97 protein-coding genes, 1 tRNA gene and 3 pseudogenes (2 of these 101 running past the window's edge) are annotated in these 115,343 nt (G+C 39.4%); 53 read left to right on the forward strand and 48 right to left on the reverse strand.

Going from position 1 to position 115,343, the window contains the following annotated elements; genetic code table 11:
• Positions 1 to 526, forward strand: partial view of a DeoR/GlpR family transcriptional regulator gene (locus BTA34_RS15925; RefSeq protein ID WP_006534541.1) — the 3' portion only. The gene continues 233 nt to the left of window position 1, outside the view; the window shows 526 of its 759 coding nt (coding positions 234-759); the start codon falls outside the window, past its left edge; it ends in the stop codon at positions 524 to 526.
• Positions 527 to 835: 309 nt separating this feature from the next.
• Positions 836 to 2,329, forward strand: coding sequence for a glycerol-3-phosphate dehydrogenase (gene glpD / locus BTA34_RS15930; RefSeq protein ID WP_151436389.1), 1,494 nt, complete (start codon positions 836 to 838; stop codon positions 2,327 to 2,329).
• Between the two features lie 122 nt (positions 2,330 to 2,451).
• Here the strand turns inward: glpD and BTA34_RS15935 are convergent, their stop codons facing one another.
• Complete coding sequence (locus BTA34_RS15935; RefSeq protein ID WP_151436390.1) at positions 2,452 to 2,805, reverse strand: DUF488 domain-containing protein; 354 nt, start codon at positions 2,803 to 2,805, stop codon at positions 2,452 to 2,454.
• 277 nt (positions 2,806 to 3,082) lie between these two features.
• On the opposite strand from BTA34_RS15935, the gene metF reads away from it, so the two are divergent.
• On the forward strand, positions 3,083 to 3,982 hold the full coding sequence (gene metF, locus BTA34_RS15940) for a methylenetetrahydrofolate reductase (RefSeq protein WP_151436391.1): 900 nt from the start codon (positions 3,083 to 3,085) through the stop codon (positions 3,980 to 3,982).
• Positions 3,983 to 4,032: 50 nt separating this feature from the next.
• On the opposite strand, the gene BTA34_RS15945 is transcribed toward metF, so the two are convergent.
• The 9 genes from BTA34_RS15945 to BTA34_RS15985 form a co-directional block, all read right to left on the reverse strand.
• Positions 4,033 to 4,623 carry a DUF4291 domain-containing protein gene (locus BTA34_RS15945; protein WP_151436392.1) on the reverse strand — a complete coding sequence of 197 codons (591 nt, stop codon included), beginning with the start codon at positions 4,621 to 4,623 and terminating at the stop codon, positions 4,033 to 4,035.
• 254 nt (positions 4,624 to 4,877) lie between these two features.
• Positions 4,878 to 5,882, reverse strand: coding sequence for a LacI family DNA-binding transcriptional regulator (locus BTA34_RS15950; protein WP_151436393.1), 1,005 nt, complete (start codon positions 5,880 to 5,882; stop codon positions 4,878 to 4,880).
• A 54-nt stretch (positions 5,883 to 5,936) separates the two neighbouring features.
• Positions 5,937 to 7,457: a tripartite tricarboxylate transporter permease gene (locus BTA34_RS15955; protein WP_151436394.1), complete on the reverse strand. Its 1,521-nt coding sequence runs from the start codon at positions 7,455 to 7,457 to the stop codon at positions 5,937 to 5,939.
• A gap of 20 nt (positions 7,458 to 7,477) precedes the next feature.
• A complete protein-coding gene (locus BTA34_RS15960) occupies positions 7,478 to 7,939 on the reverse strand; it encodes a tripartite tricarboxylate transporter TctB family protein (RefSeq protein ID WP_151436395.1) in 462 nt (153 codons plus the stop codon).
• Between the two features lie 55 nt (positions 7,940 to 7,994).
• Positions 7,995 to 8,969: a tripartite tricarboxylate transporter substrate binding protein gene (locus BTA34_RS15965; protein ID WP_265576115.1), complete on the reverse strand. Its 975-nt coding sequence runs from the start codon at positions 8,967 to 8,969 to the stop codon at positions 7,995 to 7,997.
• 20 nt (positions 8,970 to 8,989) lie between these two features.
• Positions 8,990 to 10,042 carry a sialidase family protein gene (locus BTA34_RS15970; RefSeq protein WP_151436397.1) on the reverse strand — a complete coding sequence of 351 codons (1,053 nt, stop codon included), beginning with the start codon at positions 10,040 to 10,042 and terminating at the stop codon, positions 8,990 to 8,992.
• Between the two features lie 22 nt (positions 10,043 to 10,064).
• Positions 10,065 to 10,994 (reverse strand): dihydrodipicolinate synthase family protein, encoded by a 930-nt coding sequence (locus tag BTA34_RS15975; protein ID WP_151436398.1) that lies wholly within the window; start codon positions 10,992 to 10,994, stop codon positions 10,065 to 10,067.
• A gap of 10 nt (positions 10,995 to 11,004) precedes the next feature.
• Entirely contained in the window at positions 11,005 to 12,651 is a 1,647-nt protein-coding gene (locus tag BTA34_RS15980) for a signal transduction protein (protein ID WP_151436399.1), read from the reverse strand.
• A gap of 50 nt (positions 12,652 to 12,701) precedes the next feature.
• The gene (locus BTA34_RS15985; protein WP_151436400.1) at positions 12,702 to 14,288 is read right to left on the reverse strand and encodes an FGGY-family carbohydrate kinase; all 1,587 of its coding nucleotides are present in this window, start codon (positions 14,286 to 14,288) and stop codon (positions 12,702 to 12,704) included.
• Positions 14,289 to 14,728: 440 nt separating this feature from the next.
• On the opposite strand from BTA34_RS15985, the gene BTA34_RS15990 reads away from it, so the two are divergent.
• On the forward strand, positions 14,729 to 15,157 hold the full coding sequence (locus tag BTA34_RS15990) for a hypothetical protein (protein ID WP_151436401.1): 429 nt from the start codon (positions 14,729 to 14,731) through the stop codon (positions 15,155 to 15,157).
• 58 nt (positions 15,158 to 15,215) lie between these two features.
• Here BTA34_RS15990 and BTA34_RS15995 read toward each other — a convergent pair whose 3' ends face one another.
• The 6 genes from BTA34_RS15995 to BTA34_RS16020 all read right to left on the reverse strand — a co-directional run bounded on the left by BTA34_RS15995 (position 15,216) and on the right by BTA34_RS16020 (position 21,027).
• Positions 15,216 to 15,968 (reverse strand): ABC transporter ATP-binding protein, encoded by a 753-nt coding sequence (locus tag BTA34_RS15995; RefSeq protein WP_151436402.1) that lies wholly within the window; start codon positions 15,966 to 15,968, stop codon positions 15,216 to 15,218.
• Positions 15,969 to 15,992: 24 nt separating this feature from the next.
• Positions 15,993 to 16,808 (reverse strand): ABC transporter ATP-binding protein, encoded by an 816-nt coding sequence (locus BTA34_RS16000; protein WP_151436403.1) that lies wholly within the window; start codon positions 16,806 to 16,808, stop codon positions 15,993 to 15,995.
• On the reverse strand, positions 16,786 to 17,655 hold the full coding sequence (gene opp1C, locus BTA34_RS16005; protein WP_151436789.1) for a nickel/cobalt ABC transporter permease: 870 nt from the start codon (positions 17,653 to 17,655) through the stop codon (positions 16,786 to 16,788). Before opp1C ends, BTA34_RS16000 begins: the two co-directional genes overlap by 23 nt.
• 2 nt (positions 17,656 to 17,657) lie before the next feature.
• On the reverse strand, positions 17,658 to 18,584 hold the full coding sequence (gene opp1B, locus BTA34_RS16010; protein ID WP_151436404.1) for a nickel/cobalt ABC transporter permease: 927 nt from the start codon (positions 18,582 to 18,584) through the stop codon (positions 17,658 to 17,660).
• Positions 18,585 to 18,655: 71 nt separating this feature from the next.
• Positions 18,656 to 20,230: a nickel ABC transporter substrate-binding protein gene (gene nikA / locus BTA34_RS16015; protein ID WP_151436405.1), complete on the reverse strand. Its 1,575-nt coding sequence runs from the start codon at positions 20,228 to 20,230 to the stop codon at positions 18,656 to 18,658.
• 11 nt (positions 20,231 to 20,241) lie between these two features.
• On the reverse strand, positions 20,242 to 21,027 hold the full coding sequence (locus BTA34_RS16020) for a class I SAM-dependent methyltransferase (protein WP_151436406.1): 786 nt from the start codon (positions 21,025 to 21,027) through the stop codon (positions 20,242 to 20,244).
• A 411-nt stretch (positions 21,028 to 21,438) separates the two neighbouring features.
• Between BTA34_RS16020 and BTA34_RS16025 the strand changes: the two genes are divergently transcribed.
• The 12 genes from BTA34_RS16025 to BTA34_RS16080 all read left to right on the forward strand — a co-directional run bounded on the left by BTA34_RS16025 (position 21,439) and on the right by BTA34_RS16080 (position 39,230).
• On the forward strand, positions 21,439 to 22,962 hold the full coding sequence (locus tag BTA34_RS16025; RefSeq protein WP_151436407.1) for a vWA domain-containing protein: 1,524 nt from the start codon (positions 21,439 to 21,441) through the stop codon (positions 22,960 to 22,962).
• Positions 22,963 to 23,544: 582 nt separating this feature from the next.
• Positions 23,545 to 25,020, forward strand: a complete 1,476-nt coding sequence (locus BTA34_RS16030; RefSeq protein WP_151436408.1) for an SrfA family protein — start codon at positions 23,545 to 23,547, stop codon at positions 25,018 to 25,020.
• A 3-nt stretch (positions 25,021 to 25,023) separates the two neighbouring features.
• Positions 25,024 to 28,008, forward strand: a complete 2,985-nt coding sequence (locus BTA34_RS16035; protein WP_151436409.1) for a virulence factor SrfB — start codon at positions 25,024 to 25,026, stop codon at positions 28,006 to 28,008.
• Positions 28,009 to 28,010: 2 nt separating this feature from the next.
• Positions 28,011 to 30,719, forward strand: coding sequence for a putative virulence factor (locus BTA34_RS16040; RefSeq protein ID WP_265576116.1), 2,709 nt, complete (start codon positions 28,011 to 28,013; stop codon positions 30,717 to 30,719).
• A 3-nt stretch (positions 30,720 to 30,722) separates the two neighbouring features.
• The gene (locus BTA34_RS16045) at positions 30,723 to 31,739 is read left to right on the forward strand and encodes a hypothetical protein (RefSeq protein ID WP_151436411.1); all 1,017 of its coding nucleotides are present in this window, start codon (positions 30,723 to 30,725) and stop codon (positions 31,737 to 31,739) included.
• A 9-nt stretch (positions 31,740 to 31,748) separates the two neighbouring features.
• A complete protein-coding gene (locus BTA34_RS16050) occupies positions 31,749 to 33,752 on the forward strand; it encodes a vWA domain-containing protein (protein ID WP_151436412.1) in 2,004 nt (667 codons plus the stop codon).
• Positions 33,752 to 34,444: an ABC transporter ATP-binding protein gene (locus tag BTA34_RS16055; RefSeq protein ID WP_151436413.1), complete on the forward strand. Its 693-nt coding sequence runs from the start codon at positions 33,752 to 33,754 to the stop codon at positions 34,442 to 34,444. Before BTA34_RS16050 ends, BTA34_RS16055 begins: the two co-directional genes overlap by 1 nt.
• Positions 34,425 to 35,660 carry an ABC transporter permease gene (locus tag BTA34_RS16060; protein ID WP_265576117.1) on the forward strand — a complete coding sequence of 412 codons (1,236 nt, stop codon included), beginning with the start codon at positions 34,425 to 34,427 and terminating at the stop codon, positions 35,658 to 35,660. The genes BTA34_RS16055 and BTA34_RS16060 overlap by 20 nt, the downstream gene beginning before the upstream one ends.
• Positions 35,650 to 37,206 (forward strand): formylglycine-generating enzyme family protein, encoded by a 1,557-nt coding sequence (locus BTA34_RS16065; protein ID WP_265576118.1) that lies wholly within the window; start codon positions 35,650 to 35,652, stop codon positions 37,204 to 37,206. Before BTA34_RS16060 ends, BTA34_RS16065 begins: the two co-directional genes overlap by 11 nt.
• 26 nt (positions 37,207 to 37,232) lie before the next feature.
• Positions 37,233 to 37,916, forward strand: a complete 684-nt coding sequence (locus tag BTA34_RS16070; RefSeq protein WP_151436415.1) for a hypothetical protein — start codon at positions 37,233 to 37,235, stop codon at positions 37,914 to 37,916.
• A gap of 17 nt (positions 37,917 to 37,933) precedes the next feature.
• Positions 37,934 to 38,422 (forward strand): hypothetical protein, encoded by a 489-nt coding sequence (locus tag BTA34_RS16075; protein WP_265576119.1) that lies wholly within the window; start codon positions 37,934 to 37,936, stop codon positions 38,420 to 38,422.
• 256 nt (positions 38,423 to 38,678) lie between these two features.
• The gene (locus tag BTA34_RS16080) at positions 38,679 to 39,230 is read left to right on the forward strand and encodes an Ail/Lom family outer membrane beta-barrel protein (RefSeq protein WP_151436416.1); all 552 of its coding nucleotides are present in this window, start codon (positions 38,679 to 38,681) and stop codon (positions 39,228 to 39,230) included.
• A 134-nt stretch (positions 39,231 to 39,364) separates the two neighbouring features.
• Here BTA34_RS16080 and chbG read toward each other — a convergent pair whose 3' ends face one another.
• The 6 genes from chbG to BTA34_RS16110 form a co-directional block, all read right to left on the reverse strand.
• Positions 39,365 to 40,129: a chitin disaccharide deacetylase gene (gene chbG, locus BTA34_RS16085; RefSeq protein WP_151436417.1), complete on the reverse strand. Its 765-nt coding sequence runs from the start codon at positions 40,127 to 40,129 to the stop codon at positions 39,365 to 39,367.
• Between the two features lie 36 nt (positions 40,130 to 40,165).
• Positions 40,166 to 41,521, reverse strand: coding sequence for a 6-phospho-beta-glucosidase (locus BTA34_RS16090; protein ID WP_151436418.1), 1,356 nt, complete (start codon positions 41,519 to 41,521; stop codon positions 40,166 to 40,168).
• A 160-nt stretch (positions 41,522 to 41,681) separates the two neighbouring features.
• A complete protein-coding gene (chbR, locus tag BTA34_RS16095; protein WP_151436419.1) occupies positions 41,682 to 42,539 on the reverse strand; it encodes a transcriptional regulator ChbR in 858 nt (285 codons plus the stop codon).
• A gap of 1 nt (position 42,540) precedes the next feature.
• Positions 42,541 to 42,888 carry a PTS N,N'-diacetylchitobiose transporter subunit IIA gene (gene chbA / locus BTA34_RS16100; RefSeq protein ID WP_088494268.1) on the reverse strand — a complete coding sequence of 116 codons (348 nt, stop codon included), beginning with the start codon at positions 42,886 to 42,888 and terminating at the stop codon, positions 42,541 to 42,543.
• Positions 42,889 to 42,949: 61 nt separating this feature from the next.
• The gene (gene chbC / locus BTA34_RS16105) at positions 42,950 to 44,308 is read right to left on the reverse strand and encodes a PTS N,N'-diacetylchitobiose transporter subunit IIC (protein ID WP_151436420.1); all 1,359 of its coding nucleotides are present in this window, start codon (positions 44,306 to 44,308) and stop codon (positions 42,950 to 42,952) included.
• Between the two features lie 94 nt (positions 44,309 to 44,402).
• Positions 44,403 to 44,729, reverse strand: coding sequence for a PTS sugar transporter subunit IIB (locus BTA34_RS16110; RefSeq protein ID WP_069369489.1), 327 nt, complete (start codon positions 44,727 to 44,729; stop codon positions 44,403 to 44,405).
• A gap of 453 nt (positions 44,730 to 45,182) precedes the next feature.
• Here BTA34_RS16110 and BTA34_RS16115 point away from each other — a divergent pair, with 453 nt between their 5' ends.
• From BTA34_RS16115 to BTA34_RS16130, 4 genes are read left to right on the forward strand one after another with little or no spacing between them, the layout of a single operon-like run.
• The gene (locus tag BTA34_RS16115; protein WP_151436421.1) at positions 45,183 to 46,142 is read left to right on the forward strand and encodes a siderophore ABC transporter substrate-binding protein; all 960 of its coding nucleotides are present in this window, start codon (positions 45,183 to 45,185) and stop codon (positions 46,140 to 46,142) included.
• Between the two features lie 9 nt (positions 46,143 to 46,151).
• Positions 46,152 to 47,114, forward strand: a complete 963-nt coding sequence (locus BTA34_RS16120) for an ABC transporter permease (protein ID WP_151436422.1) — start codon at positions 46,152 to 46,154, stop codon at positions 47,112 to 47,114.
• The gene (locus tag BTA34_RS16125) at positions 47,101 to 48,108 is read left to right on the forward strand and encodes an iron chelate uptake ABC transporter family permease subunit (protein WP_151436423.1); all 1,008 of its coding nucleotides are present in this window, start codon (positions 47,101 to 47,103) and stop codon (positions 48,106 to 48,108) included. Before BTA34_RS16120 ends, BTA34_RS16125 begins: the two co-directional genes overlap by 14 nt.
• A 1-nt stretch (position 48,109) precedes the next feature.
• A complete protein-coding gene (locus BTA34_RS16130) occupies positions 48,110 to 48,865 on the forward strand; it encodes an ABC transporter ATP-binding protein (protein WP_151436424.1) in 756 nt (251 codons plus the stop codon).
• 81 nt (positions 48,866 to 48,946) lie between these two features.
• Here the strand turns inward: BTA34_RS16130 and BTA34_RS16135 are convergent, their stop codons facing one another.
• Positions 48,947 to 49,501: a TetR/AcrR family transcriptional regulator gene (locus tag BTA34_RS16135; protein ID WP_151436425.1), complete on the reverse strand. Its 555-nt coding sequence runs from the start codon at positions 49,499 to 49,501 to the stop codon at positions 48,947 to 48,949.
• Between the two features lie 86 nt (positions 49,502 to 49,587).
• Between BTA34_RS16135 and BTA34_RS16140 the strand changes: the two genes are divergently transcribed.
• Positions 49,588 to 51,087, forward strand: a complete 1,500-nt coding sequence (locus BTA34_RS16140) for an MFS transporter (RefSeq protein WP_151436426.1) — start codon at positions 49,588 to 49,590, stop codon at positions 51,085 to 51,087.
• A gap of 57 nt (positions 51,088 to 51,144) precedes the next feature.
• Here BTA34_RS16140 and BTA34_RS16145 read toward each other — a convergent pair whose 3' ends face one another.
• Positions 51,145 to 51,930, reverse strand: a complete 786-nt coding sequence (locus BTA34_RS16145) for an AraC family transcriptional regulator (RefSeq protein ID WP_151436427.1) — start codon at positions 51,928 to 51,930, stop codon at positions 51,145 to 51,147.
• Between the two features lie 446 nt (positions 51,931 to 52,376).
• Here BTA34_RS16145 and BTA34_RS16150 point away from each other — a divergent pair, with 446 nt between their 5' ends.
• The 4 genes from BTA34_RS16150 (at position 52,377) to BTA34_RS16165 (ending at position 56,980) form a co-directional block, all read left to right on the forward strand.
• A complete protein-coding gene (locus BTA34_RS16150; RefSeq protein WP_151436428.1) occupies positions 52,377 to 54,797 on the forward strand; it encodes a DMSO/selenate family reductase complex A subunit in 2,421 nt (806 codons plus the stop codon).
• Complete coding sequence (locus tag BTA34_RS16155; RefSeq protein ID WP_075673997.1) at positions 54,794 to 55,435, forward strand: DMSO/selenate family reductase complex B subunit; 642 nt, start codon at positions 54,794 to 54,796, stop codon at positions 55,433 to 55,435. The genes BTA34_RS16150 and BTA34_RS16155 overlap by 4 nt, the downstream gene beginning before the upstream one ends.
• On the forward strand, positions 55,432 to 56,331 hold the full coding sequence (locus BTA34_RS16160) for a dimethyl sulfoxide reductase anchor subunit family protein (RefSeq protein ID WP_151436429.1): 900 nt from the start codon (positions 55,432 to 55,434) through the stop codon (positions 56,329 to 56,331). Before BTA34_RS16155 ends, BTA34_RS16160 begins: the two co-directional genes overlap by 4 nt.
• A gap of 79 nt (positions 56,332 to 56,410) precedes the next feature.
• Positions 56,411 to 56,980 carry a molecular chaperone TorD family protein gene (locus tag BTA34_RS16165; RefSeq protein ID WP_151436430.1) on the forward strand — a complete coding sequence of 190 codons (570 nt, stop codon included), beginning with the start codon at positions 56,411 to 56,413 and terminating at the stop codon, positions 56,978 to 56,980.
• Positions 56,981 to 57,078: 98 nt separating this feature from the next.
• Here BTA34_RS16165 and norR read toward each other — a convergent pair whose 3' ends face one another.
• Complete coding sequence (gene norR / locus BTA34_RS16170) at positions 57,079 to 58,596, reverse strand: nitric oxide reductase transcriptional regulator NorR (RefSeq protein WP_151436431.1); 1,518 nt, start codon at positions 58,594 to 58,596, stop codon at positions 57,079 to 57,081.
• A gap of 189 nt (positions 58,597 to 58,785) precedes the next feature.
• Between norR and norV the strand changes: the two genes are divergently transcribed.
• Genes norV through ytfE form a run of 3 tightly spaced genes read left to right on the forward strand, consistent with a single transcriptional unit; the run spans position 58,786 to position 62,073 of the window.
• Positions 58,786 to 60,234 (forward strand): anaerobic nitric oxide reductase flavorubredoxin, encoded by a 1,449-nt coding sequence (gene norV, locus BTA34_RS16175; protein WP_151436432.1) that lies wholly within the window; start codon positions 58,786 to 58,788, stop codon positions 60,232 to 60,234.
• Positions 60,231 to 61,385 carry an NADH:flavorubredoxin reductase NorW gene (gene norW / locus BTA34_RS16180; protein WP_151436433.1) on the forward strand — a complete coding sequence of 385 codons (1,155 nt, stop codon included), beginning with the start codon at positions 60,231 to 60,233 and terminating at the stop codon, positions 61,383 to 61,385. Before norV ends, norW begins: the two co-directional genes overlap by 4 nt.
• Positions 61,386 to 61,410: 25 nt before the next feature.
• Positions 61,411 to 62,073: an iron-sulfur cluster repair protein YtfE gene (gene ytfE, locus BTA34_RS16185; RefSeq protein WP_151436434.1), complete on the forward strand. Its 663-nt coding sequence runs from the start codon at positions 61,411 to 61,413 to the stop codon at positions 62,071 to 62,073.
• A 58-nt stretch (positions 62,074 to 62,131) separates the two neighbouring features.
• Here the strand turns inward: ytfE and BTA34_RS16190 are convergent, their stop codons facing one another.
• Complete coding sequence (locus BTA34_RS16190) at positions 62,132 to 64,339, reverse strand: extracellular solute-binding protein (protein ID WP_151436435.1); 2,208 nt, start codon at positions 64,337 to 64,339, stop codon at positions 62,132 to 62,134.
• 345 nt (positions 64,340 to 64,684) lie between these two features.
• On the opposite strand from BTA34_RS16190, the gene BTA34_RS16195 reads away from it, so the two are divergent.
• The 3 genes from BTA34_RS16195 to BTA34_RS16205 are packed head-to-tail and all read left to right on the forward strand — an operon-like array spanning position 64,685 to position 67,520.
• Entirely contained in the window at positions 64,685 to 65,506 is an 822-nt protein-coding gene (locus BTA34_RS16195) for an MBL fold metallo-hydrolase (RefSeq protein WP_151436436.1), read from the forward strand.
• A gap of 13 nt (positions 65,507 to 65,519) precedes the next feature.
• Complete coding sequence (locus tag BTA34_RS16200; RefSeq protein ID WP_151436437.1) at positions 65,520 to 66,767, forward strand: MFS transporter; 1,248 nt, start codon at positions 65,520 to 65,522, stop codon at positions 66,765 to 66,767.
• A 39-nt stretch (positions 66,768 to 66,806) separates the two neighbouring features.
• Entirely contained in the window at positions 66,807 to 67,520 is a 714-nt protein-coding gene (locus BTA34_RS16205) for an MgtC/SapB family protein (RefSeq protein WP_151436438.1), read from the forward strand.
• 78 nt (positions 67,521 to 67,598) lie between these two features.
• Here BTA34_RS16205 and BTA34_RS16210 read toward each other — a convergent pair whose 3' ends face one another.
• Positions 67,599 to 69,581, reverse strand: a complete 1,983-nt coding sequence (locus BTA34_RS16210) for an acyltransferase family protein (RefSeq protein WP_151436439.1) — start codon at positions 69,579 to 69,581, stop codon at positions 67,599 to 67,601.
• A 101-nt stretch (positions 69,582 to 69,682) separates the two neighbouring features.
• Positions 69,683 to 70,399 (reverse strand): hypothetical protein, encoded by a 717-nt coding sequence (locus BTA34_RS16215; RefSeq protein WP_151436440.1) that lies wholly within the window; start codon positions 70,397 to 70,399, stop codon positions 69,683 to 69,685.
• A 428-nt stretch (positions 70,400 to 70,827) separates the two neighbouring features.
• Between BTA34_RS16215 and fdnG the strand changes: the two genes are divergently transcribed.
• The 3 genes from fdnG to fdoI are packed head-to-tail and all read left to right on the forward strand — an operon-like array spanning position 70,828 to position 75,468.
• Positions 70,828 to 73,872, forward strand: a complete 3,045-nt coding sequence (fdnG, locus tag BTA34_RS16220; protein ID WP_151436441.1) for a formate dehydrogenase-N subunit alpha — start codon at positions 70,828 to 70,830, stop codon at positions 73,870 to 73,872.
• A 10-nt stretch (positions 73,873 to 73,882) separates the two neighbouring features.
• Complete coding sequence (gene fdxH / locus BTA34_RS16225) at positions 73,883 to 74,812, forward strand: formate dehydrogenase subunit beta (RefSeq protein WP_099076097.1); 930 nt, start codon at positions 73,883 to 73,885, stop codon at positions 74,810 to 74,812.
• Positions 74,809 to 75,468 carry a formate dehydrogenase cytochrome b556 subunit gene (gene fdoI / locus BTA34_RS16230; protein ID WP_151436442.1) on the forward strand — a complete coding sequence of 220 codons (660 nt, stop codon included), beginning with the start codon at positions 74,809 to 74,811 and terminating at the stop codon, positions 75,466 to 75,468. Before fdxH ends, fdoI begins: the two co-directional genes overlap by 4 nt.
• 86 nt (positions 75,469 to 75,554) lie before the next feature.
• Here the strand turns inward: fdoI and fdhF are convergent, their stop codons facing one another.
• On the reverse strand, positions 75,555 to 77,723 hold the full coding sequence (gene fdhF / locus BTA34_RS16235) for a formate dehydrogenase subunit alpha (RefSeq protein WP_151436443.1): 2,169 nt from the start codon (positions 77,721 to 77,723) through the stop codon (positions 75,555 to 75,557).
• A gap of 616 nt (positions 77,724 to 78,339) precedes the next feature.
• On the opposite strand from fdhF, the gene BTA34_RS16240 reads away from it, so the two are divergent.
• On the forward strand, positions 78,340 to 79,656 hold the full coding sequence (locus BTA34_RS16240; protein WP_151436444.1) for a sodium-dependent transporter: 1,317 nt from the start codon (positions 78,340 to 78,342) through the stop codon (positions 79,654 to 79,656).
• 87 nt (positions 79,657 to 79,743) lie between these two features.
• Here BTA34_RS16240 and BTA34_RS16245 read toward each other — a convergent pair whose 3' ends face one another.
• The 4 genes from BTA34_RS16245 to BTA34_RS16260 all read right to left on the reverse strand — a co-directional run bounded on the left by BTA34_RS16245 (position 79,744) and on the right by BTA34_RS16260 (position 84,217).
• Positions 79,744 to 81,114 (reverse strand): class-II fumarase/aspartase family protein, encoded by a 1,371-nt coding sequence (locus BTA34_RS16245; RefSeq protein ID WP_151436445.1) that lies wholly within the window; start codon positions 81,112 to 81,114, stop codon positions 79,744 to 79,746.
• An 11-nt stretch (positions 81,115 to 81,125) separates the two neighbouring features.
• Positions 81,126 to 82,682 (reverse strand): PTS transporter subunit EIIC, encoded by a 1,557-nt coding sequence (locus BTA34_RS16250; protein WP_109374183.1) that lies wholly within the window; start codon positions 82,680 to 82,682, stop codon positions 81,126 to 81,128.
• Between the two features lie 334 nt (positions 82,683 to 83,016).
• Positions 83,017 to 83,757 carry a MurR/RpiR family transcriptional regulator gene (locus BTA34_RS16255; protein ID WP_151436446.1) on the reverse strand — a complete coding sequence of 247 codons (741 nt, stop codon included), beginning with the start codon at positions 83,755 to 83,757 and terminating at the stop codon, positions 83,017 to 83,019.
• Between the two features lie 214 nt (positions 83,758 to 83,971).
• Positions 83,972 to 84,217, reverse strand: coding sequence for a DUF2543 family protein (locus BTA34_RS16260; protein WP_151436447.1), 246 nt, complete (start codon positions 84,215 to 84,217; stop codon positions 83,972 to 83,974).
• Between the two features lie 125 nt (positions 84,218 to 84,342).
• Here BTA34_RS16260 and BTA34_RS16265 point away from each other — a divergent pair, with 125 nt between their 5' ends.
• Positions 84,343 to 85,059 carry an RluA family pseudouridine synthase gene (locus tag BTA34_RS16265; protein ID WP_151436448.1) on the forward strand — a complete coding sequence of 239 codons (717 nt, stop codon included), beginning with the start codon at positions 84,343 to 84,345 and terminating at the stop codon, positions 85,057 to 85,059.
• A 10-nt stretch (positions 85,060 to 85,069) separates the two neighbouring features.
• Here the strand turns inward: BTA34_RS16265 and BTA34_RS16270 are convergent, their stop codons facing one another.
• Both BTA34_RS16270 and BTA34_RS16275 read right to left on the reverse strand, forming a co-directional pair.
• On the reverse strand, positions 85,070 to 85,552 hold the full coding sequence (locus BTA34_RS16270) for a cold-shock protein (protein ID WP_151436449.1): 483 nt from the start codon (positions 85,550 to 85,552) through the stop codon (positions 85,070 to 85,072).
• Between the two features lie 102 nt (positions 85,553 to 85,654).
• Positions 85,655 to 86,188 carry a DUF2058 domain-containing protein gene (locus BTA34_RS16275; RefSeq protein ID WP_151436450.1) on the reverse strand — a complete coding sequence of 178 codons (534 nt, stop codon included), beginning with the start codon at positions 86,186 to 86,188 and terminating at the stop codon, positions 85,655 to 85,657.
• Between the two features lie 185 nt (positions 86,189 to 86,373).
• Here BTA34_RS16275 and yajD point away from each other — a divergent pair, with 185 nt between their 5' ends.
• Both yajD and BTA34_RS16285 read left to right on the forward strand, forming a co-directional pair.
• Complete coding sequence (yajD, locus tag BTA34_RS16280) at positions 86,374 to 86,721, forward strand: HNH nuclease YajD (RefSeq protein ID WP_006534437.1); 348 nt, start codon at positions 86,374 to 86,376, stop codon at positions 86,719 to 86,721.
• Positions 86,722 to 86,832: 111 nt separating this feature from the next.
• Positions 86,833 to 87,195, forward strand: a complete 363-nt coding sequence (locus BTA34_RS16285) for a YibL family ribosome-associated protein (RefSeq protein WP_151436451.1) — start codon at positions 86,833 to 86,835, stop codon at positions 87,193 to 87,195.
• A gap of 126 nt (positions 87,196 to 87,321) precedes the next feature.
• Here the strand turns inward: BTA34_RS16285 and BTA34_RS16290 are convergent.
• Positions 87,322 to 87,558 (reverse strand): annotated as a pseudogene (locus tag BTA34_RS16290) (hydroxyacid dehydrogenase); the annotation flags it as partial.
• A 689-nt stretch (positions 87,559 to 88,247) separates the two neighbouring features.
• Between BTA34_RS16290 and BTA34_RS18555 the strand changes: the two are divergent.
• The 7 genes and pseudogenes from BTA34_RS18555 to BTA34_RS16325 all read left to right on the forward strand — a co-directional run bounded on the left by BTA34_RS18555 (position 88,248) and on the right by BTA34_RS16325 (position 92,474).
• Positions 88,248 to 88,514, forward strand: coding sequence for a YagK/YfjJ domain-containing protein (locus BTA34_RS18555; RefSeq protein WP_416202684.1), 267 nt, complete (start codon positions 88,248 to 88,250; stop codon positions 88,512 to 88,514).
• A 57-nt stretch (positions 88,515 to 88,571) separates the two neighbouring features.
• The gene (locus BTA34_RS18560; RefSeq protein ID WP_416202685.1) at positions 88,572 to 88,655 is read left to right on the forward strand and encodes a YagK/YfjJ domain-containing protein; all 84 of its coding nucleotides are present in this window, start codon (positions 88,572 to 88,574) and stop codon (positions 88,653 to 88,655) included.
• Between the two features lie 139 nt (positions 88,656 to 88,794).
• A pseudogene (locus BTA34_RS16305) lies at positions 88,795 to 88,902 on the forward strand (helix-turn-helix transcriptional regulator).
• Positions 88,903 to 89,655: 753 nt separating this feature from the next.
• A complete protein-coding gene (locus BTA34_RS16310) occupies positions 89,656 to 89,988 on the forward strand; it encodes a hypothetical protein (RefSeq protein ID WP_151436453.1) in 333 nt (110 codons plus the stop codon).
• Positions 89,985 to 91,223, forward strand: coding sequence for a PfkB family carbohydrate kinase (locus tag BTA34_RS16315; RefSeq protein WP_151436454.1), 1,239 nt, complete (start codon positions 89,985 to 89,987; stop codon positions 91,221 to 91,223). Before BTA34_RS16310 ends, BTA34_RS16315 begins: the two co-directional genes overlap by 4 nt.
• Entirely contained in the window at positions 91,220 to 91,825 is a 606-nt protein-coding gene (locus tag BTA34_RS16320; protein WP_151436455.1) for a 7-cyano-7-deazaguanine synthase, read from the forward strand. The genes BTA34_RS16315 and BTA34_RS16320 overlap by 4 nt, the downstream gene beginning before the upstream one ends.
• A complete protein-coding gene (locus BTA34_RS16325; RefSeq protein ID WP_151436456.1) occupies positions 91,803 to 92,474 on the forward strand; it encodes a dehydrogenase in 672 nt (223 codons plus the stop codon). The genes BTA34_RS16320 and BTA34_RS16325 overlap by 23 nt, the downstream gene beginning before the upstream one ends.
• Here the strand turns inward: BTA34_RS16325 and BTA34_RS16330 are convergent.
• Positions 92,418 to 93,188, reverse strand: coding sequence for an 8-oxoguanine DNA glycosylase (locus tag BTA34_RS16330; RefSeq protein WP_265576120.1), 771 nt, complete (start codon positions 93,186 to 93,188; stop codon positions 92,418 to 92,420). The two genes, BTA34_RS16325 and BTA34_RS16330, sit on opposite strands and share 57 nt — an antisense overlap.
• An 85-nt stretch (positions 93,189 to 93,273) precedes the next feature.
• The gene (locus BTA34_RS16335; protein ID WP_151436457.1) at positions 93,274 to 93,936 is read right to left on the reverse strand and encodes a DNA adenine methylase; all 663 of its coding nucleotides are present in this window, start codon (positions 93,934 to 93,936) and stop codon (positions 93,274 to 93,276) included.
• Positions 93,937 to 94,238: 302 nt separating this feature from the next.
• Between BTA34_RS16335 and BTA34_RS16340 the strand changes: the two genes are divergently transcribed.
• Positions 94,239 to 95,537, forward strand: coding sequence for a deoxyguanosinetriphosphate triphosphohydrolase family protein (locus BTA34_RS16340; RefSeq protein WP_265576347.1), 1,299 nt, complete (start codon positions 94,239 to 94,241; stop codon positions 95,535 to 95,537).
• On the forward strand, positions 95,494 to 96,282 hold the full coding sequence (locus BTA34_RS16345; RefSeq protein ID WP_151436458.1) for a hypothetical protein: 789 nt from the start codon (positions 95,494 to 95,496) through the stop codon (positions 96,280 to 96,282). The genes BTA34_RS16340 and BTA34_RS16345 overlap by 44 nt, the downstream gene beginning before the upstream one ends.
• Before the next feature lie 115 nt (positions 96,283 to 96,397).
• Here BTA34_RS16345 and BTA34_RS16350 read toward each other — a convergent pair.
• Both BTA34_RS16350 and BTA34_RS16355 read right to left on the reverse strand, forming a co-directional pair.
• A pseudogene (locus BTA34_RS16350) lies at positions 96,398 to 96,550 on the reverse strand (integrase); the annotation flags it as partial.
• 263 nt (positions 96,551 to 96,813) lie between these two features.
• Positions 96,814 to 96,908: transfer RNA gene (locus BTA34_RS16355), tRNA-Sec, on the reverse strand.
• Between the two features lie 240 nt (positions 96,909 to 97,148).
• Here BTA34_RS16355 and prlC point away from each other — a divergent pair.
• Both prlC and rsmJ read left to right on the forward strand, forming a co-directional pair.
• Positions 97,149 to 99,191, forward strand: a complete 2,043-nt coding sequence (gene prlC / locus BTA34_RS16360; RefSeq protein ID WP_151436459.1) for an oligopeptidase A — start codon at positions 97,149 to 97,151, stop codon at positions 99,189 to 99,191.
• 3 nt (positions 99,192 to 99,194) lie between these two features.
• Positions 99,195 to 99,941, forward strand: coding sequence for a 16S rRNA (guanine(1516)-N(2))-methyltransferase RsmJ (gene rsmJ, locus BTA34_RS16365; protein WP_151436460.1), 747 nt, complete (start codon positions 99,195 to 99,197; stop codon positions 99,939 to 99,941).
• A gap of 71 nt (positions 99,942 to 100,012) precedes the next feature.
• Here the strand turns inward: rsmJ and gdhA are convergent, their stop codons facing one another.
• Together gdhA and uspA are read right to left on the reverse strand one after the other, a co-directional pair.
• Positions 100,013 to 101,353: an NADP-specific glutamate dehydrogenase gene (gdhA, locus tag BTA34_RS16370; protein ID WP_075672585.1), complete on the reverse strand. Its 1,341-nt coding sequence runs from the start codon at positions 101,351 to 101,353 to the stop codon at positions 100,013 to 100,015.
• Between the two features lie 255 nt (positions 101,354 to 101,608).
• A complete protein-coding gene (gene uspA, locus BTA34_RS16375) occupies positions 101,609 to 102,040 on the reverse strand; it encodes a universal stress protein UspA (RefSeq protein ID WP_069369439.1) in 432 nt (143 codons plus the stop codon).
• A 406-nt stretch (positions 102,041 to 102,446) separates the two neighbouring features.
• Here uspA and uspB point away from each other — a divergent pair, with 406 nt between their 5' ends.
• A complete protein-coding gene (uspB, locus tag BTA34_RS16380; RefSeq protein WP_006534411.1) occupies positions 102,447 to 102,779 on the forward strand; it encodes a universal stress protein UspB in 333 nt (110 codons plus the stop codon).
• Positions 102,780 to 102,846: 67 nt separating this feature from the next.
• Here uspB and pitA read toward each other — a convergent pair whose 3' ends face one another.
• Positions 102,847 to 104,346: an inorganic phosphate transporter PitA gene (pitA, locus tag BTA34_RS16385; RefSeq protein WP_151436461.1), complete on the reverse strand. Its 1,500-nt coding sequence runs from the start codon at positions 104,344 to 104,346 to the stop codon at positions 102,847 to 102,849.
• Between the two features lie 307 nt (positions 104,347 to 104,653).
• Here pitA and BTA34_RS16390 point away from each other — a divergent pair, with 307 nt between their 5' ends.
• Both BTA34_RS16390 and BTA34_RS16400 read left to right on the forward strand, forming a co-directional pair.
• Positions 104,654 to 105,871: an NAD(P)/FAD-dependent oxidoreductase gene (locus BTA34_RS16390; RefSeq protein WP_151436462.1), complete on the forward strand. Its 1,218-nt coding sequence runs from the start codon at positions 104,654 to 104,656 to the stop codon at positions 105,869 to 105,871.
• A 601-nt stretch (positions 105,872 to 106,472) separates the two neighbouring features.
• Positions 106,473 to 107,174, forward strand: a complete 702-nt coding sequence (locus BTA34_RS16400) for a pirin family protein (RefSeq protein ID WP_151436463.1) — start codon at positions 106,473 to 106,475, stop codon at positions 107,172 to 107,174.
• 178 nt (positions 107,175 to 107,352) lie between these two features.
• Here the strand turns inward: BTA34_RS16400 and pckA are convergent, their stop codons facing one another.
• From pckA to umoB, 4 genes are all read right to left on the reverse strand, one after another.
• Positions 107,353 to 108,972 carry a phosphoenolpyruvate carboxykinase (ATP) gene (pckA, locus tag BTA34_RS16405; RefSeq protein ID WP_151436464.1) on the reverse strand — a complete coding sequence of 540 codons (1,620 nt, stop codon included), beginning with the start codon at positions 108,970 to 108,972 and terminating at the stop codon, positions 107,353 to 107,355.
• Positions 108,973 to 109,176: 204 nt separating this feature from the next.
• A complete protein-coding gene (gene hslO / locus BTA34_RS16410) occupies positions 109,177 to 110,061 on the reverse strand; it encodes an Hsp33 family molecular chaperone HslO (RefSeq protein WP_151436465.1) in 885 nt (294 codons plus the stop codon).
• A gap of 26 nt (positions 110,062 to 110,087) precedes the next feature.
• A complete protein-coding gene (gene hslR, locus BTA34_RS16415; protein WP_151436466.1) occupies positions 110,088 to 110,501 on the reverse strand; it encodes a ribosome-associated heat shock protein Hsp15 in 414 nt (137 codons plus the stop codon).
• 71 nt (positions 110,502 to 110,572) lie between these two features.
• Positions 110,573 to 112,681 (reverse strand): flagellar biogenesis regulator UmoB, encoded by a 2,109-nt coding sequence (umoB, locus tag BTA34_RS16420; RefSeq protein WP_151436467.1) that lies wholly within the window; start codon positions 112,679 to 112,681, stop codon positions 110,573 to 110,575.
• A gap of 353 nt (positions 112,682 to 113,034) precedes the next feature.
• On the opposite strand from umoB, the gene nudE reads away from it, so the two are divergent.
• On the forward strand, positions 113,035 to 113,586 hold the full coding sequence (gene nudE / locus BTA34_RS16425; RefSeq protein ID WP_151436468.1) for an ADP compounds hydrolase NudE: 552 nt from the start codon (positions 113,035 to 113,037) through the stop codon (positions 113,584 to 113,586).
• Between the two features lie 46 nt (positions 113,587 to 113,632).
• Here the strand turns inward: nudE and mrcA are convergent, their stop codons facing one another.
• Positions 113,633 to 115,343, reverse strand: the 3' portion of a protein-coding gene (gene mrcA, locus BTA34_RS16430; RefSeq protein WP_151436469.1) for a peptidoglycan glycosyltransferase/peptidoglycan DD-transpeptidase MrcA. The gene runs 824 nt beyond the window's last position; 1,711 of the gene's 2,535 nt are visible here — the last part of the coding sequence; its start codon lies off the right edge, out of view; it ends in the stop codon at positions 113,633 to 113,635.

The raw sequence follows: 115,343 nt of genomic DNA on the forward strand, positions 1-115,343 counted from the left end.
ATCACGTATCGCACAACGAGTCGCAAGCTTAATTCCTGATGGTGCAACACTGTTTATTGATATCGGCACAACACCTGAAGCTGTCGCACATGCATTAATTAACCACAAAAACCTACGTATCGTGACCAACAACCTCAATGTGGCAACGTTACTGATGGGCAAAGAAGACTTTCGCTTAATTCTGGCGGGTGGTGAAGTGCGTACACGAGATGGCGGCATTGTCGGTGAAGCCACACTGGATTTTATCTCTCAATTCCGTCTTGATTACGGTATTTTAGGGATAAGCGGTATTGATATGGATGGTTCTCTACTTGAGTTTGATTACCATGAAGTTCGCACTAAACGCGCAATTATCGAAAATTCACGCTGTGTAATGTTGGTGACTGACCATTCTAAGTTTGGTCGTAATGCGATGGTGAATTTAGGTAATATGAATCTGATCGATTACTTATTTACCGATCAAGAACCGCCAGCAGGGATCCAAAAAATTGTTGAGCAGCACAACGTTCAACTCGAATTATGTTAATTAAATAAAATCCTCAAAAAGTACCTTATCAGGTACTTTTTTTTCGCCTTTTTTCTACTAAATGCTGACTAACTCATTCTATTTACTCTCTTTTTAATCCATTCCTGCTCTTTTTTTATTAATACATTAACAATGTTGCTTATTTTTAATAAGCCCACAAAACATGTGGATATGATAATAAATTGTTACCCATATCACGCGGTTATGTTTTTTATCAGTTATATAGTTGGCATTTTCATCAAACTTCATTACAATTATGAGCGAAAACGAACATTAAAGAATTGTTTCGCGCATTCGTAGGAGGATGTTATGAAAACTCAAGACTTGATTGTCATCGGCGGCGGAATAAACGGCGCTGGAATTGCGGCGGATGCAGCTGGCCGAGGCCTTTCAGTACTTATGCTGGAAGCTCAAGACTTAGCAAGTGCGACATCTTCCGCAAGCTCTAAACTTATTCATGGTGGTTTACGTTATCTAGAACACTACGAGTTTCGCTTAGTCAGCGAAGCTCTGGCAGAGCGTGAAGTGTTATTACGCTTAGCACCACATATTGCATTTCCAATGCGTTTCCGCCTGCCACACCAACCACATTTACGCCCAGCGTGGATGATCCGTATTGGTCTATTCCTTTATGATCATTTAGGAAAACGTGTCAGCCTACCAAGCAGTAAAGGCATTAAATTTGGTGCAAACTCTGTTTTAAAACCAGAATTAACACGCGGTTTTGAATATTCAGACTGTTGGGTTGATGATGCACGTTTAGTGGTACTCAACGCACAAGAAATCGTTCGTCGTGGCGGTGAAGTACGCACACGAACTAAAGTTACTCGTGCTTGGCGTGAAAATAATTTATGGATGGTAGAAGCACAGGATTTACGTACTGGTGAAACATCGCTCTATCAATCAAAAGCACTTGTCAATGCGGCTGGCCCTTGGGTTAAAACACTGTTTGATGAAGGCTTAAAACTGAAATCACCTTATGGTATCCGTTTAATTAAAGGTAGCCATATTGTTATTCCTCGCGCTCATAACGAACCACAAGCTTATATTTTACAAAACGAAGATAACCGTATTGTCTTCGTTATTCCTTGGATGGATGAGTTCTCCATCATCGGTACGACGGATGTTGAATATAAAGGCGATCCTAAAGATGTCGCGATTGATGACAACGAAGTTCAGTATTTACTGAAAGTCTATAACGATCACTTTAAAAAGCAATTAACCAAAGAAGATGTGGTTTGGAATTACTCTGGTGTGCGTCCATTATGTGACGACGAATCAGATTCACCACAAGCAATTACCCGTGATTACACCTTAGATGTTCACGATGATAATGGTCAAACACCTCTGTTATCCGTATTTGGTGGTAAATTAACGACTTATCGTAAATTAGGCGAACACGCTGTTGATAAGCTCACTGCTTACTTCCCTAACATGGGTAAAGCATGGACTAAAAATGGTCAATTACCAGGCGGTAATTTAGAAGGTTGTGATCGTGATGGTTATTCACGTTTAATTCGCCAACGTCACCCTTGGTTACCAGAAGCGCTGGCATTACGTTTTGCACGTACTTATGGTAGCAACACGGAATTACTGCTTGAAGGCATTACTGATTTAGCGGGCATGGGCGAAAACTTCGGTCATAACCTGTATGAAGCAGAATTACGTTATTTAGTGAAACAAGAATGGGTTATCGAAGTTGATGATGCTATTTGGCGTCGTACTAAACTCGGCATGTGGCTAAATGACGAACAAAAACAACGTATTGCCCAATGGTTAGCGGCTAATACTCAAAATTCATAAGAGTAGTCATACTATTCTCTGGCTCTGTTCGATGTTTTTATTAGCAATTTTTGTGGCGCCTAATACCGCGCCACTTTTTTTTGCTTTTTTATATCAAAACCATAAAACATTTTAATTAACAGCTAGTTAAGCTGTTTTTCTAGAAAAGCCTTTAATACGGTAGCATTGTTTTGTTGCTCATCTTTTCCTGAATAAAGTAATACCAAAGGTTTCTCTTTTGCTATCGCAACAAGCGATTGCCAATGTTCTGGTGCAGACATTAATTCTTGAAGGTAACGTTGAGTAAACTCAGCAAAATCACCACCTCCCCCATGAAACCATTTTCGTAATTCAGTCGAAGGCGCAACGTCTTTATTCCACTCATCATAATGAAATTCTGTCTTTTTTACGCCTCTCGGCCACAATCTATCGACTAATACGCGATAACCTTCATGCACTCCGTCTTTATCACCATAAACACGTTTACAAGTGATCATTTCGCCTCCCATCAATTAGTGAGTTCATTTTATTGTAGAAGAAAAATCACCCAACTTATCAGGTAATGCGCTCACTATTCTCATTATTGCGTCTTACAACATGAATTTTTCTCTTATTGTGACTGAATTATCCTCATCAAAAATGGGTGAATAGTTGTTGACTAAATAACCTAATTAATAGAATCTACATCTAGACGTCTAAATGGTTAGATGGACAAATAAGTAGTGATACTTAATAAAAATAACAACACAGTGACACGATTGATGAGGTACAGGTATGAGCTTTTATCACGCAAGCCAACATGAAGCGCTAAACCAAAATCTTGCTGAACTTGATGGTCAGATCGACGTTTCCTTTGAATTTTTTCCACCTCAAACTGAGGAGATGGAAAACACTCTTTGGCAATCTCTTGCGCGTTTAAATACCTTAAAACCGAGCTTTGTCTCTGTCACTTATGGTGCAAATTCAGGTGAGCGTGATAGAACACACTCCATTATTAAAGGCATTAAAGAGCGCACAGGGCTAGAAGCGGCTCCTCATTTAACCTGTATTGATGCTAGCCGTGAAGAGTTACAGCATATCGCACAAGATTATTGGCAAAGTGGTATTCGCCATATTGTGGCATTACGAGGCGATTTACCCAATAACACCCAAAAACCCGATATGTATGCCACCGATTTAGTGCATTTACTCAAAGACGTGGGTGATTTTGATATCTCTGTTGCGGCTTATCCTGAGGTGCATCCCGAAGCAAAAAGTGCGCAAGCAGATTTAATTAACTTAAAAAGAAAAGTTGATGCCGGAGCAAATCGCGCGATCACCCAATTTTTCTTTGATGTCGAAAGTTATTTACGTTTTCGTGACCGCTGCGTTTCAACCGGTATTGATGTTGAAATTGTGCCAGGAATTTTACCTGTCACTAATTTTAAGCAGCTAAAACGCTTTGCTGGTTTAACCAATGTGAAAATTCCGGGTTGGATGCATAAAATGTTTGATGGATTAGATAACGATCCTGAAACCCGTAGTCTAGTCGGTGCTTCTATTGCCATTGATATGGTGAAGATTTTAAGCCGTGAAGGGGTAAAAGATTTTCACTTTTATACACTTAATCGTTCAGAGTTAACCTATGCTATTTGCCATACGTTAGGTGTTCGCCCTGAGCTGGTGCAAGCTTGATCCTATCTTACGATTACCCCGCCAATTAAGCGGGGTGACATTTTGATGAGTTACTCACCAAAGTGATAAGGTTTTTCTACTGGTAATAGGCTGTATGCGGTGTCGAGATCACCATTAGCAATACAAGCATCTATTTTATGTACCTTATCGGTAATATCCGTAATATTCACAATCCACTCTTTGCAATATTTCTCAACGGCTTGATTACGCAAGCCAATTTGAATAGTGCGATAGTTGAGTCGATTAAGATAAATATCACGTTCAGGATCCCACTGAATGCGGATATTACTGGTTTCCGTCGCTTCTTTCCACGCGTCTGCACTGGTGTAACGGTCTGGGTCAAAATGACTCACAACACCTTGTGTCAGCATTTCTTGAAAACCTTCATGTGTAATATCAACCGCAAGAATAGACGCTTGATTAGCATCTTTGCGTCCCCAGCCAGAACGGTACATCATCCAAAGAAAGGAAGGTTTTACCCACGTCATGCGGGTCATACTAAAAGGGGGCGAAACAAAAGTTCCGTTTGCGACTGCGCTCTGAGCAATAGTATTAGAATAGGCTTGGTAAACACGAACAAAATCATCCGTATAATATGCCCTTACTTCGCACTCAGGACATCGGTCAACATCATCGTTCATCTTTCTTTAATATCCTTTTATATTAATAAAATGGAACTATCCGCTTAAATTATGAGCCTCTACCTACTGATAATCAAGAGCCGTTCTTTTTGTTAAGACACTGACTAGCGTAGCGCGCTCTCGCGAAACTGAAAAAAAGAATAACAATAAAATAAACAGACTCATGTCGCGATTGTGGTTTATTTATACCGCAATGAGGCGAATAGAAAGCCTAATCTACTCACAAAGTGAGGCGAATAAGCGATTTAATTGACTCACTGGGTAGAAATTAGGCGCTCGATAAGCTGTGTTTTTATTAATGCAGGGGATTTTACTGTAGTGCCAGCTATCTTTGCTGTCATGATTTCAAAGGCTTTTTCTACTAATAATGCTTCATCCTGCTTCATTGACCACACATTATTCGGTAAAAAACTCAGCATTACATGATCATCGAATGTGCCAATATGAAGATGAGCAGGAATACTTCCTTCACGTTGACGGATAACACTCAATAAACCTTCAAGGATAGGCAATGATGAAGCAATAAAATGAGAGGGAATTTGCTGATGTTGCTCCAGATACTGTTTCATCATCTGCTCACCATCTTTGGTCGTATTATGTTCAGCATAAGAGACCGTGACACGGTTATCATCACCATAATGCCCTTTGATGGCTTGCACATAACCGCGTAAACGAGCGGCAATCGTTGGTAATAATGCATCACCCGCAAAAAAGTGGATTGGCACATCTTGCTTTATCATCGCTCTTGTTAGCTGAGCGCCACTGTCACAGTTATCTGAAGCGACACAAATAGCGTCACTGACAGAGAAATCTCTATCTAAAAAAACCAATGGTTTTTGGCGATGCTTAACATGGTGTAGCTGATTTTTTCGACTTGATGAAACAATAAAAATGCCATCAACATTGCGCTCGTCCATTGATTTAACTAGCTTATTTTCATTTTTGATATCACCATAGGTACAGCTAATCGTTAGCTGGCAACCAATTTGGTGACAATGCATCTCTAATTTTTCAGCCAAAGCGGCAAAGAATGGGTTAGAAAGGCGAGGGATAACCAATCCGTAGGTATCTGTTTTATTAAGCTTTAGGCTTCTAGCTGCATGATTGACGGTATAACCAAACACCTCAACATAGTCTGCTATCTTCTTTTGTGTTTTTGCGCTGATCCGGTATTGATCACCTTTGCCATTTAATACCAATCTGACTGTGGTAATAGACAAATTCAGGTCATTTGCAATCTGTTCAACTGTTTTTGCCATTAATATTCCATCATTGATATTGCCCTCATCTTAATGATGAGGGCCAGTTAACCTTTACTGAGCAGGCTTAGCTCGGTATTTCTTCCACATTGATTTTAACGAAGGTCCAATAATGGGTAGGATCAACGTCAGTATTGCAATGCCTAAGAATGTCGCGGTAATTGGGCGTGTATACAGAACCGATAAATCACCTTGAGACATTGTTAATGCTCGACGTAAGTTAGATTCCGCCATTGGCCCTAAAATGATACCAATGACTATTGGTGACATGGAGAAATCTAGCTTAATCAATATATAAGCAAGAAGCCCCGTTCCCATCATGATAAACACATCGCGAATATCGTGGTTAACAGAATAAGCCCCAATGCTACACAATACAAAGATGATAGGCACTAATACGCGACGCGGAACATCCATCACTCGGACAAAAAGTTTCATACATAAGAAACCTAAAATGCCCATTAAAATATTCGCAACCATTAAGCCAATAAAAATGCTGTTGACTTCAACGGGGTTATCCGTAAAGAGCTGAGGTCCTAATGCCAACCCTTGCACCATAAACGCACCCATAATAATGGCAGTCGCACCATCACCCGGAATACCTAAGGTCATTAATGGCACCATACACCCACCCGTTACTGCGTTAGCACCCGCTTCTGGTGCAGAAACGCCTTCTGGTGAACCATGGCCGAACTCTTCAGGGTGTTTTGACCAACGCTTCGCTTCATTATAAGAAATAAATGAAGAGATATCGCCACCTACACCGGGAATGACGCCCACACCAGTACCAATCGCTGATGAACGTAAGTACGTCGGTAATACGCGTTTAAAATCTAACCATGTTGGTAATACACGGTGAATACGCGCACTCACTTTTCCTTCTGGGTTCTTTTGACGGCGTTCACGGTAATCTTCTTCAAAGCTAATTAAACCTTGAGAGAAAGCAAACAAACCAACGAGGATCGGAATAAAGGAGATCCCGCCCATTAAGTACACAGTATCAAAAGTAAATCGCATACCCGATGTCATCGGATCAAGACCAACTGTTGCGATAGCTAACCCAATTGCACCGCCCATTAATCCTTTGATAATCGATTGCGATGATACACTGGTAATAATACTTATGCCAAATACAGCGAGTGCAAAATACTCAGCGGCAGAGAAACCTATTGCAACTTTAGCCAACTGAGGTGCAATTACAATCAGAGCAATCGTACTAAATATCCCCCCGAACATAGAACCCATGGTGGATAAACCCAGTGCTCGCCCTGCTTCGCCTCTTTTCGCCATTGGATAACCATCCAACACCGTTGCAGCAGAAGCGGGAGTACCCGGCGTACTAATCAGTATCGCAGTAATGGAGCCACCATAAACGGCACCACAATACATTCCTAATAACAATAATATCCCTGTCATTCCTTGAAAGGAGTATGTTAATGGGAGTAGCAATGCAATTCCCATATTGACTGTTAAACCAGGTAATGCACCGATAACAATACCTGCGAATACCCCTAACAGTAGTACTGTGAATGTTTCCAAACTGAAAACAATCATAAATGCATCTAATATTTCCATATCAAAGCTCCTTTCCTGCGTTACTCAAGAAAAACAGGGATTGGTAGAGGTGAATTGAACAGGAGTTCAAAGAAAAGATACGACATCACCACAATCGCAATAGGAACCACGATAAGTGAGATCTTTTTGCGTTCATTCATCAACCACATAATGATTGGGATAAGGAGCAATGATGAAATAATGAATCCTAAGAAATATAAGCCTACTGCGTAGAATATTAATAAAAATCCTAAACCATAAGCCCGTTTAACAGCCGTCGAACTTAAATCAACAGAGCGGTGGACGTGTTTTGCTTTATCTATAATTACACTGATCCACTGAAAAATCCCCAGTAAAATAAACAAGATAGCTAAACCATAGGGCCAAAAACGCTCCCCAGGTACACCATACTCGTCAAATATGCTCATATCACGGGAGAGGTAGATAATAAGTAGCCCAAAAACTACTGAAATCGCACCGATGATGGTATTACTTTTTGTCATGTCGGGATCTCCCTGACCAACCCTATCCGCCTAAACGGACAGGGTGGTATCACTATTATTTCTTCAGTGTCGCCGCGATGAGCTCAGCGTACATTTCGTGGTCTTCTTTCATCATTTGGTAAGCATCATCACCTGTGATAAACACAGGCATAATACCTTGTTTTTTCAACGCTTCTTGGTAAGCCGGTTTTTGAACTACTTCAGAGAATGCACCGACTAACTCATTTTTCACGTTATCAGGTACACCCGCTGTTGTTGCTAATACAGCCCAAGCACGCATTTTCACATTGGTATCTAACTTCAGTGCTTCTTTGAATGTTGGTACTTCTGGAATAAGAGGGAAACGACGTTCGTCCATCACACCTAGAACACGTAATAAGCCACCATCAACGTGTGATTTTACTGCGCCGGGTGTAGTTAATACGCCATCAATATGATCACCTAATAAAGCTGCGATTGAGGGACCTGTACCTTCGTTATAAGGAATATGGTTAAATTTAGTTCCTGTAGTACGTTCAATATTCACACCTGCAAGATGGAAAATAGCGCCCATACCGGAGTTACCAATTTTCAATTTTCCTGGATTCGCTTTTGCACCATCCACAAAATCTTGTAGTGTTTTATAAGGTGAATTAGCATTGACGACTAATACAACAGGATCTGCAATCGTCGTGGCAATCGGAGTAAAGTCTTTATAAGTCACTGGCGATTTCCCTTGGTGAGGGAACATTGCCAATTCAACCGTTGTCATGACTAATTTTGTGCCATCTGGACGCGCATTAGCGACTTCAATCAGACCGGTTAAACCATTACCGGTTGGTTTATTGATTGGAACAAAAATACGACCCGCCGGCATGATATCTTTAGCAAATTCGGCAATAGTACGTGCAGAAGTATCAGTACCTCCGCCCGGATTTTTCGGGATAATTACGTCAATATTTTTTGTAGGATACGTTAACTGTTGGGCGACTGCATTCCCCATGCCCAGTGTCATCGTAATCGCCAACGCTGCGAGTAGACTCTTTTTCATAAAACCCTTTCTCCACATTTTTATTGAGTAGCCATTAATTGCTGATAAACAATGTTTTTTCGATTCCAAGTAAAGGTAACGTGTAGGGTATTGTTTTCAGCAATAATCGCCGGATATGAAAATTCGCCTTCCCCATCGAGTAAATCGAATGGTTCAGACCAAGTACTGCCATTATCGGATGAAAGACTGACAGAGATGGGATAACGACGGCTCCAGTTACCTGAATTCGGGTTATACACCAATGCCAGTTGACCATCTGCGAAGGAGACGACATCAATGCCGCTATTATTATTTGGTAATATTGTTGCATAAGCTGGACACCAACTGCGCCCATAATCCGTTGAATCGCTACGATAAATTGTACCGCGCGTACTCCGCATCATGGCATGCACATGCCCAGGCCGGGATTCCCATAGTGTTGGCTGTATCACGCCATCCCATTGAAAAACGCGTTGTAGATCAGTCTCCCATAAGGCATCGTCCTTTAAACCCTGCCAGATTTCATGTTCCGCCTGTTCACCTTTATGGTGTTCAATTGGAATATCCACTCGCAACCAGTGTTGACCGTTGTCACTCGATATATCGACAAACGCATCCCAGAATTGGTCATCCTCAACCGATCCTGGTGCCAACCACTCGCCATTCGACATCACTAACACTTTATTTTTCACAGGACCTCTAGGTGCTACATCACCAGAAACCAATTCACTCGGTAAACTCCAGCTATTTCCGCCATCCTTCGAGATAACGTATTGGGTCGTCCAACTATGTACGTCGGGACCCGTTTTATAAAACAGCCAGATATTACCTGTTGATGGGTCAACATGTAAAACTGGATTCCAGTGCGCAACACCCGGATTTTTAACAACAGGTTGAGCGTGTTGCCAATGATCAACCTCTTTCATCACTAGCCAGATAGCGGTATTACCGCTACCTTCTTTATCACCAGCGAAAAAAGCGGTTAACAAACGCTCAGAATTAGGCACACGCACAATCGTTGAAGCATGGCAGTGATTAAAAAGTGAATGCGCATTATCAAGCACAAACTGAGTTTCCTTCATCACGAAAGGCATATTCCTACTCCTGTGTCCTAAATTAATCTAACGAAAGCCACTTTTTCATATTCTCACCCAGTGCAGTCATGCTATTGACGGCAGAAGGGAAAAATGAGTTTTCAAACTGACTGCTGTTGCGGGAACGGCAGACCAGTGTGCTGAAATTACCAATCAGACGCTGATGATATTTAGCGCATGCTGGATAATCCAGTGTTTCGGTCATCGCTGCTGTTGATAAATAATCTGCTAACACCGCAGCCTGCTCTGGTTTATCTTTCCAATTCTCATAAAGCCAAACATAAAGCTCTGGATGGAAGTTTGCCATAACACCACTATATGCCTGACACCCTGCTTGGAATGACGCTAATAGCGTTTGGCTGTTCGCATTAGCTAAGTGCAAACGAGTTCCTTTTGATAATGCCAAACGACGTTCTATCATCGGAAGAGAACAGCACGTATCTTTGATAAAGGTAAAGCGATTACTTTGTGCGCACCACTCTACAATCTCTTCAGATAACAAGCGTTTGTAAGGATAAGGGCATTCATAGATACCCAAATCAATCTCTTTTGGTACCACATTGGTTAAGACTTGTAGTGTTTCCAGCGCTTTATCATCCGACTCCCCGACTAGAGCCAAGCGATTACTGATCATAATGACGCCATCGACGCCTGTACCCGCCATTGCCTGCAATTGTTCTTGTTGCTGACTTAATGCGGTTGCAGTATGACCAGAAGCAACTACAGGTACTCTTCCATCTGCTTTTTCAACGATAAAACGGGTAAGTGCTTGCGTTTCTTCATCACTTAAATAAAACATTTCGCTTGATTGACAGGCGGCAAATAGCCCATGTACACCAGAATCGATATACCAATCTACAAGACGCTCTAATGACGCCCAATCAATCTCCCCTTTGGCATCAAAAGGGGTTAGCATAACAGGCCAAATACCGACGTATTTTTGCTGACTCATCATCAATTCCTTACAGTAAGTTAATGGCATCACCTGCCACTTTCACTTGGATACCTTGAGTCAATGCTTGGGCAACGAATGCTTTTAGCACAAACGCCAATTTATCTTCATCGACATAAGCCACAGTAATGTGGTTACTTTGATGTCCCGCCATAAGGTCATCACGAGTTACGCCATCTAACGTACAGTTTAATAATGGCCATTCGTAGTTAGTTGCTCTACGGCGACGTTCAAATTCTGCTTCAGGTAATTCTACCGCCACACCCGTACCGATATGCATAATCACATCAGTGCCTTCATAGTGTGCACGACCCCATAACAAGCGCCCTGCCTTGCCTTGGCCTGCGATAGTTGAACCTCCTTTAGGGAAGAACATCGGAGGCTGGCGATAACCTGTTGCACCTTTTAGCCCACCTTTGAGGTGTTCAAAAGGAACAGAGCCTGAAATTTCCATATCCCAGTAGAATGTTCCTTCATACTCACTACCCCAACGAATATCATGCAGTGTGGTTTCAGCAGGTAATCCTAATGATGTTAATAAACGCCATAACATCGTTTGAGGAATCGCCGTACCCATATCCACTTCGTTGATACAAGGAATTGGCGTGTTAGGGCAGATTATCTCGCCGTTTTCATCTGGCAGAGGGAAGCGCGCGGTTGAACCAATCGCCCCTTCAGCAAAATCAGACGCAGGGCAACAATCTTTTAAGCCCTGCTGATATTGCACACCCACCGCAGTTAAACCAAAACGTTTTACGAAACGCGCCATTGCAATCATCATGGCGCACTGCTCCATCACTTGTTCACGAGTGAGTTCAGTTTTGTCATCTTGACCAAACATAAACGTCATCCCGTTATCTTCGTACCACTGTAAACATGCCTCTCTTAATTCTGTCGGTACTTTCGCCATTTCGACCAGTAACGCAGATTGAGAAAGGGATTCAATTGGCATACCAATATTGATCATGGCCTGTTGTGGGAAGACCCCGTTAATCATTCCCATACAGAATGTATCGAACAAACCTATTATTTCTTTATTTTTAATTATGTATTCGCCGACTTTACGACCCACTTCGCCGGCTTCTGTCGCCATTACCCTGTGTGTTGGCGCAATATCTGTAAGATAGTTAAGCTTATGATTTACATAACCATATTTTAACCAAGTAGCTAAACCATCTACAAAGAATTCATCATCAAACGCTTCTGACCATAAACGTGAATAATTTTTACCTAAACTGGTCATCGTACCCGCTAAACACAACATGCCCACCAGACCCGGCCATGTACCATCAAAGTTAGCCAGCAGTAAAATAGGGCCACGATGGTGTGCTAAAGAAGAGGCAATATGGTGTGAATATTGCCATGCGGTTAATAACACAATCACTGGCGCATCAGGATCGATTGCGGCAAACATATCGCAACCTTCGCGCTGACTGCTGATAAAACCATGACCGCGAGCTTCATTAATCTCATGAGCGCGCTTCATTTTGTAACCTAGAGCTTCTAATGCTACAGCCAGTTTATCCTCAAATTTTTTCTGTACAGGCCAGCATGTTACGTTTGCAGGCTCTCGTAAGTCTGCGTTGGTAACCATCAGGATCTCTTTTTGACCTGCGGTGATGGTTGTCGGTAATTTTGGTAGATTTAAGTTCAACATAAGATATCCCTGGTAAGGTAAACTCGGTTCATAATCGGAAAAATTAGTAGTCAGCAATCTGACATCATTTCGTTATAACGTTGCTGATCTTGATACATCTGCAAATAAACTTGATATTTAGCCTGATGGAAGGCAAACGTGCTGCTATCTGGCGTGATAATGCCACCTTCTCGCACCATTGCGCTGGCAGCGCTAGAGAAATCATCAAAGGCTTTACATGCTACGGCACCTAATAATGCGGCCCCTAAATTCACCGCATCTTCTTCTTGCGCTAAATGGATTTCACGACCTGTCGCATTGGCATATTCGCGTAGCCACAATGGATTTTTCGTTGCACCACCACACATCACAATACGATTGATTTGATGTCCCGCATCTTCAAGTGTGTCGATAATATGGCGTGTGCCATAAGCAATAGATTGCAGTGTCGCAAGGTAATAACGCGCTAAGGCAACACGGCCACTTTCCAGCGTTAATCCGCTTACCATGCCTTTGGCTGCGGGATTGGCGCGCGGAGAGCGATTACCATGGTGATCAGCTAACACATGAAACTGTGCAGTTGGATATTGTTCTGTTTCTTCCAATTCAGCGACAGCTTCATTTAATAAGGCGTAGTAATTCACCCCTTTTTCATTCGCTTCTTGTTCTAATTCAGCCCATGATTCATGACGACGAATAGACCACTCGACTAACGCACCCGCAGCACTTTGACCGCCTTCATTTAGCCATAATTCGGGTAACATCGCGCCAAAGTAAGGTCCCCAAACACCCGGCACCATAATGGGATATTGACTTACGATCATATGGCAGTTAGACGTACCACTGATAATTGCCAAACTGCCTTCAGGTTGTGATGCCGTTAATGCCAAGCCACCCGCATGTGCGTCAATAATGCCAGAAGCAACAATGACACCCGTGTGCAAGCCAAACGCGTTGGCAACCGACTCATCTAAGCAACCGGCTTGTTCACCTAACGCAAGGATGGTTTGTGGTACTTTTTCTAATAATTCATCCAAACCGACATCGGCTAATAAGCTCTCACTAAATTGTCCCTGATGTGCTAAATAGTTCCATTTACAGGTTAATGTACAGGTACTTGCTACATCTCCTGATGTTGCTTTCCAAACTAAAAAATCAGCTAAATCAAAGAATCGCCATACGTTTTGATAACGCTCTGGATAATGATTTTTTAGCCATAGAATTTTTGGCAACTCCATTTCAATACTCACTTCACCACCGACATATCGCAGTGAAGGATCATTGGTCAGATTGATGGTGACCGTTTCTTGTACAGCACGGTGATCCATCCACATGATGATATCTTGCTCCGCTTTACCGCTTGGTGAAACAGAAAGCCCTTTACCGTCTTTACCCACTGCAACTAAAGAACAAGTGGCATCAAAACCAATAGATTTCACATGGATAGGATCAATAGCAGATAACGCCACCGACTCTTTTACAGTAGTGCAAACTTGCTGCCAAATATCGGTAGATGATTGCTCAACGAAATCCGTTTTTGGGCGGAATTGAGCAATAGGGCGGACAGAAAAGCCCAAACGCTTTCCATTGCTATCAAATACCGCTGCACGGACACTGGCTGAGCCAACATCAACGCCAATAAAATATTGTTGTTCCATGCGAACCCTCATCATTTGCTAACGCTATGCTAATTTTTGCTACTTCGAGTTAGCAAGTTAATTCGAGCATGACGAAAAAACAATCACAATAAGATTGGTTTGTGATGCAGATCTACATAGATAACTTAATGTTATGATTTTATTGATAATTTATTTATTTGGCTTTATGCGTTATTGATATGATGTACTGAATCGATTATGTTCGTTATAAAACTAACGAACATTTAATTAATAAAATAAGTAAAAGCACTTATAAAAATAGGATTATTTCGATAATAAATACCCTTTGATAAAAAGATATCTCACTAATAATGAGAGATATTATTTAAAAAATAATGAAATAAAGAAAAACAATAATATTCCTATTGCTATAACGCTCTATTACTTTATTTTTAATAAGTTAATTTAAACTTATATATTCTTTTTTGGAGCATTTAATTATGTTGAAAAATATTACTATTAGTCTTTCCCTACTTCTTATTTCCTCTTGTGCCTTCTCAGCAACATTAGCTGAAAAAGAATTACAACAAAAATTTGAAGATAATATTCAATCTCGTGTTGTCGATTTAAATAAAAGCTGTGATGCCAATATAAAAGTGGCTTTTGATTGGTCGGCATTTACTGCTGATGATTTAAAAACAACAGGTGTTGATAGTTATTGTAGCGAAGGATTAAAAGGCGTAATTAATACTTGTGAAAGCTCGAAAATAGCACAAGAAACGGTAAAAGAAAAAATACAGAATATTACCTGCTCTAAAGCAACACCTCGTCGTGTTGAACTCAAAGATGGCACGCTAAACTTTGGTATTGATTTCAATGCTGCAAACGATGCAAAAGCAGTTCAAGAACATTTAATGAATAATCTTTAATTTTTGCCAATAAAAAGCAGCAATATTTTATTGCTGCTTTTTTATTACCGCTTATTGATTAAATAACGGATTGAATTAATTTTTTTGAATAATCCTGCGTGACTTTACCTAGGTTATTTATCTCACACAATTCAATATTTTTACCTTGTAAAAAGAACATCACTTTATCGCAGAAATAAGCCACCGTTTGAATATCATGACTAATAAAAAGATAAGAGAGTGTAAATTCTTCTTTTAACTGTTTTAATAAATCTAATATTTGAACTTGAGTGGGAATATCTAAAGAGCTAAGCGCTTCGTCTAATACAATAAGCTTTGGATAAGAGGCTAATGCGCGACATAAACATACTCTTTGAGCCTGCCCTCCAGAAAGCTCAAATATATAACGTGTATAACAGCTTCTAGGTAATTCTACTTTATCTAAAAAAGCAAAAATAAGTGTTTTCAATGCTTGAGTGCTAATACTTGGATTAACGATTTTAATCGGCTCCGCAATAATTTCTCCTACCGTTAATGTCGGATTAACCGAGGTCATATAATCTTGAAAAACAATACTGATTATACCTTGGAGATGAAGCCGTTTGGTAACAGGCTTCTTATTTAAAAAAATAGCCCCGCTATCAGGTAACTCTAATCCACAAATTAAACGCGCTAAGGTACTTTTACCACTGCCACTTTCACCCACTAAACCAAAAGCTTCACTCGAATGAATATTAAAAGAGAGTGAGTCGATAACCTTCACTTTTTCACCAAATAGTGTGTTATTTTTTTGAGTATAATACTTACTGATATTCTCAACGTTTAATAACATAAACCCTCTTTTATTATGCTGATATTAACCCATTTTTTGATTAATCAATTGCTCGAAACGTAATGAAAGCTGTTGGCGTGCCTTAATTAAATAACGCGTATATTCTTGTGTTGGATGCGATAAAACGGTTGTTTTCTCGCCACATTCAACCATTTTTCCTTTTTGCATCACTAATATATCGTCAGCAATTTTATTGACTATCCCTAAGTCATGAGAAATAAAAATCAGTGTTGAATGATGAGTTGTGACGATATGCTGTAGCAGTTTTAAAATATCTTGGCGAAGAGGTGCATCAAGTGCCGTTGTCGGTTCATCTGCAATTAATAATTTCGGTGATAAGGCAAGTGCAATCGCAATCATCACACGTTGTAATTGCCCACCACTTAATTGGTGAGGAAATTTTTGCATAACAGATTGAAATTGATCAGGAAACACATGAGATAATGCCAGCTCAGTTTCTTCTATGGCGCGCTTTTTAGAATAGGAAAAATGGTAGATTAACGTTTGGCAAAATTGCTTTCCTATTCTCATCAGAGGATCAAAAGCACTCATGCCATTTTGCACAATCACACCTAAAGATGTCCCCAATAAAGCTCTACGTTGAGAAAGCGTCTCATGACTGATTTTCTTCCCATTCAAAAAAATCTCCCCTGACATGGCTAATTGTTCAGGTAACAATCCCATAATGGCTTTACTAATCAAACTTTTGCCACTGCCGCTTTCGCCTACAATCGCTAATGTACGCCCTTGCTTTATCGAGAAAGAGATATCATCAACCAGTTTTTTTCCGCTTTCTTGATGAATAATAGAAACACGCTCAAGCGTCAGTAAGTTGTTCATGCTTTTCTCCTACTGACTGACGATTATCTGGATCAAACACATCACGTAAGAAATCACCCCAAAAATTAAATGCAGTAACAACAATCGTGATAGCAATCCCTGCGGGTAACATTTGTTCTGGATGTAATACCATGACATTTTTTGCTTCACTAAGCATATTTCCCCATTCTGGCGTTGGTGGTTGTACACCTAACCCTAAAAAAGAGAGTGCCGAGATCATTAAAATAACACTACCAATATCCGTTGATGCTAAAACAATAGTTTCAGCAAAGGTGACGGGTAATAAATGACGCCGTAAAATATGACGAGAAGGAGCGCCAATGACCTGCGCGTATGCAATGTAATTACGATGGGAATATTGGCGAACAACCCCTCTGATCATTCTGGCGTACCATGCCCATTTCACTAAAATAACGGCAATTAAGATATTACCAATACCCGGTCCCATTATTCCCACTAGCGCTAAGATCATAATTTCTGCGGGAAATGACAAAACCACATCACATAAACGCATAATTAATGTATCTGTCTTGCCATGGAAAAATCCGGCTAACATTCCCATTAACCAACCAACCATTAATGTCACACTCATGGCTAATAAAGCATAAAATACCGTTGTTCTTATACCAAACAATAACCTTGAAAAGATACAGCGCCCTAAATTATCCGTACCTAACGGGTAATCAAAGCTTATGGGTTTAAATTTCAAACGTATCGAAGTTAATGTGGGATCATGCGGTGCCAACCAAGGGGCGAATATTCCGGCAATAACCACAATTATCATCACCAATAAACACAGTTGGGCGCTTTTATCTTTTCCGAGTCGTTGCCAAAAAAGCCGCCACATCATTATCTCCTTAACCGTGGATCAGCCATCATTTGAATGACGTCCATCAGAAAATTAAAAAAGAGAAATAACAGTGACATCAATAAAATATAAGCTTGTATCATCGGATAATCACGACCAAATATAGCACTGATACATAGTCGCCCTATTCCCGGCCAAGCAAAAATATTCTCAATCACTACCGTACCCGCAATAAGCTTCGGAATACTCATCCCCAATGCCGTTAAACTGGAATACAGCGAATTACGTAAAATATGACGACGTAAAATAAGATTATCGGGTAATCCACGCGCTTTGGCATAAAAGACATAAGGCTGATGCCATTGATTTAACATCGCACCGCGTAATAGCCGTAAATAAGTGCCGATATACCCTAAAGAGAGAGCCAGAGCAGGCAAAATAACAGACTGAGGCGACAACATTCCGCTGACAGGCAACCAATCTAAATAAACAGCGACGCCCCAAATTAATAGCAATCCTAACCAATAATTAGGAATAGCCGTTAAAATAAACACGATGAAACGGATACATTTATCTGCAACACTTTGAGGTTTAGCCACGCACCATAATGCTAAAGGAAGTGTCAGAATAATAATAAAGAATAGCGCGGTAGAGGCCAGCCAAAGTGTTGGCGGTAATGCCCGTAACATCTCTTGAATAACAGGGGTTCTCGTAAGAAAAGAAGTACCAAAATCGAGTTGTAAACCTGCCATTAACCACAAAAAGTAACGCGTAAAAAAAGGCTTATCTAACCCTAATTCATGGCGCATACCTTCAATAGCTTCGGGTGTTGGTACTATTTCATTGACGCGTAGCGCAACTTCCGCAGGATCAGACGGCGCTAATTCCAACAGAATAAAGGCAATAAATGAAATGATCAGCGCCAGCGGAAATATCGCCAGCACTCTCCAAAATATATAACGTAGCATAAGATTTGGTCAGTGAAGCACATTGATAATACGTGCCTCACTTATTTTGGTTACTCTTATTGATGCATTAATTAAGGCTTAAAGCGCATCTTTTCAAACGGTATTTCATATTGTGATGGATTAAAACCTACGTTTTCTAATTCACTACGATGAATTGCCTTAGTACGTGAATAAGTTAACGGAATATACACAGCTTGCTCCGCTAATGAGGTAAACAAGGTTTTATAGAGTTCCTGACGACGTGCTTCATTAGGGGTAATTAATAACTCGCCAATCATGGCATCCAATTGGGCTTTATTTGCCAACCCTTTTTGCCCTTGGTAATCTGCGTGAGCCGGTATTCTAAAGGATGAAACAAAAGAAGCTGGATCGTAAGGTGTTCCCCATGAGAGTGAATATTGTAAATCAAAATCACCATTTTTTTGTCTATCTAAATAGGCTTGTTTTTCTTCGCCTAAAATTGTTAAACCGACACCAATCTTTTTAAAGTCATCTTGAATAAGCTCGGCTATCTCTTTCTCGACGGCATTATTCACATTATAAGAGAGCAATAACTGTAATTTCTCACCTTGTTTCTCGCGGATAGCCTTACCTTTTGGTAATACCCAGCCCTCTGCTTCTAATAGCTCAATCGCTTTTGTTGGTTGATAAGCATAAGTTGGGGAAGCAAAATCACAGTAAGGCACACTGCGCGCCATTAAAGTATCAGCAACTTTTTCACTACCCGCTAAAATACCTTGTGCAATCCCTTCTTTATCAACCGCATATTGTAATGCTTGGCGAATTTTTTGGCTGGATGTCATTGCACGGCTACTATTAAGCACAATCGCACGAGAAGCGATCGGTGCGCTCATTTCAGTTTTGAATTTATCTGACGCCATAAGAGCTTCAAATGAATCCATATCTAACATGTCGCCATCTGCACCAAAAATAAGCTGAATATCCCCTTTTTGTAGAGAAAGTAACATGGTTTGTCTATCGGGGATCACTCGCCACATCACACCATTTAATACGGGCTTCTCTCCCCAATAATTTGGATTAACTTTAAACTGAGCATATTGGTCTTTTTTATGCTCAGTTAATACCCAAGGCCCTGTACCAATATAGTTGGCAACACCCGTTTTGGTTTTGCCATTAATAAAAGAATTTGGCGAAATAAAGCGGAATGGGCGAGTTAAACCTAATTCGGTTAATGTTGGGTAATAAGGATTTTTTAGATTTAATTTAACCGTGAATTCATCAACAATTTCAACGTTATCAATCTGACGAACTAACTCTAACCACGCATGACGTTCATAGTTGTCTAGTACCGCTTCAATATTTAATTTTACTGCTTTAGCATTAAAGGGTTCACCATCGCTAAAAGTCACATCATGACGTAAAAAGAAAGTGTAGCTCTTTCCATCAGGAGAAATATCCCAACGCTCCGCTAAATAAGGTGCAACGCCTTTTTCGGTATTTAATACAAGGGATTCAAATACCATGTTTTGTGCCGCCATCTCACCAGAGTAGAGATGCGGGTTAATATCACGAATGTCTTTTGTACTGGCATAATCCAACATATTATTACTTTTATCTGCTAATGCGGGGAAAGCACATGCAAGTGTTAATAATAAGGTTGGGAACACTGAAAATAAGGGCTTCACGTTATTCTCCTTTAATCATCTATTCTTTGTTTTTGTGCGTGGATCATAAACATGGGTGTTGAACCATAATTGATTTTTTCTTCTTCGTTCCACACAAAATCACCAATATGAGTATCTATCATATATCGACTAAAACCGACTTCTAACAAGGTATTAATATCCCATTGTGGGCGTTTAATTTGACTTAACGGTAATTGGCGAGCAATTCGTTCCATCTCTTTGGTATCTGTATTGACGTAGTGATCTTCAACTTGTTTTTCAGCCGAACGCTCTCTATCGGCCACAAAACCTTGCCAGTAATTTTCATCAAAAAGATGTAAATACCAGTTAGCATCAAAATTAATCAAACTACCGCCCGGTTTTAATACACGAAACCACTCCGAATACGCTTGTTCAGGTGCCTTTAAATTCCATGTCACGTTGCGACTAACCACTAAATCGAATTGTTCACTGGCAAAAGGCAATTGGTGTACATCACCACGAATAAATTGAATATTTGCCTGATGTGTTTGCGCATTGTGTTTAGCTTCTAGCAACATACCCTGCGTTGCATCAATCGCGGTGACATCATGACCCGATAACGCTAATAAAATGGCAAAAAAACCTGGCCCCGTACCAATATCAAGCACTTTTAAGGTTTCACCTTCTTTGATATGCCCTAATAACAGATGACGCCATTTCTGTTGTTTTTCGCTCAGCAATTCCTGTTGATTAGACTCACTATAACTTTCAGCTCTGATATTCCAGTAGCGCGTTACATCATTAAGTAATTGGTTATTATTTATTTTATTTGTCATCAGAAACCTGCTGTTATATCAACGTAAAGAGAGGAATAAATTCCTCTAAAAGCGAATGATTTGGCTATTTTTTAGTATGGGTAACATACCTTGTAACGCCTTGCTGCTCTATGTGCTATATCAATATTCACCAGTACTCAATAAGGATGGACTGCCAATTTGCGATCTTTATCTTTAACATAAATGCGCATCCTAATGGGAGTGAAGATAAATAAGCAAATGGATTATTTCCCCTGTTAAAATAGAGAAATAAATTGAGCGAATTTAGAAATAAAATTTAAATTTGTCTTATATTAAAAAAACGAGCGCTTTAATTTCACCTTTTTTATAAAACCGTTATAGTCAATAATATTGCTATCTTAAATTGCTTTCTTTAAACGAATATAGCCGTCACATAAGGCTCTCTAAAATATGAATCGAATCTCACGATTAACGGCTGATATTACCCGCGCCGATTTTGCTTTAACCCATCAACAGCAATTACTCCAATTGCTGACTCAACACTTTCCGACTAAGTATCGCTCTCTATTTGCGACGCCAGAGAAAAAGTCGGATGACGTGGTTGAATGGTATTCGCCTGTTTCTGGTAATCCTGTCGCTTTAACATCGTTACAAGGGCAAGAGCAGCAAGAAATAAGACGTATTTTAGATGAACGCCTTAACGATATTAAAACGCAAACAGCGCTATTAGCATCGCAAAATAGAATTACGGATGAAGAGCGCCATATTTTAGATACGGCATCCACGCTACCTGATAGCGAAAGTGTCTATATTATTAATGGGCAACCCGTTATTACCTGGTGGCCACGCACAACACCATTACCCCCCCCTATTGCACAAGTCACCGCAGGTGCAAGTGCCGCGGCTGCGGGTGCCGCACTTGCCAATATACCCGCCAAAACACGTAACCGCTGGCTACGTTGGTTATTACTACTGTTATTCTTACTGTTTTTGATCTTATTGGCATCTTGGCTGAAAGGCTGTTTTGATCCGAAAGCATTTCCTCCTGTGGTTGAAGAGAAACCAGCCGTTGTCATACCGCCACAACCAGAGCCTGTTCCGCAGCCAGAGCCAATCCCTGAACCCGCGCCAGAGCCTGAACCTGTGCCTGAACCTGAACCAATACCAGAACCCACTCCAGTACCTGAGCCAGAGCCAGCACCTAAGCCTGTGCCAGTGAAAAAACTCACTCCATTAGAAGCTTGTGTACAAGATGAAGTGAAAAAAACGGGTGTGACAGAGAAAACGGCAAATGCGACTTGTGAAAACCGCTTAGCAAACAAAATTAAGCAAATGTGCCCTGCCGATCGCCCTGCGGAACTCGCGCCTCAAGTGATCCTCATCTTTGATGCTTCCGGCTCTATGGCGCTGAGCATGAGTTTAACAGAAAGTGATTTAGACTATATCGCTTCAACTGGGCAACTTTTCCCAGGTTATGATGCCGAACCTCGACGGATCACAACAGCAAGAAACGCAGCAATAAAAATCATTAATAACATTCCGTCAGATATGAAAATTACCACCGTTGTGGCATCTGACTGTGGTGTGGTGAAATCCAGCCCTGCTTATGGCGGTAATGAGAGATCAAAATTACTCAGTTACATTAAGCGCATTGAGCCAGATAGTGGCACACCATTAGCCGAATCTATTAAACGTGCAGGTAATTTAATTAAAGGCAATAATCGTGACACTATTATTGTGTTGTTATCAGACGGTTTAGAGTCTTGCGATCAAGATCCTTGTGCGGCAGCCAGAACCTTAAAACGCGCTCATCCTCGTGCCGTCATTAATGTGGTGGATATTTTAGGTACAGGCGCAGGTAACTGTGTGGCGAATGCAACTGGCGGTCAAGTCTTCACCGCGCGTAATGCGAATGAAGTCAGTTTAATGACTCGAAAAGCAATTGAAGATTATATTCCAAAGAACTGTAAATAATGATTGATTACTGTTTCTAATATTTAACTCACCCTCTTTGGTTTAACATTGAGGGTGAATTTTTTTCACGTATCACGCGCATTTTATTATTATATTGAAGTTGAAAAGCGCTATATCTTATCTATTTAAGACCATTCTTTAATTAGGTGATTTTTTTCTTTTCTTATTCTCTCATTATTCAGAATAAACCTATTTTGTGATTATTATCACAACAACCAGACGATCATTAATAGTCTGTCCTTTTATATTTTGTCTTTTTTTTCTTCTATTTCATTATTTTTTAATGTAAAACTCAATATCTCGGTGATTTAATCCATATATTTAAGAAAATATAGCGCAACCTGTAACGTCATTATTTAATTATCCTAATCGTTACCTTAATATTCCCTCTTTCACTCAAGAAAAATAAAAAAACCTTTAATAATAATCAGTTAATTAACCCGAAATAATCCGCTAGATAGACACCCAATTTCTGATAATATAAAATGTATATTAATTTTATATCTTTATTTTTAGCCTTAAAGCCTATTTACGGATAAGCCAACTTACCCATAGATAATCTTGCCTAGCGGAATGATCGTCGTGAATAAAGCATTCTTACGAAGTGGTAAATTAGAAAATTACCTCCCTATGGGAGAAAATGGACAGGCTGTTTATATCTCTGCCCTGCAACTGCGTGAAACTCTGCGTTTAAGAGGAAAGGCACATATTTCTCAATGTCTTGCGATCCCTCAACCCAATGAAACGGGTGAGCGCATTGACTGGTATTCACCAATTGACGGCTCTGTTATTCCTTGGTCTGCGGCTTCAGAAGAAGAGCGCACCGCCGCTTATACTCTACTGAAACAAAATCAAGATGACTTAATCGCCTTTAGCGAAAAAGAACAGCAAAGGGCTGGAAATAAAGAGAGTCAGCTTTTTGGCGCACTGCTTAGTAAAACTATCCAATTTCCTGACGAAAACCATATTTTTATTGTTGATGGGCAGCCAATTATTACCTTTTGGGGCTTTGTCAGCGCTAATCAACAACTGAGAGTTGACCCTGTTGCTTGCTTAAAGCCAGCTGTCGCGCCAATCGCACCAACATCAACAGTGGTTCCACCAGCACAAGAAAAAGTCATCATTACTGAGACTAAGCGCCCTTGGTGGCGTTTCTTATGGTGGCTGTTACCTTTATTATTACTGCTACTCGCTATTTTCTTCTTAAGAGGCTGTTTCTCAACGCCAGCGTTACCTACGGTCGATATTAAAACGCCAGATATTGAAGCGCCTAAATTACCCGATCCGACACTTGAAAAGCCGAAAGTTCCCACAGTGGTAACCAACGGTCACACCGTCGGTGTGCCAACAGGCACCATTCACACAGGAACATTAGGCACTGTGGATGCGAATGGAAATGTGATTAATGGCACTGACGGTAACGGTGCGGTGGTTGATCCTAATACGGGCTTACCTGTAGTTGATCCTCAAACAGACAATAACCAAGGTGCCTTACCTGAAGGAACATTACCTGAAAATGCACAACAGCCGGATGTACCACCGGTTGATCCTGCTGCACAAAATGAGCAACCGAAAACAGATAACAACCCAAATACAGGGAATGAGAACAACACGCCTAACCCTCCTGTTGATCCCAATGCCCCACCCGATGTCACACCGCCTACAACAGCGGATAACACAACACCACTGACTATTCCTGCGAATGCATTAGCGAATGGCTCCACTCAATTCCTAAATGGTCAATGGAAAGCTGGGGCGGGAATTCAAGACCAAAAAACAGGTAAACCACTGAGCCTGAATTACCAACTAGATAATGGTAAAGGACAAGTCGTAATGACACGCAGTGATGGCGTGACCTGCAAAGCGCCTGTCAACGCAGCCGTTAATCAAGGTGGATTAAATATTAATAACCAAGGTCAGGCTCTGTGTAGTGATGGTTCAAACTATTTGATGCCAAATATTATTTGCCAGCCAGGAAGCCAAAATATTGCTGATTGCCAAGGGAAATATGAAAACAGTCAGCCATTCCCATTATCAATGAAGCGGGAGAATAACTAATTCATGTTAGCGCCACTGACCGATTATAAAGACAAAATTACCCTTATCCGAGACAGTAATATTCAGTTTCTGGATTTCGGTTTTAAGCTACCACAGCGCAAAGAGTACGGTGAGTTTGTTAAAAAAGGCGAAAACGGCCCGTTAATGCGACTCATCTATAATGAAAGAGACGATAACTATCTTTATCCTGCACCTAAAAATCAGCCTCAAACACCAAGAGAAGCTGAATTTAGTTTCTCCCTTGAAGAGTCATTAACACTATTAAATGACACATGGCTGCCAGTGCCATTTTTCCGTTTTAATCCACCACGCGCATTCTCTCAAGGCCCTGATAACTGGGTAAGAATGATGTTCCATCAACTGCCAGAGCCAGATGAAGATGGGCATACACACCGCGTTGTTGTGGCATTTGATACTCGTATTGAGCCAAATCGCACCAATACCGCGTATCTGGCACCAAACGAAGAAGATGTTCGCTCTGGTGTTGCTTTTGCGCTGGCCTATTTAGGTTATGAAGTTGAGAACTTCCTTGAAACACCGTGGATTGATGGTTGGTTAAAGGAAGTCTTTAGCGAAAGAGCGCTGGCTGTCACCAAAATGTACCATGATGAACTTGAAGATGCGCTCAAAGAGTTTCAACATCAGGCACATTATCTCAATTTACTTAATATTTTAGGTGAGAAACTACACTTACCTGAAATCAAAATTAACGAAACTAAACCACAAGAGCCGGCGATTGAAGTTGATCTTATTCTTGATGTGGGTAACTCACGCACTTGTGGGATCTTAATTGAAGATCACATCAATGATAACAAAGGGTTAACGCAACTCTATGAAATGACTCTGCGTGATCTCAGCCACCCTTATCAAATCTATAATGAGCCATTTGAAAGCCGTGTTGAATTTGCACAAGCTGAATTTGGTAAACAAGATTTTTCAGTTAATAGCGGTCGCAACAATGCCTTTATGTGGCCCACTATTGGTCGCGTTGGCCCTGAAGCCAATCGCATGGCAGCACAACGCTTAGGTACTGAAGGCTCTACGGGTATTTCCAGCCCTAAACGCTATTTATGGGATGACTCGCCGTATTCTCCAGGTTGGCGCTTTAGTCGCTCTTTTGGTCAAACAGACAGAGAGCCACTGGCGACCGCGGTTCCGATGACATACCTTCTAAACGATCACGGTGAACCGTTATTCCGTTTAGAGCCTGACGATCGCATGCCAGTATTTACGCCAAACTATACTCGCAGTTCATTAATGACCATGATGTTAACCGAAGTGTTAGCACAGGCATTAACACAAATGAACAGCCCAGCTCAACGCCTTAAAATGAGTCACGCAAGTGCGCCTCGTCAATTGCGTAATATCATTTTAACGATCCCACCCGCGATGCCAAAACCCGAGCGCGCTATTTTTGAAACGTGCATGGAAAACGCATTAGGGCTAATTTGGAAAGCAATGAATTGGGATCCCACAGACGAAAAACTGCGTTTTGATGGTAAAGATGAACAATGTCGTATACCGATGCCAAACATCCATGTGAAATGGGATGAAGCCACTTGCGGTCAGTTAGTTTATCTCTATAACGAAACACAAATTAAATTTGGTGAGCGTACTGAAGCCTTTTTTGCCAGCCAAGTGCGTGAAGATAACCGCGCATTAACGGGTGATAGCACGTTAAAGATTGCCTCCATTGATATTGGTGGTGGAACAACCGATCTCGTTATCACACGCTATAAATTGGATACGGGTACAGGCAGCAACGTCAAAATTATTCCAACACAGTTATTCCGTGAAGGATTCAAAATTGCGGGTGATGATATTTTATTAGATATCATCCAGATTTGCGTATTGCCAGCATTACGCACCGCATTAACGGATGCGGGTATTTCTGATGCCGATGCGCTGATGTCTTCTCTTTTTGGGAGTGAAGGTTTAGATGCAGGGCAACAAGTGTTGCGCCAACAACTTACCTTACAAATTTTTAATCCAATTGGGTTGAAGATTTTAAGCCAATACGAAAACTACGATCCCTTAGTTCCTCATGAAGGCATTAACAGTACTTTTGGTGAATTACTTAACGTTCTACCGACAGAACATGTACGTCGTTATATTGATGACGCAACCAATAAAGAGCTAGGTGGTGGCGACAGCTTCTCCATTTTAAATGTGCCGGTGCAAATTAACTTTGCGCAATTACATGCTGAATTTATTTCGGGTGAACGTATTAATATTACGCGTAGTTTAAAAGCGCTGTGTGAAGTGCTTTATTACTACTCCTGTGATGTTTTACTACTGACGGGGCGCCCTTCTCGTTTACCGGGTATTCAAGCGCTATTAAAAGTATTACAGCCTGTACCGCCTTCTCGTATTCTGCCATTACACGGTTACAAAACAGGGGGTTGGTATCCATTCAACAAAAAAGGTCGTATTGACGATCCAAAATCAACTGCGGCAGTTGGTGCGATGTTGTGTTTAATGGCTGAAAATGCACGTTTGCTTAACTTCTATTTCTCGACAGGTAACTTTAAAACTTACTCAACAGTACGTTATTTAGGGATGTTGGATAACAACAACACGATTTCCGATAATGACGTTTACTACCGTGATATTCAGGATAAATTTGAGCCTGATCCTGATACCTATTTTGAAGTCAGAGGCGGAATACGCTTAGGTTTCCGTCAATTGGATAATGCCCGTTGGCCTGCATCTCCACTTTATACTTTACGCATTAAAAATCCGAAATTGGCACAGCAACTTAGCCAAGAAGACAGCGTATTGCATATCAAACTTGGAGAAGAAAGAGGGGCTTCTGGCCATAATGATGACAATAAATCTGAAAAACTACGTATTGAAGAAATGGAACTTATTAATGGCAAAGGTGGCGTTAATAAGAACGGTTTAAGCTTCAAACTCAATACGTTAGCAGATAGTGGTATTGGTGAAACATCCTATTGGCTGGATAGCGGGAGTGTATTAGGTAAATGAATATGATGGATGAAAAACAGTTAACAGCCAAATGGGATGCCATTTATCAAGGTGCAGATAAAGCCATTGATTGGATAACTGCCGTAAGAGGTAATGCACCGCGTTTAAATACCGAAGCCGATAGCCTTATCTATCGTCTGCGCCGTAGCCGTAATATGGCAAAAAATCTCAGTTTAGCGACACAGCGACCAATGTCTGTCGGCTTTTTTGGGCTATCACAGGCAGGAAAATCGTACCTGATTTCAGCACTTGCCGCAGGGCAAGAAGGTCGATTAAGAACAAACATGTCAGGCAAAACCCTTGATTTTATCGACCATATCAACCCACCGGGCGGCGGTAAAGAAGCCACGGGATTAGTGACTCGCTTTAGTCGCAATGCCACAAAAGGTACGCAAGAGTTTCCTGTTGAGCTGCATCTTTTTAGCGAAATTGAGATTGTTAAAATTCTCGCCAATGCTTACCTGTATGACTTTAATCAGGAAAAAATTGAATTTGAGTTAGATGATGAGAAAATTTCTCGTTTAATCAATTCATTAAGCACACAACGCAGTGCAACACCTGTTGCGGGTATTACTCATGATGATGTTGTTTCATTATGGGATTATCTGCAACGCCATGCGGAAAAAAGCCAGAAAAAACTGGCGACAACCTATTGGCCTAAAGCGATTGAATTAGCGCCTTATCTCAGCATTGCGCAACGCGCTAAACTTTTTTCTGTTTTATGGGGTGATATTGCAGAGCTGACATCCGCTTATCAGCGTTTTAGTAGCACACTCGCTTCTTTAGGTAATGCATCTCTTGTTTTGGCTCCGCTCTCTTCTTTAGTCAAAGAGCAAGACGGCGTGTTAGTACAAGAAGACAGTATTATGAACGTAGATATGTTAGAGCGTCTCAATACTGCCAATGATAGCCAGATCAGCATTTGCCCTGTTCATGGCGATCGTATTGACGCCCCTGTTACCCTTTCGTTAGCAGAATTAACTGCGCTGACGGTCGAATTAGTCGTCCCGTTATTAGATGCGCCAAGTAAAGCCCTGTTTGAACACGTTGAACTGCTCGATTTTCCGGGCTATCGCGGGCGTTTAGGGGTAGAAACCATGGCGGACGTACGTCGTCAAGTCAACGATGACAGTGCTAATCCGCTGGCACAGCTTATTCTTCGGGGTAAAGTTGCCTATCTGTTTGAGCGTTATACTGATAACCAAGAGATGAATGTGCTGGTGGTATGTACCGCATCAAATAAACAATCAGATGTGAAAGAAGTCGGTGCAGTCCTCACAGAATGGATCAATAACACGCAAGGTAAAGATGCATTAACGCGCGCTAAACGCCCTTCTGGCTTAATTTGGGCAATGACCATGTTTGATATGCGTATTACCAACTCTTTAACCATGAATGAAGCGTTATTACGCCAATCATGGGGTAAAGGTGGCATGATCAAAATGGCTATGTTAGAGCGCTTTGGCCAATATGAATGGATGTCCTCAGATTGGATCAATGGCGAAGCCTTTAATAACACCTTCTTAGTGCGTAAACCGGGTGTACCTACCCCGTTTATTCAAATCAGTAATGGCAAAGAGACTGTCTTAAACGAGGACAGTGTTTCACAGCTACATCTGATGAAAAAAACGTTTACTGAAGACGAAACTGTCCAACGCTATATTCGAGAGCCAGACCAAGCATGGGATGCTATGTTGTCGCTTAACGATGGCGGTATGCAGCGCCTTGCGGATTATCTTGAAACTGTCGCCTTAAAATCACTGAAACTTGAACGTATCAGCGAACAACTGCAAGAAATTCAACGCGATTTAATCGGTCATCATCTTGAAAAATGGTATCAATCAGGTGGTGAAGAAGAGCTTCAAGTCAAACGTCGTAACGCAGCCACTATTTTACGCTTTATGCAAAGTCGCCCTTATTTACAAGGTGCTTTACTGGAGCACCTATTGCCTTCGCGCAAATCACTCTACGACCTGTATATGCAAGAAAAAGAGGTTATCGATACGCTTTCAGATAACAAAAAAGCGACTCAAGCCCCTGTTTCTGCTTTTGCGGCTATAGAGCAACCGACTTTTGATCTCTTTAGCGATGCACCAATTTCTCTAGTGCCTGAAGAAGATGAAGCTCCTAAAGGTCACGGCAATGAGGTGACCTATCCTAAAAAAGTGATGGCATTATGGATAAACCATCTGCGTAGCCTGCCTGATAACAGTACCTTGTTAACCTATTTAGGCATTGACCAAGAAATTATGGTGCTGTTAGTCGATGAACTTATCACGGCAATTAATCGCCTTGGTGTTGAACAACGCATGTTGAAAACCCTTGCTGGCACCGAAGCCATTGCCCGTCGTGATGACTTAGCCGAACAGCAATCATCTCGTATTTATAATGTACTGGGTGATTTTATTACTTGGTTTAATTTCAAGGATAACGGTGTTGAGAAGCCAGATAGCAAAATCAATGTCGGTCATAAAATCTTTGAAAAACCCGATAACACGAGCGTGCAATGGGGTGATGATGAGCGTTTAGTCCGCTTACCTACCAACCCTGTTAACTACACTCTTTTATTTGTGATTGATTGGCTTATCGCCTTATCAGCGATTATTACTGAGAATGCGGGGCATTCTGCGGGAAGAGAGATCAGTGCTGAACAAAACGCACTATTAGGCCAAATAATTCAAACCATGAAATCATCCGTCGTGGAGTCATAATTCGTGTTTAATCCAGAATTAAAACCCGTACAACCTGCTCGTCCTGGCTTTGCGGTATTAAGTATTCGTAATTGGGAAGGTGACGCTTCCCCTGTTTATTTAAGCATTCAGCGTAACCAAGATCGCTATTTCTTAAATGATCAAGGGGAATGGGTAGGTAATGCCTTTTTCCACCAGCTTTCACTAGAAGATGCTGATGACGGTTATCAAATCGTTCTTGATAAAACGTTGGTTGATCCCCTTGTTAGCAACTTACAAATGGCGTATCAATTTACGTTAAAAGACGATAATGAAACTCAAGATATCGGGCGATTACGTATTCGTGATGGCGTATTAGCCTCACAAGCACAAGGTCAAAGTGAAGCATTAAAATCAACGGCGACATTAGATAATCAGCCTGTTCCGCCTGCACCTATTGTTGAAGAAACACCACCAGAGCCAGAACCCGAACCTATCAAAACTGGATCTGAAGAGCCTGAGTCAATTATCCCTGCAATCAAAGTAGATGAACCGCCACAGCGACCAACTCCACCCGCGCCGAAAAAATCAAAAATTGGCTTAATTTTAGCCATTATTTTGATCTTAATTTTAGCGGGTGTCTTAACATGGTTCTTCTTACTAAGAGGCAATCCTGCAGGCGAGCCGGCACCACAACCAACACCTGAACCCGCCACTCCAAGTGTATGCAGCGTTGAAAACATGAAATCGGGTACTGCATTAGCCTTTGTGCAAAATTGCATACAGAGCCAACCAGATAGCAAAACTATCCTTGCAACGATTGAACAAGCAAAACAGAACAATCAATGTGATGTTGCTCAGCGTTTATATGCTTATAAAGCCCAATCAGGTGATGTTGATATCGCACTGAATTACGCTCGTGAATACGATCCAGAAACCGCATCAGCACAAGGCTGCTTTAGTGCAGACAAAGAAACCGCCATTTATTGGTACGAAGCGGTTCTAAATCATGACTCACAAAACAGTGACGCCAAAGCGCGTCTTGAAGCTTTGAAAAAATAGGAAAGTCGCATGAAAAAGTCTCATTGGCTTACTCTTATTCTCAGCGGTTTAATGCTAACAGCGACAGCAAATGCTGAAGAGAAAAAGCCGCTATTACAAGAGGGTAAAAAGACCCTCTATCAACGTGTATTAACTTATCCAGGTTGCCAAGTTGCTGACACTGTTGGCGCAAAAGGTAAAGAGCAACCCGCATTTAGCCGTTTTTATGTTTATCAACGCCAAAAGCAAGGCGCTAATGAGTGGCTACAAGTTGGCCCTGATAGCTTAGGTCATATTAGCGGTTGGATGAATGCAAGTTGTACATCAGAGTGGAAAATGCAGCTAACACTCGCATTTACTAACCCTGCGGGTCGTAACCCAATGCTGTTTTTCAAAGATAAGCAAACAGTTGAAAGCTTACTTGAAAGCCCTACTCCTGAAAAACAGTACCAGCCCTTTTTAGCAGATATCAAAAACCAAAAAGTGAATCCGGCTGTTTTAGCAAAAGAGCCTGATTATATGATTGATCAGAAAAGTAATTTTTATCTACTGCCTGTATTAGGCTCTGATGAAGTCTTTACTGATGCGGGTTATAAAGTGCGAGTGCTCAATGTGGCTTCTGTCTCTTCACAAACCAAAGACAGCAAAGACGCACAGAATGCGAATACCACTGCAAACAGTACAAAACCAGCAACACCTAACAGCAAAGATGCTGACAATATGATGCAAGGTTTTTCTGCCGCAGTAGTGTTTGTTATCGACTCAACAATATCAATGGACCCTTACATTGATAGAACCAAAGAAGCGATTCAAAAGGTTTACGCCCAAGTCGAAAAAGACAATATGTTGGATAAGGTTAAGTTTGGTTTAGTGGCGTTTCGCTCTAATATCAAAGCAGTACCTGCATTGGAATACGACAGCAAAATGTTTGTAAATCCCAATGATGTAAAAGATGGCCCTGATTTTCTGAACAAAGTTAAAGAATTACGCCAAGCTAAAGTCTCAAGTAGTCGTTTTGATGAAGATGCTTACGCAGGTGTAATGCAAGCTCTTGATGATGTTGATTGGACACGCTTTGGTGCGCGTTACGTTATTTTAATCACCGATGCAGGCGCATTAACGGGTGATGATCCTCTTTCATCCACTAAGCTCGACGCTGAGCAAATTCGCCAAGAAGCCGCCTATCGCGGTGTTGCACTTTATACACTGCATTTAAAAACGCCATCAGGTGCAAAAAATCACGCTTCTGCACAAGCACAATATGAAGCACTAACGCTCAATCCTTTCTTACACAAATCGCTTTATTACCCAATTAATTCAGGGGATATCAATAGCTTTGGTCGGATGGTCGATAGCCTAGCAACTGCTGTAACTACTCAAATTCAAACGGCTTATCGTGGCGAAGCGGCTGTGGGTAGCGCAGTAAATGCCGATCCTGCTTATAGCAAAAACAAAGAGACAGATACCTTACTTAACGACGCACACGACTTAGGCTATGCCATGCGTTTAGCCTATTTAGGTGAAAAACAAGGTACAAAAGCGCCTCCTGTGTTTAAAGCATGGATAAGCGACCGCGATTTATTGCAGCAAAATATTCCAACCACAGAAGTACAGGTGTTACTGACTAAAAGTGAGTTGAGTGATTTAAGCGATGTGATGAAAAAAATCGTTAATGCCGCTAATGAAGGTTTGATCTCTCCAGATAATATGTTTGCGGATTTACGCTCAATTGCCGCCACAATGGGTAACGATCCAAATCAAATCAAGCAAGGTTCAGCGACCAAATTAGGCGAAATGGGCCTGCTCGGTGAATATGTCGAAAACCTCCCTTACTTAAGTGAAGTCTTAGGGTTAGATGAAGAGACATGGAAAAGCTGGGATGGTCTAGAGCAAGAGAAATTTATCCGCCGACTCAATACGAAGTTGCAATATTATCAACGCTATAACGAAGATGTTGATCGTTGGATATCCCTTGCACCACAAAGCGATCCTCGCGATCACGTTTATCCTGTACCACTGGAAAACTTGCCTTAATGATCCAGATTGAAGGCATGGCAATTACGCGTGGTGATGCGCAACACGGTTTTCGTGTTGCGCTTCCTTCATTGACCCTTGAGAAAGGGGAAATCGGTGCGCTAACGGGCTTAAGTGGTTGCGGTAAAAGCACCTTGTTGGAAATGATCGGGCTGATTTTACGTCCCGATGAATTAACCCATTTTCAACTCGGTGATAATTTAATTATCACGCAAGCAGTGTTAAGTAATGAACAAACACCACTCGCCTCATTGCGTGCTGAAAAATTAGGTTTTATGCTGCAAAGTGGCGGATTACTTCCCTTTTTAACTGTTATGCAAAATATTCAATTACCACGTAGGATGCTAGGGTTAACACCGCACTCTGCTTGGCTTGATCACGCAATTGATCATCTGCAATTACGCCCTTTACTTAATCGCCTTCCTCGTCAGCTCTCCATTGGTGAACGTCAACGCGCTGCGTTTATTCGCGCAATCGCTCATGAGCCAGCTTTATTACTTGCCGATGAGCCAACGGCCGCTCTCGATCCTCATAATGCACAAGCGCTGTATGCATTGATTGTAGAGATGGTAAAACAACTCGATATCTCTGCGCTGGTTGTTAGTCACGATTGGTCTTTAGTCGAGCGTTTTGAATTTAGTCACTATCATGCACAACTACAGGGGGGCGGTAGTGTCTTTATCAAACAATAACGCCAATCCTAATCGCCTTGGTTTACTCAGTTCACTTGCTTGGCGTGACTTAATTTATGATCGCAAAGTCGCACTCTGTATTGTGTTCTCTTTAGTCTCAGTGATTGCGCCACTGTTACTGCTGTTTGGATTAAAAAACGGCATTGTGACGCAGCTTCACAACCAACTACTCAATGATCCTCGTAACCTTGAAATACGTATGTTAGGCAATGGCAATTATCCACAAAGTTGGTTTAATGATATTGCACACAAAGAAGAGGTACGTTTTGTTATCCCATTAACACGTAGCTTAAACACACAAGCCGATATTGTGATTGATGGGCAACATTTTATTGATAATGCTGAAGTGATCCCAACAGCAGAAAACGATCCTTTATTAGAGGGTGTTGCTATTCCTCAAAATGCAGACACCTTGGTGCTCTCTGCCAATGCGGCACAAAAACTACAGGCTAATGTAGGCGATAGTGTGCGCTTATTTATCAGCCGTAAGCTTAATGGCGTCAATGAACGCGCCAAACGCACCTTTACTGTCAGTGCCATTATCAGTGATAGCAAATTTTCACGGGCAGCCGCTTTTGTTTCTCTTGATGTTTTAGTGGCAATGGAAGATTACCGAGATGGTTATCAAGCGCCTCTTTTTGGCGTAACACAAGGCACAGAAGCGAAACCAAGAACCCAGTTTGCCAAAGCTCGCCTGTATGCAACAAATTTAGATGCCATCGCACCACTCGATGATTGGTTTAGACAACAACACATTGATGTGATGACACAAAAAAGCCAAATAGATTCGGTAAAAGCAATCAGCTACGTCCTTAACGTTATTTTTTCCGTCATTGCTTGGGTATCACTATTAGGCTGTATTGCCTCATTAATTGGCGCATTCCTTGCCAATATTGACCGAAAACGTAAAGACATGGCAGTACTACGCCTGTTGGGTTTTCGTCAATTTGCAGTCTCTTTATATATTGTGTTGCAAGCGCTGCTATTAACCAGTGTTGCCTTTATTTTAGCTCTGGGGCTTTATGGTATCGGTAGCACCTTATTTACCACATTATTAGGCACACATTTACCTGAACAATCCTTTGTCTGTCAGTTAACATTTTGGGATTTATTGATTGCCATGTGCAGCGCCTTACTTGTGGCTTTAGTAGTGGCAAGTATTGGCGCATTACGTGCCGTTTCGATTGAACCTGCGGAGAGCTTACGTGAAATTTAATTTATCGCTTCTAACTTTATCATTCGCGCTGTTATCTAGCAGTTTTACCGCAGCTGCCAAATGGGACGATAAATTCGTTAACCCAAAAGCGTTGCCTGATGATGTGATCTTGCCTTTCCCTTGTGAAGGTTCAATGGTCTTTCGCCAAGTAACCATCCCCTTAAGCCAGCCATTACAAGACTACAGCGTGACATTAGGGCAAGAAGGCGATGAATGGGGCTATTTAGAACAATCACGAGCAGAACATATTGCGGGTAGCTTTCCATTAAAAGGTAAAGAGAAAGGCCGTTATTATCTTATGGCAAAATACCCCGTTACCGATTTGCAATATAACGCCATGCAAAGCGTGATTAACGGCAAAGAGTGCCCTGTTGCTTCAAATAAATTACGTTTACCAAAAGTGAATATCAGTTGGTATGAAGCAATGCAATTTGCAGATCAATATAACCAATGGTTAAGAAGTAAACATCCCGAAGCACTGCCTGTTGAAGATGGTGCAAAAGGTTTTGCACGATTACCGACAGAAACTGAGTGGGAATTTGCAGCGCGCGGTGGTTTAAAAGTCTCAGCCTCAGAATTTCGTGATGTGCGCTTCCCAATGCCTGAAGGCACCAAAAACTATATTTGGTCTGCGGGCAGTCAATCTGCTAATGGTTCATTACAGTTAACCGGTTTGTTATCACCTAATCCACTAGGCTTACATGACATGTTAGGGAATGTCGCTGAAATGATGTTTGAGCCTTTTAGATTAAATAAACTCGACCGCTTACATGGACAAGCGGGTGGCTTTATTGTGCGCGGGGGCAGTTATCTCACCCCAGAAAGCGATATGCGCAGTTCATGGCGTCAAGAAGAGCCTTATTACACCAATACCGGTGCAAATAAAAATAAATACACGGGCTTTCGTTTAGCGATTGTCGCGCCAGCATTAACCTCACGCGACAAAATCAAAGAGATAGAAAAAGAGTGGCAACAATTAGGTAATGAGAAGCCTGCAAATAATAACTCAAAAAACAATAGCGATAATTCCATTAATAGCCTGAATACACTCTCCACTCAAGTACAAGATGAAGCGCTGAAAAAACAGTTAGCTGAATTGAAAAATACATTACGAGCAAATGCACAGCTGCGTGATGAGCAACGCGATCAAGCTATCCGTACTTCATTGCAATTAGGTGCTTTTCTATGTACCAAATTAAAAGATGATGGCGAATTCTATGATCGATTAATCGCATTACATGAGAAAAATTGTCCTGCGGGCGCAAAAGATGCCACTTGCGAACGACGTCAAGAGCAAGTTAACGAACATAAGAAAACCCTTGATTTTGTCGTGAGTTATTACGCAGACACATTAGTGGATATGGCAACAACGTATGATGCTTCTTTGGTGAAACCACAAATTGACGTGGTACGCCAATTGATGGAAGCCAGAGGAAAATCAAATTTAAATACGTACCTTTCAACATATATGCAGGGACTCCAAGGATATTGGGCTAACGGTAAAGTTTCACGGAATGAATGGCTTGAAGCGTGCAAAAAACAATAACAGAGACTTGGGATAATAGGTGTGGTATGAACAAACAACTTATGGCAGTACTTGGTATTAGTGCCGTACTTGCTTTATCAGGGTGTCAAAGTAATAGCGGTACTGATCCTCGATTGAAAAATAACAGTGATATGGAGTTTTTCAGTAAATCGGGGATTGGGGCTTGTGCGGGGGGTGCCGCTATTGGTGCATTAGGCTGTTTAGTCTCAAATTCCAGCAATAAAGGCGCATGTATGCTTATTGCTGCTGTTGCGGGTTGTGGTATCGGTATTGGTGCAAATGCCTATTTAGACAACAAGCGCCAAAATTACGCCTCGAAAGAAGAAATGCTCAACTCCATGATAGAGGATGTGAAAAAAGAGAATCAGCGCCTACAAAGTGCCTCAAATACCGCAAGAGCCGTCATCAACGACGATAAAAAAGCGTTGGCAAAAATTGAGCAAGATATGAAACAACAACGCCTCAATAAAGCCGCAGCTGAAAAACAATTAAAAGGTATTGATGCCAATATCGCAGCACTTCGTTCTCGTTTAGCGGATATGAAAAAACGTGAAAGTGAATGGCGTGATATCGCGGCTCAAAGTCGTCAAGATGGCTTAAAGACAGCACAGCTTGATAAACAAATTAATGGGATGAAGCAACAAGTGACGTCTTTACAAGAAGAACTTGATAGCCTTTATACCCAACGTACAGCAATAAAACTTAGTTAACGTTAAAAAGGATGATAATGAAATTTTTACCACTCTCCCTCGTAGGGATGACCTTACTTTTAAGTGGATGTGTGACTAATCCGGCGGATTGTGATCCAACAACGGGTGATGTCAGCATTATCACAAAATTTAATTGTAACTACTCAGGGACTTACGATAACCGTATTGAGCAGAAAAAAGCGATTCTAGGCAACGAACAAGCATTAAATAAAGAATTTAAAGCGGTTTTAGCTGCCATTGAAAAAGAAAAGCAACAAACCAATGCGAGCCTCAAAACTCAACAAGCAAACCAACGCGCATTAAATCAATCCATGAGCAATCTGTTAAATCAAATTCGCCAAAAGACCAAAGGGCAAAATGATATTCAAAAGCAGATCAATGAAATTGATAAACAAATGAAAGCGGTACAAAACAATCCATCAAAATCAGTGATGGAAAAACAACTTGAGTTAGAGAACTTACAAAATCAGGTCATTAGCCTACAAAGCGATTTAGGTCTTAAATAAACCTAAAAAAGCTCTCTATTATTATTTAGAGAGCTTTTTCTTTTATTTTTCATTATTATTTTTTATTTGTCGTTATAGTAAATAATATTACCCCAATATTATTCATATAACATTGATAATAATTAATATCCCTCTTTAATAAAACAACCACATTTAAATTTACGTGCTATTTTTTATTCCATTAAAAATAGACTCATTATTATAATTCCATTGCTTAATAATACATTCTTATTATTTAAATTATGGGATATAACTAATGAAAACAAAATTACTATCAACTTTATTTATTACTGGTTTATTGGCGACATCTTCTGTCTATGCACAAAACAATTTTAAATTAGATAAAACCACACTTTCAGCAGGTTATGCACAAGTCAAAATGGCAGGTCAAAACCCAATTCATGGTGGTGTTTTATCTATTCGTCAAGAAATTAATTCACAATTTGGTATTTTAGCAACAACGACTTACGCGCAAAATGAATATGATTTAAACAAATCTATTAATACTTTCTTTAAAGATGTTCATGCACGTTATTACTCTGTTATGGCTGGACCAACAATCCGTTTAAATGATTTTATTAGTGTTTATGGCACCGCAGGTATGAGCCAAATTCAATTTAAATCTGAAAATTCAGAATTAAAAAAATTAAAGAAAAATGCATTTAGTTGGGGCGCAGGTTTAATCATTAATCCAGCAGAAATGATTTCTATTTCTCTTGGTTATGAAAATAGCCGTTTTAAATTTAAAGATACCGATAATCGCATTGTTTTAGATGGCTTCGTGGCTAATATTGGTTATCGTTTTTAATTAAATTCTTATTACTTAATAATAAACACTTAAAAACAAAAATGCCTCTGCTTTATAAAAACAGAGGCAAAATAACGCAAAAGACCCACACTAGGGAATAACACAGACACCGATTGTCTAAACGACTTTCTAAATCATTTTATTAAAGCTTGGTAAGTGCCTAGCTGATAACCTCGTTCCACAATCGCTTGTTTTAACGTGGTATCTGTTAATACCTCAAGCTCCGTTAAGCGCTGAAAGCAATAACCACTTGCGCGCAGTGGATTATCCACAAAAGCAGGATGTGTCATCACTTCAATAGAATGCTCATGACGCGCTTTCGATTCATCGAGCACCTTTAAAAACAATGCTTGAGTGATTTCATCGCCATAAAATTGACTATCAAAACCATCACTACTTATCACGCCTTGAGTATCAATGCCCTCTTTTTGCGCTAACGGTCTATCAACGCGCATTGGTAGCGATTTTTCTTTGGCAAACTCCGCCACAATAGGAAAAATTTGTTTAAACATATGCACATGATGGTGGCTATCAATATGGTCTGGCGCACAACCAAAGATCTCAATAAAACGTTGATATTGTGCGTGAAGCTCTACACGTATTTCATCAAGCGGTAAATTGCCCTCTTCTGCCATTTGCCATACCCATTTTCCTAGTACACCTTCACGAGTTAAAGAAGGTAAAGGAGACAGCGGTTTACCCATCGTCAACGTAAAATGAAGCCCTACACCTAATCCAGGCAACTCATGACGCAATTGTGCTGCGTGTTTAATTCCTTCAGCATTGACAAGTGCGGTTGTTGAGCTAACTACACCATAACGAAAACACTCTGCAATACCGTAGTTTTGACCTTTACTCAGCCCAAAGTCATCCGCATTCACAATTAGTAAACCAGCCATTCTGTCTCCTTATGACTTATTTTTATCTACCGACAATTAATGAGAGGCTTTTTCTAATTCAGCAATTGCTTTAGCAAAATTAGGTAGATGTGCTTTATGTGCTAATAACATTTCACGCGTAAGTACTTCTGCATCTTTATCTGAAAGTACTAACGGTGTTAAGTTCATCGCTAATAAAGCATCATTTAATTCGCCACTAATAGCCGCTTTGCTGGCCGCGATTTCAAAGCCTTTGATGGTATGAATTAATCCCATTACTTTTTCATCAAAATGCGTTAAACGAGGATGAGGTTTAGCACCATCACGTCCTAAAATAGCGGTCACTTCAATTGACCAATCTGCTGGAATATTATCGATATGACCATGGTGAGGAATATTCACATAATGTTCAGCTTGTTTATCATTATAAATAGCATTAATCACTTCACAGGCGGCATCAGAATAATAAGCCCCACCACGTAATTCCAACTCTTTTGGTTTGATATTTAAATCAGGATCTTTATACAATTCAAACAATTGCTTTTCGACTTTTTGTACTACTTTAGCGCGAGCGCCACCTTTATAATATTCGCCCATTTCAATAGCTAACATCTCTTTTTGCTTAAAGTAATACAGTAAATAAGAGCACGGCAACATATTAAGAGAGCGGATCAACCCTTCACTAAAGGGCAGGTCAAAAATATTTTTCACAGAGCCAGCGGTTAATGTTCCTGAAGCCACACCGTCTAATAATTCAGGAAAACGGGATTGACCATTTACAATAACGTCTTTAATAAACACCATATGATTTAAGCCAAATAAATCAATAGAGAGTTCATCTTTATCCGTTAATTTCAAAACATCGGTAATAAACATTTTCATACCGATTGGAATATTACAAACCCCAATAAACTTCTTAAAATTGGTATGGCGATAAACGGCTTCTGTTACCATGCCTGCTGGATTGGTAAAATTGATGATCCACGCATCAGGGCAAATTTCTTCAACATCCTTAATAATATCGAAAATAACAGGGATAGTACGTAAGCCTTTAAATAGCCCACCAGCACCATTGGTTTCTTGTCCTAAATAACCATGACTTAAAGGAATAGATTCATCAAGCTCCCTTGCTTTCAATTGACCAACACGCAATTGTGTTGTGACAAAATCAGCCTCTTTTAATGCTTCACGGCGATCCAGAGTTTTATAAAGGGTTAAAGGAATACCCGCCTTTTTTACCATGCGTTGGCAAAGCTCAAAAATAATATCGAGTTTCTCTTTCCCTTCTTCAACATCCACTAACCATAATTCAGTGATCGGTAGTTCATGATAACGCTTAATAAAACCTTCTAATAATTCAGGCGTATAACTGCTTCCACCACCAATGGTAACTACTTTTAATTTATGACTCATAAAATACTCCCATACAGCGTAATAGTGCTGTTATTTGTGTATTAATGGCGAAATTAAGGCGTAAAGAGCCACGAAGAAAATAAGCTTATTTTCTTCTTTCTCTCTATTTTCAATAAAATTAATCTTTATTGTTGATTAATTTCTTACGCTTAATAATGAATTAGTTTGTTTCTTTAATACTGTATAAATTTTTCCGATAACTATTTGGTGTCAGCGAAGTTATTTTCTTAAATGTCTTAATAAATAAACTTGGACTGCTGTAACCCGCATCAAAAGCAATATCTGTTATCGAATAGTTTGTAATTTCCAATTGTTTTTTCGCAAAATTAATTCGAATATCATGAATAATTTGCATCGGTGTTTTATCGTAATAACGCCGAGTTGCTCGGGTTAAATATTCTTGTGATTTCCCGGATAACATCACCATATTAACCAATGCATTTTCACCAAATTTTTGTTTGTCATGCATCTCGCTTACAGTGTCTTTCAGCCATAAGGGAATATCGTCTTGTGTTCTATTTTCTCGATGGTGTCGTAATCTATTCACCACATTAAAGGTGACAATTTCAATAAATTCATTAAATTCAGTATGGCGGAAGTTCAGGGAGCCAATAACCGATTCAATATAGGACAGAAACTCATTTTTCAATTCATAAACTTGTGAGGCAATAAAATAAGAAGGCAATAACGAGAGATAATGTTTATCAAAAAAGGCTTTACTAATTCCCACATTTAAAATGCGAGTTGCACCAAAATCATAAAAACTTTGATGATGAGAACCTATGGGGATAAAAACAAAGTCGCCCCGTTCTAATAAAATCTTTTTACCATTAATCTCTTGATAATAACGCCCTGTTAATACGATGGTGAATTCATAATAATCATGCTGATGCAATCCACTAACACTTTCTGTTTTATTATAAATAAAGACATGAAAGTTTTTGCCATTAAATAGCTGATCTTCATAGACCATGCGTATTTCGCTTTGCGCTTTCAATGACTCCACCACGGTATTCATCTTATTTTATCTTCTCATGTAACTCGATTAATTCTGTCACTAACTCTCTGGCTAACATCGAGGTCATTAAATGATCTTGTGCGTGAACTAATACCAAACTGACTTTCGTTTTTCCTACACCTTGGTCATCACCAATTAAACGAGTCTGTATTTTATGTGCTTCATTTAATGCTTCGCGAGATTGTTCCATTAATTTTCTCGCGCCATCAAAATCACCTTCTTTGGCTTTTTTTAATGCACCATAAGCCACACTACGCGCTTGGCCTGAATTAATGATAAGCCCCATAATGATCTCTTCAAATTCATCATCGGTTGCACTGCTATCAACGGCATTTTCAATATCTAACATCATATTCCCTCTTTGACACTGGCAAGTGCAGAGAAGCCTCTGCACTTGTGTTTTCTATCACTTAAAATTTCAACGCATTGGCAATATCTTCTTCACTTTCTTCTTTTTCAATTTCAGTTTGCGCTTTATTTGAAATAATCACGAAAGGAAGATAAATCAGTGTGGCAACACCCAAGTTAAACAGTGCTAATAACAGTGCCGCAATACTACCGTTGGTATTAAAGAAGGCACCTAGCCCGGTTGGCATTGTCCACGGTGCAATATTTGTTACTGGTGGGATTATCCCTAAGTAATAAGCCGTCACCGTAATTGCAGCAAGAATAGGCTGAATAAGAATAAATGGAATAAACATCACTGGGTTCATAATGACAGGCAGACCAAAAATAATCGGTTCGTTAATTTGGAATAAACCTGCTGGTAATGCCAGTTTTGCCACTTGACGATGATCAGCGCGACGAGATGCGATAAAGATAGCCAGAATAAGTCCCAGTGTTGCCCCTGTCCCCCCTAAGAAGATAAAGGAATCTAACATTGGTTTCGCCCAGAGATGGAATGTTTTACCCGCTGCGAGTGCCGCTTCCACTGAACCGTATTCTGTATAAATTGAGACGTTCTCTAACGCCCAAGGCGTCATAATACCGCTATCAAGTGCGGCAAGGGCGAGCGATCCATGAATACCAAAGAACCACAGTAAAGAAGTGAAGATAACGTAAGCCCAACCAACCACAGATCCCATTGATGCTAATGGTGTTGAGATAGAATCTAAAATAATTTGATGGAAGTTCGTTTCATACGTCGCTAATCCCCACGAAACAATCCCCATCACTGATAAGATAATAAAGCCTGGAATTAATGCAGAGAATGAACGCGAAACAGATGCTGGCACGCTATCTGGTAAACGGATAACCCAGTTGCGACGCACAATAAAGGTAAACATTTCAGCCACAACAAGACCAATAATGATACCTGAAATAATATTTGCCCCGCCTAGCCAATTCGCGCCGACTGCATATGCACCCGCTGCGTTATAAGGTGTTACTGTCATAAATGCCGCAATAGAGAGTAAGCCTGCCGCAATCGGGTCAACTTTACGCTCTTCGGCTAATGCCATCCCGATAAAGAACGGTGCCATCAACGACATTATGCCCAATGTACCGTTATAAACATTCCCCCCTATGGCTTTAAAACCATTGAGTGTTTCTATTGTGGATGCATCAAGGCGGATACCTAAAGAATAAAAGAAGGAGCCATCACCAAAACTAAGAAAAACGTTATTGATAAGTACAAACATTGCCCCTGCAAGGGTTAATGGCATTAAACGAATAAAGCCATTTTTAATTGCATTAACGTGAGGTTGCTTTCCAATTTTAACCGCAAAAGGAAGGAGTACCTTTTCAAGTGAACCAATAAACTTACTCATAGAAAAATACCCTTAAAATGCCGCTAATTGCTCGGCTTGCTGAAAAATTCGCTCTTTGACTGGAATAGAAATAATAAAAAAATAAAAAATAGAATTAATTTGTTGTTGCAGATGCTTTTTTAATAGAGGCGACAGCGGCTTTTAACACGCCTAAGCCATCTACTTTTCCGTATAACAAAGAATCGATCACTTCGACCGGCTTATTAGGGAGTAATTTTTGGATATCAGGCAACATCCAGCTAATTTGTGGACCCAGTAAAATCAGATCCGCATCCTGTCCTTTTTGTGCTGCTAAGGTTTCAGGAAATGCTTCAATGACCACAGGCACTTCATATTTTTCTGCTTGCGCTCGCATTTTGGTCACGAGAAGAGATGTTGACATGCCAGCAGAACAAAATAAGTAAATATATTTCTTTTGCATAAAACCCTCTTGAGTTGGCAACGATTTACCCTAGAGATAACAAGGCTTTCTCTTGTGCATTCATTACTGTGTCAGTACAGAAACCGAAGTAAGATTAAAATAAGGATTGTTTCTGCTTGAATGAAGTATACGCAATGATACTAGTTAACGATATTTCTTATCAGTTCAGAATTGTCTCTCCTTGACCTACTCTTTTGACACTCTTCACAAATTGAGCAAATAATCTGAAGAGTTCTTTCACGTCACGAAATTTGTCTTTCTGATCAACATCTATGACCATTCGCAAAATTTCGCCATTTAAGTCAAGTTAATTCTTTATTATTATGAGAATGTGAATTAGTATCATTACTCTTTATATTTTTGATGGTATTATCGTCTTCTTTGTGGATCGACATTTAGGCCACTGCTGTAAAGATCCGTGTTATTTCGTGTTGCAACAATATGGGAAAGAGAATGTTTAAAAAGTCATTAAGCCCACTGTTTTTACTGCTTTCTTCACTTGTTATCGCTGGTTGTGATAACGCTCAAGACACATCAACAGCACAATCAGCAGAGAAACAAACTCTCACGATTGAACATTTCCAAGGGACAACTGAAATCCCTGCACATCCACAAAAAGTGGTTGTGATGAATATGGAAACCCTCGATATTATTGATGCATTAGGTGCTCCTATTGTTGGTCTTCCACAAACGAATGTTCATTTACCAAAATTCTTAGAGAAGTACACCAATCCGAACGACTATATCAATGAAGGTGCATTATTTGAGCCGAACTATGAAAAGCTCAGCACAACAGCACCTGATTTAATTTTAAGTGGTAGCCGTGCTCGTGATGCGTACCCAAAATTAAGTGAAATTGCACCTGCGATTTCAATGGATATCGACCCTAAACATTTTGTCGAAAGCCTTGCTGAACGTACAACAACATTAGGTCAAATTTTTGGCAAAGAAGAACAAGCCAAAAAATTACTGGCTGATTTCAATAGCAAAATTGCTACCGTAAAAGCCAAAACGCCAGACGCAGGTAAAGCAATGGTCGTTTTAGTCAGTGGCGGTAAAATTTCTGCTTATGGTCCAGGCTCTCGCTTTGGCTTTATCTATGATGTATTAGGTTTTGAACCCGCTTATGTTTTTGATAGCCCAGGTTCACACGGCAACATCGTTAACTCTGAATTACTGTTAAAACTTAACCCAGATTGGATGTTTGTTATTGACCGTGATGCCGCAATTGGTCGTGAAGATTCACAACCTGCTCAACAAGTTCTAGATAATGCACTGGTAAGAAAAGTAAATGCTTGGAATAAAGATCAAGTTATCTATCTTGATGCAAGTTCCATTTATATCTCTGGCGGGATCCAAACTTACTCTCGCTTAATGGATACAATTAATCAGGCATTGGATCAAAAAAAATAAAGTAACTGAATGAAAACGTTCCATTTATCATTGGGGATAGGGGTTATCGCTATCCTCTCAATGATCAGTCTATTTGTCGGCGCAGGAGATATTACTCCTGCTTCGCTTTTTTCTGATCCCGATATGCGTGATATCTTCTTTATCAGCCGAGTTCCAAGAACCCTATCATTATTACTCGCCGGTGGTGCCATTAGTGTTGCAGGTTTAATCATGCAACTACTCACTCAAAACCGCTTCGTCGAACCCTCTCTTGCAGGAACCACACAATCTGCAAGCCTTGGATTATTAGTCGTCATGCTGCTCTTTCCCGCGGCTGGCATCTTTACCAAAATGATGGTCGCAACGGTTTTTGCCCTTTTGGGTACGTTGTTGTTTATGTTGCTTTTGCAAAGGATCACCTTAAAAACAACACTGATAGTTCCTTTAGTCGGCATTATGCTCAGTGCAGTTATTGGCGCACTCACCATCTTCTTAGCGGTATATTTCGATTTACTGCAATCATTAGATGCATGGACAAGTGGCGATTTCTCAAGTGTGCTACAAGGCCGTTACGAGCTGTTATGGCTTGTCGGTGCGTTAGCAATCATGGCGTGTTGGGTTGCAGATAGCTTTACTGTTGCCGGAATGGGACGTGAATTTTCCATTAACGTAGGACTTAATTACCGCAAAGTGATGATCATTGGGTTATCGATTATCGCGCTTATCAGTGGTGTTGTGGTTTCTGTTGTCGGTGCATTACCTTTCCTCGGCTTAATTGTACCCAATCTGGTGAGCTTAGTGATGGGCGATAACATCCGCAAAACCATTCCTTGGGTTTGCTTAAGTGGTGGTGCGATTGTTTTACTGTGTGATGTGATTGGCCGCCTTATTCGCTACCCATTTGAAATTCCTGCCAGCGTTATTTTGGGCGCAGTGGGTGCCGTTATTTTCCTTTTCTTAATATTAAAGCAGCAACGTTATGCAAAAAGTTAATTCATCCATAATTAGCAAATGTACTGGCGCTGTCGAACATAAGAAAATGCGCCTCTCACCTATGTCTCGCATCTGGTTATTATTAGGGGCATCGTTATTATCTATTGTGTTATTTATGACGATAAACCTAAACGGCAATATCTCTTATATTTTGACTCACCGCGCTTACATCATTCTTACTATGATTGTGGTGGCTTTTGCTGCGGGTGTTTCCACGATATTGTTTCAAACCATCGCCAATAACCGTATTTTGACGCCTTCACTAATGGGATTAGAAGCCCTGTTTGTATTGCTACAAACCGTGTTTGTTTTCTTTGAAGGCGATATGCCTGCCTCGTGGATGTTGAACCTATCTAAGTTTTTCTTAGAATCGACATTGCTAGTGCTATTTTCCGTTGTACTCTACCGCTGGCTGTTTAGCTCTGTACGCTTTAACATTAATTTAGTCCTCATGATTGGGATTATTTTAGGTACGCTATTTCGTAGTTCCGCAACGCTATTACAACGTTTGATGGACCCTAATGAGTTTTCCATCTTACAAGGTCGCATGTTTGCCACTTTCACTCGTGCCACTCCTGATCTTATCTTTTGTGCCTTAGCCATAATTGTGGTTGTCGGTGCTTTACTTTGGCGTATGCGTTATAGCTTTGATGTCATGGCATTAGGACAAGCAAATGCCATTAACCTCGGGATTAATTACCGCAAGCAGACCACTTATATTCTGTTACTGATTTCTGTTTTAGTTGCAGTTTCTACCGCTTTAGTTGGCCCGTTAACCTTCTTGGGTTTAATTGTCGCTAACCTTGCTTACCATATCAGTGGCAGCAGCCAGCACCGTTTCTTGATGCCCGTCGCCTTCCTACTGGGTACGATTGCCTTAGTCGGTGGACAACTGGTTTTAGAGTACGGTTTAAAAATGACAGGAACACTTTCTGTTGTGATTGAGTTTGTTGGTGGGATGTTCTTTATCTATTTGGTGTTAAGAAGACTTTAATATGATTGAAATCAGCAAAATATCAAAACGTTATCAAGACACAACCGTTCTCGATAATATTACAACAACAATTCAACGTGGCGGTATTACTTCGATCATCGGCCCTAATGGCGCGGGTAAATCAACACTACTTTCTGTTATTGGACGTTTATTACTTCCTGAAAGTGGCATGGTGACCGTTAATGGTATGGATGTTGCTGCAACTGATAGCGATATTCTTGCTAAAAATCTTTCAATACTGCGTCAAGAAAACCAGTTTGTTAGTCGTTTAACCGTAGAAGAATTAGTCAGTTTTGGGCGTTATCCTTACAGCAAAGGTCGTTTAACGCTCGATGATAAAAAAGTCATTGATGAGTCATTAGACTTTTTAAATTTAACTGAATTTCGTTATCGCTATCTAGATGAATTATCGGGTGGGCAACGTCAACGTACCTATGTTGCAATGGTGCTATGCCAAGACACAGAATATGTCATGCTTGATGAACCACTGAATAACCTTGATATGAAGCATGCGGTGATCATGATGAAACTTCTGCGAAAAGCCGCAGATGAATTAGGAAAAACCATTATTATCGTTATTCATGATATCAATTTTGCCTCTGTTTATTCTGACTATATTTTAGCCATGCGTAACGGACAACTGTATTATCACGGTTCACCAAAAGAGATCATGAAAGCAGATATTATCGAAGATATTTTCGATACACCCGTTGATGTTAAAGAGCTAGATAATAAGCTAATTGCTATGTATTACTAATTTCCATGTATTACTAATGCCATTTAGCCCGATTATCTTCAATAAAAAGCATGTTGTTCTTCTCATTAACAACATGCTTTTTTATTGCCTTTTCCCTTGCTGAAGTAACTCTGAATCAATATCTTCAAAGATAGATTGCCATTCATTATCATCAATATCCATTAATCCAAAATAACGCAGTAAAAAAGTGCCTTCTGTCGCTAAAAATGCCAATCGAGCGCGTTTTCCGGCTTCTGTTGTCGTATCAACACCTGCTAACCGTTGCTGATACCACTCTTTTGTACTTTGCAGATATTCAGGCGTTTGTAGCAATGCCGCCATCAAACTCGCCCCTTTGGCAAAAGAGACTTTATCGTGATTGTGAGTGGCATGAATATGGGCAGCGACACGATTATCAGGAGAATTATCCTTTTCAACGATTTTTTTAAATTGCGTTTCATAACTGCCTTCCCAGTGCTCAAACATGGCATCTATCATCGCCTCTTTACTGCTAAAACAGTATTGAACGCCCCCTTTTGAGATCCCCATTCTTTTTGCAACAGTATCAATCGTTAATGCTGCCGCTCCTTGCTCCATCACAATGTCGAAGATAGCTTCTAACAGTTTTTCTCTATCAATGGTTCTTTGACGTCCCATAAAAAAACCCCTTTTCAATACGGTCGTATGGATTTATATTGTAGCCGCTAGTAAAAATAATACACATAAAAATAACTGAGATTTCTATGATAAAAGATTATAAACGTTGGATAGTATTACTTTTGGTATCTAGCATGCTGTTTCTGATTGTTGTTGATGTAACAGTGCTTTATACCGCATTGCCACGTTTAACTTATGATTTAAACGCAAGTGCATCAGAAAAATTATGGATAATGAATGCTTATCCATTGATTGTTGCTGGATTATTACCCGCAGCGGGTATGCTCACAGACAGGATCGGTCATAAAACACTCTTTATTTGTGGCTTACCGCTATTCGCTCTCGCTTCTTTGTGTGCAGCTTTTTCTCCCACCGCAACAACCTTAATTGCTTCTCGTGGTTTTTTAGCGGTAGGAGCAGCAATGAGTATGCCAGCAACATTATCAATAGTGCGCCAAGTTTTTTGCGATCCACAAGAGCGGGCTATTGCAATTGGTATTTGGTCTGCGGTTGCATCTGGCGGTGCTGCTTTAGGACCTTTAATTGGCGGTATTTTATTAAATAACTTTTGGTGGGGTTCTGTCTTTTTAATTAACGTTCCCATTGTGCTTTTGGTATTACCGTTTTCTATTTGGCTGATTCCTACATTTGCAGGGCATGGTCGCCATAAAATCGATTATTTAAGCTCAGTACTTATTTTAGTGGGTTTGATCAGTGCCATTTATGCCTTAAAAGAAATAGGAAAACCTTATACACAGTGGAATGAAGCTACGATTGCCACCATTATTGCCGTCGTTTTCCTCACTCTATTTACTTTACGCCAACGTAAACAGACCCACCCAATGATTGACTTTAAGCTATTTAAAAATCGCTTTTTTAGTATCGGTATTTTAATGGCGGTGCTTTCTATGGTGATCATTGTAGGCATTGAATTATTGCTTAGCCAACGTTTACAGCTTGTTGCAGGTTTTACGCCTTTAAATGCGGCATTAGTGATCTTACCTATCCCAATTGGCTCTGTACTTGCTTCTCCATTGGCAGGTTATTTCTTGGGTCGTTTAGGTGAAGTTCGCTTAATTATTGCCGGATTTATGCTTACTTTAGTGGGAAATCTGTGGTTAATTGCCGTTTTTCAAACAACATCGCCAATGGTGTTAATCGGTAGCTTATTCTTAATCGGCTTTGGTTTAGGTATTATTTTTACTACCGCATCGACATCAATTATGTTGAGTGTTGCAGATAGACAAGCAGGAATGGCGGCATCAATTGAAGATGTGGCTTATGAGCTAGGCAGTGTGATTGGTGTGACTTTTATGGGCAGTTTGATGAGTACGGTATACACCTTAAAACTGATGCTACCTGACTCATTAATAATTAATGATGCGGTATATGACAGTTTAGATGAGGCACTTATTGTGGCAGAAAAATTACCAAATGATGTGGCTTCTCTGGTTATCTCTCAGGCAAACATCGCCTTTGAAAATGCCTTTTTTGTCGTGCTAACCGCGACTGCAATTATTACTGCACTTAGCTTAGTGGTTCTCCCTTATTGTTTACGTAATATCGTAAGGACAAAAGTGGCTTAAATTGTGAAGTGATTTCTACAAAATAAACGCGTCTAAATGGCGCGTTTTTAATATCAACTAAAATCTATCGATATCCAGTGCATCCATACTAAAATGCGAAGGTGATTGTCCCATCTGCTTTTTAAACATAGTTGAGAATGAACCGGCACTGTTATAGCCCAAATCAAAGGCAATTTCAGTAATTCCACAGCCAGATAAGATTTGTGTTAATGAATTCAATAAGCAGACTTGTTGTCGCCATTGTGAAAATGACATTCCTGTTTGTTGGCGGAAAAAACGACTAAAAGAGCGCTCACTTTTATGTAATCTATCTGCCCACTGTTGCGGTAAAGAGTCTATTTTAGGGTTACGAATAAAATCGCGACATAATTTAGCTAATTTACTGTCTTGTGGAATAGGTGCAAAAAACGGTAACGGTTTTGCTTTCGCTAATTCACATAAGATTAACTGCATTAAAAGACCATCTCGCCCTTTTTTATCGTACTCTGCAGGTACATCTACAGCTTCAAGCAATAATTGACGAAAAAGAGGTGAAACACTGACAACTTCACATTGTTTGCTATGACGAGGTGCTGCGGAAGGCTCGATATACAAGCTTCGAGTACTCACATCTAACATACGAGTTTCATGCCCTGTTTCTGGCGGGATCCATACACCACAAGACGGTGGAATAACCCACTCACCATCATCCGTGCTGACTTCAATTAACCCCGTTGCAGGGTATAAAAATTGCGCTCGACGATGTTGATGCGTTTCTAACAACGTATTGGGTAAATAGTCTGTACCCAGCGCAATAACATCTCGGTCAAGTGAATCAACGCTTTTTAAAGGTACATTTCTCACAATTTAGGTCACTCTCTTTTTATTTTCGTCCTTTTAATATAGCAGTTATCGCGCGCCCTACACACTAGCAAATAATGGGCTATATAATTAAAATCGTTATATATTTAAATAAATAACGAAAATGCCTTATGTGAAATTTCAACCTTCTTGATATCTATTTAACATACCCTATTAACATCCAAAAAACGTGTTTTTAACACTGTCAATAAATAGGCTGAAATTCAAATGTCATTGTCTGGTTTTAGAATGTTGGCAAAAGATTAATCAACTACTATCCCTTTCGCAGAGGTTATTTCGAGCATTCTGCAATTATCTATGCATTCAATAATAATGCAGCGGATACCAGACATTCCCTTTATTCATAGCCTAGAAAAATCACGCACATTCTTTATATCAAGTATCGGGTATATCGGGATCCGCCTATTATGTTTAAGGTAGAGTTCATTATGAGCAATCAGTCCGATCACGATAGTGATACAAAGAGCATTCTCAGCGATGTTAGCCGCCGTCACTTTATTCAAGCTAGCTCAGCATTAGTCACGCTTCCTTTTCTCGCATCAAACTCTTTTGCTGCGACAACAGATAACGCGATTCCAGTAAAACCAATAACAACTGAAGATGGTGAACGCGTTGTTTCAACTTGCAGCAGCTTCGACTGTGGCGGTAAATGTGATATTCGTGCCCATGTAAAAGATGGCAAAGTTACCCGTATTAGCACACGCCCAGATGCAGATTTAGATGAAGAGATGCCTATTATGCGTGCCTGCGTTCGAGGTCGTGGTTATCGAAAATTTGTCTATCATCCAGACCGTTTAAAATACCCAATGAAACGCGTTGGAAAACGTGGCGAAGGAAAATTTGAACGCATCACTTGGGAAGAAGCAACCACCCTTATTGCGCAAAATATGCAACGCATTAACCAGCAATATGGTCCCGCTTCTCGCTTTGTGAGTTTAAGTACAGGTGTTACTGGCGGTATTTTCTCAGGTGCGAATATGCTACGTCGCCTGTTTAATATCACTGGCGGTTTTCTGGAAAACTATCACTCTGTTAGTAACGGTAATACCCTTGCGGTGACGCCTTATACTTACGGTACCGCAGCCAGTGGCAGTACATTAGATACGTTAGAAAATACCCCTCTGGTTATTTTATGGGGTCATAATCCTAACGAAACTATTTTTGGTCATTCAAACCATTTCTTCCAAAAAATGAAGAAAAACGGCACTAAATTTATTGTCGTTGACCCACGTTATTCTGATACCGCCTCTTCTTTAGCTGATCAGTGGATCCCGTTACTGCCAACAACAGATAACGCCATGATGGATGCGATGATGTATGTCATCGTCAGTGAAAATCTGCATGATCAAGCCTTTATCGATAAATACACTGTTGGCTTTGATGAACACCAAATGCCTGAAGGTGTGGGTGAAAATGAGTCTTTAGTTGCCTATTTAATGGGTAAAAAAGATGGCATTAAGAAAACCCCTGAATGGGCTGAAACCATCACTAAAGTACCCGCAGATACGATTAAACAATTAGCTCGTGAATACGCATCAACAAAACCGGCTGCATTAATGCAAGGCTGGGGTCCTCAGCGCCATATTTGTGGTGAACGGACGGCGCGTGGTGCAACATTACTTGCCACTATCACCGGTAATGTGGGTGTGCGTGGTGGTTGGGCGGCGGGTTATGGCATGGCATTAAACTCTGAACTGCGTAAAACCATCGCAGGGCCAAGCCTATTAACAAACCCAGTAAAAGCGAAAATTAATATCACCAACTGGGTGCAAGCGTGTGAAGATAAAAACTTAGTCACACCAAAAAATGGGTTACTGAATGCTGAGAAACTTGATACTGAAATCAAGATGATTTTCTCTATGGCGGGTAACTACATGACGAACCAAAATACCGATATTCTTCATGCCGCCAAAGTACTGGAAGATGAATCGAAAGTAGAATTTATTGTTTGTAGCGATCTCTATCTTACCCCAAGTGCGAAATATGCCGATATTTTACTGCCAGAAACCAGCTTCTTAGAACGTTGGAATATCGGTGGTACATGGAGTTATGGCGACTACATTATTCTTTCTGAAAAAGTGATTGAGCCTGAATTTGAGCGTCGTACTGACTACGATTGGTTACGTGAAGTTGCTGATAAATTAGGCGTGGGCGAACAATTTAGCGAAGGTAAAGAGACCGATCGCGATTGGATTGAATATTTAGTCAATGATGCAAGTGCTAAACGTCCTGAAGACGGTATCCCAACCTTTAAAGAGCTATTGGTTAAACGTCGTCATCTATTAAAACATCGTCCTCATACTCAAAATGTGGCGTTTGAGAAAAATATCCAAGATATCGAGAATAATCCATTCCCAACGCCATCAGGCAAAATTGAGATTTTCTCTAAGCGTTTATATGACATGAATAATGTCGATATTCCCGCACTCTCTCATTATGTACCCGCTATTGAGGGTCCTGAAGATACGTTAACAGATAAATTCCCGTTACAACTTATCACATGGAAAGGGCGTAACCGCGCAAACTCAACGCAATTTGCCAACCCTTGGTTGCAAGAAGTACAACGCCAAGAACTCTGGTTAAACCCGTTAGATGCCCAAGATAGAAACATCAAAGAGGGCGAGAAAGTCAAAGTGTATAACGATCGCGGAATAACGATGGTTCCCGTCAAATTAACACAACGAATTATGCCTGGTGTCGTCGCCTTGCAAGCAGGTGCTTGGTGGCAACCTGATGCAAAAGGCATAGATCAAGGTGGATGTGCCAACGTATTAACATCATCCCGTAGCACCGCAATGGCACACGGCAATGCTCACCAAACATTATTGGTCGAGGTAGCAAAAGCATGAGTAAATTTATCGTTTATCCCGCTGTGAGCAACAAACAGTTAGGATTTTATATCGACAGCGCTCGCTGTTCAGGTTGTAAGGCGTGTCAGGTTGCCTGTAAAGATAAAAACAACCTTGATGTCGGACGCAAATTTCGTCGTGTCTATGAAATTACGGGCGGTGGTTATACCCGAAATCCTAAAGGCGCACTGGTCAATAATGTCTTTGCTTACACGTTATCTATTTCTTGTAACCATTGTGACGATCCGATTTGCGTTAAAAACTGCCCAACCACAGCAATGCATAAGCGTGAAGGTGACGGCATTGTGATGGTAGATACAGACAAATGCGTCGGTTGTGGTGCTTGTGCGTGGTCTTGCCCTTATGGCGCGCCACAGATGAACCCAGAAACCAAACAGATGTCGAAATGCGACTTTTGTATCGATTTACAGCAAAAAGGTGAACAACCAGTTTGTGTCGCTACTTGTCCGCTAGGTGCAATTCAATTTGGCCCTATTGATGAACTACGTGAACGCTATGGTGATTTAGATTATGTCACGGGTTTACCTTCCCCTGAAATAACGCATCCTAACCTTGTTATTAACCCACATCAGGGTGCCAATAATGACGGAATTAATAATAAGGGAGAAAGAAAATGAATGAATGGTCATTATTAATCTTCACATTTATGATGAATGCGACCATTGGTCTTGCGCTAACAACAGGGCTTTTTGCTCGTCGCCTTTCTCTTTATCTCAATGCAGAAAGCTACTATCGCTTTATGCTATTGGCCTTATTTGTTATTTGCGGATTGGCAGGTTTAGGCTCTATTGCCTCAATTACTCACTTAGGTGTGCCATTAAATGCCCCTAATGCGATTAGAAATGTTTTTTCTGCTTGGCTAAGTCGTGAAGTTGCCGTCACCGCTATTTTTGTTGGCTGCCTAGGCGTAACTTTTTTATGGCTCTGGCGCACTCGCAAACTCTCAATGCTGTTATTAAGTACCAGTATTCTGATTGGGCTATTTGATATTTATTGTATGGCATCGATTTATCGCCATACCTCCATTTTGACATGGATGGACCCAAACACTTATGTGATGTTCTTCGGAGCAATGTTAACACTGGGTGCTGCTATTTTCTTTTTGCTGATCAAAGTATTACAACGCATAGGAAATAAGTTAGGTATTGAAATACCACCAGCCTCTTTCCCAATGCGCTGGAAATGGCAATTATGGGGAATAATGGCATTTAGCTTAATTGGCCGATTACTGTATCAACCTTTTTATGAGCAATATTTAACGAGTACGCTATATAGCCAAAAATCGGTGACATTCCCGTTATCACCTATTCAAGTCTATTACTCTATTGGTTCGTTACGCACGACCTGTTGGATCTTAGCAACCTTTGCCGTATTGGCTTGTGGTTATAGTTTAGTGAAATTCCTAGCCGCTAAAAATCAAGATAAATCAACTGAGTCTATTTTTGCACTTGGCTGTGTGATCGCCATTATCGCTGACTTTATGTTGCGCTATGTTTTCTACTCAATTCACTAATCGTCATTGAGCATGTTGTTTCAATAATAAAAAAACAAACCTCATGAATTGGGGTTTGTTTAAGGAAGTATCAAAAATTATGAGCAGACTCTCTTATTATGCGGCTGCATTTAATTTATTGGGAATTTGTTATTTATTCCCACCTGATGATGACACCAATAAAACTGCACTCAACTTTTTTAAAACTGGGGATTTTGCAACACAGTGGCCTTGTAAAATTGAAAGTCGTTTGTGTGAACGTTTAATTGATTCCGCTTCTATCGATACAGCGCAATTAAAAAACCAATGGCAAAATCTTTTTGTTGGTCCAAATGCATTGCCTGCCCCTCCTTGGGGTTCGGTCTATTTAGATCCTGAGGGTTTATTACAAGGGGATTCTACTCTTGCATTGAGTGAATTTTTAAAACGGGAACGCTTAAAAGTAAACACGCCTTTTCCAGAGCCTGTTGATCATATCGGTTTGATGTTATTTCAAGCGGCAGTATTGGCATCAGAAAAAAGAGAAGACGCGGTTAATGAATTATTTTCTCTTCATTTAACCACATGGCTACCTCACTATTTAAATAAATTAAAAATGAGTGGGTATAGCCAATTTTATAGCACATTAACAGAACTGGTAACCATCACGGTGAACGCATTCAGAAAATAGAAATTTATTAACAACTTATCATCCTAACATAATTATTTAAGGTAATTTGGACCACGCACCCAAATTACCTTTTTTCATTAAGAACATCCCTTTTAAAATTATGATAATTTTAATCCCAAGCGTTTTGTTAAACGACGTAAATTCGCCGGATCAAGTGATAATTCTCGCGCGGTTGCTGCCCAATTTTGGTTATTACGTAGCAATGCTTGTTTAATTAAGTCTCGCTGAAATTCATCCGTTGCTTCTTTTAGATTTTTTTCTTCTGAAGGTAACGTTTGAGCGCCAGAGTGAATTGGATTTTCAGCCCCCAAAGCAAAATGACTGACTTGTAAAATAAGACTATCGGTTTTATTTCCGGCTCTTGCTAAAACAATTGCTCGGTGAATGGTATGTTCTAATTCACGCACATTACCCGGCCAAGAATAGTGCAATAAATAAAGGCGTAACTCAGGGCTAATAATCACTTGAGTAAGATTAAAACGTTGACGATATTGCTCACAAAAATAACCCACTAAGAGCAAAATATCTTCGTCTCTTTCTCGTAATGGCGGAACATGCAAAGGAAAAATGCTTAATCGATGGAAAAGATCAGCACGGAAATTTCCCGCCAAGACTTCTTCCCATAAGTCACGATTTGTTGCGGCTAATACACGTACATTAACGCGTAAATTACGATCATCACCAATCCGTTGAATATCGCCATATTGTAAGACTCGCAGTAGTTTAGCTTGGAGTGATAATGATAATTCCCCTATTTCATCAAGAAATAACGTTCCGTTATCTGCCATTTCAAATTTACCACTACGATGGCTAATTGCACCGGTAAAAGCCCCTTTTACATGCCCAAATAATTCACTTTCCGCCACGCTTTCAGGAAGTGCTGCACAATTTAAATAGACTAACGGATTATCTGCACGATTAGACATTTCATGAATGGCTTTTACCACCAGCTCTTTACCGGTTCCTGTTTCACCACTCACTAAAATATTCATATCAGCGGGAGCAACAATTTCTATCTCTTTTTTCAGTTGCATCATCGAAGACGATAAACCAATAATTTCTGTTTTGACTGTGGGCTTAAACGTATTGGTTGGCGTAAATAACATATTTTGATTTTCGAGTTGCTCAATCAATAACGCATTATTTAATGCCCCAGAGGTTAATGCGGCAATTAAACGTAATTCTTCATCACTAAAGGTATCAAACTGATGAGGGTCCATTCCATCAAGCGTTAACGTACCAATTAAATCTTGTCCCGCAAATAATGGTAATCCGACACAAGCATGAACTTTTAAATGTTCTCTATCTGGAATAAGCCCATCATAAGGATCGGGTAAATCACTGTCTGCTGGGAAGCGAACCACATCGCCTGCTCGCGCGATAGTTTCAAGACGAGGATGCCCTTCAAGTAAAAATCGCCGACCTAAAACATCAGGGACAAGGCCATCTATAGCTAATGGAATAAACTGATGAGGCTCATAACGAAGCAACGCTGCTGCATCACAATTTAGCACTTGCCGTAGTGTCGTCACCAGTCGTTGGAACCTATCTTGATGACCTACATCTTTTTGTAATTCAATGGCAATTTTAGCCAGCACATCAACAGAAAAACCCATAAAAACACCTCATAGTCATTATGACTGTTATTATGGTCATTTTGACATGATAAAGATAGTCATATTGACAACATTAAAATCACCAAAAAATAAAAACCATTTGAAAACAACAAGATAAAAACTGGCACGCTTCTTGATTATATCAATACATATCCCTATGAAAAGATTAATGAGAAGGAACAATACAAAATGGCTATTCATGTTAAAAACAATGTTAATTGGGTTGGACAACGTGACTGGGAAGTTCGTGATTTTCATGGCACTGAATACAAAACATTATTAGGCAGTAGCTACAACAGTTACCTAATACGTGAAGAAAAAAATGTGCTTATTGATACGGTTGATCATAAATTTAGCCGTGAATTTGTGCAAAATTTGCGTACACAAATTGCTCTGGAAGAGATTGACTACATTATTATTAATCATGCAGAAGAAGATCACGCTGGCGCACTCACTGAGCTAATGTCTTTTATTCCTAATACCCCAATTTACTGCACAGCAAATGCCATTGATTCAATCAATGGTCATCACCATCATCCTGAATGGAATTTTAATATCGTTAAAACAGGCGATAGCCTAGATATTGGTAATGGCAAACAACTCATTTTTGTTGAAACGCCAATGTTACATTGGCCTGACAGCATGATGACTTATTTAACGGGTGATGCGATTTTATTTAGTAACGATGCCTTTGGTCAGCACTATTGTGATGAACGTTTATTTAACGATGAAGTTGACCAAACAGAATTATTTGAGCAATGCCAACGCTATTACGCCAATATTTTGACGCCATTTAGTCGCCTTGTAACACCCAAAATTAATGAAATTTTAGGCTTTAACTTACCTGTTGATATGATTGCTACTTCTCACGGTGTGGTATGGCGTGATAATCCAACGCAAATCGTTGAATTATATTTAAAATGGGCAGCAGACTATCAAGAAGATCGCATCACTATTTTCTATGACACCATGTCAAACAATACACGAATGATGGCAGATGCGATTGCACAAGGTATCAACGAAATTGATCCGAATGTGTTTGTAAAAAGCTACAACGTCGCCAAAAGTGATAAAAATGACATTATCACTAGTGCTTTTCGTTCTAAGGGTGTGTTAGTCGGTTCATCGACAATGAATAATGTGATGATGCCAAAAATTGCAGCGATGCTTGAAGAGATGACAGGCTTACGTTTTCGTAATAAAAAAGCGGCAGCTTTCGGGAGTTATGGTTGGAATGGTGGCGCTGTTGATCGCATTCAAACTCGCTTGATGGATGCCGGATTTGAAACCGCACTGGCGCTAAAAACCAAATGGCGTCCAGATATGCAAGCTCAAGAGATTTGTCGTGAATATGGTCGTGAAATTGCACGTCAATGGGCTTTAGCACCACTTCCTTCAACTCAATCTTGTTGCACAACCTCATCACAACCTGAAATTGCCACAAATGTTGAAGCAGTAGATTTAGGTCCATGTATGCAATGCAGCGTGTGCCAATGGATTTACGATCCGGCAATAGGCGAACCCATGCAAAACGTTCAACCTAATACGCCATGGAGCGAAGTTCCTGATAGCTTCTTATGCCCTGAGTGCTCATTAGGAAAAGATGTCTTTGATGCGCTGGCAAAGGAGGCAAAATGAGTGCAGACCTTCTCAATAATGGGATTGTAATTATTGGTGCAGGCTTTGCCGCACGCCAATTAGTCAAAAATATTCGCAAATTTAATGCCGATATTCCCATTACTCTCATTGCTTCAGATAGCATTGATGAATATAACAAGCCAGATTTAAGCCATGTGATTAGTCAGGCTCAAACTGCAGATGATTTAACAAAACAAACAGCGGAAGACTTTGCACAACAGTATCAATTAGCAATTTATCCTTATACGCAAATTATTGATATTAATACGGATGAAAAACGTATTCAGAGCGCCCAAGGTGAGCAATGGTATTACGATAAATTGATATTAGCGACAGGAGCTAAAACTTATTGCCCTGCTATTTCAGGTCATGAGTTAATGTTTACGCTTAATAGCCAACAAGAGTATCGAACTTATCAGGCACAAATTCATCAAGCTAAACGTATATTAATTTTAGGTGCAGGATTAATTGGCACTGAATTAGCCATGGATTTTAGCCGGGCAGGCAAAGAGGTGATCCTTGCCGATATTTCAGGGCAATTATTATCTTCCCTGATCCCCTCCGATCTCAGTGGTCGCTTACAATCGAGCCTCACTGAAATTGGTGTTCGATTAATGCTCAAATCACCGTTACAGTCATTAACACAAACAGATAACGGAATTTTAGCGACATTTAATCAGCATCATCAATTAACCGTTGATTGTGTTATTGCCGCAACAGGGCTTGCGCCGAATATAGCGCTTGCTCATTTGGCAGGTTTACATACTGACCGTGGGATTATTGTGAATGAATATCTACAAAGTAGTGATAAAGATATTTATGCCTTAGGTGATTGTGCACAAATAAAGGGAAATTTATTACCTTTTTTACAGCCCATCCAATTAAGTGCGATGCATTTAGCAAAATCACTTGTAGGTGAAAATAATGCGCCTCTTAATTTACCGCCAATGATTATTCGGGTGAAAACACCGTTAATGCCTCTACATCTTGCCGGTGAAACCGCGCGTAATGACTTAACGTGGAATATTAACACTACACAATCGGGTGTTATCGCTAAAGGCTTTGATCAAAATGACGTATTACGTGCCTTTGTGGTAACAGAAGAGCAGGTAAAAGAAGCTTTTACATTATTGCGAGCGCTGTCCGCTTAATTTAAATAACATACGAGATACTGATATGAATTTACGTGATAAACCTCTCGGCCAACTGGCTTTATCTATTTCAGGTGCCAGTGCCATATTTCGTCAATATAACCTCGACTTTTGCTGTGGAGGGAAAAGAACATTAAGTAAATCTGCAGAAAAAGCAGGACTCAATATTGATGAAATTGAAAATAAACTTATCGCTCTTTCAGAACAACCTTTAGAAAAAGATTGGCGACAAGCACCATTGAGTGAAATTATTGATTTTATTATTGTTCGTTATCATGACAAGCACAGAGCGCAATTACCGGAGCTTATTCTACAAGCGGAAAAAGTAGAGCGGGTTCATGAAGCAAAACCGACTGTTCCAAAAGGACTAGCTCGTCAATTAACACTATTATTAGATGAACTGACAAGCCATATGATGAAAGAAGAACGCATTCTCTTTCCTATGATAAAAAATGGATTAGGAAGCCAAGCCAGTGCACCCATTAGTGTTATGGAACACGAACATGATGATGCAGGAGAAATTGTTGAAGTAATTAAGTTTATTACCAAAAACGTTACACCACCACCTGAAGCCTGTACAACATGGCGAGTGCTTTATAATGGTATTAATGAGTTTATTGATGACTTAATGAATCATATTAGCTTAGAAAACAACTTATTATTTCCAAGAGCATTAGCGGGCGAGTAATAGTTCACACACAGGGGATTTCATCATCCCCTGCTATTTTTATAGTGATCAATAAAATCTACCGCTCACCTTGAGTATCTATCAACAAACGCTGATTTATATATTCGATAGTCTCATCTATCGTCATAATATTATTAACAACATTAGTGATCCCTTGTCCGATAATAATTTCGGCTTGGCGTAAATTAAATAACTTACCATTAGGTACCGAAGATTCGCGTATTCCCTTATTAATTTCTTGATAAGCCAATGTCATCCATGGGTAACGATGGCTAATTTCTTGGTTATGGCTGAAATTTTGGTGATTACTGTTCCCACCTAATAAAATAAGGTGATCCATTACCATTGGGGAATAAAGCCAGCGATAAAATTGCTCTGCATATTGTGCTTTTTGGCTATATCGCGAAACGCCTAATACACCACCGCCTAATTGTGGAATACTTCCAGGGACAGGTGCAAAACCCGTTTTAGGTAAAATATTGCTATGAGCGACATCATTAAATAAATTCATATAAGCGATCAGCATAGCAAGATGCCCTTGCTCAAATAGCCTAACCGACTCACTCCACCACTTATTATGAATATTCTCAGTGATCGACAACTGTTTTAAATATTCTTCTAATATTTCACCTGCTAAAGGCATTTCTAATCTAGGAATATTATGACTTCCGATTAAACACCCACCTTTGGCGTAATAACGTAATAGATACTCTGTTGCAATCAGCCCTGCACTGCCCAATGTTGTTGAAGCGCCCATTGGGCGGCTTAATTGCCCTTCTTCATATTGTTCAGTAAAGAACTGCGTCACATTATCGTATTCTTCAAATGTTGTCGGTACGGTTAATTCATTACCTGTTTTTTCGTAATACATTCTTTTTAAAATAGGATCTTCAAACAAGTCTTTTCGATAAAACAGAAGTTGCGCACTAGCATCAAAAGGCATGGCATAAGCAACATTATTCACTAAGCTAAATTTCTGCTGAGTAGGCAGTGAAAAATTATTTAATAAGTCCGTTAGCCCATGACCAATCTTATCTAATGGCTGTAATATTCTTTCTGCAAACCAAGGAAAACAGGCCATATCAATACGCAATAAATCATAATAGGGATGTAAATGTAACTGACTTAAAATTTGATAGACTTCATCGTAAGGATGTATCGCTAAATTAACTTTAATTCCTGTTTGACGATAAAAATGAGGCAGCAGCTTTTTTAATGCACTCGTTGAAGGGCTAGGTAAAATCAGTAAGTTAAGACTGATATCTGCTTTATCCTCACTGATAACGGCTGGCGTTAAAGTATAAAGATGGTCACTTTGATTACGCACACAAGTCACATTAATTTCCGTTATTTCACTCTCATCCTCAGCTTGTATTAATGCATCCATCACTTCTAATCCAAGTTGAGCGTAATTCATTGGAAAGCAATACAACCCTTTTAATACAGGTGGAATATTGTCGCTCAATGCAAAAATAGGTGGACAATCATTATGACTACCGAAATAACTCGCTTGCGTTAAATAACGTGCTTTTTCTATATCTTGAGCGATAAATATGTCTGGGATTTGCTCTAGAGAAAAGAAATCAAACGCAATTTTATAACTCTCTTCATCGGATGCACAAAGCACCACATGTTTTTTATTGGGTGCATTCTCTAAAAGTCGATTTTGTAATTCATTGGCAAAGTTTTGATTATTTAAATAATCGCGACTCCCCATAAAAATACCCACTAATTGACCTGTCGTTTTTGCAACCTGTTGGCAAATAGCTTCTGCTGCTTGAGCAAAGTCGAGTGTGAAGGAACGTTGAGCATTAAGAGGTTGGCGATAAACAAATGCAACTTGAGAAGGTGATAATTTTAACGTGTCAAAATAGATATTTGCATCTTTGAGGCAGCTAACGGTGATCACTTGTTTATAGCCACCCGCAGCAATTTTCTGTAATGCCTCTAATTCTGTGGTTTCAAGATCGTCTGTTAAAAACAGATCGTAAGTAACCTCAGGAAAGTGAGCAATAGACTGCCTTAACGAATTAAAGAAAATAGCATATTTTTCAGAAACTAATTGAGGTAAAAGTATCGCAATTTTATGGCTTTTATTAGCTCTTAACAGTTGGGCCTGCGTATTTAATTGATAGCCCATTTGTTTGGCGGCTTGATACACAGCTTCAATTTTCTCAACACTTACATTTCCACGCTTATTCAATACGTTAGAAACCGTTCCATGAGAGACACCTGCTAGTTTTGCAATATCTTTAATCGTTGCCATTGACCTTTTTCCATCTCAATTTCTGCTTTTACTAGCATACCTGAATTATTTATCCCGACTACCGCTAATTGATTTGAACGTTCCATTTTTAATTTATTTATAAAACAAGCGTTTGTTTCTTATCTCAAATAAATAATTATCAATATCAATTAAAAATTATATCAATAATAATCAATGAGATAATAAATTTAATTTGAATAAGATCACTGATCTGATCTTCATTTATTGGCAAACAATTCTCATCACTTTATTATTGGAACGTTCAAATTTATCTATGTCTTATAGATAGCCAACACCAGATAATTAATAAAATCATAATAAAACAATAGGATAAGGGGATTTCTTATGAAACTTCATTTTTTAGGGACGGCTGCCTCAGAAGGCATACCCAATCCCTTCTGCCGTTGTGAACACTGCCTGAAAGCAAGAGAACTTGGTGGGAAAGATATCAGAACGCACTCTTCTGCCATTGTTGATGACATTATGTTAATCGACGTATCACCTACATTTAGCTACCAACTGATGCGCGATGGAATGGATGCTACCCGTTTTGAAAGCCTTCTATTCACTCATACGCATCCTGATCATTTCAATGTTGGCGATCTGTTTAGCCGAATGGAAGGTTATGGTTTTGAAATTAACCATCCTCTTCATATTTTTGGTAATGATCGCGCAATTAATGGTTGTATCGAAGTTTTACCCGGTTACAGCAAAGCGCGTTTTGCTTTCCACTGCCTAATTCCTTTTGTTACGGTAGAAAGAAACGGTTATAAAATTACGCCATTACTCGCTAATCATGCGAAATGGGAACTTTGCTATGTTTATCATATTGAGAAAGATGGCAAGGTTATTTTCTATGGTCACGATTCTGGTTGGTTCCCTGAATTAACGTGGAAATGGTTAGAAAATAAACCACTTGATATCGTTGTGTTTGAATGTACTTATGGGCTAAATGGTAAAGATCGTACTGATAATCATATGAGCCTCGAAACCGTATTTGCAGCGAAAGAAAAACTGCAACAGCAAGGTTGTTTACATCAAGATACACAAATTGCCGTTTCGCATATTTCACATAGTGGTAAATTGCTTCACCATGAATTAGAAGCTGTTTGTGCTCCTCACAATATCCGCGTTGCCTACGACGGATTAACGTTAGAAACAAATTAAGAGGAGAACGATGATGGATATGAAAATAACCTCTCGCTTACTGATTATGATGTTTGTGCAATATTTCATGCAAGGCGCGTGGAATATGACCATGGGGCTGGTATTAAGTAGCTATGGTATGGCAAGCATTATTGGTAATGCCTACGCTTTATTAGGCGTCGCAACAATTATCTCTCCTTTATTTATTGGTATGGTCGCTGACCGTTTCTTTGCTTCGCAGAAAGTCATGGGCATCCTCCATTTAATTAATGCCGCAGTCATTATTTGTGTTCCTCAATTTATTGAAGCACAAAACAGTGGCATGACTTTATTCTTAATTTTCATTATTGGATTATTGTTTTATCCAACAACTGCGCTCTCAAATAGTATTAGTTTCTCCCATATTAATGGTGTGAAATATTTCCCTATTATTCGTGTATTCGGTACGTTTGGTTTTATGGCTATCGGATTTATATTAGGAGAAATGGGCTTCTCTGGTAGTACGATGACTTGGTATATCGCTTCTGCTGTGGGTGTTTTACTTGGTTTCTACTGCTTTACTTTACCGAATACACCACCTAAAGCGAAAGGTAAGCCATTCTCTGCCCGTGATATTTTATGTTTAGATGCACTTTCATTATTTAAAGATCGTTATTTCGCTATCTTAATGTTTAGTATCTTTATTTTAATGATCCCAAAAACAGCTTACTCCGCTTATATTCCCGTTTTTATTAAAGCATTAGGTTTTAATAACGCAGCATCTATTATGCAAATAGGTATAGCCTGTGAAGTTCTGTTTATGTTTGTATTGTCATTCTTCTTAATGAAGTTTGGCTTCAAGATCACCTTACTTTTAGGGGCTATTAGCTGGATCATTCGCTCAATATTCTTCTCTTATGCAGCGGTAAATACAGAGTTTTATTTTATCGTCATCGGATTAATGTTGCAGGGATTATGTTGGGACTTCTTCTTTACCGCTGGTGATATCTATGTTGACCGCAAAGCAAAACCTGAAATCCGCGCTCAAGCACAAGGTTTACGTTTTATTGTCTCTAATGGTTTCGGCTTATTATTTGCTTCCACTATTTGTGGTCAAATCTTTAATTCAACCGTAACAGAAACAGGCGATGCTGCATTACCGCAATGGTCAACATTCTGGATATACCCAGCAATCGTTGCCGCTGTTGTGACAATATTCTTTATCTTCTTCTTTAAAGATGATGTGAGTAAAAAGAAAAATAACGAAGATAAAAAAACACAAGAAAGTATTGCAACACCCTAGTTTTAAAATAAAGGAATAAGCCAACGTTAGGAGCAAACCATGGACGCATTAATACAGTTTGTTGACAGCATTGGCCCTTTATCACTTTCAAGTATCGCTAAATTACTGGCCGCCTTTATTTTGGGCGGCCTTATTGGCTTAGAGCGTGAATCAAAGGGAAAACCTGTCGGTTTTAAAACCTGTGTCATTATTGCCGTTGCCAGTTGTTTATTAACTATTGTTTCTATTCAATCCGCAGAATATTACGCCAATATCTCCGACAATATTCGTAGCGATCCCATGAGATTAGCAGCACAAATTATCAGTGGTGTCGGCTTTCTTGGCGCAGGTGTTATATTGCATCGACGTGATGATGCTATTTCAGGTCTGACAACAGCAGCCATCGTATGGGCTTCAGCGGGTGTGGGGATTGCCTGTGGCTCTGGTTTTTATTGGCATGCCATGATTGTGACTTTTCTCTTTTTTATGGCTATTCAACTCAGCCCACAAGTGGTGCTATTCCAAATGAAAAACCAACGTTTAGGTAAGATAAAAGTACGTATGTTATTTACTCATGAAAGCGGTGTTCCTCTTTTAATTGAGTATTTAAAAAGTCATAAAGACGTAATTGAAAATCTGACTATTCGTGATATTAAAAAAGAGCGCGTTGAAGTAAATTTGAAGCTGTTAGTTAGGCAAAAAATTACCTTACCTGAATTTTATTGCTCATTAAAACAGCTTGAACATGTTCATTCTGTTTCTTTAGATCATTAGTATATTCAAAAAGAAAAAGGGCGGTTATCTAAGATAAAGCGCCCTTTTTATTATTTTGATGACCGATTGATGGTCATATTAAGGATTTTTGATGACTAGCGGATTACCAAAACGTTCTAGATACATCATGCCAAAGATTGTTGAAGCATAATCTGTAATATGCCCTACATCACGATAAACCGGCACACCTTCTATATCGGTTAAGCAGATATTTTTATCACACTGCACATCTTTAGGATCGATGATAATTAAAGTTGGATAATCCTGTTTTAATTTAACGAATAACTGATCCATCCATGTATTTCCCTCACCTTTATAGTTTTTGGGGTTACAGTTATTATCTGCAAAGTCTTTTCTTAATTTTGCATTTTCATAAAAACAGGTCATAAAACCACTTGGCATAAAATTGACTGTTTTAATAAAAACAGGTTTAGCGCCTGTGGCAATAATAATATCAAGCGCTTCACGCATCGCTTTTTCAACGCGTTTACGAGACTCTTCGACGGTTCTAATATCACCTAGCTTATTAATGACATGATTTGATGCATAGTTATTCCAGACTTGCCCAAATATTACATAATCAAAGTGGCTATTCTTAATAAGTTGATAATATTTCGCCGTCTGATCATAGCAACGTTGATAAACGGTATTTTTATGATTAGACCAGTCATAAAGATAAATATTAGGGAGCGTAATGCACGATGACGTGGCTTGTGCATATACATCTATTTTGGCGTCTTTACCTAAAATATCCATAAAGCCCCAATAATGATTTGCATGAGAATCACCAAATAAAAACGCTTTTCTCTGGCTTCCCACTTCACCAATATGGCACATTTTATCTGGATCAGCAGCTTCAAAATTCATACATTTAGTTCGATTAGGATAATCAAACTGATTCAACTTAGCTTCTAAATTAACGTAATTTTGCCCAAGCCTCGCTCCAATACCGCGATATTTTTCATTGAGTACATTTATCCCTAAAGTGCACAAGATAGGAATAATTAACAAAAGTGTGATGGAATATTTAAAGGCTAAACGCTTTCTTCTAAGCGGTTTTTCAATAAACAAATAAGAGGTTATTGAGAGCAATAAGGTTACTGCTAATAATGATCCTTTTTGTAGTTCTGTATTGAACACACCAATATAACGTGCAACTGCAAATAATGGCCAATGCCATAAATAGAGAGAGTAAGATAATAATCCGACGATCACGATTGGTCTTAATGAAAGTATTTTTTTAATAATACTTTCATGCTGTCCAGTATAAATAATGAGTGCCGCACCAAGGCAAACATACAACGTATTAATATTTGGATAACCTGCAATAATATCGTTTTGAAATGCAACCCAAGCAATCAAACCTAGTGCAATTAAGCTAATAACATCATTTATTCTTCGGTGCGGTTTTATCTTTGTGGGGAAGTAAGCAACACATACACCCAACATAAATTCAAAGATCCGCGTACTAAAATAGTAATAATTTTTCGGTTGGTCTTTTTGGTAAAAAAACACCAAAAAAAATGAAATAACAGTGACTAACGCCACCCAATAAAAATGATTAATGCTGCCTTTTACATTAATTTTATGCAGAAAATAAAGTGCAAACGGTAAGAAAAGATACCATTGCCACTCTATTGCTAAAGACCACGTATGTAATAACGGCAAAAAGAGTGCATCTTGTGCCGCATAGCTGGTTGTCGCTCTTGCAAAATATTTATTAGAGAGAAAGGCCGAAGCGTATTTTTCGCTATTTGTAATATCTAAGAAATCGTTAGGGAGATAAAAAAGCCCTGATATCACGAGTGTTGCAATTAATACGACAAGATAAAGAGGCTGTAATCGCCATAATCGACGATTATAAAAATCACAAAATGAAAAATTATCTTGTGACAATGAAGTTTTAATTATCAGCGAGATCAAAAAACCTGAGATCACAAAGAAGATATCAACACCAATAAATCCTGAAGGGATTAAGCGGTTATCCAAATGAAAAAGAATAACCAGAATGACAGCAATAGCCCTTAAACCATCAATATCAGCGCGATATTTTACATTCATAATTCAAGTACATTATCCAAATAAAAAGAATTGCCGGATTATATACCAATTAGCCATATCGCTTTAGTCACAAAAAGAAAAAGACTATTGAATATTTACTATTAATAACACCTAAATGGCCATAACTGATTAAACTGCATCGTTAAACCTAATTGCACTTCAGATGAAAGTGATCCTTTACTCACCACAAATTTTGGATGTCGAATAACGATAGAGGTATTAATATCATAAAACATTAATGATGATCGGCTCTGCTCTAACTCATTATAAAGCGACTTCATTTTTGCTGATGACGTATTTTCACATAATCGTCCAAGCGTGATATGAATAATATTTTTATGAAGAGTGCTATCGATGGGGATCTGCTGATAAACCTTTTGTCTAAATTGTTCTAATTCCTTTGAAACACCCGTTAATATCACACTGCCATTAGACGTTAACACAACGTTATTAAATGAAATTTCAATTCGTTTTGTTTGATTAAAGATTTGGGCAATCTCATGGCACCATGCCAATAATGTGGGTTGTTGCTGTTTAAACTGTTCATTTTGTTGATTAGAAATCGTTAATAACGTGGAATGAAATTCCTGTGACTGAGCAAATTCAATAAATGGAAACTTAAGTGCAAGCAGCTCACAATAAGCCATTAGCTTCTGGCTAAAGAGAATAAAGCTTTCCTCAATTTCAGGCTGACCAATCATTAATTGTCCCGCATTTAAGCTGACATCAAAAATGCTTTCATCATTGACTTGTCGTTGCCAAGTTTCACCTGTTGCTAATTTTTTGAGTGTTGCTTGTGTCAGGAATTCATATGCCATCCGCACACCTTAATTAGGAATAAAATAGTCACTCGTACTTTGGTTTGAGTGGCATTTAAAATCAAGTTTTACAGTAAAAAATCTTCATAAAAAAGGTAAAAATGGAGTTTTATTTCAAGCTCCTTTTTAATCGATTTAAGACGCATTTTCATCTTGTGTGCTAATTGAAAAATTAGTTATTTAACATGACGGAAATCAAACTAAATTGTTATTTTTTAATATAATTTGTATCCGCATTGTTAGTATGGATTTATTTTTTTTCCTCGTTATAATCACCAACGTCATTTTAAGTAGTAGTTCATCACATTGAGTTCACAAAACGATACTCAGGTCTGTCTTGAATGATTGAAAAATGAAATCGTATCTTTACTGGACGTTTTTTAAACGCCCGGTACGGGTGTTATTTATCAATTAACAAGGAGACTCTGATGCAAATCAGTCGGAGATCGTTCTTTAAGATCTGTGCTGGCGGTATGGCTGGTACTTCTGCTGCATTACTTGGTTTTTCGCCAGAAGCTGCGGCAAGCTCTCGTCAATATAAACTGTTACGTTCTGTAGAAACCCGTAATAACTGTACTTATTGCTCTGTGGGTTGCGGTATTTTGATGTATAGCCTTGGGGATGGCGCAAAAAATGTCGATAAAAGTATTTATCACATTGAAGGTGACCCTGATCATCCTGTTAGCCGCGGCTCTTTATGTCCGAAAGGGGCAGGTCTTGTTGATTATATCCATAGTGAAAATCGCCTAAAATATCCTGAATATCGTAGACCTGGCTCTGATAAGTGGGAACGCATCTCATGGAATGAAGCGATTGATAAAATTGCCCGTTTAATGAAAAAAGACCGTGATGAAAACTTTGTCACCCATAATGAGAAAGGGCAAGAAGTTAACCGTTGGCTAACAACCGGTATGCTTTGTTCATCTGCCGCCAGTAATGAAACAGGTATTTTAGATAATAAATTTTCTCGCTCATTAGGCATGATTGCTATCGATTGTCAGGCGAGACTTTGCCATGCACCAACAGTTGCTGCATTAGCGCCAACCTTTGGTCGTGGTGCAATGACCAATAACTGGGTTGATATTAAAAACGCTAACGTTGTGCTGATCATGGGTGGTAACCCTGCTGAAGCGCACCCCGTTGGTTTTAAATGGGTCATCGAAGCTAAAATTAAGAACAATGCGAAGGTTATCGTTGTCGATCCCCGTTTTAACCGTAGTGCTTCCGTTGCCGACCTCTACTCTCCTATTCGTGCTGGCTCTGATACCGCCTTTTTATTAGGTGTAATTAATTACCTAATTAAACACAATAAAATTCAGCATGAATATGTCAAAGCCTATACGAATGCACCTCTTATTGTGCGTGATGATTATAGCTTTGATGAAGGTCTTTTCAGTGGGTTTGATAAAGAAAACCAAAGCTATGATAAAACCTCATGGCATTATGAACTTGATGAAAATGGCTTGGCATTAAGAGATGATTCACTGCAACATCCTCGTTGTGTGTGGAATCTTTTAAAACAGCACGTCTCACGTTATACCCCTGAAATTGTCACCACGCTTTGTGGTACGCCATTAGAAGACTTTGCTTATATCTGTGAAGCACTTGCGTCTACCAGCGTAAAAGACAGAACCTCTACCATTCTTTATGCCCTAGGTTGGACTCACCATACTGGTGGTGCGCAAACCATTCGTGCTGCGGGTATGATCCAGTTATTACTCGGTAACGTGGGTATGCCGGGTGGTGGCGTCAATGCGTTACGTGGGCACTCTAATATCCAAGGTTATAGTGATCTGGGTTTATTATCATTAAACCTACCGGGTTATATGCCTCTGCCTAATGAAAAGCAGACTTCATTAGAGACTTACTTATCCCAAGTAACACCCAAAACGGTTGTTGCAGACCAAGTTAACTACTGGAAAAGAACCCCTGATTTCTTTATTAGTTTACTAAAAAGCTTCTGGGGAGATAGCGCGACAGAAAGTAATGAGTGGGGTTATCACTGGTTACCAAAATGGGATAAAAGCTACGATATCATGGCGCAAACCCAGTTGATGATCGATGGCAAAATGAATGGTTATATCGTTCAAGGTTTTAACCCATTAGCTGCATTTGCGGATAAAAATAAATGCAGTGCCGCATTAGCTAAGCTGAAATATATGGTTGTCATTGATCCGTTAGTAACTGAATCCTCTAATTTTTGGCAAAACCACGGCGAGATGAATGAAGTCTCACCAAAAGATATTCAAACTGAAATTTTCCGTTTACCTTCATCGTGTTTTGCGGAAGAAAATGGCTCGATTGCAAACTCAGGCCGCTGGTTACAATGGCACTGGGCTGGTGCTAAACCACCAGCACAAGCATGGCATGATGGTAAAATTTTAGGGCATCTGTTAATGCGTCTGCGCGAGCTTTATCGTGAAGAAGGCGGTGTTTTCCCTGAGCCTGTAATGAATCTGTCTTGGAACTACGTTGACCCTTACGATCCACAGCCTGAAGAAGTGGCGAAAGAAGCGAATGGTCAAGCCATGCGTGATATTTACGATGATGCAGGCAAATTGTTGTTTAAAAAAGGACAACAACTTGACGGTTTCCACCAGCTTAAATCAGACGGTTCAACCGCCAGTTTCTGTTGGGTTTATTCCGGTTGTTGGACTGAGAAAGGCAACCAAATGGCGAACCGTGATAATGCAGATCCATCAGGCTTAGGTTGTACGCCAGGTTGGGCTTTTGCATGGCCGCAAAACCGTCGCGTGTTATATAACCGTGCATCTGTTGATCCACAAGGTCAACCATGGGATGAAAAACGCCAGCTTATCAAATGGAATGGTAATCAATGGGTTGGCCCTGATGTACCAGACTATAACAATGCAGCACCAAATAGCGGTGTAGGTCCATTCATTATGCAACCCGAAGGTATGGGACGCTTATTTGCTGTTGATAAAATGGCTGATGGTCCATTCCCTGAATTCTACGAACCGTTTGAATCACCAACAGAAGAGAATATTTTGCACCCGAACGTCTCTCGTAACCCTGTCGCGCGTTTATACAGTTATGATGCAGAACATTTAGGTAAAGCTGATGAATTCCCTTATGTTGCTACAACCTATTCGATTACTGAATTATTCCGTCATTGGACAAAACATTCATTAATCAATGCTATTGCACAGCCTGATCAGTTTATCGAAATTGGCGAGCATCTTGCTTCTCGTAAAGGCATTGTGGCAGGCGATGAAGTTAAAGTCAGTGCTAAACGTGGCTATATCAAAGCCAAAGCCGTTGTCACTAAGCGTATTAGACCACTGACGATTAATGGCAAAGTTGTCGATACTATCGGTATTCCTTGTCACTGGGGCTTTGAGGGTGCGACTCGCAAAGGTTTCCTTGCCAATACATTAACGCCATCAGTGGGTGATGCAAACTCATTCACACCTGAATATAAAGCGTTTTTAGTTAATATCGAAAAGGCATAAGGGGAAACTGATGTCATTACAATCTCAAGATATTATTCGTCGTTCTGCAACCAATTCCTTGACGCCAGCACCTCAGGTACGTGACTTTAAGGAAGAGGTGGCAAAACTTATCGATGTGACAACATGCATTGGCTGTAAAGCCTGTCAGGTTGCCTGTTCTGAATGGAACGACATTCGCGATAAAGTTGGTCTTAACGTTGGTGTTTACGATAACCCAATGGATTTAACGGCTAAGTCGTGGACAGTGATGCGTTTTTCTGAAGTAGAAGAAAATGGCAAGCTGGAATGGTTAATTCGTAAAGATGGCTGTATGCACTGTGCTGATCCAGGCTGTTTAAAAGCATGCCCATCAGAAGGCGCTATTGTGCAATACGCTAACGGTATTGTCGATTTCCAATCAGAGCACTGTATTGGTTGTGGCTACTGTATTGCGGGTTGTCCTTTCGATGTCCCTCGTATTAATGAAGAAGATAATCGCGCTTACAAATGCACACTTTGTGTTGATCGTGTTGAAGTCGGTCAAGAGCCTGCCTGTGTAAAAACCTGTCCTACTGGTGCCATTCATTTTGGCTCTAAAGAGGCAATGACGCATCTTGCAAATGAGCGTGTTGCTGAACTCAATACACGAGGTTATGACAAAGCCGGTTTATACGATCCACAAGGCGTTGGCGGAACTCATGTGATGTATGTTCTTCATCATGCGGATAGACCTAACTTGTATCATGGTTTACCAGAAAACCCAGAAATTAGCTCAACAGTGAAATTCTGGAAAGGCATTTGGAAACCATTAGCCGCTGTAGGTTTTGCAGCCACCTTTGCGGGGGCAATGTTCCATTATTTAGGTATTGGTCCTAACCATACCACCGAAGAAGATGAAGAAGAGGCGCAAAAAGAGATGGAAGCATCACAAAACTCAGTGAACAAAGAGGAGCAGAAATAATGAAGAAGAAGAGCGATAAAATCCTTCGTCATACGGCCTCAGAGCGAATCAATCACTGGGTTGTGGCGATTTTCTTTGTCTTTACCGCCTTTAGTGGGCTGGGCTTTTTCTTCCCATCTCTAAATTGGTTTATGAATATTTTAGGTACACCGCAACTTTCGCGTTTACTGCATCCATTTACGGGTGTTGCGATGGTGTTTTTCTTTATCTTTATGTTTTTTAGATACTTCAAGTATAACTCTGTTGATAAAGATGATTTAGTGTGGGCAAAAAATATCCATAAAGTGCTGCAAAATGAAGAAGCAGGCGATATTGGGCATTACAACTTAGGTCAAAAAGGAATTTATTGGACATTAAGTCTCAGCCTTATTGTTCTGACCGTTAGCGGGATAATTATTTGGCGACCTTATTTTGCCGATTATTTCTCTATTCCTGTTATTCGCATTGCTTTGCTGGCTCACTCACTGTCTGCCATTTTACTGATCATTACGGTGATTGTTCATGCTTACGCCGCGTTTTGGGTAAAAGGTTCAATTCGTAGCATGATTGAAGGCTGGGTAACTCGTGGTTGGGCGAAAAAGCATCACCCGCGTTGGTATCGTGAGATTTTAGAAGAAGAAAAAAAAGAAGCTGAAAGCAAATTAAACCAAAAATAATAAACCGCTTTTATTTCTAAAACATAAATGTGAGAAAAAAATGGAGGCTTAATGGCCTCCATTTCTATTGTTAATATACGTTCAACTTAATGTGCCACTGTTTTTGCTTGCTCTACTAAGTTAATTAAACGGCTTCTCATGGTGTGATAATGTTGAGAAACTTGGCTTTCTGCCCATTTTTGATCATCAATTTTAATCACTTTGGCCGCACAATATTTGGTTTCAGGTGTTTTTGATACCGGATCAAGATTATCCTGAGTCAGTTCATTACACGCACCAATCCACCATTGATAGGTCATATAAATGGCTTGTTTATTAATGGTTTCATTTACATTACAGCGTGACATCACTTTACCGCGACGAGATTCAACCCAGACAATTTCCTGATCACGAATACCCGCTTTTTGAGCAATATCAGGGTGAACTTGAACATAACCCGGTTCATCGGCTAATGATGCCAATGCTTTACAGTTACCCGTCATGGAGCGACATGAGTAATGCCCAACTTCACGCACGGTTGATAGGATCATCGGATAATCCGCATCAGGTAATTCAGCTGGTGCGCGCCACGGTGTCGCAAATAACTTACCTTTACCTGATGGTGTGGTGAAGTGGTTACCAGAATACAAATAAGGCGTTCCCTTATCTTCAATATCGGTACAAGGCCATTGAATATGCGCTAAGCCTGCCAATTTTTCATAAGTAACACCAAAAAACAGTGGGCATAATGCTCTAACTTCATTCCAGATCTCTTCGTTATTTTCATAAGACATCGGATAGCCCATTTCAGTGGCGAGTAAACTGATGATCTCCCAATCTCGTTTTACATTGCCCTTTGGTTCAATGGCTTTTTCAAAACGTTGGAAGCCTCTATCGGCACACGTAAAGATGCCCGCATGTTCACCCCAGCTAGTTGACGGTAAAATCACATCCGCTTGCTCTGCTGTTTTGGTCATAAAGATATCTTGAACTACCACAAAATCGAGCGCTTCAAAGCCCTTTCTCACTAAGCCTAAATCTGCCTCTGTTTGGAGTGGATCTTCACCCATGATGTAATAGGCTTTCACCTTACCTTCAATGGCTAAATGAGGGACTTCGGTAATGCGATATCCCACATCTGGATCGAGTTGTTCAACAGGAATATTCCATGCTTGTGCAAATTTTTTACGGGTTTCTTCGTCAGTCACATATTGGTATCCCGGAAACATATTCGGTAAAACGCCCATATCACAGGCACCTTGAACATTATTTTGCCCACGAACAGGTGCAACACCCACATGCGGTTTACCTAAATTTCCTGTTAATAAAGCAAGACCTGATAACCCTTTTACCACATCAACCGCTTGACCAAACTGTGTGACGCCCATTCCCCACATAATAGTGGCTGTTTTAGCACCCGCATAAGTGCGCATTGCTTTACGAATTTCAATAGCAGGAATGCCGACAATATCTTGCACAGCTTCAGGGCTATAGTCTGCGAGTTGTTTTTTATATTCTTCAAAACCTTCTGTGTATTGACTCACATAGTCTTTATCATAAAGATCTTCATCAATTAGCGTGTATGCGAAGGCATTGACTAACGCCATATTAGTACCATTTTTTAATGGTAAATATTGGTTAGCAATTTTGGCGGTTTCGATTTTACGAGGATCACAAACGATAATTTTGGCACCCTTTTGTTTCGCTTTAACCACACGACGCGCCACAATAGGATGAGAATCTGCACAGTTATAGCCAAACACTAATAAGCAATCTGAGTCTTCAATATCAGCAATAGAGTTGCTCATGGCACCATTACCTAATGTTTCTTGCAAACCAGCAACAGAAGGTCCATGGCAAACACGCGCACAACAATCGACATTATTATTACCTAATACTGCACGCACAAATTTCTGCATCACAAAGTTGGTTTCATTCCCTGTACCACGAGAAGATCCCGTACACATGATGGATTTCGCACCGTATTTTTCTTTTATTTCCAGTAATTTTTGTGCCGTAAATTGAATAGCTTCATTCCAACTCACAATTTCAAAACCAGCCCCTTTTTGTCGGCGGATCATCGGCTCATGAATTCTGGCTGTCAGCAATTTGTTGTCATTAAGGAAATCCCAACCATATAGCCCTTTTAAGCAAAGTTCGCCTTGATTGGTGACACCATTGGCACCTTCGGCTTTGATTATGCGACCATTTTCGACACAGAGATTGATTTTGCAGCCAGCGCCACAATAAGGACAGACGGAGTTGATTTTGTTCATTTGATATCCTTTCCCCTAACTAGGGAGTAAAAGAGTCATAAAGAACTTTCAACTAAGCAGGAATTATGCCAATTAATTTTTTAAATATAATCAATAAGATATAAAAATAAAATAATGTTTAATAATCATTTCGACATTTTTGCCGATGCTCACCTTACACAAATCAGGTTAATTCCATAACTTATTACAGCTTTCAGTCATTGGAACCAGATAAACATTTAGAAATAAAAATTAACACTGGATTCTAATAAAATTTATTTCTTTAGTTTGAATTTATGATATAAATAATAAATACGCATTTTGAAAAACAATATTTCATATTGCATTGCGATGATATCCATTTCAATAAAGAGCAAAAAAATGAATATGAACACAAATAACCGACTTTTAGGCCTAAACCTACTACTCCTTCGTTAGGTGGCCGAGCGCGTTCATTTTTTTGCAAAAGCCACCAGTCAGGTGGCTTTTTTATTTGTAACCTACTGGTGGAACTGATTTTTTAGGGGAGTTCTACGATGTTTAGTTTCACCATTAGGATGATGAGTTACAACGTCTTACCAATAAGCCACTGTATGGCAATCGCCTCTATCACTCATTCGATAACTCAGGGGGCAAAATGAGCCAGCAATGGACATCTCGTGTAGGTCATATCTTAGCAGCCGCAGGCTCTGCAATCGGTATTGGCGCAATCTGGAAGTTTTCTTATGTCGCTGCCAATAATGGGGGTGGCGCATTCTTAATCGTCTTCTTATTATTCAGTTTTATTATCGGGCTTGCGGTATTACTGGCTGAGAATATTTTAGGCAGTAGCACACACGCTGAAGCTGTTAACGCATTTAAAAGAATGATGGGACGTAATTGGGTCATTATCGGCGTTATTGGTGTATTCAGTTCATGGTGTATTTATAGCTTCTATAGCGTTGTCGGTGGTTGGACAATTGGCTATACCGTTATGGCGGCAACAGGTCAGTTAAATATTACAGATAGCGCTGAATTAACAGGTATTTTTACCCGCTTTATTAGTGATCCTTTATGGCCTATTTTGGCTCACCTTGTCTTTGCGGGATTAACCTGTTTTGTGGTTTTAGCTGGTGTACAACGTGGATTAGAAAAAGCTGTCAAAATCATGATGCCAATGTTATTTATCATTATGATTTTATTGATTATTGTCGGCATCAGCTTACCTGGTTCGTCTGAAGGTTTAAAATTATTTTTATACCCTGATTTCAGTAAGTTAACGCCTCAAGGCGTATTAGATGCATTAGGGTTAGCTTTCTTCTCACTGTCTATCGGTTTAGGTATTCACATCACTTACAGTGCTTATTTAGCAGATAATAAAGGCATCGCTAACTCCAGTATGTGGGTGGTTATTTTGTCTTGTATGGTGTGTGTACTTGCCGGATTAATGATTTTTCCTGCATTATCTGCCGCAGGCTTAGAGCCTAATGCTGGTCCCGGTTTAACCTTTATGACCATGCCAGTTTATTTTGCCAACTTGCCTGGTGGTAATATTTTAGCTGTGACGTTCTTTATCTTGTTGTTAATGGCAGCGTTAACCTCTGCAATTTCATTACTAGAACATATTGTCGCTTACGTACAAATGCGTTTTCAATGGACTCGTCGTCGTGCTGGATTAGTGGTTACCGCTTCTATTATGTTGATGGGTATTCCAGTGTCATTATCTTTTGGACCTATGAGTAATGTGACTCTGGGGGGCAAAACAGTCTTCGATTTGTTGGATTACCTGACGTCTAATATTTTAATGCCACTGTTTGGTATCGCAATGTGTTTAATCTTTGGTTGGTCACGCAGAGCGAATGCATTTATTCCTGAAAATATCACGGGATTAAAACGTCAAAGCTTATTATTGGTATGGCGTTATATTGGCCCTATTTGTATCGGTATTATTTTAGTGCATGGTTTGATTGGTTAATTATCAACAAAAAAGAGCCACTCAAATAAGTGGCTCTCGACTTAACTGATAATGATTTATTTATGGATACTTGATGGTTTTTACTACTTATTTATAACTTTGTTTAATTTCTTGAGAAATCACTAATCCACGTTTTGCTTCTTTTTCAGCAAGTTCAACGGATAAACCGATATAAGAACGAGGATCAAGCATTGCCTTAATTTCATCTGCATTAAAGGCGGCAGTAATGGTTTCATTCTTCATTAGGTTAGTGTAAAAATCTTCACCGTCTGCTGCCGTTTTAATGGCTTCTTCATATAACAGTGAGTGGGCTTTATCTTTCCCTAATTTTTCTGCCATTTTCATCATAACGTATTCGGTATTATCTAAACCCTTATTTCTCATCACGTTATGTAGCATTCTCTCTTCATGAGGAACGATAGTTCTTGAAAGCTCTTCTGTTCTTAAGAGAATTTCTGTTGTTAATTCTAAGGCTTCTTCAATTAAGCCATCGAATAACATATAAGAGCTGCTATCGCCCTCGTATGGTCTTACCGCAGAATACATCCCCACATTCGGTAATGAGTAAAGTTTTTGTGAGTTAGCAATAATACCTTTGGCTAATTTGGGATTAATTTTATGGGGCATCGTGCTACTGCCCACAGTGCCTTTTGTAAATCCTTCAGAAACCTCAGCAATCTCTTCTAACGTGGTGCTATACACTTCTTCACCAATTTTATGGCAGATATTTGCCATCAATGCCAAGTTCATCATGTACTCTAATTTATGCGTACTGAGGTTACGTGATGGCACTTCCATTGCTTGCATACCCACTAATTCAGCAACGCGTTTTTGTACTTTCATTCCCACTTCAGGCATGGAGTTAAAAGCACCTACCGCACCACCCATCATGATAGTGAATACACGCTTTTCGCACTCTTTCATACGCTGGTAGCAATCAATAAAATCGCTGATCCAAACAGATACTTTATAGCCATAAGTAATCGGAATAGCATGACGACCGTGCGTTCTACCTGCCATCACCATATGTTTGGTTCTTTCAGCAAGATTTGATAAGTTTTCGATGATCTCGCTTAACAATAACATGAACTTATCGTGTACCGTTTTCATCATATACAGCTGTGAACTTTGCTGTATATTTTGTGTGGTAATGCCGTAGTGTACATATTTACCACTCTCTTCAGAGCATGCATTTACCAGTACTTTTAAGAAAGGCACAAAGCCATGACCGATTTTTTGATAAATACGGTTCATCTCTTCAAAATCGATATTCTCAATAATCGCCTTTTCTTTAATTTCATCTGCGGCAGACTGTGGAATAAAACCGTATTCAGCTTGCGCTTGCGCTAACATGGCTTCAAACATCAACCAAGTAGAATATTTTGCTTCATTAGACAGCAGATTTTTTATACCGCGATCGTCGATTGTTTTACTTTTAGAATCGTATAACGCTCTCATCATATATCCTTTTATTTCTTCATTGCTTCATCAACAGCATTGCGAACAAATTCGACTTTAGGGCCATAAACGACATGGACATGGTTTGCTGCCGGAAAGAAGAATGCCGTACAACCAGACTCTAACATTAGCTCTTTATCTATTTGATTAACTTCATTAATATCGATACGTAGTCGCGTAATACAGTTATCAACATTACGAATATTTTGTTTGCCACCTAACGCTTGAATAAGAATTTCTGCAATTTCGCCATAACGTTTTTCTTTGATTAGCGTATTTTTCATATTGCTTGATTCTTCTCTACCCGGGGTTTTGATATCAAATTTGACGATAGCCCAGTAGAAAATAAAGTAGGTCACAACAGCCAGCGCACTACCAATCAGCACTAAGAAGATCCAGTTAGTGTGTTCGTACAGTAATCCAAAGATAGTAAAGTCAAAGACGGTGCCTCGGATATAACCGATCGCAACACCCGCAAAAGAGAGCAGAACAGCGCCAATACCGACGATAATCGCGTAAATTAAGTAAAGTAACGGTGCGATAAAGACGAAGGTAAATTCAAGTGGTTCGGTAACGTTACCCAACATGGCCGTTAAGACCATTGTCACCAGCATCGATTTAACTTCAGCGCGATTTTCTTTCTTCGAGGTTTTATAAATTGCTAATGCAATCGCAGGGAACAGGAACAGCGTCACCAACATTTGTTGTTGAGCCATAAAGCGCGTTAGGCTTGGCATCATTGCCCAATATTCACTACTTGGCCCTTGGTTGAATAACACTTCTGTCATTGCAGGTACCACACCCACATAGGTTTGACCTTCAATGACATAAGAACCACCGGCTTCGGTAAATCTAAACAGAACGTTCCAGACATGGTGTAAACCAAATGGAATAAACAGACGCTCGCCACCCGCGGTAAAGAAAGGTCCGACAGGGCTTAAGAAGACCGCCGAGAGCTTAGTTAAGCCCATGACTAAGACTTCCCAAATAAATGGCAATAATGCGCCTACGCCTATCATCAATCCGACCATAATAATGGCGACAGATTTTTTTCCTGAGAAGAAGGCAAATGCCGTCGGTAATTCAAGGTTGTAGAATTTATCCGTTGCCCATGCGGCAATTAATCCCGTGATAATCCCCCCTGCGGCACTGATATTCATGGTTTGTATACCAAGTACCTTGATTTGCCCCACTTGCGTCATAATCGCAGGATCAGCAAGCTTTCCTGTCAATACCAGCCAGATATTGATAGTACTTATCAAGGTTAAATAGCCGACAACAGAGGCAAAGACCGCTATCCCCTTATCTTTGTGGCTCATACCATATGCCACACCCATTGCAAACAAGAGGGGAATGTTGTCAAACACAACGCCAGCAATAGAACGGATACTCACTAATAAAGCATTGACTGTTTCATTCCCTAAAAAAGGAAAGCGTGCAATCATATAAGACTGAACTAAAGCACCACTGATCCCTAAGATCATACCAATAGGTGCCAATACGCCGATAGGTAGAAGTAGGGTTCTACCAAAGCGCTGAATAGATTCGCTGAACTTTTTCCTGGCCATATTTTTTTCCTTATGACTTCTCGAATATAAAAGAATTACCGAGGTACTCTATCTTAGGGATTATAGGAAATGAATGACGCGCTGGTTTTAAATATTATCTCAGGTCAGACTTTATGACTTAGGTCTTTTTGTTAATTATCGACGTAATAAAGAACCATAAATAAATTATTTTATTCTATTAAATAATATTTATTTTAGGGTTGGGAATTAATATTGAAAAGCAAGGCTATTTTAGAATAAACAACGATTAATCTAGCGAGATATATTAATACTATTCACGCTTTAATCATTAAAAAGAGTATTTAATAAATTATATAGAGGCTGTTATCTCTTTTTAAAGTAGGTTTTCTAACTCATTAATCAGTAAATCCACCAGCATAAAAAAGCCAATACGAGATTTGGTATCATCTTTTTTAGTATCATGATTATCAGCAAAACAAAATAGAGCATGAGTTGCATAACTGGTTAATTCATTGGTATTAAATGCTGTCATGCTAATAATGTTAGCATCTTTTAATTGCACGATTTTTGCTGTCTCGATGATTTTTTTGGTACCACCAGAAAGAGAGATAAAGATAACGGTGTCGTCTTCATTAACAAGACGTGTAAACGAATCAGATAAATTGTAATCATTAATAAAAAAGCAATGTAGACCTAATGCAAACAATAAGTGTTCAAGATAATACCCTACGGCTTTGCTTGTGCCTCTTGCAACAATAAAAATATTCCTAGAATGGCGTAAGGTTTTTGCACACTCCTGAATTTGTTCTTCATTAATTAGAGTAAATGTTTTATGAATGTTTTTTTCTAATTGTTTTTTATAAGACGCCACATGGGTTTTTTCGACTTTATTTTTCGTCAAAATATAATTATTAATTTGGAATTTAAGCTCTTTAAATCCACTGAATCCTAACTTTTGCGATAAATTAATGATAACCGTTTTTGATACAAAGGTTTTAGCAACTAAATCATTAATATTTAAATACGGAATATCCGTAATATTATCGGTGAGATATTTTAATACTTTCTTTTCGCTGATCGTTAAATTGTCATAATTTTTTAAAAAATCCAGCATATCTCACCCAATAAATTAATCTAAACTATCTTATGAAAACAGTAAGCTTATGAAAACAGCAAGCATCAACAAAATGGTTCTGTTCTTTTTGCGAGTTTATGTGAAATAAAATACATAACGAGTATACGTTAAATCATACAGTTATGTAGGATCAGAGTGATATTTTGTGAATTAGGATAATATTGAGCCCATTTTTTAATGAGCTCAATACGTGTTATTCATTACCCCAGCGGTTAAGAAACATGGCGATATCGTCAATGCGTTTTTTATCAATACCCGCTTCTTTTGCCATCTCTTGCTGTGCGTTTTCGCTAATTTCTTCGTTATTCATTAATCGAGTAAGAAGTAACTGGAAGTAGAGAGCAAGCGCATCTTCTTCTGCCTCAGCAACAGGCTCTAGCGACTCCATCGCATACTCTTCTACCATGTCATAATATTTAAAATGAATGTCATTGTTCATAGTTTGTCCCCAAGGATTAAGGTTTATACTCGTCATATTCAAATTAGTAAGAGTATATCTCTACATTCGCCTGTTAACCTAAAATTCTCTATCATCCATTTCCTTCTTTTGCTGCGGATAAGCCGATGTCTACGATTATCGATACTTTTATTGCCCCACCTTGCCATGATGAAATCGAGATCCTTTATCAAGACGAGCACTTAGTACTTATCAACAAACCGACAGGGTTATTGAGCTTATCAGGAAAAAATCCACAAAATATCGACTCCGTGCATTACCGATTAGTAAAGTTATTTCCGGGATGTACGCTTGTTCATCGGCTTGATTTTGGCACATCTGGATTGATGGTTGTCGCACGCAATAAAGCAATCAATGCTCTTTTGTGTCAACAATTTAGCCAGCGCAGTGTAGCCAAAGTATACAGCGCGCTACTGTGTGGGCATTTAGATGAGAATGAAGGAATAATCGATGCGCCGATAGCAAAAGATCCGGCTCTGTTTCCACGCATGTCGATTTGCCCCGTTAATGGCAAACCTGCACGCTCTCGTTATCGTGTTATTGAGCGTTTTTATCATACGTTAGAAAGTGGAACATTATTGCCTTTAACGCGAGTACAATTTATGCCTGAAACAGGGAGAACGCATCAACTTCGTATTCACAGCCAGTTTATAGGGCATCCTATTTTAGGTTGTGATTTATATGGCGGGTGCGACGACGATTTGATAGAAGAAAGGGATGGTACTAAACGGGCTACGCGACTTATGCTGCATGCAAGTGAACTTCATTTTGTTCACCCCATTAGCCAAGCACCAATAAAAGCGCGTAGCGAAAGCCCGTTTTAAATATCGCTATTTACAGTTTAAGCGCTTTTACTGTTTCATCGATATCAAGTTCATCTTCAGTAAAAATGATTTCTGTTCCGTGCATAGTGGTGATCGCAAGCTTTCTCAACGTACGCATATTATGAGTATCATCTGCAGATTTTGGTCTGATACTATTCATTAAAGTACCGACAGAAAGTACGGTGTTTTCTTTATTGATATGTGTATCCGCAGATACCTCTTCACTATAAATTCGAAAAGATTTAATAGATGTCAGCTTAACTCGCTCACCAGCAATATAGACATATTTGCTGTCTGGGATCACTTTCACCGCATAAGCAGATAAGCCTTTAGTATTTGTGGTTGGTTCAAACGTGACATTTGCATCTGTTTTTATCAAAGCAGGGTTGGCAACTTTAATCACATGAAAATAACGGTTATCACCGTTTTCATCTTTAATAAATCCAAAACCTTTATCTTCAAACCACTTTGTGATTATTCCGTTCATTGCCATTATCGCCTACTTAATCGTTTATCTACAAAAATTTTCAGACGCAGTATAAAGCACAATGCTTATACAGACTATGCCCTTTGGGATAATAAGCTACTTTGCTTATTACCACATCAAATCATCTGGGATTTTAAAATCAGCATAAGGATCGTCTTCATCTTGTTCTGTTTCGCTAAGTGCGTTATTTAACAAGATACAGTCCACATCTCTTTGTGTAATTTTATCCGCTACACTTGCTGGAATAATCGCGTATTCAGTTTTATCTGCACTATCCAGTCGCGCAATGGCGAGACGTCCACTAATCAATTGAGATTGTGTCAGTTTATCCACCACGATATTTTTAATCACATTGTTGTCAGTGAAGTTAAAATCAATATCACCTTTGGCTGGCGTAATTCTATTCATCTCAATAAGTTGCTTAACTTGCGCTTTATACTCTTTAGATAATGTAGCTTGTTTTTGTTGCTCACTAAGCAGTTTATCGCGCTCCAGTTGGGCTTTTTTATTTTCTTCTACCGCTTCTCTTGCTTCTCGCGCTTGAACACGTGATTTTTTCGCTGTTCTTTGAACTTTTGCCATTTTTTTACTGGTCACAAGTCCCGCTTTTAACATTTGCTCTTGTAAGGTAAGTTTTGCCATTGTTATGCCTAAGTCTGCTCAATAATTTATGAAATTATACCTGTAATTTCCAAGAGTGCATCAGGTTGTAAGATTGATAGCTTATTAGAGGAAATAGACCTTGTGAGATTTGAACCTATCCGTACATTCAGAGTATATTGGAAAAACTATCGTCAAACTTTCTCTTATAACAGGTAATACTAACAATGGCTCTGATCCCAAAAAACTATGCACGGTTGGAAAGTGGCTACCGTGAAAAAGCACTGAAAATCTACCCGTGGGTATGTGGGCGTTGTGCGCGTGAGTTTGTTTATTCCAATCTACGTGAACTAACCGTTCATCATATTGATCACGACCATACCAATAACCCAGAAGATGGCAGTAACTGGGAATTATTGTGTCTGTTTTGCCATGACCATGAACACTCAAAATACACAGAAGCAGACCAGTACGGTACAACCGTTGTCGCCGGTGAAGATGCACAGGATGATGTAGGTGCAGCCACTTATAATCCTTTTGCAGATTTAAAATCGATGCTGAACAAGAAAAAATAATGAATGCGGTGTCTGCTTTGGTACAAAGCAAGCCAATCTATCCCCTTTCTACGCCCTTACACAGAATAGTGTATACTTACCGACAAGAAATTTGTTCACGGTTAATTAATAATGAAAGAAATCGAAAAAGCAAAAATCAAACTCCTTAGCGACCGTTTAGATCTTATTCGCCACAAAATGGCAAATATCTCGCTGACAGATGAAGCGGAAAAATACGCAGAGTTTGAGAAAGAAAAAGTAGAACTGGAAACTGAAATCGTTCGTTTGAAAGAAGTACGTAGCAATAAACTAAGTAAAGAAGCGCAGAAATTGGTGGATATGCCATTCAAACGCCCCATTACTAAGAAAGAACAAGCTGATATTGGCAAGCTGAAGAAAGCCGTACGAGGCTTGATAATCGTCCATCCAATGACAGCATTAGGCCGCGAAATGGGGCTAGATGTTATGACTGGTTTTTCTAAAACGGATTTTTAGTTAAAAAATCACCCCAACTAAAACCCACAAAGATCGACTAATACTGGCTGGTTCTTAATATACTTTTCGTTGTTATGAACCGTCAGTTATCCTTAGCTTTCTTATTGACCCTCCCTGATTACCCTATTGGGGAACTTGTAAGAAAGACTTACAAGTTGAATTTTGTACAAGCTCGCCTTCTTCGTAGACAGCTTTAATATGTTGAGTTATTGCCTGAGGTGTTACCTGATAAAGATTGGCAATTTCAGCCTGAGATAACCACAGAGTATCAGACTCAAAGCGGCATTCGACGCGAGTTTGACCACCTTCACTGCGGAACAAAACAAATTCACCCTGTGGCGCTTCAGGAAGATTTTCGCTCATCAAATTGTCTCCACTCTCTATACGTTATGCATAAACTATGAACAACAATATACCATGTTTAGCAAAAAGATAAGGGCGCTTATAAATAGATAACAAACGTACTATTTTGCTGAAAAACAATATGATAAAGACATAAAAAGCGATTTTTTGAGGAGGTTAATTGAATAAGAATTGGCAAGATCACAGGAGTCGTGTTTGATGTGTAATAGCGTTGATATTAAATGAGTTTACTGAGCTTAATAAATAGCAGTGCCCCCATTAATGCCCCCAGATTGGTTTTTGAGGGCTCGCGGCAATTAGAAAATCATGGAAAAGTATCTTGATATTGAATTTTACAGCTAGCCCCAATCAGAGATAAAAAATGGCTACTATGAAGTTAAAGTCGAGAGACCAAATTTATCACACAATGTAAAATTCACCCCACAAAATGATTTACAGCTCCACAGGGGTGATTACTATTATTTGTACTTACCACTGACTAGAAACACAAGCCCAAAAACTATCTTGGGATGTAACACTTTTCCAGTAGACTTATTATGTTGAATACATTCCTATTGGGATAGGTTCTTACTTAGCCTAGGGCAATATAGAGTATTTTCTAGGCCGGGTAAAAGAAAATTGTGGACAACAAGGAGATTAAAGCTATGTGCTCACATAACCCTTATTATTTAATCTGAATTAATGATGTTATCCTTAATGTAAGATATAAGCTTAAACGTATTGCATTGTTTAGAATTGATTTGCACTTTCCATTAGGAAACATTCTTTATAGAAAGAGTTCTAAAGTGATCACACGATTTATTGAATCATTAAAGTCAAAACTAAAATACGATGTAAAAAGAAAAGCTCAATTGTGGGGGAAAGTATTAATTGATGATTTGGATTACATTTTGGTTAGGGAGGCTGGTACGATAAATCATAACACTCACTATCATGTTGCTTTGTTATTAAATTAAACAAAGATATCTACTATTGATTCGAGTATTTTAGTGAAGGCGCTAACTTATTTGATAATGAATAATCTAAGTTATCTTGCGAAAGATTACACCAAAAGTTACCACGATGGGTATCGGTCATTTGGTTGCAGTATAAAGTAAATAATTACATATAAGGAATATTATTTAATGAAGTAATATCCCGATTTAATTATAGATATTCCTTCTGCCTTTCAACTTAGTGCTGGGGTTAATTATGAACGTATAACCATATTCATTACTAGATGAACAATTTGTCGATATGAAGTTCATTTATTCTTTGGCGGGATTAACAGATAAATAGTTTTATAAACTCATCCAGGATGGCGAGTTTCCGAAATCGATTAAATTAGGTCGTAGCTCACGCTGACTCAAGAGCGAAATGGAACTGTGGCTATCTGTACAAATTCAAAAATCATGCGCTTAATTTTCACTGACTCATCTTCTCTTCCTTTTAGTATTCACCACATAACCTAGCCGCCTATTAGATGGTACTCCGTCGGGCTTCGTGCGCCTGTTAAGAAGAGATAATTTCTTACTAAGATAGCCATGGTATTAGAGACACCTCGCCTGTACATTGCAAATACCCAGAGCCTTAAGCCCATCGGTGTCCGAGACGCAGTTAGCGATCCTTTAGTACATTTTATTGTTTCAATTATTACCTTATATTTTAAATAGTTTTTACTGACACCAGAATATTTTTTCTACTTAAACTTACTTAATTACGATATTTTTAAGTATTAAAGCTCTGTATACAATAATGGCACTATAAATATTAATGTCATTATCAACTTGACATTGAATAAGAATTAACCTCTATCTTTTACGAGATGATAAATGGAAATTCATGTAGGAAATAGTTATTTAGTATATCTAACTTTAATTCTTATTAGGTCAAAGCTTGAATATGTACAACAATGTTTACCATTATAGCTAAGTTTGAAGATAACGTAGTTTTAGCTGTACTTTACGTAATAATTGAACTCACAGCATGGCAATAATCCGCATTGATTTCTTAAATATTTGATCACTGTCAGATATTAAAATTTTTCTTATGTTTATAAATAAAATTTAACATATAATCTGAGGCATTGATAAAATTTATTGAACAATTGAGGTCATTATGTCAGGTTCTGGTAGTGCAAGCTTTGGCGGCCTGTTTGGTCAAAACTCCTCTGGTACCTTATGTGAAAATATACGGTTCACAGCCCAACTAAGCTCTCCTAATTCAACTGTCATATCTCAACTTCAAGTAGGATACATAATGGACATTCAGCAGAATAACCAACATGGATTATCTCTTACAGTGGCAGTCTTTAACGGTCAGGTTGCTGGAGGTATCGCCTCACCACAAATTCAGCGTATACGAGAATGCATAGACCTAGGAACTCGATATGTAGCTGAAGTTACTCAAATTAATGGAGGGCAAGTAATGGTTAAGGTCTATGCGGTATGAGTACAAATATTACTGAAAAGAGCATAATAGAGATTGTAGGCGGGGCTTACTACGAAATCTGCCAATATCCAAGGACTCTAGATATATTTGGTTCTGCAGGAAGGGCTGCATCAGCTCTTGCTCATATCAATGCAACTGTACATCTTCATACCTATGCCGATAATAATGCAGCCCAAGTACTTCGAGAACGGGGCCATTTAGAAGGTTTTAATGTAAATATACAACACATAGACCAATCTATTATTTTCCGTTATGAGCATGGCTTGTCAGAACCAAAAATTTATGATGTTCCACCTAACCCCATGCCTACAATTAGACTAAAAGCAGCTCACGTATTACGCTATGGAATGTTAGAAACTTCCGCTATAGTCGATGCGGAATACGCTGTTTATGACCCTCAAAATGTGTTAGAACCGGAATCATTTCATCATAATGGCTCAACTGCAAAAAATTTAGCTCTCATCCTCAACCGTTATGAAGCTGAACAGCTTAGCAAGCAACTAGATTTACCACTAGAGCAACGGGCTCAATATTTACTAGATCAGGAAAATGCACAAGTAATAATCATCAAGCTAGGGCCTGCAGGGGCTCTTGTGTGCGATAAAAATACAATATCAACCATACCTGCTTATGAAACTAAACATGTATCTAAAATAGGTTCAGGTGATGCCTTCGTTGCTTATTTTGCTTATGAATGGATGATAAATAAAAAGTCAGCGCATAAAGCCGCAAATATTGCCTCATGTGCGACCGCATATTATTGTGAAAATAATATGTTTCCATCTATACAAGAGTTAGCAACTTTTCATCCAAAAGCAATCTCACCTACAGTTAAGTTTCTCAATGGTGAAAATCGCTCAGTTTATCTCGCAGGTCCTTTTTTCACTCTAGCCCAGATGTGGCTTATTGAACAAGTTTATAAAAATCTTGAAGATTTTGGTTTAAAAGTTTTCTCACCTTATCACCATGTAGGCCATGGAAAAGCTGAAGATGTTGTTGAAAAGGATCTTGATGGAATCCGAAAGGCCAATATTATATTTGCTATTGGTGATGGACTTGATTCAGGAACAATCTATGAAGTAGGTTTTGCACGTTCATGTAATATTCCTGTCGTATTCTATGCTGAGAATGTCGCCGATGAAGATAAAAAAATGATGGCAGGCTCTGGATGTATTTTGTGTGAAGACTACGTGACTGCAATCTATAAAACTCTTTGGACTATTGCTCAAAAATGAAAACAGCATTGTTACTTTCAGGTGGTATGGACTCAACAGCTATAGCTTGGTGGAAACGCCCAGATATTGCAATCACACTAGACTATGGTCAGCGTGCAGCAGAAGCGGAAATTAGCTCAGCAAGTGCTACCTGCCAAGCTTTAAATATTACTCATCATATAGTTAGAGTTGACTGCAGCGCATTAGGCTCTGGGGATATGGCAGGAACACCAGCGGATTCTAATGCCCCATCTAGTGATTGGTGGCCTTATCGCAATCAAATGTTGATTTCTCTAGCCGCAATGAAAGCGATTACTCTAGGTGTCACACACCTGTGGATTGGAACCGTAAAATCTGATGATTCACACTTAGATGGTACTCCTGCGTTTGTAGAAAAAATTAGTAACTTATTGTTCTTTCAGGAAGGAGGAATGATTGTAGAAGCACCAGCAATAAAACTTTCTACTACAGAACTAGTTCAAATTTCATCTATCACCCCAGGTGGATTAGCATGGGCACATAGCTGCCACAAAGCGAATATACCATGTGGTAGCTGTCGAGGATGCAATAAGTATTTTCAAGTTTTAGATGAGGTTGGATATGACTTGGACCGATCTAGGTAACCCTATCCCTCGAGAGCAACCACTCATATACCAACAAGTAGAATGGCCTATAGGGGAGATACTCTCTCTCCCTCCTCCTATAAGCCATTTGTTGCCTCCAGTAAACGTAGTTATTGAGTCTCGAAGGACAAAAAGAGAATTTGGATTTGTAGATCTACATGTTCTTTCTGAATGGCTATGGCTGGTTGCGAGAGAATTAATTACTGGGCATTCAAAGTTTGGTTTTCCATTAACTCTACGACCAACACCTTCCGCTGGAGCAATTCACCCTATACATATAATTTTATCCCTACCAAAGAGGGATGGGTGGTGGATTTATTTGCCCGATAGGCATGAATTAGCTTTATTGAATTTCCCTAACCAAACATGCGAACAAATATATTATGAAATATTACCCATAATGGATGCTCAATCAGGGATAGTAATAAGGCTTATTGCTGAACCAGGGAAAACCTCAGCTAAATATAAATACTCAGATAGCCTCGTGTGGCGAGATGCAGGAGTACTAATTGGTCAAATGGCTATAGTAGCGGAAGCTTTAACCTATAATTTCTGTCCATTAGGCATCACAGGTGAAGAATGGTGCGAAAAATTAGAACTGAAAGGACGCTTGTTCGGTGTTGGCTTGGCTATTCTTGGCTCTCGCTAAACGTGGTTTCAATTTTACTAGAGGTTGATCTCGGAAAGATTCCAGTAATTTAAATACCATATTTGAAGATGACTGCATTTCATACCAAATTAGTGCGTCTAATTCCGATGGCTTTACTCCAATCGCTACACTAAATTGAATGAATAGCTGCTCTAGCTCCAAATAATCGCGCTCAACAGTTAAATTCTTAGGGAAAAATCCGCCTAATAAGCCAGCTCTTAAGATATGAATGTCCAAAATAGCTACATCATTAGAGTCAAGCCAATTTCTTGCAATCCAAGATGCTGTTTTATAGCCAATACCAGGAAGAGTCGTGAGCCAGTCACGTAGATATCGACCTGATTCTAAAGGTGGTGTTTCTACATCTAATTTACCTAAAGCTGCTGATAAATAACGAGCTTTTTGCTTCGCAAAACGATAGCGCACAAGCTTACTACCTGTATTAATTGGTTGAGAAAGCAACTCGAAAAGGAGATCTTCTGAAGGCGCACTAGCTTCAAATACGCCATAATTTTTTAACATGTTAAATGCAGCTAAACCTATTGATGCGGGGATACCATGACCACCAAGTAAACATGCGCCCACTTCCTCTTTCAAAGTATGTCCCAATTTATAACGAATAGAGTTTACCTCTAATCTACGAGCTAATACTTGATATGCCCAATATGCAGGAGATGGAAAAGCTTCAATTTTTCCCCATTTGATTCCAGGCAAAACATCTTGGTCTGGGGAAGGAAACTCAAGATTGATTATAGTTGGTCCTATAAATACAGCCCCGCACTGATTCATATTCATATTCCTATTGGCCATATTTAGAATTCAACCACTTAATTAGTTCATGGCGTTCTATAGGATGCATTTGATCAATCCGAGTATATAGCCGGTCACGGCGACGCGAAATTGTTTGTCTTTCCCTATAGTTATTCCCCATATATCGAGCATCATGGAGTTTTTCTGGATGAGGGTAGTTCATCCATATACTTTCTTGACGTACTCCAGAATGAGTTTTTGCATTAAATTGAACGCAACGCCAATCACTTAATAACTTTGTGTATAAAGGGTTTTCATATCCCGATATCATTACGTTACATGGTAATGATAATAATATTTCTAATAATTGCTCATGATCTTCATCTGTATATTCATGTTTATATATTTTACAACGTTGACGCGTACTGTGAACATAAGGTGGATCCGCGTAAACCATTTCATTACCTGTAAAATGAAATGAATGGAGAAAGGATATTGCATCACTATTAACTAGCTCACATAGTTGAATTTTAGTTTTCCGCCATGATTCAATAAGTTTACTATCTAAATCAATACCGATATTACGCTTTGCTGGCAATTTATTGCGCATGACAGAGCCTCCACCTAAATGGGTCTCTATATATGTTTGGTGCTCCGGCATCAAATTAATAATTTGTTGGTAGCACTTACCTTTTCCACCTGGATATCTCATTACAAAATTATCGTCAAAAATGGCGATAATGTCAATAAATGTTAGGAAACTGATTAGTGCTCTCCTCTATACATATCTAAAATAAATCATATTAAACATATAAATATTTTATGCCTATTTGTGCATATCCCCCCAGATTTATCTTCTAGCCATTGATACCATATATTCACATTGTCTTTTACTAGGAGTGCCTATGCACTGGAATAATTTGCTAAATAGTAATCGTCGAAAACCTAAAAAAAAAAGATCAGTCCCAAGACACATCTAAAGGGAGACAGCAAATAGAACGCGACTTTGATCGCATCCTTTTTGCTGCCCCTACACGTAGGTTAGCCGATAAAACACAAGTTTTCCCACTTGATAAAAATGACAGTGTCAGAACACGACTTACTCATTCACATGAAGTGGCTAATTTGTCACGAGGTATTGGAATTCGGTTAGCTTTTGAACTTCAAAACGAAGTATTTAGGGATATTGATAACGATATTTGTTTACAGCGTGATGTTCCAGCCCTACTTGCTACCATTGGTTTAGTGCATGATATGGGTAATCCACCTTTTGGGCATCAAGGTGAGAAAGCTATAAGTGAATGGTTTAACAAAAATCTTCCTGCTAACGTTTATCATAATAAAATTTATGACGATTTTCGTCGTTTCGATGGAAACTCCCAGACCTTTCGTTTGGTCACCAAGCTCCAGATATTAAATGATAACTATGGCTTGAATCTAACTTATGCGACTTTAGCAGCAATGATCAAATACCCAAGGGCATCAAATGCTGATTCATCACTCTGGAATAAGCATGGTTTCTTTATCTCAGAGCAAGATGTAGTGCGTGATGTCTGGGAGAAGACCGGTTTATCTGAAGGTGTTCGTCATCCATTTACATACATAATGGAAGCTTGTGATGATATTGCTTATTCTGTCTTAGATGCCGAAGATACCGTAAAAAAAGGATTTGCATCATTTCACGACGTGATTGATTTCCTTCAAAGACATCAGAAATGTAAAAATGATATGATTGCTAAGCGCGTTATCAAGAATAGCCGGAAAGCTAATCTGATATATGCAAAACAAAACTTATCTTCTGCGGAGCTAAATGATATGAGCATGCAAATGTTTCGTGTCTATGCTATTGCAGAACTCGTTGATGTTGTAGTTGTTGCCTTCAAAGATAATATTGATAACTTTCTTAATAAGAAAAATCAAATTAACGACCTCATTTCTATAAGTAAAGGCTATAATTTATGCGATGCTTTAAAAAATTTTGATCGGTCTAGAGGTTATCAGCATCGCAGCGTACTGAAACTTGAATTAGAAGGTTCTAACTACATTAAAGGGTTAATGGATATGCTCTGGCTAGGAATAAAAGGACGTGCTACTAATGATAGCTCATGGGATACACCATTTGGACGATACGTCTATGGGCGTATTTCAGAAAATTACCGGCGAATCTTTGAACAACCCAAAAATAAGTTACCAGCTCCCTATAAAGAAGCTCAACTACTAGCGGATGCAATTTCAGGCATGACTGACAGTTATTTGATATCATTACACAATGAACTTACAACACTCTACCAATACGAATGTCGTCAGAGATAAAAATCTCCTTGAACGTAGGCTGAATTATTACATCAATTCAGGCCGCGGGGGTAGACAAAACGAGACCGCATTTATTAATGCGCTGTCCAAATGTGCTCGTCTGTATGTTTTTGGTGGGCTTATTCGTGATATCAGCCTTTATACAGCCCACCAATTCTGTTCTGACATTGACTTAGTCTTTTCAGGAACAAAAAAACAACTTCAAGAGACACTCAAAAAATATGGAATAGAAAAAATAAGTGAAAACAAATTTGGCGGATTTAGGGTTAAAGATTTTACCATTGATATTGATATCTGGAGTTTAGAAGAAACGTGGGCATTTAAACAAAATTTTATTGTTCAAGAAGACGTAAAAAGCCTGCTAAATACAACGTTAATGTCATGGGATTCCGTATTGTATGACATTGAAAAAAATAAAATTATCACAAAAGATTCTTGGCTCACAGACCTCCGAATAGGTAGATTGGATTTAGTACTTGAAGAAACTCCTGATGAAATAAGTGCGTTAGTTCGTATTTTACGCACTATTTATGGGAAACAAGTCACAATGCTAGGAGAGCGCTTATGTTCATTCTTATCTATATATCTTGATAAATATTCCACTAATATACTAATAAATCATGAGTATCATCATTTTGGCACTAACTACATTACTAATTTGAGACAACGCCAGCTTAAAAAAAATCTTGATAAATGGCATCGAATTGGTGATATGCAACTCGATGAACTAGGTAATGATTCATAATTCTTATTAAAATAGCCACTTTACATATAGATGTAGAGGTGGCTATTCTTTTTCATTGGAAACCCTCAATTACCACATTTTCCCCCTCCAACTCATCCATATAGTCTGCATACCACTACATCATTTCCCTGTGTCCATCCATATGCTGAGCATGATTATACGTACCACGGATCGCGTTCTTATCAATATACGCCAACTGAGTCTCAATCCACGCTGAATTAAATCCCTTCTCATACGAAATCGTGCTCATTGCGTACCGGAAGCTATGTCATGTTAACAGCTACAACCATTCACCAATAGAAAACCTGTAAGCCTTATCTTTAGTATCAAATGATGCTATCTTTTGATTTGTAATATTTTTTCTGTTTTTGGTGGCATTACTTTTCTCCGAAAAAATAAACATACCCAAATATGCCTCAAAACCCTATTGATTTAGGTTGAGCTGAGTTGACATTCGTTGAATTGAAAGTAGCTTAACAGCTGATATTATTAGGGATTACTTGAGTTTTGTGGAGGTGTATTGAACTTGAGTGGCGGAAGATCACAGGAGTCGAACCTGCCAAGGACCGCTGGCGGCCCCATCTGGATTTGAAGTCCAGCCGCCCCACCGGGGACGATGATCTTCCATTTTTGAGTAGGTCAAAAGGAAATAACGGGATGATTATACGCTGAATTATTTTTAATCCCAAGTGCATCAAATCAATAAAAGCCCTTTCAAATAAAATAATCCCATTTTTGAGTAAAATCTCGGATAATTACCACGATACTATTGAACTTATGCGGTTTCACCCTCATCTTACTTTCTATGACGAATAAACTCAGTGATGTGTTTTACGCCACTGCAAACCAAAATACAGGATGTTTTTATGTCAAATCCATTACTTAATACAACGGGATTACCTGCATTTTCCCTTATCAAACCAGAACATGTTGTTCCTGCGCTAAAAGAAGTCTTAACAACTTACCGTGAAACAGTTGAAAAATTACTGGCTGATAATACGCAATTTAACTGGGATAACCTTTGCCAGCCATTAGCTGAAGTAGGTGATAAACTTTCTCGTGTTTGGTCCCCCGTTAGTCATTTAAATTCTGTCAAAAACTGTGCTGAACTACGCGAAGCGTATGAACAGAGTTTACCATTGCTGTCTGAATTCAGTACATGGATGGGGCAACACGAAGGTTTATATCAAGCTTATAAATCAATTAAAGAAAGTGCTGATTTTAATGCGTTAACTCAACCACAGAAAAAAACGATTGAAAACGCATTACGTGACTTTGAATTATCAGGTATTGGGCTACCAAAAGAAAAACAACAGCGCTTTGGTGAAATCAGTGCGCGGATGTCAGAACTAGGTGCGAAATACGGCAATAACGTATTAGATGCCACAATGGGTTGGTCTAAATTAATTACCAATGTAGACGATCTATCTGGCATGCCACAAAGTGCGATTGATGCAGCAAAAGCAATTGCACAAGCGAAAGATCAAGAAGGCTATCTATTAACACTTGATATGCCAAGCTATATACCAGTTAGGACTTACGCAGATAACCGTGAACTGCGAAAAGAAATGAGCATTGCTTATAGCACTCGCGCTTCTGATCAAGGTCCAAATGCAGGTCAGTGGGATAACAGTGAAATTATGGCGGAGATCCTTTCGTTACGTCACGAACTCGCTCAACTGCTCGGCTTTAAAAATTATGCTGAAAAATCCCTTGCTACTAAAATGGCAGAGTCTCCTGAGCAAGTATTGAGCTTCTTAACTGATTTAGCCCAACGCGCTCATCCGCAAGGTGAAGAAGAATTAGCAGAACTCACTCAATTTGCAAAAGAACACTATGGTGTTGATAAACTCGAATCGTGGGATCTGGCTTATTACAGCGAAAAACAAAAACAACACCTATTCTCAATCGATGATGAACAGCTACGCCCTTATTTCCCTGAACAACGTGCTTTAAGTGGTTTATTTGAAGTCGTCCATCGTATCTATGGTTTAACTGCCAAAGAGCGTAACGACATCGATACTTGGCATGATGATGTCCGTTTCTTTGAGCTTTATGATGAAAGCAACACTTTACGCGGTAGCTTCTATCTTGATTTATATGCACGCGAGCACAAACGTGGTGGCGCTTGGATGGATAACTGCATAGGCAGAATGCGTCATGCGGATGGTTCACTACAAAACCCCGTTGCTTACCTCACTTGTAACTTCAATAAGCCAGTAGGCGATAAACCGGCACTGTTTACTCATAATGAAGTAACCACGCTATTCCATGAGTTTGGCCACGGCTTACATCACATGTTAACGCAGATTGATACCGCAGATGTTGCAGGCATTAATGGTGTACCATGGGATGCCGTTGAATTACCAAGCCAATTTATGGAAAACTGGTGCTGGGAGCCAGAAGCGTTAGCCTTTATTTCAGGTCATTACGAAACTGGCGAGCCATTACCACAGGCAATGCTTGATAATATGCTTAAAGCAAAAAATTATCAGTCAGCGATGTTTGTGTTACGCCAACTGGAGTTTGGTCTGTTTGATTTCCGTTTACACGCTGAATATGATCCATCTAAAGGCGCGCGTATTATGGATATCTTAAACAGTGTGAAAGAGAAAGTTTCTGTGGTTCCTTCTACACCGTGGGCGCGTTTCCCTCATGCCTTTAGTCATATCTTTGCTGGTGGATATGCAGCAGGTTATTACAGCTATTTATGGGCAGATGTACTGGCAGCCGATGCCTTCTCTCGCTTCTCTGAAGAAGGTATTTTTAACCGTGAAACGGGTCAATCATTCCTTGATAATATTTTAACTCGTGGTGGTTCAGAAGAGCCAATGGAACTGTTTAAACGCTTCCGTGGTCGTGAGCCGCAACTTGATGCTATGCTCAAAGGCTACGGCATTAAAGGATGATATGTGAATATCTGTTTACTTTGTGAAGAAGGCGCTGATAACAGCGCCTTATCTGATTTAGCGCAACGTTGGGGCTTAGTTCACGATGAAACGCAAATTATGGCATTAGTGTTAACACCCACACACCTTGAATTACGCAAACAAGATGAACCTAAATTGGGTGGCATTTATGTCGATTTTGTGGAAGGCACCATGGCACATCGTCGTAAATTTGGCGGTGGTCGAGGTGAAGCTGTGGCAAAAGCTGTCGGCATTAAAAAAGACTATCTACCTGATGTAGTTGATGCAACGGCAGGGCTTGGTCGTGATGCATTTGTATTGGCGTCTATTGGTTGTAAGGTGAGAATGGTTGAACGCCATCCTGTTGTCGCAGCATTGCTTGAAGACGGCTTAAAACGTGCTTATCTTGATCCTGATATTGGTGAATGGATGCAAGAACGTATGGCACTGATCCACGCCTCTTCAGCTCAAGCACTAACAGAAATCACACCAGCACCCGATGTGGTCTATCTTGATCCTATGTATCCACATAAAGCGAAAAGCGCATTAGTGAAAAAAGAGATGCGAGTGTTTCAGTCTTTAGTGGGTGCCGATGAAGATGCAGATGCACTGTTAGAGCCGGCAATTACGTTAGCTAAAAAAAGGGTTGTAGTTAAACGCCCTGATTATGCAGAACCATTAAATAATCAGCCTGCACATGCCAATGTAACAACCAAAAATCACCGCTTTGATATCTATCCTTGTGTGTAACTACTTACACATTAGGAAAAATAAATTTGAAATCTGACGGGTGTTAAACACCCGTTCAGAATCAATGAAAATTACAACACGCCTTGTGCCAGCATTGCATCAGCGACTTTAACAAAACCAGCAATGTTTGCGCCTTGAATATAATTAGTTTGCTTACCTTCACCGCCGTAATTCACGCAAGCATGGTGAATATCTAACATAATGTGATGTAAGCGAGCATCCACTTTCTCTGCTTTCCAGCTCAAACGTGCCGCATTCTGTGCCATCTCTAAACCCGAGGTTGCAACACCACCAGCATTAGCTGCTTTACCTGGTGCAAAAAGGACACCCGCTTCAATAAAGGCATCTGTTGCAGCAATCGTTGTTGGCATATTTGCGCCTTCAGCAACGGCTTTCACCCCATTTTTGATAAGCACTTTAGCCGCTTCCAAATCTAACTCATTTTGTGTTGCACAAGGCAACGCAATATCAACAGGAACAGCCCAAGGTTGTTGCCCTTCAAGATACGTTAAACCAAATTCTTTTGCGTACTCTTCAACACGACCATAATTATTTTTAATTTCAGTGAGTCGAGCTAGTTTTTCAGTGGTAAATCCCGCTTCATCAACCACAGTACCACCTGAATCTGATGCTGTTATTACTTTAGCGCCTAATTCTAAACATTTTTCGATAGTGAACTGTGCAACGTTACCCGCGCCAGAAACCGCCACACGCATTCCCTCAAGAGACATACCATGACGTTTAAGCATCGCATTAGTAAAGTAAACCAGACCGTACCCAGTAGCTTCTGGGCGGATTAAACTGCCACCGAATGAAAGACCTTTACCTGTAAATACACATTCATTGCTATTAGACAGTTTTTTCATCATGCCAGCCATAAAGCCGACTTCTCGTGCTCCCACCCCAATGTCACCAGCAGGAACATCTGTATTAGCGCCTAAATGGCGATAAAGTTCAGTCATCAATGCCTGACAAAAACGCATCACTTCCCCATGGCTTTTACCTTTAGGATTAAAATCAGAGCCACCTTTGGCTCCTCCCATCGGTAATGTCGTTAATGCATTTTTAAATGTTTGCTCAAAACCTAAGAATTTTAGGATAGAAAGATTTACTGATGGATGAAAACGCATACCACCTTTATAAGGTCCAATGGCGGAGTTAAATTGGATACGCCATGCTCGGTTAACTTGCACTTGCCCTTTATCATCTAACCAACAGACGCGAAACTGGATAATACGTTCAGGCTCTACTAAGCGCTCAAGTAATGATTGTTCACGATATTGTGGGTTTTTCTCTAAAAAAGGCCACAAAGTGGTAAAAACTTCACGAACCGCCTGATGATACTCAGGTTGATGAGCGTTATATTTTTCTACCCCTTCTAAAAACGAAGATAATGAGCCAGATATATTCATTCAGTTATTCCTTTTTTGTGTAATGTGATGTTGGCATAACCTCATTTATTCGGAATATTTTTGGGTTTTGTGAGGTTGATGTTGTTTTGCCTCTTGAATATATCATTAAAATACATTCACACTTCAAGACATTTTTTTCACAATTAGACAAAAAAAAAAGGTTGACTCGCTTTAACGACAGGAAAAATAGGAATTTTAGGCAAAAAAATACCTGCATAAGCAGGCATTTTTTTTGCTTAAACAAGCAAGCGATTATTATTCATCATCTTTCAGAGGAACAATTAGCATATCAACATGCACAGTATTAATTAGTTGGCGTGCTGATGACATCAATTTGCTCCAGAAGTCTTGGTGATGACCACAAACGACTAAATCCATATCGTATTTCTTAATCGCATCGACTAGAACTTGTCCTAAATCACCACTACCACTCAGGGTTTCTTGAATTTCATAACCCGAGTTATCAGAGAGATCTTTTAACGCGTTACGGGTTTCATCAGTAATACGTTGCTGCATATCACCGAGGTTGACATCAATTAGACCGGTATAAAGATCAGAGTAGTTAACATCAACGTGAATTAAGGAAACTTTGGCATTATAGGGTTTTGCCATAGATACAGCTTTCTGTACTAAGACGTTACTCTCAGGGGATAAATCAACTGCCACTAGAATATGCTTATAAGCCATCGTGAACTCCTTCCATAAGCTGATTAATCGGTTGGAAAGGCGGTTAAGCCTAAATCCTATGTATTAAATATAACGTTTTAAGATGAAAGTTAGATGTCGCCTTGATCACAACTTATGTCAAATTCATCAAGAAAGCATCTATCGATAAATAACAATATACACTATTTTACATTAGCACGATGTCATTCACCGACAATAACATCATAATAATGAGAATTGAGTATAAAAAACAACAAAAGCACCCTTTTAGAGTTATTTTTTATCTTTTTTTCTGAAAAAGGAAACAACTTGAAAAAGTCACTTTTGTTTATTGCTTAATTTCACCTAAACTTAAATTAGAGAAAAAAGTAACCTTTATTGGTAAAGGTTTTCTCATCTCAGAATCTATTATTCTAGGGAGGGGATTATGTTTAATGTCATTGTTGTCTTTTGGGCGCTATGTATTCTTTGCCTGATTAATATGATGCGTTATTTTTCATCTATTCGGGTATTACTCACAATATTGCGCCAATCTGATCCTTTGCTCTACCAATCTGTGGATGGCAATGGATTTTTTACTATGCACGGACAATTTTCAAAACAACTAAGACTCATTCGCTATATCAACCAACGCCAATACATCAATCATCATAATCCTGAAGTCATTATGCGTTGTGAGCGAATTTATCGGCAATTTTATCTTGTTAGCCGTTTTTGTATTTTGGCTGTCGCAAGTTTAATTGCCATGCTTTTTTGGTAAGCGACAAAAACAAAAAAACGGTGACTAAAAGTCACCGTTTATAAACAAACTTGGGTAATTATTGTTATCAGCTATTCACAATAAATGTAAGTGATATCCAATAAAGTAAACCTGATAAACCAATGCTAACTGGTAATGTTAAGATCCAAGCCAGTGCAATGTTTTTCACTGTCTTCGTTTGAACACCACCACCATCAACAATCATCGTACCTGCAACTGCAGATGACAGAACTTGTGTTGTTGATACAGGCATACCCGTATAACTTGCTACACCGATAGAAACTGCGGCTGTTACTTGCGCAGAAACCCCTTGAGCGTAGGTCATACCTTTTTTACCAATTTTCTCACCAATCGTTACTGCAACGCGTTTCCAACCTACCATTGTCCCGATAGAGAGCGCTAATGCCACGGCGACAATGATCCAAATCGGAGCATATTCCACGGTGTTTAGCAGGTCACGACTCAATGTTTTTAAGAACCGTGCATCTTGGGCGCTAGTTTCTGGTAATTTAGCCACTTCTGTTGCGGTATCAGCGATGCACATAAGTAATCGACGCATTTGAGCACGCTGGTCTGCGGTTAGCTCATCATAAGAACCAATATTTGCAAGCAGCTGTTCTGTTTGATTCAGAACAATTGGCGTTCTTGCGCTATTACAATGGAAATCTGTATCGCTAGCATCAGCTTGCGCTGGTACTACTGGTGTATTATCAATAGCATGCTGTAGTGCTGGCTGATGTTTCTCATAATATTGTTGTAAGTGTACAACGGCATCATGAGTTTTGGTGATATCGTATCCGCTTGCACTCATATTGACGACAAAGCCCGCAGGGGCAACGCCAATTAATACCAACATGATAAGACCGATACCTTTCTGCCCATCATTTGCACCATGAGAGAAACTCACCCCAACTGCAGATAAAATCAGTGCAGTACGAGTCCAAAATGGCGGCTTACGCTTACCATCTTGCTTCTCACGTTCAGCAGGTGTCAGGTGAATACGACGACGTTTTTTCGTACCACTCCAGTAACGGCGCAGTAAGAAAATCATCGCGCCTGCAATAACCAAGCCGATAATTGGTGAAAGAATGAGTGATAGGAAGATACTGATCATTTTTGGTATGTTTAATGCGTCAACGATAGACGAATCTGTCACGATAGCATTTGTTAAACCAATACCAATGATAGCACCTATCAGCGTATGTGAACTTGATGCTGGAATACCGAAATACCATGTACCTAAGTTCCAGATAATGGCGGCTAACAGCAACGAGAAGACCATGGCAAGGCCATGAGCTGAGCTCACATTCAGCAGAAGATCTGTCGGTAACAAGTGAACGATAGCATAAGCTACGCTCAATCCACCGAGCAAAACTCCAAGGAAGTTAAATACACCCGCCATCACGACCGCAAATTGCGCACGCATAGCACGAGTATAGATAACAGTTGCTACCGCATTTGCGGTATCATGGAAGCCGTTAATAGCTTCATAAAATAGCACAAATAACAGTGCTAAAACCAACATCAAACCTGTGTGAAATTCTAGGTCAGTAAACAAATGTAGCATAGACGTTAAGCCAGTTAGTTGGACATGAACGCGGCGCATTATCAGCGACAAATGCGAACGGTGGAAGCAAAATTTAACCTTTTTTTGATTTGATAACCAAGAAAATCAGAGCCTTTTTAAGATAATTCCTTATATATCATTTAATTAATAAAAATAAAAAAAAAGTAAATTTCTGACAATTTTTTCCTTGCTTATAAGAATTTAGGTGAAAAATGCAGATTTCTCCATATAATTTTACAAAATACTCTGATCTTACGCGAAAATCATTGATTAAGTAGTCAGAGAAAACCAAGAACGAGACATCATTGTGGGATCATACGATACAGTAATTATAGGTGCAGGTGCCGCGGGGCTTTTTTGTGCGTCTTTAGCAGGACAAGCAGGATTATCTGTTTTAGTCCTCGATAATGGTAAAAAAGCGGGACGTAAAATTCTAATGTCAGGTGGTGGGCGTTGTAATTTCACCAACATGTATATCGAACCTTCGGCGTACTTATCAGAGAATCCTCATTTCTGTAAGTCAGCGCTTGCTCGCTATACACAATGGGATTTTATTGAATTAGTGCAACAACATAACATCGCCTACCATGAAAAAACGCTCGGACAGCTATTTTGTGATGATTCAGCACAGCAAATTGTTGATTTATTACTCACTGAATGTCAAAAAGGAAAAGTAAGTGTTCGCTTACGTAGTGAAGTCACACAAATCGAGAAAACAGATACGGGCTTTACTATTTTTGTTGATGGAAAAACCATCACAACACCTTCGGTGGTCATTGCCAGTGGTGGTCTTTCTATGCCTGGTTTAGGGGCTACCCCTTTTGGCTATAAAGTTGCTGAACAGTTTGGGCTTCCTGTTTTACCCACTCGCGCCGGTTTAGTGCCTTTTACTCTGCATAAACCCCAACTTGAGCAATTAAGCCAACTATCTGGCGTAGCGGTACCCGCTATTGTGACGGCAAAAAATGGCACAAGTTTTAAAGAAAACATTCTTTTCACACATCGTGGTCTTTCAGGTCCTGCGATTTTGCAAATTTCAAGTTATTGGCAAGCTGGAGAGTATGTAAGTATTAACTTACTTCCAAGTATTGATCTTGAAAGCCTGCTACAAGAAAAACGTCAAGAGCATCCAAATCAATTAGTAAAAAACACGCTTTCTCGCTTATTACCAAAGCGTTTTATTGAAATAATGATAGAAAATAAACAGTTACCTGATGTTTCTCTGACTCAACTGAGTAATGAACGTATTACACAAATTGCAACGTTACTACAAGAATGGCAAATTCAGCCCAATGGTACTGAGGGATATCGCACCGCAGAAGTCACACTAGGCGGTGTAGATACTCGAGCTATTTCCTCTAAAACCATGGAAGCCACAAAAGTAAAAGGACTCTATTTTATTGGCGAAGTGGTTGATGTGACGGGTTGGTTAGGTGGATATAACTTCCAGTGGGCGTGGAGCTCGGCTTATGCCTGTGCGCAGAGCCTTATTTCAACACCAAAATCGACTGTTGTTGAACAATAATGAATAAATGTGCAAATGTTAAAGTTATAAATATTGGTTTTATAATTCTATAAACTTATAACTCATACATAATAAAAACCAGCCATCATCAATCAGTGATGGCTTTTTCTTGTGGTATTTCTCAGTAGAGATCCAAAATACCTTATATCCCTTCCTTTCCTCTGGTTTTATACCACATTTTCTCTTCTTTTCTCTATAAATGACCCCATAAAGAATATTGTTAACTATTTGGTTATATTACTGTTTTAAAAAATTATTAAAATAAAATAACTCGTTAATCAGTAAGTTAAAACTTTTTTAGCTCTTTTTTCTAATTTGCTTAAAAAAAGGGCTTTACAAATGATACTGAGAACTATTATCATCAATAACACTTTCAGATGCACCACCTTCAGGGTCATATGAAAGAACGACATTGCTCACATTGCTTCCAGTGTTTTACTTTAGCCAGCCGGGTGCTGGCTTTTTTCTTTTCTAGAACTCATTCGATGTTTTTGTTTTCTCTTATTCAAATTATTTGGATCTTCAGGTTAAATTCCTCCGCTTTTTTACTTTGCGCTACTGGGTAAACTGTGTCCAACAACTTCAGAGAAGGAAACACATTATGATTTATCTACGCAAAGCAAATGAAAGAGGACACGCTAATCATGGTTGGCTAGATAGCTGGCATACCTTCTCTTTCGCAAATTATTACGATCCTGATTTTATGGGATTTTCTGCACTACGAGTTATTAATGAAGATCGCGTAATACCCGGTAAAGGTTTTGGTACTCATCCACATAAAGACATGGAAATTTTAACCTATGTGCTTGAAGGTAATATCGAGCATCAAGACAGCATGGGTAATAAAGAAAATGTTCCTGCAGGTGAGTTTCAAATAATGAGTGCTGGTACAGGTATTACTCACTCAGAATATAATCCAAATAGTGATAAAGGGCTGCATTTTTACCAAATTTGGATTATGCCAAGCACCACCGGTATCACACCACGTTACGATCAACGTCGTTTTGATACCTCAGTGAGTAAACAACTTATTTTATCGCCAGATGCGCGTGATGGCTCTTTAAAAGTCTTTCAAGATATGACGTTATGGCGCTGGAACCTGAAAAAAGGTGAAGAAGCACAATATCAGGTAGAAACAGGACGCAATGTTTGGTTACAAGTAGTGAAAGGCAAAATAACGATTAATGACATAATTGCGACCACCAGTGATGGTGTGGCTATCGCAAATGAAGATATGATCCGTTTCGTTGGTGATGAGGACAGTGAAATTTTACTGTTTGATTTACCTCCAGTAACAGCATAGTTGGGTTATCACCCTCTAAAGTCACTTTTTCTCTAATAAACAATTTCACTTTATTTTCTTTCTATTCCCTGAAATCTTCTCGCATTTCAGGGATTTTTTTTATCTCGAAGATCTCAAATAAAAAAACACCAAAATCACATCCTATGAGTTTGGTGCTTTTTATTCATGCTAATAAAAATTAACGTTTTGGTCCCACTTTAGTCAACGCTTGACCCGCTGGGGTATCCGTATATTTATCAAAGTTTTTCACAAAGCGATCAGCCAGATCGTCAGCTTTAGTATCCCATTGCGCTTTATCAGCATAAGTATCACGAGGATCTAAGATTTCGCTGTTAACGCCTGGTAGTGCGGTTGGGATCTCTAAGTCAAATACAGGTAATGTTTTCATTGGTGCTTTATCAATATCACCATTTAAGATGGCATCAATAATAGCGCGTGTATCTTTAATCGAGATACGTTTACCTGTACCGTTCCAACCTGTATTAACCAAGTAGGCTTTTGCACCTGATGCTTGCATACGTTTTACCAATACTTCAGCGTATTGTGTTGGGTGCAGAGATAAGAATGCTGCACCAAAACAGGCTGAGAATGTTGGCGTTGGCTCGGTCACACCACGTTCGGTTCCCGCAAGTTTAGCGGTGAAGCCTGATAAAAAGTGGTATTGCGTCTGTTCTGGTGTTAAACGTGAAACAGGAGGTAACACACCAAAAGCATCCGCTGTTAAGAAAATAACTTTCTTAGCGTGACCTGCTTTGGAAATAGGTTTAACGATATTATCAATATGATAAATAGGGTAAGAAACACGGGTATTTTCTGTTTTCGAACCATCGTCGAAATCAACAGAACCATCAGATAACACAACCACGTTTTCTAGCAGTGCATCACGTTTAATTGCACCATAGATATCGGGTTCAGCTTCTTTTGATAAGTGGATTGTTTTCGCATAACAACCACCTTCAAAGTTAAACACTCCGTCATCATCCCAACCATGTTCATCATCACCAATTAGCTTACGCTTAGGATCGGTTGAAAGGGTTGTTTTACCTGTGCCTGATAGACCAAAGAAAATAGCAACATCGCCACTTTCGCCAACGTTTGCGGAGCAGTGCATAGAAGCGATGCCTTTAAGAGGAAGGAAGTAGTTCATCATAGAGAACATACCTTTCTTCATCTCGCCACCGTACCAAGTACCACCAATTAACTGAATGCGTTCAGTTAAATTGAAAGCAACGAAGTTCTCTGAGTTCAGACCTTGCGCCTTCCAATTTGGATTTGTACATTTCGCTCCGTTCATCACAATGAAGTCTGGTGTGAAATTTTCCAGCTCTTCTTGTTCAGGACGAATAAACATATTTTTAACAAAATGCGCTTGCCAAGCAACTTCTGTGATAAAACGAACTTTCAAACGTGTATCCGCATTCGCACCACAAAATGCATCGACAACAAACAAACGTTTGCCTGATAGCTGATTGGTTACTAATGATTTTAAGTCAGCCCACACTTCTTGTGAAAGTGGCTTATTATCATTTTTACCTTTACCCTGATCAGCCCACCATACGGTGTCACGCGTAACATCATCACGAACAATGTATTTATCTTTCGGAGAACGTCCAGTAAATATACCTGTATCAACGGCAATAGCGCCTAACGAGGTTTGTGTGCCTCGCTCGTAACCTGTTAATTCAGGCTTGGTTTCTTCATTAAATAACAGCTCATAGCTTGGGTTATAAATGATTTCACTCGTGTCCTTAATACCGTACTGCTGGAGATCCTTAGGGGTAAGACCTTTAACGCTCATAGTTTCGCTCCTGATAAATAGACCTTTCTGCGAATAATATTAAGGTGTTACGAGTAATTAACAGCGATTGTTATCAATATTTTGAAAATTTATAATTTTTTTATGTTAAGAACGAGAGCTAATGCACAAAACTAAAGAAAAATTGTTGAATAAAAAAGGACGCAAAATAGCGTCCTTTTGATAAAACCGTCTTGCTAAATCGAATCAGTGCAATTCTGACTTATTTAACTTATTGATTTTATTAATATCACTCTCTGTGAAGATATAATGTGTTCCACAATATTCGCATTCCATATCAATATTTCCCTGTTCTTGCAACAGGTGGTTCACATCTTCTTCCGACAATGTTACTAATGTATTTTCACAACGTTCACGCGAACAAGTGCAATGGAATTCAACAACTTGAGGATCATAAAGAGTGACATCTTCCTCATGATATAAGCGATGTAAGATCTCTTTAGTATCTAGCGTAAATAGCTCTTCAGCTTTGATTGTGTGTGTTAACTGTGTCAGCAATTCAAAGTGTTCAGCAGTATGTTCTGCGGTGAACTCTTCTGACGCAGGCAATACTTGTAATAACATACCCGCTGCGGCTGGTTTGCCCGCTTGCATACCACTACGAATAAATACGCGTGTAGGTAGCTGTTCTGATTGCTTAAAGTAGTTATCAATACATGCTTCAATAGTTTCACCATCAAGAGCAACAATACCTTGATAACGTTCACCTTTTTCAGGCGTTACCGTGATGACCATAAAACCATTACCGATCATCTCTTTTAAGGTACTACCAGCCTTAACATCATCACCAACACGCGCAACACCGCGCATTTGTTGATTATTGTTGCCATTAATAACCGCCAATCGTACTGGGCCATCGCCTTGAATTTGAACCGTAATATCTCCTTCAAATTTAAGCGTCGCTGTTAACAAACTCGTTGCCACTAATAAATCACCCAGAAGGCATTGAACTGGCTCAGGATAATGGTGATTTTCAAGCATTGATTGATAGGTTTCAGTCACATTGACTAATTCACCACGTACCGCGTTTTTTTCGAATAAAAAACGTGATAAAGCGTCTTTTTTAGACATAACTTTCTCTCATTTCAGGGAATCGGTTAATCCGATTCTTGTAAATTTGTCTGTTTGAAGCGAAGTAAGGTGCGTCTTTCCTTTTTATCAGGGCGACGCTCAGGATGAGGCATTGTTAACGCATTCATTTTTCTTGCTAGAGCAATTTTTTCTCTTTTAGCAATACTCTCTGGCGTTTCGCAATAAAGTGTCTGCGCTTGTGTAGCACCTTGTCGCTGAGCACTCACCATGAGAATGGTTACCGTCCGTTCATCATTACCTTGTCGTAGGCGTACTTCTGCACCTTCTTCAACGATTTTACTTGGCTTGCCTCTCACACCATTGTAATGGACTTTACCACCTTCAATCATCGTGCGCGCAATGGCACGCGTTTTATAAAAACGAGCAGCCCAAAGCCATTTATCTAAGCGGACGCCACTGTCTTGTGATGGTTGACTCATCCCTTTCTCCTTAACTTCAACTTCTTTACGAAGGCGATAGTGTAAACACATGGCCTTCCACAACAAGGGGCTTACTGAGGAGGGCGATAAAAACAGTGCTCATAGTAGAGACTGATTTTATTCATGCGTTGGTTGTTTTGTCGCCGGCGCCGGATGATAAGAAATAGGTTCAAAACTAAGAACCCGATAGCAAGAAGCAACAATACCGTATTACCGATGTAATATAACATTGTCATCGAGTCTGGCAGGCTATGTAAAAATATCTGTAACGTGCCATTCGCATCGACAACCATACCCGTTATTACGCCACCCGTATCAAAAGGTGTATGCAATAAAATATCGGATAAACGTTGTAATTCTCGCCACTGTTCTAACGGAGTAGGTTCAAACACTGAGTTTGAACTTGAAGCATAATCAACAAGCTGTTTTCTTTCATCACTGATTAACAGCACACCACCCGGTGGAGGGCTGTTTAACAGTATTGCGGCTTTATCTATTTCTCGGTAGATAAAAGAGGATGTGGTGGTGTCGATAAGCTTTTCCAAGGCCTCAGCACTTACTGCACGCAATAAAACATTCGTTCCGGTCAATTTACCGCTTTCAGCTCGTTGAATTAATGCTGCCCAATCATTGACGTTACTTAAGTTAACTAGCGCCATTTTTAGCCGAATACATTCATTTTCTCGGGGGCATAAATCCTGTGTTTTCAACACAATGCCATCAAAATTATCTAGCAAATTCATCCCAGATTTAGTAATCGCTTGGCCTAAACTTGGGTTAACTCGGTTATTAGAAACAGGGTGTAATTGCTCTTCAACCATATGCAATAAAGCCGCGGCTTTTTCTATCGTGCTCGATTCAGGCATTGGCATTGGATTACTGTTATTCCAATAAATCCCTGAGCAATCAAAAGGTGCAAAAATCGTTTTATTATTCTTACTTGATAAATTAGGTGGCATATAGCACATCCCAACCCCTTTAGCTTGAATAATATCCCCGACATGCAAATTGGTTGTTTCTAACTCAGTAAAATTAGTGACTAAATGAGGCTCTGTATCTTTAAGCCATGAAAAACTGAGTTTCATTGAAAGAGAAAGTGGCTGATAAAGATACAACATTCCAATAATAAACAAGCTCCAAAAAACGAAAATAATATTTTTAATATACCGTTTATAAGGATAATTTTTCTCTTCATCATGCAATGAAAGGTAGTTTCCTTGCTTTACAACATGATGACTTGGATACATTTCTAAATAGGTCACCTTATCAATATCGCTTTGAATATAAGGCTCCCAATGAGGCGGATAAACCAGATCAATCCCCCCTAAAGAAACATTTTTTACTTGCCCATGATCAAAGTTACCAAAAAGCCCCCAGCGCTTTAAGCGCCCTTTAAAACAGTGGATTTCTTGTTTACGCGGTTTGATTAAAGGGTTGTGGATCAGAAAAATACCAACAGCAAGAAAAGCACCACCGGTTGCTAGGATCCAAGGAAGAAAAACTTGAGGCATCATTAAGGCTGTTAGGCACAGCGTAAGCCCTATACAAACAAAAGAACCATCCCAAAAACCAGATGAGTTATGTAATCGGTATTCTTCGTTTGTTTCTTCTCGGATTTGTAATAAGTGAGCCGCATCACCTTCGTTCTTTTGGATAGTTGATGAACCATTTGCCAATATTGGTTCAGACAGCTGTTTTAAACTTAGCGAAGAAAAATGAATTTTTTCGTCTTTTAAAAAATGCCCATTCACACCAATAACGATGGGGATCGAAGGGGTACAGACAACATCGAGAACGTTTTCTTGCTGAAGATAAGGAACAAGCAGCGGGGGAATATGAATTTCTACAGCATCAATATAATAACGCCAATGATTTAATCCTTCACTAGAACCTGCAAAGCGATTAACGATATTTCTTAATGTAGCAACGACTTCGCCTTTAATTGGCATATCGGGGAAGTTTTGTAATGAATAGCCAGAAGAGAAATTAGAGGTACCAAAATAAGATAAATAATCACTAATAAGCCCATAATCATCAGAAGTGAGCTTGCGATAAGTAGGTTTAGCGAGAGATGGGAGATGATGTGAGCCATCAAGCCGCCTTCTTTTAAAGAATAGAAAGGCGGCCATTATAAATAGGCTTATCATCAAGATAGCCAATATAATGACTGATAATCTCATTTTTTCCCCATGCTTATACTGATGCTGCGTAGTAACAATAACAAATTTAAAACCCTGCCTAACATAAGGCAATTCCTATTCTTTTGTTCTATTTTTTATTTAAATACAATAGATTATATTTTTGTAGTCGCGTTATAATTTATATCTATAATCAAGTTTATATCCGCTAACAATGCTATCTTCGGGTAAAATAGCGAATCAATAAATAATAATATTCTCAAAAAATCAATAAATAACTAGATTTGATAGCGGAGTGTACTCAATTTTCCTTTAAAAGCTAAATCTAATTGTTAGATTTATTTTGTCATTAATGTGTTAAATTCAGGTTAATCTCTATTCTGTCAGGGACTGTTATGAAAGAACTAAAAAAACCCAATATATTAAACATTGATAACATCGCCCGTTCTCAATTATTTCAGATCCAATCCGTTAATCTGGAGTTTAGTAACGGAGAAAAGCGCACTTATGAGCGAATGAAACCCGCTAATCGTGAAGCCGTTATGATTGTTCCTATTATTGATGACAATATTATTCTTATTCGTGAATACGCCGTAGGTATCGAAAATTACGACTTTGGTTTTCCCAAAGGTGCAATTGATCCTGGTGAAAATGCCCTACAAGCTGCAAACCGCGAACTAAAAGAAGAAATTGGCTATGGCGCTCACTCATTAATAGAACTCGCAAAGCTGTCGATGGCACCCTCTTACTTTTCTAGCAAAATGAACATTGTCATCGCGCATGATCTTTATCCAGAGCAACTTGAGGGTGATGAGCCTGAACCCCTGATCCAAATACGTTGGCCTATCGCAAAAATGATGGACTTACTCGAGCACCCAGATTTTACAGAAGCTCGTAGTGTCAGTGCTCTCTTCTTAGCCCATCGCTATCTATTACAAAATAAATAGATAATAAAAAACCGGACTTTAACATCCGGTTTTTATTTTCGATTAATTAGAATAACTCGTTAGATTCGCCATTATCCTCAAAAATCTGTGTTCCTACTTCATTTTTTGCCCTTTCTGTCGGTTGAGTGCCATCAATAAAATATTCTTTCATTGAAGCGCCATCACCCGCCAATTTTCCTGTCCTTCTATCAATTTGAACAGCCACAACACCTTTTGGTGCTGACATCATATTAACAGGGACACCATCCAGAGCTACTTTCATAAAGTCATTCCAAATAGGTTGTGCTGTTTTAGCACCCGCTTCACCACCACTTGCGGCAGTTCGACCTAAATTGCGGCTACTGTCATCAAAACCAATCCAAGCTGTAGCAACAATATTGGCACCATATCCAGAGAACCAAGCATCTTTAGAACTGTTTGTTGTTCCGGTCTTACCACCAATATCTTGGCGTTTAAGATCACGAACAGCACGCCAACCTGTACCAGACCACCCCGGCTCCCCAACAAGATTTGTTCTTAATGCATCATGCATTAAGTAAGCCAGTGGTGTGCTGATAACATGTGGTGCATAAGGGCTTTCTTTTACCGTTTCAGCTAACGGTGCTTGTTCTAATTCAATTTCAGGCGTAACCGCTACTGGCTGAGATGTATTAGATTGAGCAACGTTTTCCATATAATCATCAGATAACGCAATAGAACGCATGGTATCACCATAAATAACAGGGATATCAGTACAATCAGGGCAAGCTATCTTTGGTTTTGCAGTAAACAGCTCTTCACCCTCGGCATTCTCAATACGTTGGATATAGTAAGGCTCTATGAGATATCCGCCGTTTGCCATAACAGCAAACCCTCGTACCATTTGCATTGGTGTAAACGATGGTGATCCTAATGCTAAAGATTCTGTTCTATCGATATTTTGATTAGGGAAACCAAAACGTAATAGATAATCAGCAGCATAATCCACACCCATTGCGCGCATTGCACGTACCATCACCACGTTTTTAGACTGACCTAAACCTTGACGTAAACGAATAGGACCGGCATAAGTTGGCGGTGAGTTTTTAGGACGCCAATCTGTTCCCGCACCGGCATCCCAACGGCTAATCGGTAAATCATTAAGCAGTGTCGATAACGTTAATCCTTTATCTAATGCAGCAGCATATAAGAAAGGTTTAATGTTTGAACCGACTTGGCGTAACGATTGAGAAACCCGGTTAAATTTACTGATCTCAAAATCAAAACCACCAACCAGCGCAATAATCCCTCCATTGATAGGATCTAATGCAACAAATGCAGCATTAACACCCGGAAGTTGCGCTAGTACCCAATTGTTTTCGTTATTTTGGCGTACCCAAATTTGCTCACCAGCATGCACAACGGCATCAACTTTTGTTGGTGTTGCGCCTTGAGAGGTATCAGAAATAAATTTACGCGCCCAACGAACCGCTTTTAAATCTAGCGTAATGTTGTCGCCCGTTTTTAAGATAACTTTGGCTTCTTTCGCATCAGCGGATAACACAACAGCAGGAATTAAAGGACCATAAGTTTGGATCCCTTTTAATTTCTTGTTGATAGCTTCGTTATCCCATGGTGTTTGTCCTTCACGCCACAAAACTTCTTGAGCGCCACGGTAACCATGACGCATGTCGTAGTCGATAACATTGTCACGCAAGGCTTTTTCTGCGGCTAATTGATCTTTACGAACCACCGTAGTGTAAATTTTATAGCCATCTGTATAAGCATTTTCACCATAG

This window comes from Proteus sp. CD3 (assembly GCF_008808075.1).
In the GTDB taxonomy this organism is placed as follows: domain Bacteria; phylum Pseudomonadota; class Gammaproteobacteria; order Enterobacterales; family Enterobacteriaceae; genus Proteus; species Proteus appendicitidis.

What these genes read in the sequence shown, in the direction of transcription:
- BTA34_RS16050 (WP_151436412.1), top strand. Translation starts at nt 31,749, where the DNA reads ATGAAAAAGTCTCATTGGCTTACTCTTATTCTCAGCGGTTTAATGCTA.
- fdnG (WP_151436441.1), top strand. Translation starts at nt 70,828, where the DNA reads ATGCAAATCAGTCGGAGATCGTTCTTTAAGATCTGTGCTGGCGGTATG.
- BTA34_RS16250 (WP_109374183.1), bottom strand. Translation starts at nt 82,682, where the DNA reads ATGGCCAGGAAAAAGTTCAGCGAATCTATTCAGCGCTTTGGTAGAACC.
- opp1C (WP_151436789.1), bottom strand. Translation starts at nt 17,655, where the DNA reads ATGTGGCGGCTTTTTTGGCAACGACTCGGAAAAGATAAAAGCGCCCAA.
- prlC (WP_151436459.1), top strand. Translation starts at nt 97,149, where the DNA reads ATGTCAAATCCATTACTTAATACAACGGGATTACCTGCATTTTCCCTT.
- BTA34_RS16205 (WP_151436438.1), top strand. Translation starts at nt 66,807, where the DNA reads ATGGACGCATTAATACAGTTTGTTGACAGCATTGGCCCTTTATCACTT.
- BTA34_RS15990 (WP_151436401.1), top strand. Translation starts at nt 14,729, where the DNA reads ATGTTGAAAAATATTACTATTAGTCTTTCCCTACTTCTTATTTCCTCT.
- BTA34_RS16195 (WP_151436436.1), top strand. Translation starts at nt 64,685, where the DNA reads ATGAAACTTCATTTTTTAGGGACGGCTGCCTCAGAAGGCATACCCAAT.
- umoB (WP_151436467.1), bottom strand. Translation starts at nt 112,681, where the DNA reads ATGAGATTATCAGTCATTATATTGGCTATCTTGATGATAAGCCTATTT.
- BTA34_RS16080 (WP_151436416.1), top strand. Translation starts at nt 38,679, where the DNA reads ATGAAAACAAAATTACTATCAACTTTATTTATTACTGGTTTATTGGCG.
- chbC (WP_151436420.1), bottom strand. Translation starts at nt 44,308, where the DNA reads ATGAGTAAGTTTATTGGTTCACTTGAAAAGGTACTCCTTCCTTTTGCG.
- BTA34_RS16150 (WP_151436428.1), top strand. Translation starts at nt 52,377, where the DNA reads ATGAGCAATCAGTCCGATCACGATAGTGATACAAAGAGCATTCTCAGC.
- BTA34_RS15965 (WP_265576115.1), bottom strand. Translation starts at nt 8,969, where the DNA reads ATGAAAAAGAGTCTACTCGCAGCGTTGGCGATTACGATGACACTGGGC.
- BTA34_RS16210 (WP_151436439.1), bottom strand. Translation starts at nt 69,581, where the DNA reads ATGAATGTAAAATATCGCGCTGATATTGATGGTTTAAGGGCTATTGCT.
- BTA34_RS16265 (WP_151436448.1), top strand. Translation starts at nt 84,343, where the DNA reads ATGTCTACGATTATCGATACTTTTATTGCCCCACCTTGCCATGATGAA.
- BTA34_RS16155 (WP_075673997.1), top strand. Translation starts at nt 54,794, where the DNA reads ATGAGTAAATTTATCGTTTATCCCGCTGTGAGCAACAAACAGTTAGGA.
- BTA34_RS16000 (WP_151436403.1), bottom strand. Translation starts at nt 16,808, where the DNA reads ATGAACAACTTACTGACGCTTGAGCGTGTTTCTATTATTCATCAAGAA.
- hslO (WP_151436465.1), bottom strand. Translation starts at nt 110,061, where the DNA reads ATGTCTAAAAAAGACGCTTTATCACGTTTTTTATTCGAAAAAAACGCG.
- BTA34_RS16140 (WP_151436426.1), top strand. Translation starts at nt 49,588, where the DNA reads ATGATAAAAGATTATAAACGTTGGATAGTATTACTTTTGGTATCTAGC.
- BTA34_RS15985 (WP_151436400.1), bottom strand. Translation starts at nt 14,288, where the DNA reads ATGGAACAACAATATTTTATTGGCGTTGATGTTGGCTCAGCCAGTGTC.
- BTA34_RS16400 (WP_151436463.1), top strand. Translation starts at nt 106,473, where the DNA reads ATGATTTATCTACGCAAAGCAAATGAAAGAGGACACGCTAATCATGGT.
- glpD (WP_151436389.1), top strand. Translation starts at nt 836, where the DNA reads ATGAAAACTCAAGACTTGATTGTCATCGGCGGCGGAATAAACGGCGCT.
- BTA34_RS15980 (WP_151436399.1), bottom strand. Translation starts at nt 12,651, where the DNA reads ATGTTGAACTTAAATCTACCAAAATTACCGACAACCATCACCGCAGGT.
- BTA34_RS16115 (WP_151436421.1), top strand. Translation starts at nt 45,183, where the DNA reads ATGTTTAAAAAGTCATTAAGCCCACTGTTTTTACTGCTTTCTTCACTT.
- norV (WP_151436432.1), top strand. Translation starts at nt 58,786, where the DNA reads ATGGCTATTCATGTTAAAAACAATGTTAATTGGGTTGGACAACGTGAC.
- pitA (WP_151436461.1), bottom strand. Translation starts at nt 104,346, where the DNA reads ATGCTACATTTGTTTACTGACCTAGAATTTCACACAGGTTTGATGTTG.
- BTA34_RS16190 (WP_151436435.1), bottom strand. Translation starts at nt 64,339, where the DNA reads ATGGCAACGATTAAAGATATTGCAAAACTAGCAGGTGTCTCTCATGGA.
- BTA34_RS16040 (WP_265576116.1), top strand. Translation starts at nt 28,011, where the DNA reads ATGATGGATGAAAAACAGTTAACAGCCAAATGGGATGCCATTTATCAA.
- norW (WP_151436433.1), top strand. Translation starts at nt 60,231, where the DNA reads ATGAGTGCAGACCTTCTCAATAATGGGATTGTAATTATTGGTGCAGGC.
- BTA34_RS16325 (WP_151436456.1), top strand. Translation starts at nt 91,803, where the DNA reads ATGACTTGGACCGATCTAGGTAACCCTATCCCTCGAGAGCAACCACTC.
- BTA34_RS15950 (WP_151436393.1), bottom strand. Translation starts at nt 5,882, where the DNA reads ATGGCAAAAACAGTTGAACAGATTGCAAATGACCTGAATTTGTCTATT.
- gdhA (WP_075672585.1), bottom strand. Translation starts at nt 101,353, where the DNA reads ATGAATATATCTGGCTCATTATCTTCGTTTTTAGAAGGGGTAGAAAAA.
- chbR (WP_151436419.1), bottom strand. Translation starts at nt 42,539, where the DNA reads ATGAATACCGTGGTGGAGTCATTGAAAGCGCAAAGCGAAATACGCATG.
- norR (WP_151436431.1), bottom strand. Translation starts at nt 58,596, where the DNA reads ATGGGTTTTTCTGTTGATGTGCTGGCTAAAATTGCCATTGAATTACAA.
- BTA34_RS15970 (WP_151436397.1), bottom strand. Translation starts at nt 10,042, where the DNA reads ATGCCTTTCGTGATGAAGGAAACTCAGTTTGTGCTTGATAATGCGCAT.
- BTA34_RS16165 (WP_151436430.1), top strand. Translation starts at nt 56,411, where the DNA reads ATGAGCAGACTCTCTTATTATGCGGCTGCATTTAATTTATTGGGAATT.
- BTA34_RS16310 (WP_151436453.1), top strand. Translation starts at nt 89,656, where the DNA reads ATGTCAGGTTCTGGTAGTGCAAGCTTTGGCGGCCTGTTTGGTCAAAAC.
- BTA34_RS16055 (WP_151436413.1), top strand. Translation starts at nt 33,752, where the DNA reads ATGATCCAGATTGAAGGCATGGCAATTACGCGTGGTGATGCGCAACAC.
- chbA (WP_088494268.1), bottom strand. Translation starts at nt 42,888, where the DNA reads ATGTTAGATATTGAAAATGCCGTTGATAGCAGTGCAACCGATGATGAA.
- BTA34_RS18560 (WP_416202685.1), top strand. Translation starts at nt 88,572, where the DNA reads ATGAATAATCTAAGTTATCTTGCGAAAGATTACACCAAAAGTTACCAC.
- BTA34_RS16215 (WP_151436440.1), bottom strand. Translation starts at nt 70,399, where the DNA reads ATGGCATATGAATTCCTGACACAAGCAACACTCAAAAAATTAGCAACA.
- fdhF (WP_151436443.1), bottom strand. Translation starts at nt 77,723, where the DNA reads ATGAACAAAATCAACTCCGTCTGTCCTTATTGTGGCGCTGGCTGCAAA.
- BTA34_RS16035 (WP_151436409.1), top strand. Translation starts at nt 25,024, where the DNA reads ATGTTAGCGCCACTGACCGATTATAAAGACAAAATTACCCTTATCCGA.
- BTA34_RS16270 (WP_151436449.1), bottom strand. Translation starts at nt 85,552, where the DNA reads ATGGCAATGAACGGAATAATCACAAAGTGGTTTGAAGATAAAGGTTTT.
- BTA34_RS16315 (WP_151436454.1), top strand. Translation starts at nt 89,985, where the DNA reads ATGAGTACAAATATTACTGAAAAGAGCATAATAGAGATTGTAGGCGGG.
- BTA34_RS15935 (WP_151436390.1), bottom strand. Translation starts at nt 2,805, where the DNA reads ATGATCACTTGTAAACGTGTTTATGGTGATAAAGACGGAGTGCATGAA.
- BTA34_RS16240 (WP_151436444.1), top strand. Translation starts at nt 78,340, where the DNA reads ATGAGCCAGCAATGGACATCTCGTGTAGGTCATATCTTAGCAGCCGCA.
- metF (WP_151436391.1), top strand. Translation starts at nt 3,083, where the DNA reads ATGAGCTTTTATCACGCAAGCCAACATGAAGCGCTAAACCAAAATCTT.
- BTA34_RS16200 (WP_151436437.1), top strand. Translation starts at nt 65,520, where the DNA reads ATGGATATGAAAATAACCTCTCGCTTACTGATTATGATGTTTGTGCAA.
- BTA34_RS16160 (WP_151436429.1), top strand. Translation starts at nt 55,432, where the DNA reads ATGAATGAATGGTCATTATTAATCTTCACATTTATGATGAATGCGACC.
- ytfE (WP_151436434.1), top strand. Translation starts at nt 61,411, where the DNA reads ATGAATTTACGTGATAAACCTCTCGGCCAACTGGCTTTATCTATTTCA.
- pckA (WP_151436464.1), bottom strand. Translation starts at nt 108,972, where the DNA reads ATGAGCGTTAAAGGTCTTACCCCTAAGGATCTCCAGCAGTACGGTATT.
- BTA34_RS16025 (WP_151436407.1), top strand. Translation starts at nt 21,439, where the DNA reads ATGAATCGAATCTCACGATTAACGGCTGATATTACCCGCGCCGATTTT.
- BTA34_RS16110 (WP_069369489.1), bottom strand. Translation starts at nt 44,729, where the DNA reads ATGCAAAAGAAATATATTTACTTATTTTGTTCTGCTGGCATGTCAACA.
- BTA34_RS16245 (WP_151436445.1), bottom strand. Translation starts at nt 81,114, where the DNA reads ATGAGAGCGTTATACGATTCTAAAAGTAAAACAATCGACGATCGCGGT.
- BTA34_RS16275 (WP_151436450.1), bottom strand. Translation starts at nt 86,188, where the DNA reads ATGGCAAAACTTACCTTACAAGAGCAAATGTTAAAAGCGGGACTTGTG.
- BTA34_RS15945 (WP_151436392.1), bottom strand. Translation starts at nt 4,623, where the DNA reads ATGAACGATGATGTTGACCGATGTCCTGAGTGCGAAGTAAGGGCATAT.
- hslR (WP_151436466.1), bottom strand. Translation starts at nt 110,501, where the DNA reads ATGAGTCAACCATCACAAGACAGTGGCGTCCGCTTAGATAAATGGCTT.
- BTA34_RS16130 (WP_151436424.1), top strand. Translation starts at nt 48,110, where the DNA reads ATGATTGAAATCAGCAAAATATCAAAACGTTATCAAGACACAACCGTT.
- opp1B (WP_151436404.1), bottom strand. Translation starts at nt 18,584, where the DNA reads ATGCTACGTTATATATTTTGGAGAGTGCTGGCGATATTTCCGCTGGCG.
- BTA34_RS15995 (WP_151436402.1), bottom strand. Translation starts at nt 15,968, where the DNA reads ATGTTATTAAACGTTGAGAATATCAGTAAGTATTATACTCAAAAAAAT.
- nudE (WP_151436468.1), top strand. Translation starts at nt 113,035, where the DNA reads ATGAAAGAACTAAAAAAACCCAATATATTAAACATTGATAACATCGCC.
- BTA34_RS16260 (WP_151436447.1), bottom strand. Translation starts at nt 84,217, where the DNA reads ATGAACAATGACATTCATTTTAAATATTATGACATGGTAGAAGAGTAT.
- BTA34_RS16020 (WP_151436406.1), bottom strand. Translation starts at nt 21,027, where the DNA reads ATGACAAATAAAATAAATAATAACCAATTACTTAATGATGTAACGCGC.
- BTA34_RS16285 (WP_151436451.1), top strand. Translation starts at nt 86,833, where the DNA reads ATGAAAGAAATCGAAAAAGCAAAAATCAAACTCCTTAGCGACCGTTTA.
- BTA34_RS16070 (WP_151436415.1), top strand. Translation starts at nt 37,233, where the DNA reads ATGAACAAACAACTTATGGCAGTACTTGGTATTAGTGCCGTACTTGCT.
- uspA (WP_069369439.1), bottom strand. Translation starts at nt 102,040, where the DNA reads ATGGCTTATAAGCATATTCTAGTGGCAGTTGATTTATCCCCTGAGAGT.
- BTA34_RS16320 (WP_151436455.1), top strand. Translation starts at nt 91,220, where the DNA reads ATGAAAACAGCATTGTTACTTTCAGGTGGTATGGACTCAACAGCTATA.
- BTA34_RS16125 (WP_151436423.1), top strand. Translation starts at nt 47,101, where the DNA reads ATGCAAAAAGTTAATTCATCCATAATTAGCAAATGTACTGGCGCTGTC.
- chbG (WP_151436417.1), bottom strand. Translation starts at nt 40,129, where the DNA reads ATGGCTGGTTTACTAATTGTGAATGCGGATGACTTTGGGCTGAGTAAA.
- BTA34_RS16120 (WP_151436422.1), top strand. Translation starts at nt 46,152, where the DNA reads ATGAAAACGTTCCATTTATCATTGGGGATAGGGGTTATCGCTATCCTC.
- BTA34_RS16135 (WP_151436425.1), bottom strand. Translation starts at nt 49,501, where the DNA reads ATGGGACGTCAAAGAACCATTGATAGAGAAAAACTGTTAGAAGCTATC.
- BTA34_RS16345 (WP_151436458.1), top strand. Translation starts at nt 95,494, where the DNA reads ATGAACTTACAACACTCTACCAATACGAATGTCGTCAGAGATAAAAAT.
- yajD (WP_006534437.1), top strand. Translation starts at nt 86,374, where the DNA reads ATGGCTCTGATCCCAAAAAACTATGCACGGTTGGAAAGTGGCTACCGT.
- uspB (WP_006534411.1), top strand. Translation starts at nt 102,447, where the DNA reads ATGTTTAATGTCATTGTTGTCTTTTGGGCGCTATGTATTCTTTGCCTG.
- BTA34_RS15975 (WP_151436398.1), bottom strand. Translation starts at nt 10,994, where the DNA reads ATGAGTCAGCAAAAATACGTCGGTATTTGGCCTGTTATGCTAACCCCT.
- BTA34_RS15960 (WP_151436395.1), bottom strand. Translation starts at nt 7,939, where the DNA reads ATGACAAAAAGTAATACCATCATCGGTGCGATTTCAGTAGTTTTTGGG.
- BTA34_RS16335 (WP_151436457.1), bottom strand. Translation starts at nt 93,936, where the DNA reads ATGAGATATCCAGGTGGAAAAGGTAAGTGCTACCAACAAATTATTAAT.
- BTA34_RS15955 (WP_151436394.1), bottom strand. Translation starts at nt 7,457, where the DNA reads ATGGAAATATTAGATGCATTTATGATTGTTTTCAGTTTGGAAACATTC.
- BTA34_RS16090 (WP_151436418.1), bottom strand. Translation starts at nt 41,521, where the DNA reads ATGAGTCATAAATTAAAAGTAGTTACCATTGGTGGTGGAAGCAGTTAT.
- fdxH (WP_099076097.1), top strand. Translation starts at nt 73,883, where the DNA reads ATGTCATTACAATCTCAAGATATTATTCGTCGTTCTGCAACCAATTCC.
- BTA34_RS16255 (WP_151436446.1), bottom strand. Translation starts at nt 83,757, where the DNA reads ATGCTGGATTTTTTAAAAAATTATGACAATTTAACGATCAGCGAAAAG.
- BTA34_RS16075 (WP_265576119.1), top strand. Translation starts at nt 37,934, where the DNA reads ATGAAATTTTTACCACTCTCCCTCGTAGGGATGACCTTACTTTTAAGT.